The 114,915-nt window shown below is 48.2% G+C and carries 113 protein-coding genes, 1 pseudogene and 3 riboswitches (1 of these 117 only partly in view); of the genes and pseudogenes, 75 read left to right on the top strand and 39 right to left on the bottom strand.

What is annotated here, in order from left to right; genetic code table 11:
- Positions 1-949, top strand: the 3' portion of a protein-coding gene (locus HP568_RS11905; protein WP_048034660.1) for a PucR family transcriptional regulator. It extends 290 nt beyond the left edge of the window; the window shows 949 of its 1,239 coding nt (coding positions 291-1,239); its start codon lies beyond the left edge, outside the window; its stop codon occupies positions 947-949.
- A 131-nt stretch (positions 950-1,080) separates the two neighbouring features.
- Entirely contained in the window at positions 1,081-2,205 is a 1,125-nt protein-coding gene (ald, locus tag HP568_RS11900) for an alanine dehydrogenase (RefSeq protein ID WP_047073211.1), read from the top strand.
- A gap of 57 nt (positions 2,206-2,262) precedes the next feature.
- On the opposite strand, the gene HP568_RS11895 is transcribed toward ald, so the two are convergent.
- From HP568_RS11895 to HP568_RS11885, 3 genes are read right to left on the bottom strand one after another with little or no spacing between them, the layout of a single operon-like run.
- Positions 2,263-3,441 carry a Ger(x)C family spore germination protein gene (locus tag HP568_RS11895; RefSeq protein WP_173629173.1) on the bottom strand — a complete coding sequence of 393 codons (1,179 nt, stop codon included), beginning with the start codon at positions 3,439-3,441 and terminating at the stop codon, positions 2,263-2,265.
- Complete coding sequence (locus HP568_RS11890; protein ID WP_048034658.1) at positions 3,438-4,820, bottom strand: spore germination protein; 1,383 nt, start codon at positions 4,818-4,820, stop codon at positions 3,438-3,440. Before HP568_RS11890 ends, HP568_RS11895 begins: the two co-directional genes overlap by 4 nt.
- On the bottom strand, positions 4,810-5,910 hold the full coding sequence (locus HP568_RS11885; protein WP_173629172.1) for a GerAB/ArcD/ProY family transporter: 1,101 nt from the start codon (positions 5,908-5,910) through the stop codon (positions 4,810-4,812). The genes HP568_RS11890 and HP568_RS11885 overlap by 11 nt, the downstream gene beginning before the upstream one ends.
- A 151-nt stretch (positions 5,911-6,061) precedes the next feature.
- Between HP568_RS11885 and HP568_RS11880 the strand changes: the two genes are divergently transcribed.
- The 6 genes from HP568_RS11880 to HP568_RS11855 all read left to right on the top strand — a co-directional run bounded on the left by HP568_RS11880 (position 6,062) and on the right by HP568_RS11855 (position 10,532).
- A complete protein-coding gene (locus HP568_RS11880; RefSeq protein ID WP_048034656.1) occupies positions 6,062-7,153 on the top strand; it encodes a quinone-dependent dihydroorotate dehydrogenase in 1,092 nt (363 codons plus the stop codon).
- Positions 7,154-7,286: 133 nt separating this feature from the next.
- A riboswitch (cobalamin riboswitch) is annotated at positions 7,287-7,480 on the top strand.
- A gap of 144 nt (positions 7,481-7,624) precedes the next feature.
- A complete protein-coding gene (locus HP568_RS11875; protein ID WP_048034655.1) occupies positions 7,625-8,389 on the top strand; it encodes an energy-coupling factor ABC transporter permease in 765 nt (254 codons plus the stop codon).
- A complete protein-coding gene (locus HP568_RS11870) occupies positions 8,386-8,670 on the top strand; it encodes an energy-coupling factor ABC transporter substrate-binding protein (protein WP_007718520.1) in 285 nt (94 codons plus the stop codon). Before HP568_RS11875 ends, HP568_RS11870 begins: the two co-directional genes overlap by 4 nt.
- Positions 8,667-9,464 (top strand): cobalt ECF transporter T component CbiQ, encoded by a 798-nt coding sequence (gene cbiQ, locus HP568_RS11865; protein ID WP_173629171.1) that lies wholly within the window; start codon positions 8,667-8,669, stop codon positions 9,462-9,464. Before HP568_RS11870 ends, cbiQ begins: the two co-directional genes overlap by 4 nt.
- Complete coding sequence (locus HP568_RS11860; protein ID WP_048034653.1) at positions 9,461-10,309, top strand: energy-coupling factor ABC transporter ATP-binding protein; 849 nt, start codon at positions 9,461-9,463, stop codon at positions 10,307-10,309. The genes cbiQ and HP568_RS11860 overlap by 4 nt, the downstream gene beginning before the upstream one ends.
- Positions 10,310-10,364: 55 nt before the next feature.
- Positions 10,365-10,532, top strand: coding sequence for a hypothetical protein (locus tag HP568_RS11855; protein ID WP_173629170.1), 168 nt, complete (start codon positions 10,365-10,367; stop codon positions 10,530-10,532).
- Between the two features lie 282 nt (positions 10,533-10,814).
- Here HP568_RS11855 and HP568_RS11850 read toward each other — a convergent pair whose 3' ends face one another.
- On the bottom strand, positions 10,815-11,276 hold the full coding sequence (locus HP568_RS11850) for a DIP1984 family protein (RefSeq protein ID WP_048034652.1): 462 nt from the start codon (positions 11,274-11,276) through the stop codon (positions 10,815-10,817).
- Between the two features lie 198 nt (positions 11,277-11,474).
- Between HP568_RS11850 and HP568_RS11845 the strand changes: the two genes are divergently transcribed.
- From HP568_RS11845 to HP568_RS11825, 5 genes are all read left to right on the top strand, one after another.
- Complete coding sequence (locus HP568_RS11845; RefSeq protein ID WP_048034651.1) at positions 11,475-11,969, top strand: hypothetical protein; 495 nt, start codon at positions 11,475-11,477, stop codon at positions 11,967-11,969.
- A 215-nt stretch (positions 11,970-12,184) separates the two neighbouring features.
- Complete coding sequence (locus HP568_RS11840) at positions 12,185-12,739, top strand: hypothetical protein (RefSeq protein ID WP_048034650.1); 555 nt, start codon at positions 12,185-12,187, stop codon at positions 12,737-12,739.
- Positions 12,740-12,762: 23 nt separating this feature from the next.
- The gene (locus tag HP568_RS29740) at positions 12,763-12,933 is read left to right on the top strand and encodes a hypothetical protein (RefSeq protein ID WP_254551162.1); all 171 of its coding nucleotides are present in this window, start codon (positions 12,763-12,765) and stop codon (positions 12,931-12,933) included.
- A 192-nt stretch (positions 12,934-13,125) separates the two neighbouring features.
- Positions 13,126-13,305, top strand: a complete 180-nt coding sequence (yjcZ, locus tag HP568_RS30280) for a sporulation protein YjcZ (protein WP_082195998.1) — start codon at positions 13,126-13,128, stop codon at positions 13,303-13,305.
- Between the two features lie 84 nt (positions 13,306-13,389).
- Positions 13,390-13,674, top strand: a complete 285-nt coding sequence (locus tag HP568_RS11825) for a hypothetical protein (RefSeq protein WP_048034649.1) — start codon at positions 13,390-13,392, stop codon at positions 13,672-13,674.
- A gap of 23 nt (positions 13,675-13,697) precedes the next feature.
- Here the strand turns inward: HP568_RS11825 and HP568_RS11820 are convergent, their stop codons facing one another.
- Positions 13,698-14,411, bottom strand: a complete 714-nt coding sequence (locus tag HP568_RS11820; RefSeq protein WP_173629169.1) for a L,D-transpeptidase family protein — start codon at positions 14,409-14,411, stop codon at positions 13,698-13,700.
- A gap of 120 nt (positions 14,412-14,531) precedes the next feature.
- A complete protein-coding gene (glnA, locus tag HP568_RS11815; protein WP_173629211.1) occupies positions 14,532-15,950 on the bottom strand; it encodes a type I glutamate--ammonia ligase in 1,419 nt (472 codons plus the stop codon).
- Positions 15,951-16,175: 225 nt separating this feature from the next.
- Between glnA and HP568_RS11810 the strand changes: the two genes are divergently transcribed.
- The 3 genes from HP568_RS11810 (at position 16,176) to HP568_RS11800 (ending at position 19,389) form a co-directional block, all read left to right on the top strand.
- Positions 16,176-17,105 (top strand): ketopantoate reductase family protein, encoded by a 930-nt coding sequence (locus HP568_RS11810; protein ID WP_048034647.1) that lies wholly within the window; start codon positions 16,176-16,178, stop codon positions 17,103-17,105.
- A gap of 60 nt (positions 17,106-17,165) precedes the next feature.
- Positions 17,166-18,101 (top strand): 4-hydroxy-3-methylbut-2-enyl diphosphate reductase, encoded by a 936-nt coding sequence (locus HP568_RS11805; protein ID WP_173629168.1) that lies wholly within the window; start codon positions 17,166-17,168, stop codon positions 18,099-18,101.
- A gap of 67 nt (positions 18,102-18,168) precedes the next feature.
- Entirely contained in the window at positions 18,169-19,389 is a 1,221-nt protein-coding gene (locus HP568_RS11800; protein WP_048034645.1) for an MFS transporter, read from the top strand.
- Here the strand turns inward: HP568_RS11800 and HP568_RS11795 are convergent.
- Positions 19,379-19,768, bottom strand: a complete 390-nt coding sequence (locus HP568_RS11795; protein WP_048034644.1) for a cupredoxin domain-containing protein — start codon at positions 19,766-19,768, stop codon at positions 19,379-19,381. The genes HP568_RS11800 and HP568_RS11795 overlap by 11 nt on opposite strands.
- Positions 19,769-19,985: 217 nt before the next feature.
- On the opposite strand from HP568_RS11795, the gene HP568_RS11790 reads away from it, so the two are divergent.
- The 7 genes from HP568_RS11790 to HP568_RS11755 all read left to right on the top strand — a co-directional run bounded on the left by HP568_RS11790 (position 19,986) and on the right by HP568_RS11755 (position 27,215).
- A complete protein-coding gene (locus HP568_RS11790; protein WP_173629167.1) occupies positions 19,986-21,620 on the top strand; it encodes a YcdB/YcdC domain-containing protein in 1,635 nt (544 codons plus the stop codon).
- A 246-nt stretch (positions 21,621-21,866) separates the two neighbouring features.
- Positions 21,867-23,492: a YcdB/YcdC domain-containing protein gene (locus HP568_RS11780; RefSeq protein WP_254551160.1), complete on the top strand. Its 1,626-nt coding sequence runs from the start codon at positions 21,867-21,869 to the stop codon at positions 23,490-23,492.
- A gap of 27 nt (positions 23,493-23,519) precedes the next feature.
- Complete coding sequence (locus HP568_RS11775) at positions 23,520-24,062, top strand: RNA polymerase sigma factor (protein WP_015893149.1); 543 nt, start codon at positions 23,520-23,522, stop codon at positions 24,060-24,062.
- Positions 24,043-25,500: a hypothetical protein gene (locus tag HP568_RS11770; protein WP_173629165.1), complete on the top strand. Its 1,458-nt coding sequence runs from the start codon at positions 24,043-24,045 to the stop codon at positions 25,498-25,500. Before HP568_RS11775 ends, HP568_RS11770 begins: the two co-directional genes overlap by 20 nt.
- 140 nt (positions 25,501-25,640) lie before the next feature.
- Positions 25,641-25,988 (top strand): PadR family transcriptional regulator, encoded by a 348-nt coding sequence (locus HP568_RS11765; protein ID WP_173629164.1) that lies wholly within the window; start codon positions 25,641-25,643, stop codon positions 25,986-25,988.
- A complete protein-coding gene (locus HP568_RS11760; protein WP_173629163.1) occupies positions 25,988-26,677 on the top strand; it encodes a permease prefix domain 1-containing protein in 690 nt (229 codons plus the stop codon). Before HP568_RS11765 ends, HP568_RS11760 begins: the two co-directional genes overlap by 1 nt.
- Complete coding sequence (locus HP568_RS11755) at positions 26,658-27,215, top strand: DUF4825 domain-containing protein (protein ID WP_173629162.1); 558 nt, start codon at positions 26,658-26,660, stop codon at positions 27,213-27,215. Before HP568_RS11760 ends, HP568_RS11755 begins: the two co-directional genes overlap by 20 nt.
- Positions 27,216-27,537: 322 nt before the next feature.
- Here the strand turns inward: HP568_RS11755 and HP568_RS11750 are convergent, their stop codons facing one another.
- From HP568_RS11750 to HP568_RS11740, 3 genes are all read right to left on the bottom strand, one after another.
- The gene (locus tag HP568_RS11750; protein WP_048034637.1) at positions 27,538-28,545 is read right to left on the bottom strand and encodes an inorganic phosphate transporter; all 1,008 of its coding nucleotides are present in this window, start codon (positions 28,543-28,545) and stop codon (positions 27,538-27,540) included.
- A gap of 19 nt (positions 28,546-28,564) precedes the next feature.
- The gene (locus HP568_RS11745; RefSeq protein ID WP_048034636.1) at positions 28,565-29,182 is read right to left on the bottom strand and encodes a DUF47 domain-containing protein; all 618 of its coding nucleotides are present in this window, start codon (positions 29,180-29,182) and stop codon (positions 28,565-28,567) included.
- Positions 29,183-29,263: 81 nt separating this feature from the next.
- Complete coding sequence (locus HP568_RS11740) at positions 29,264-29,878, bottom strand: LysE/ArgO family amino acid transporter (RefSeq protein ID WP_048034635.1); 615 nt, start codon at positions 29,876-29,878, stop codon at positions 29,264-29,266.
- 147 nt (positions 29,879-30,025) lie between these two features.
- Between HP568_RS11740 and HP568_RS11735 the strand changes: the two genes are divergently transcribed.
- On the top strand, positions 30,026-31,474 hold the full coding sequence (locus HP568_RS11735; RefSeq protein ID WP_173629161.1) for an aminotransferase-like domain-containing protein: 1,449 nt from the start codon (positions 30,026-30,028) through the stop codon (positions 31,472-31,474).
- 42 nt (positions 31,475-31,516) lie between these two features.
- Here HP568_RS11735 and HP568_RS11730 read toward each other — a convergent pair whose 3' ends face one another.
- The 7 genes and pseudogenes from HP568_RS11730 to HP568_RS11700 form a co-directional block, all read right to left on the bottom strand.
- Entirely contained in the window at positions 31,517-31,849 is a 333-nt protein-coding gene (locus HP568_RS11730) for a spore coat protein (RefSeq protein WP_007718473.1), read from the bottom strand.
- Between the two features lie 13 nt (positions 31,850-31,862).
- Complete coding sequence (locus tag HP568_RS11725; protein WP_173629210.1) at positions 31,863-32,189, bottom strand: ferritin-like domain-containing protein; 327 nt, start codon at positions 32,187-32,189, stop codon at positions 31,863-31,865.
- A 103-nt stretch (positions 32,190-32,292) separates the two neighbouring features.
- Positions 32,293-33,099, bottom strand: a pseudogene (locus tag HP568_RS11720) (hypothetical protein).
- Between the two features lie 77 nt (positions 33,100-33,176).
- A complete protein-coding gene (proC, locus tag HP568_RS11715) occupies positions 33,177-34,019 on the bottom strand; it encodes a pyrroline-5-carboxylate reductase (protein ID WP_173629160.1) in 843 nt (280 codons plus the stop codon).
- Between the two features lie 20 nt (positions 34,020-34,039).
- Positions 34,040-35,308, bottom strand: a complete 1,269-nt coding sequence (locus HP568_RS11710; protein ID WP_173629159.1) for a glutamate-5-semialdehyde dehydrogenase — start codon at positions 35,306-35,308, stop codon at positions 34,040-34,042.
- Between the two features lie 21 nt (positions 35,309-35,329).
- Positions 35,330-36,448: a glutamate 5-kinase gene (gene proB, locus HP568_RS11705; protein WP_173629158.1), complete on the bottom strand. Its 1,119-nt coding sequence runs from the start codon at positions 36,446-36,448 to the stop codon at positions 35,330-35,332.
- A 350-nt stretch (positions 36,449-36,798) separates the two neighbouring features.
- Complete coding sequence (locus tag HP568_RS11700; protein ID WP_173629157.1) at positions 36,799-37,416, bottom strand: hypothetical protein; 618 nt, start codon at positions 37,414-37,416, stop codon at positions 36,799-36,801.
- A 152-nt stretch (positions 37,417-37,568) separates the two neighbouring features.
- On the opposite strand from HP568_RS11700, the gene HP568_RS11695 reads away from it, so the two are divergent.
- The 5 genes from HP568_RS11695 (at position 37,569) to HP568_RS11675 (ending at position 45,328) form a co-directional block, all read left to right on the top strand.
- Entirely contained in the window at positions 37,569-37,985 is a 417-nt protein-coding gene (locus HP568_RS11695; protein WP_056492027.1) for a hypothetical protein, read from the top strand.
- Positions 37,986-38,438: 453 nt separating this feature from the next.
- Positions 38,439-39,560: an S-layer homology domain-containing protein gene (locus HP568_RS11690; protein ID WP_173629156.1), complete on the top strand. Its 1,122-nt coding sequence runs from the start codon at positions 38,439-38,441 to the stop codon at positions 39,558-39,560.
- 358 nt (positions 39,561-39,918) lie between these two features.
- Positions 39,919-42,327: a 3-hydroxyacyl-CoA dehydrogenase/enoyl-CoA hydratase family protein gene (locus HP568_RS11685; protein ID WP_173629155.1), complete on the top strand. Its 2,409-nt coding sequence runs from the start codon at positions 39,919-39,921 to the stop codon at positions 42,325-42,327.
- Between the two features lie 18 nt (positions 42,328-42,345).
- A complete protein-coding gene (locus HP568_RS11680) occupies positions 42,346-43,524 on the top strand; it encodes an acetyl-CoA C-acetyltransferase (RefSeq protein ID WP_048034625.1) in 1,179 nt (392 codons plus the stop codon).
- A gap of 25 nt (positions 43,525-43,549) precedes the next feature.
- The gene (locus tag HP568_RS11675) at positions 43,550-45,328 is read left to right on the top strand and encodes an acyl-CoA dehydrogenase family protein (protein ID WP_048034624.1); all 1,779 of its coding nucleotides are present in this window, start codon (positions 43,550-43,552) and stop codon (positions 45,326-45,328) included.
- 55 nt (positions 45,329-45,383) lie between these two features.
- Here the strand turns inward: HP568_RS11675 and HP568_RS11670 are convergent, their stop codons facing one another.
- From HP568_RS11670 to HP568_RS11660, 3 genes are read right to left on the bottom strand one after another with little or no spacing between them, the layout of a single operon-like run.
- Positions 45,384-46,535 (bottom strand): Ger(x)C family spore germination protein, encoded by a 1,152-nt coding sequence (locus HP568_RS11670; protein WP_173629154.1) that lies wholly within the window; start codon positions 46,533-46,535, stop codon positions 45,384-45,386.
- Position 46,536: 1 nt separating this feature from the next.
- Complete coding sequence (locus HP568_RS11665; protein ID WP_173629153.1) at positions 46,537-48,045, bottom strand: spore germination protein; 1,509 nt, start codon at positions 48,043-48,045, stop codon at positions 46,537-46,539.
- Entirely contained in the window at positions 48,032-49,234 is a 1,203-nt protein-coding gene (locus tag HP568_RS11660; RefSeq protein ID WP_309142217.1) for an endospore germination permease, read from the bottom strand. Before HP568_RS11660 ends, HP568_RS11665 begins: the two co-directional genes overlap by 14 nt.
- Before the next feature lie 47 nt (positions 49,235-49,281).
- On the opposite strand from HP568_RS11660, the gene HP568_RS11655 reads away from it, so the two are divergent.
- Genes HP568_RS11655 through HP568_RS11645 form a run of 3 tightly spaced genes read left to right on the top strand, consistent with a single transcriptional unit; the run spans position 49,282 to position 53,041 of the window.
- Positions 49,282-50,826: a spore germination protein gene (locus HP568_RS11655; protein WP_173629152.1), complete on the top strand. Its 1,545-nt coding sequence runs from the start codon at positions 49,282-49,284 to the stop codon at positions 50,824-50,826.
- Positions 50,826-51,926 (top strand): GerAB/ArcD/ProY family transporter, encoded by a 1,101-nt coding sequence (locus tag HP568_RS11650; RefSeq protein WP_048034620.1) that lies wholly within the window; start codon positions 50,826-50,828, stop codon positions 51,924-51,926. The genes HP568_RS11655 and HP568_RS11650 overlap by 1 nt, the downstream gene beginning before the upstream one ends.
- Complete coding sequence (locus tag HP568_RS11645) at positions 51,923-53,041, top strand: Ger(x)C family spore germination protein (protein ID WP_048034619.1); 1,119 nt, start codon at positions 51,923-51,925, stop codon at positions 53,039-53,041. Before HP568_RS11650 ends, HP568_RS11645 begins: the two co-directional genes overlap by 4 nt.
- A gap of 52 nt (positions 53,042-53,093) precedes the next feature.
- Here HP568_RS11645 and HP568_RS11640 read toward each other — a convergent pair whose 3' ends face one another.
- The 4 genes from HP568_RS11640 to HP568_RS11625 are packed head-to-tail and all read right to left on the bottom strand — an operon-like array spanning position 53,094 to position 56,159.
- Positions 53,094-53,606, bottom strand: coding sequence for a 1,2-dihydroxy-3-keto-5-methylthiopentene dioxygenase (locus HP568_RS11640; protein ID WP_048034618.1), 513 nt, complete (start codon positions 53,604-53,606; stop codon positions 53,094-53,096).
- A gap of 13 nt (positions 53,607-53,619) precedes the next feature.
- Positions 53,620-54,276, bottom strand: coding sequence for a methylthioribulose 1-phosphate dehydratase (locus HP568_RS11635; protein ID WP_173629151.1), 657 nt, complete (start codon positions 54,274-54,276; stop codon positions 53,620-53,622).
- 3 nt (positions 54,277-54,279) lie between these two features.
- A complete protein-coding gene (locus HP568_RS11630; RefSeq protein WP_048034616.1) occupies positions 54,280-54,948 on the bottom strand; it encodes a 2-hydroxy-3-keto-5-methylthiopentenyl-1-phosphate phosphatase in 669 nt (222 codons plus the stop codon).
- Positions 54,945-56,159: a 2,3-diketo-5-methylthiopentyl-1-phosphate enolase gene (locus HP568_RS11625; RefSeq protein WP_048034615.1), complete on the bottom strand. Its 1,215-nt coding sequence runs from the start codon at positions 56,157-56,159 to the stop codon at positions 54,945-54,947. Before HP568_RS11625 ends, HP568_RS11630 begins: the two co-directional genes overlap by 4 nt.
- A gap of 85 nt (positions 56,160-56,244) precedes the next feature.
- Positions 56,245-56,422, bottom strand: a riboswitch (SAM riboswitch).
- Positions 56,423-56,594: 172 nt separating this feature from the next.
- On the opposite strand from HP568_RS11625, the gene HP568_RS11620 reads away from it, so the two are divergent.
- The 8 genes from HP568_RS11620 (at position 56,595) to HP568_RS11585 (ending at position 66,765) form a co-directional block, all read left to right on the top strand.
- On the top strand, positions 56,595-57,071 hold the full coding sequence (locus HP568_RS11620; protein ID WP_053079628.1) for a sigma-70 family RNA polymerase sigma factor: 477 nt from the start codon (positions 56,595-56,597) through the stop codon (positions 57,069-57,071).
- Positions 57,071-58,252, top strand: a complete 1,182-nt coding sequence (locus tag HP568_RS11615) for an anti-sigma factor (protein WP_173629150.1) — start codon at positions 57,071-57,073, stop codon at positions 58,250-58,252. The genes HP568_RS11620 and HP568_RS11615 overlap by 1 nt, the downstream gene beginning before the upstream one ends.
- A 96-nt stretch (positions 58,253-58,348) precedes the next feature.
- Positions 58,349-58,494: riboswitch (SAM riboswitch) on the top strand.
- 135 nt (positions 58,495-58,629) lie between these two features.
- Positions 58,630-59,859: an S-methyl-5-thioribose kinase gene (mtnK, locus tag HP568_RS11610; protein WP_173629149.1), complete on the top strand. Its 1,230-nt coding sequence runs from the start codon at positions 58,630-58,632 to the stop codon at positions 59,857-59,859.
- Positions 59,856-60,896: an S-methyl-5-thioribose-1-phosphate isomerase gene (gene mtnA, locus HP568_RS11605; protein ID WP_173629148.1), complete on the top strand. Its 1,041-nt coding sequence runs from the start codon at positions 59,856-59,858 to the stop codon at positions 60,894-60,896. Before mtnK ends, mtnA begins: the two co-directional genes overlap by 4 nt.
- A 98-nt stretch (positions 60,897-60,994) precedes the next feature.
- On the top strand, positions 60,995-61,570 hold the full coding sequence (locus HP568_RS11600) for a GNAT family N-acetyltransferase (RefSeq protein WP_173629147.1): 576 nt from the start codon (positions 60,995-60,997) through the stop codon (positions 61,568-61,570).
- A 135-nt stretch (positions 61,571-61,705) separates the two neighbouring features.
- Complete coding sequence (locus tag HP568_RS11595; protein WP_048034609.1) at positions 61,706-63,448, top strand: ABC transporter ATP-binding protein; 1,743 nt, start codon at positions 61,706-61,708, stop codon at positions 63,446-63,448.
- A gap of 19 nt (positions 63,449-63,467) precedes the next feature.
- A complete protein-coding gene (locus HP568_RS11590; protein WP_173629146.1) occupies positions 63,468-65,552 on the top strand; it encodes an ABC transporter ATP-binding protein in 2,085 nt (694 codons plus the stop codon).
- 28 nt (positions 65,553-65,580) lie between these two features.
- Complete coding sequence (locus HP568_RS11585) at positions 65,581-66,765, top strand: MFS transporter (protein WP_048034607.1); 1,185 nt, start codon at positions 65,581-65,583, stop codon at positions 66,763-66,765.
- Between the two features lie 129 nt (positions 66,766-66,894).
- On the opposite strand, the gene HP568_RS11580 is transcribed toward HP568_RS11585, so the two are convergent.
- From HP568_RS11580 to sppA, 4 genes are all read right to left on the bottom strand, one after another.
- A complete protein-coding gene (locus HP568_RS11580; RefSeq protein WP_048034606.1) occupies positions 66,895-67,077 on the bottom strand; it encodes a hypothetical protein in 183 nt (60 codons plus the stop codon).
- A gap of 42 nt (positions 67,078-67,119) precedes the next feature.
- Positions 67,120-68,130 (bottom strand): CAP domain-containing protein, encoded by a 1,011-nt coding sequence (locus tag HP568_RS11575; RefSeq protein WP_254551156.1) that lies wholly within the window; start codon positions 68,128-68,130, stop codon positions 67,120-67,122.
- A gap of 118 nt (positions 68,131-68,248) precedes the next feature.
- Complete coding sequence (locus HP568_RS11570) at positions 68,249-68,740, bottom strand: RDD family protein (protein ID WP_048034604.1); 492 nt, start codon at positions 68,738-68,740, stop codon at positions 68,249-68,251.
- A 29-nt stretch (positions 68,741-68,769) separates the two neighbouring features.
- Positions 68,770-69,735 carry a signal peptide peptidase SppA gene (gene sppA / locus HP568_RS11565; RefSeq protein WP_173629145.1) on the bottom strand — a complete coding sequence of 322 codons (966 nt, stop codon included), beginning with the start codon at positions 69,733-69,735 and terminating at the stop codon, positions 68,770-68,772.
- A 203-nt stretch (positions 69,736-69,938) separates the two neighbouring features.
- Here sppA and HP568_RS11560 point away from each other — a divergent pair, with 203 nt between their 5' ends.
- On the top strand, positions 69,939-70,667 hold the full coding sequence (locus HP568_RS11560; protein ID WP_082517261.1) for an amino acid ABC transporter ATP-binding protein: 729 nt from the start codon (positions 69,939-69,941) through the stop codon (positions 70,665-70,667).
- A 58-nt stretch (positions 70,668-70,725) separates the two neighbouring features.
- Here HP568_RS11560 and HP568_RS11555 read toward each other — a convergent pair whose 3' ends face one another.
- Positions 70,726-71,427, bottom strand: a complete 702-nt coding sequence (locus HP568_RS11555) for a polysaccharide deacetylase family protein (RefSeq protein ID WP_173629144.1) — start codon at positions 71,425-71,427, stop codon at positions 70,726-70,728.
- A 141-nt stretch (positions 71,428-71,568) separates the two neighbouring features.
- Between HP568_RS11555 and HP568_RS11550 the strand changes: the two genes are divergently transcribed.
- From HP568_RS11550 to gcvH, 7 genes are all read left to right on the top strand, one after another.
- Complete coding sequence (locus HP568_RS11550) at positions 71,569-72,381, top strand: DUF2797 domain-containing protein (RefSeq protein WP_048034602.1); 813 nt, start codon at positions 71,569-71,571, stop codon at positions 72,379-72,381.
- Between the two features lie 47 nt (positions 72,382-72,428).
- Positions 72,429-72,620, top strand: a complete 192-nt coding sequence (locus HP568_RS11545; protein WP_056491958.1) for a hypothetical protein — start codon at positions 72,429-72,431, stop codon at positions 72,618-72,620.
- An 83-nt stretch (positions 72,621-72,703) separates the two neighbouring features.
- Complete coding sequence (locus HP568_RS11540) at positions 72,704-73,552, top strand: hypothetical protein (RefSeq protein ID WP_173629143.1); 849 nt, start codon at positions 72,704-72,706, stop codon at positions 73,550-73,552.
- Positions 73,553-73,610: 58 nt separating this feature from the next.
- Entirely contained in the window at positions 73,611-73,976 is a 366-nt protein-coding gene (locus HP568_RS11535; RefSeq protein WP_173629142.1) for an arsenate reductase family protein, read from the top strand.
- Positions 73,973-75,163, top strand: a complete 1,191-nt coding sequence (locus HP568_RS11530) for an aminotransferase class I/II-fold pyridoxal phosphate-dependent enzyme (protein WP_173629141.1) — start codon at positions 73,973-73,975, stop codon at positions 75,161-75,163. Before HP568_RS11535 ends, HP568_RS11530 begins: the two co-directional genes overlap by 4 nt.
- A 33-nt stretch (positions 75,164-75,196) precedes the next feature.
- Positions 75,197-75,649: a redoxin domain-containing protein gene (locus HP568_RS11525; RefSeq protein ID WP_173629140.1), complete on the top strand. Its 453-nt coding sequence runs from the start codon at positions 75,197-75,199 to the stop codon at positions 75,647-75,649.
- Between the two features lie 59 nt (positions 75,650-75,708).
- Positions 75,709-76,089: a glycine cleavage system protein GcvH gene (gene gcvH, locus HP568_RS11520; protein ID WP_047073101.1), complete on the top strand. Its 381-nt coding sequence runs from the start codon at positions 75,709-75,711 to the stop codon at positions 76,087-76,089.
- Positions 76,090-76,143: 54 nt separating this feature from the next.
- On the opposite strand, the gene HP568_RS11515 is transcribed toward gcvH, so the two are convergent.
- Positions 76,144-78,198, bottom strand: a complete 2,055-nt coding sequence (locus HP568_RS11515) for a methyl-accepting chemotaxis protein (RefSeq protein WP_048034596.1) — start codon at positions 78,196-78,198, stop codon at positions 76,144-76,146.
- A gap of 306 nt (positions 78,199-78,504) precedes the next feature.
- On the opposite strand from HP568_RS11515, the gene HP568_RS11510 reads away from it, so the two are divergent.
- From HP568_RS11510 to pckA, 5 genes are all read left to right on the top strand, one after another.
- Positions 78,505-78,945 (top strand): hypothetical protein, encoded by a 441-nt coding sequence (locus tag HP568_RS11510; RefSeq protein WP_017251440.1) that lies wholly within the window; start codon positions 78,505-78,507, stop codon positions 78,943-78,945.
- A 22-nt stretch (positions 78,946-78,967) separates the two neighbouring features.
- The gene (locus HP568_RS11505; protein ID WP_007726371.1) at positions 78,968-79,360 is read left to right on the top strand and encodes a VOC family protein; all 393 of its coding nucleotides are present in this window, start codon (positions 78,968-78,970) and stop codon (positions 79,358-79,360) included.
- A 488-nt stretch (positions 79,361-79,848) separates the two neighbouring features.
- Positions 79,849-80,190: an SCP2 sterol-binding domain-containing protein gene (locus tag HP568_RS11500; RefSeq protein WP_173629208.1), complete on the top strand. Its 342-nt coding sequence runs from the start codon at positions 79,849-79,851 to the stop codon at positions 80,188-80,190.
- A gap of 59 nt (positions 80,191-80,249) precedes the next feature.
- A complete protein-coding gene (locus HP568_RS11495) occupies positions 80,250-81,392 on the top strand; it encodes a M20 peptidase aminoacylase family protein (protein WP_173629139.1) in 1,143 nt (380 codons plus the stop codon).
- A 292-nt stretch (positions 81,393-81,684) separates the two neighbouring features.
- Positions 81,685-83,268, top strand: coding sequence for a phosphoenolpyruvate carboxykinase (ATP) (pckA, locus tag HP568_RS11490; protein WP_173629138.1), 1,584 nt, complete (start codon positions 81,685-81,687; stop codon positions 83,266-83,268).
- A gap of 102 nt (positions 83,269-83,370) precedes the next feature.
- Here pckA and HP568_RS11485 read toward each other — a convergent pair whose 3' ends face one another.
- Complete coding sequence (locus HP568_RS11485; protein ID WP_173629137.1) at positions 83,371-83,835, bottom strand: stalk domain-containing protein; 465 nt, start codon at positions 83,833-83,835, stop codon at positions 83,371-83,373.
- Positions 83,836-84,241: 406 nt separating this feature from the next.
- On the opposite strand from HP568_RS11485, the gene sufC reads away from it, so the two are divergent.
- From sufC to sufB, 5 genes are read left to right on the top strand one after another with little or no spacing between them, the layout of a single operon-like run.
- Positions 84,242-85,030 carry a Fe-S cluster assembly ATPase SufC gene (gene sufC / locus HP568_RS11480; RefSeq protein ID WP_047073088.1) on the top strand — a complete coding sequence of 263 codons (789 nt, stop codon included), beginning with the start codon at positions 84,242-84,244 and terminating at the stop codon, positions 85,028-85,030.
- Between the two features lie 21 nt (positions 85,031-85,051).
- The gene (sufD, locus tag HP568_RS11475) at positions 85,052-86,350 is read left to right on the top strand and encodes a Fe-S cluster assembly protein SufD (RefSeq protein ID WP_048034591.1); all 1,299 of its coding nucleotides are present in this window, start codon (positions 85,052-85,054) and stop codon (positions 86,348-86,350) included.
- On the top strand, positions 86,350-87,576 hold the full coding sequence (locus HP568_RS11470) for a cysteine desulfurase (protein ID WP_173629136.1): 1,227 nt from the start codon (positions 86,350-86,352) through the stop codon (positions 87,574-87,576). Before sufD ends, HP568_RS11470 begins: the two co-directional genes overlap by 1 nt.
- Complete coding sequence (gene sufU, locus HP568_RS11465; RefSeq protein ID WP_007726380.1) at positions 87,563-88,000, top strand: Fe-S cluster assembly sulfur transfer protein SufU; 438 nt, start codon at positions 87,563-87,565, stop codon at positions 87,998-88,000. Before HP568_RS11470 ends, sufU begins: the two co-directional genes overlap by 14 nt.
- 39 nt (positions 88,001-88,039) lie before the next feature.
- Entirely contained in the window at positions 88,040-89,437 is a 1,398-nt protein-coding gene (gene sufB, locus HP568_RS11460) for a Fe-S cluster assembly protein SufB (protein WP_048034589.1), read from the top strand.
- A 117-nt stretch (positions 89,438-89,554) separates the two neighbouring features.
- On the opposite strand, the gene HP568_RS11455 is transcribed toward sufB, so the two are convergent.
- Complete coding sequence (locus HP568_RS11455; RefSeq protein WP_173629135.1) at positions 89,555-89,872, bottom strand: hypothetical protein; 318 nt, start codon at positions 89,870-89,872, stop codon at positions 89,555-89,557.
- A gap of 452 nt (positions 89,873-90,324) precedes the next feature.
- Here HP568_RS11455 and HP568_RS11450 point away from each other — a divergent pair, with 452 nt between their 5' ends.
- From HP568_RS11450 to HP568_RS11435, 4 genes are all read left to right on the top strand, one after another.
- Positions 90,325-91,638 (top strand): amidohydrolase family protein, encoded by a 1,314-nt coding sequence (locus HP568_RS11450; protein ID WP_173629134.1) that lies wholly within the window; start codon positions 90,325-90,327, stop codon positions 91,636-91,638.
- Positions 91,639-91,814: 176 nt separating this feature from the next.
- Entirely contained in the window at positions 91,815-95,144 is a 3,330-nt protein-coding gene (locus HP568_RS11445; RefSeq protein WP_173629133.1) for a cadherin-like beta sandwich domain-containing protein, read from the top strand.
- Between the two features lie 247 nt (positions 95,145-95,391).
- Positions 95,392-95,928 carry a suppressor of fused domain protein gene (locus HP568_RS11440; protein ID WP_048034580.1) on the top strand — a complete coding sequence of 179 codons (537 nt, stop codon included), beginning with the start codon at positions 95,392-95,394 and terminating at the stop codon, positions 95,926-95,928.
- Positions 95,903-96,409, top strand: coding sequence for an NUDIX domain-containing protein (locus tag HP568_RS11435; protein WP_056491908.1), 507 nt, complete (start codon positions 95,903-95,905; stop codon positions 96,407-96,409). Before HP568_RS11440 ends, HP568_RS11435 begins: the two co-directional genes overlap by 26 nt.
- Before the next feature lie 51 nt (positions 96,410-96,460).
- On the opposite strand, the gene HP568_RS11430 is transcribed toward HP568_RS11435, so the two are convergent.
- Positions 96,461-97,402, bottom strand: a complete 942-nt coding sequence (locus HP568_RS11430; protein WP_173629132.1) for a DMT family transporter — start codon at positions 97,400-97,402, stop codon at positions 96,461-96,463.
- 146 nt (positions 97,403-97,548) lie between these two features.
- On the opposite strand from HP568_RS11430, the gene HP568_RS11425 reads away from it, so the two are divergent.
- The 3 genes from HP568_RS11425 (at position 97,549) to HP568_RS11415 (ending at position 101,153) form a co-directional block, all read left to right on the top strand.
- A complete protein-coding gene (locus HP568_RS11425; RefSeq protein WP_173629131.1) occupies positions 97,549-98,985 on the top strand; it encodes an aminotransferase-like domain-containing protein in 1,437 nt (478 codons plus the stop codon).
- A gap of 87 nt (positions 98,986-99,072) precedes the next feature.
- A complete protein-coding gene (locus tag HP568_RS11420) occupies positions 99,073-99,612 on the top strand; it encodes an NfeD family membrane protein (RefSeq protein ID WP_173629130.1) in 540 nt (179 codons plus the stop codon).
- Positions 99,612-101,153 (top strand): flotillin lipid rafts scaffold protein FloT, encoded by a 1,542-nt coding sequence (locus tag HP568_RS11415; RefSeq protein WP_048034575.1) that lies wholly within the window; start codon positions 99,612-99,614, stop codon positions 101,151-101,153. The genes HP568_RS11420 and HP568_RS11415 overlap by 1 nt, the downstream gene beginning before the upstream one ends.
- Positions 101,154-101,215: 62 nt before the next feature.
- Here the strand turns inward: HP568_RS11415 and HP568_RS11410 are convergent, their stop codons facing one another.
- Positions 101,216-101,968 (bottom strand): polysaccharide deacetylase family protein, encoded by a 753-nt coding sequence (locus HP568_RS11410; RefSeq protein WP_173629129.1) that lies wholly within the window; start codon positions 101,966-101,968, stop codon positions 101,216-101,218.
- Between the two features lie 188 nt (positions 101,969-102,156).
- On the opposite strand from HP568_RS11410, the gene HP568_RS11405 reads away from it, so the two are divergent.
- A complete protein-coding gene (locus HP568_RS11405) occupies positions 102,157-103,560 on the top strand; it encodes an aspartate kinase (protein ID WP_173629128.1) in 1,404 nt (467 codons plus the stop codon).
- Here the strand turns inward: HP568_RS11405 and HP568_RS11400 are convergent.
- Positions 103,491-103,997 carry a M67 family metallopeptidase gene (locus HP568_RS11400; RefSeq protein WP_173629127.1) on the bottom strand — a complete coding sequence of 169 codons (507 nt, stop codon included), beginning with the start codon at positions 103,995-103,997 and terminating at the stop codon, positions 103,491-103,493. The genes HP568_RS11405 and HP568_RS11400 overlap by 70 nt on opposite strands.
- 52 nt (positions 103,998-104,049) lie before the next feature.
- Here HP568_RS11400 and HP568_RS11395 point away from each other — a divergent pair, with 52 nt between their 5' ends.
- From HP568_RS11395 to HP568_RS11375, 5 genes are all read left to right on the top strand, one after another.
- Positions 104,050-104,907 (top strand): DUF72 domain-containing protein, encoded by an 858-nt coding sequence (locus HP568_RS11395; protein ID WP_048034571.1) that lies wholly within the window; start codon positions 104,050-104,052, stop codon positions 104,905-104,907.
- 19 nt (positions 104,908-104,926) lie between these two features.
- A complete protein-coding gene (locus tag HP568_RS11390) occupies positions 104,927-105,751 on the top strand; it encodes a sulfite exporter TauE/SafE family protein (RefSeq protein ID WP_048034570.1) in 825 nt (274 codons plus the stop codon).
- Positions 105,752-105,775: 24 nt separating this feature from the next.
- Positions 105,776-107,230: a bifunctional metallophosphatase/5'-nucleotidase gene (locus HP568_RS11385; protein ID WP_173629126.1), complete on the top strand. Its 1,455-nt coding sequence runs from the start codon at positions 105,776-105,778 to the stop codon at positions 107,228-107,230.
- 47 nt (positions 107,231-107,277) lie between these two features.
- Complete coding sequence (locus tag HP568_RS11380) at positions 107,278-107,517, top strand: DUF6154 family protein (protein ID WP_056491878.1); 240 nt, start codon at positions 107,278-107,280, stop codon at positions 107,515-107,517.
- A 99-nt stretch (positions 107,518-107,616) separates the two neighbouring features.
- Positions 107,617-107,919 (top strand): YunC family protein, encoded by a 303-nt coding sequence (locus HP568_RS11375; protein ID WP_007715663.1) that lies wholly within the window; start codon positions 107,617-107,619, stop codon positions 107,917-107,919.
- Between the two features lie 76 nt (positions 107,920-107,995).
- Here HP568_RS11375 and HP568_RS11370 read toward each other — a convergent pair whose 3' ends face one another.
- Positions 107,996-109,009, bottom strand: coding sequence for a DUF2804 domain-containing protein (locus HP568_RS11370; protein ID WP_048034567.1), 1,014 nt, complete (start codon positions 109,007-109,009; stop codon positions 107,996-107,998).
- A 158-nt stretch (positions 109,010-109,167) separates the two neighbouring features.
- Here HP568_RS11370 and HP568_RS11365 point away from each other — a divergent pair, with 158 nt between their 5' ends.
- A complete protein-coding gene (locus tag HP568_RS11365; protein ID WP_048034566.1) occupies positions 109,168-110,262 on the top strand; it encodes an HD-GYP domain-containing protein in 1,095 nt (364 codons plus the stop codon).
- Here the strand turns inward: HP568_RS11365 and corA are convergent, their stop codons facing one another.
- Complete coding sequence (gene corA / locus HP568_RS11360) at positions 110,263-111,198, bottom strand: magnesium/cobalt transporter CorA (RefSeq protein WP_173629125.1); 936 nt, start codon at positions 111,196-111,198, stop codon at positions 110,263-110,265.
- Positions 111,161-111,337 (bottom strand): hypothetical protein, encoded by a 177-nt coding sequence (locus HP568_RS11355; RefSeq protein WP_173629124.1) that lies wholly within the window; start codon positions 111,335-111,337, stop codon positions 111,161-111,163. Before HP568_RS11355 ends, corA begins: the two co-directional genes overlap by 38 nt.
- A gap of 208 nt (positions 111,338-111,545) precedes the next feature.
- Here HP568_RS11355 and HP568_RS11350 point away from each other — a divergent pair, with 208 nt between their 5' ends.
- Both HP568_RS11350 and HP568_RS11345 read left to right on the top strand, forming a co-directional pair.
- Entirely contained in the window at positions 111,546-112,337 is a 792-nt protein-coding gene (locus tag HP568_RS11350; protein ID WP_048034564.1) for a hypothetical protein, read from the top strand.
- 123 nt (positions 112,338-112,460) lie between these two features.
- The gene (locus tag HP568_RS11345; RefSeq protein WP_048034563.1) at positions 112,461-113,777 is read left to right on the top strand and encodes a globin-coupled sensor protein; all 1,317 of its coding nucleotides are present in this window, start codon (positions 112,461-112,463) and stop codon (positions 113,775-113,777) included.
- A 6-nt stretch (positions 113,778-113,783) separates the two neighbouring features.
- On the opposite strand, the gene HP568_RS11340 is transcribed toward HP568_RS11345, so the two are convergent.
- Complete coding sequence (locus HP568_RS11340) at positions 113,784-114,263, bottom strand: cysteine dioxygenase (RefSeq protein ID WP_048034562.1); 480 nt, start codon at positions 114,261-114,263, stop codon at positions 113,784-113,786.
- Between the two features lie 402 nt (positions 114,264-114,665).
- On the opposite strand from HP568_RS11340, the gene HP568_RS11335 reads away from it, so the two are divergent.
- The coding region (locus tag HP568_RS11335) for an MFS transporter (RefSeq protein WP_173629123.1) at positions 114,666-114,915 on the top strand (250 nt) is incomplete at its 3' end.

The following is a 114,915-nucleotide window of genomic DNA, read 5'->3' as shown; positions in this document are numbered from 1 at the left end:
GGGTAAGCGTGTGGCGATAGCCATTCGCAGAGGGAGCGACGTGCTCGGTTACATTTGGGCACAAGAGGTGAATCGACCAATTACCCGAGACGATGATGAAATTCTTCGTCAGGCAGCACGCGTAGCCGTCTCGCGTCTCATCCAACGGCAGGGAAAACGCAAGGCGGAGGAGCAGCGACGCAAGGAATTTCTATGGGAGCTGTTGCTGGGGAATCACAGTAGTGAGGCTGCCATTCGCCAAAAAGCGGACACCTTGCAGATGCAGCTTCCGACCTCTTATTTAATTTGTATTATTGAAGCGGCAGGAGCCCGTCTGGACCAGTACTTGTATCCGTTGCTAATGCGTGACAAGCTGCTCTGGGTTGTCGACGGCTCGCAAATTATCTTATTGATCGGTTTGTCCGATGCGAAAAAAGACAAGAGTGACGTGCTCATTCGCAAGGTGGAACAGTTCCTCGCCGACTCGCTCGGCAAGCTCGAAGCACATGTCACGGAAGGGCGCCAGGTAATTGCTGGGTACGGGAGAGATTACAAGTCTTATACGGATATTGTGAAAAGCTACAGGGAAGCGCTGCATGCGCTCAAGATCAAAAAGCTGTTTCCGCAGGAAAATGAGGGGATTCACGGGTATCACGAGCTAGGGATTTATCGATATCTACTACAACTGAAGCAGTGGGAAGAGGAGCAGGGCTACCAGAATGAACGGCTGGAAAAGCTCAGACAGTACGATCGCGACAACCAGACCACGCTCTTGACGACATTGGAGACTTTTTTGGATGCCGCTGGCAAGGTCAACAAGACAGCAGAGCGCCTGCATATCCACATTAATACGTTGAGCTACCGACTGAGAAGAATTGAGGAGATCATGCGTGTCGATCTCGACAATATGAACCAGCGGGCTGCCTTATATTTAGAGTTGAAAATAGCCAAATTAGATGGGGAACAGTAGTTTGTTTGTGAATTTTCACAAATGAAAAGACGCTAAAATTAAAGGAATCTCCAAGGAGTATGCCCGAAGATACGCTGTACAATAATAGTAACCGCAAAGAAATTGGCGTTTCCAAGGAGGACATACTTATCATGATCGTTGGAATTCCAAAAGAAATTAAAAATAATGAGAACCGCGTAGCCATTACCCCGGCAGGTGTAGCTGCTCTGGTACAAAACGGACATTCCGTTCGTGTAGAAACAAGTGCAGGGCAAGGCAGTGGTTTTACGAATGAAGATTACAAGGCAGTAGGCGCTGAGATCGTAGAAACAGCAGCAGAGGCATGGGCGTCTGACATGGTAATGAAAGTAAAAGAACCACTCCCTGCTGAATACGGATATTTCCGCGAGGGTCTGATTCTGTTTACGTATTTGCATCTCGCACCAGAGCCTGAATTGACTCGTGAATTGATCGACAAAAAAGTGATTGCAATCGCTTACGAAACCATTCAGCTCGACAATGGCGCTCTGCCTCTGTTGATGCCGATGTCTGAAGTAGCAGGCCGCATGTCCGTTCAAATCGGCGCACAATTCTTGGAAAAGCAATACGGTGGAAAAGGTGTTCTGCTCGGTGGCGTACCAGGCGTACCAAAAGGCGAGGTAGTCGTAATCGGCGGCGGGATTGTAGGGACGAACGCAGCGAAAATGGCGCTTGGACTGGGTGCAAATGTGACGATCATCGATGTAAACGCAGACCGTCTGCGCCAACTGGATGACTTGTTCCAAGGTCGCGTTCAGACGCTGATGTCCAATTCCTTCAACATCGCAAACGCTGTGAAAAAAGCAGATTTGCTGGTAGGCGCTGTACTCATTCCAGGTGCTCGTGCTCCACGTCTGGTAACAGAAGACATGGTAAAAGAGATGTCACCTGGTTCTGTGATCGTAGACGTTGCGATTGACCAAGGCGGATCGATTGAAACCGTTGACCGCATCACTACTCATGACAAGCCAACCTATGAGAAGCACGGTGTGATTCACTACGCGGTAGCCAACATGCCTGGCGCAGTCGCTCGTACATCTACATTGGCCCTGACCAACGTAACCGTTCCTTACGCGGTACAATTGGCGAACAAAGGCTACGCACAAGCAATTCGCGACAACAAAGCATTGGCAAAAGGCGTAAACGTCATCGACGGCAAAGTCGCTTACAAAGCTGTCGCTGATGCGCATAACCTGCCGTATGCTTCTATTGAAGAAGTTTTGCTGGTGAAAAACTAGCTTCAACGGTAAATAGAAAGAAGAAACTGCTTGTCCGAGCTTCGGCAAGCAGTTTTTTTATTTATTCGGCCCAAGCGGGTCAGGGTATTTGACCGAGTCCATCTTCATTTTTCCAGAATCACTTAAGAACATGTGGACTTGAATTTGGGCCAGGGAATCAGGCGTGAGCTTATTGTGCTTGCGAATTTCGTATTTTCGCCATGCTTGGTAGTCTTTTTTAAACAAACTTTCCTCCAAGCTATACAGATCAACCCCTGCTTTGACTCCTTTTAGAAACGTCCCGCGAATTTGCTCGGCTATCTGTTCTTCGGAGTTTTTTCGTACGAAAGCAGGCGTAACAGGACTCATCATTTCGCGAACGAACCCATTAAGTCGGACATTGACCTGATAACGAGGATGCTCTCCGGTGGTAATCGGAGTGATGTCCAATTGGACGTGCTCAATGCGCATTGTTGCTTTGGGAGTGTTGTTTTGTCTCACAATGAGCCCAGCAAATTTCGTGTTACTATTCATCCACCGAATCCCCATTAAATCACGATTGGGGAAATACCCCTGCCAATTTCCACGATGAATGGCGTGGATGCCATCGATGGAGAGACGAGAAATGAAACGGTTATTTTCTTTCCAGGAACGCTCGTACAGCGTGATGTTTGGTAATAACACGGTGTTTGACGGCTCCCAAAAGTTCGAGATAAACCGATAAAATTGGATCGGCTCGATAAACGAACGCTGCTCGTAAACATCCTTTGGCTGATGCAAGAGAGAGTCCAATGGAGAAAATCCAACCAAAGAATGAGAGCTTAATACTCTGTCAATCGGCTCCCGCGTTCCGAATACCCATTTGGTGTAACGAATCAGACCGTATCGATTCATAATATCGTGGGTGGATATCACTCCCTTTTGCAAGATTCGCTCATGAAAGACGAGGGAGGATACAAAGCCTAGAAATACGGGTACCTGCGCATTTTTTTGCAGGTTATCAAAGGCAGACTGAAGTGTTTTCCCTTTTCCGATCGAAATGGTCGCAGGTGGTGCTTGAAGGGTGGTCGATGACTCCTGCTTGGCGACGGTAGACAGATCGGTGGATTGGGCGTATAAAACATATTCATTGTTGACGTAATCAATGCCAATAGCAGATAAGTAGCGAAGGTCCTGAATCGATTTCTGGTCCCAGCAGCCGCTAAGAAGAGTCGTTGCTAACAGCAGCATAGCAGAAGCAATCCGCATGCCCTTCATTTATGATCGCCACCCTTAGCCGATCTCGTTCGAAAAAAACTGGTCATGGATTTGAACAAGACTATGAGCAGTGTGGACAAGGAGTTGGATGAACCCATCAAAATATACGATCTGCCAAAGGACGTCAAGGTAGACAAATAGTATACGATGGCAATATTTCCGAGGATAAAGCCGTACATGCCGATGGTTGCGGAAAGGAAGAAAACAGCAAAACGAGCCACGGTAACGGCTCCGCTTAATGCCTGGTTGACCAGTGTGAAGGAGGCAACGACTGTAAGGGAGCCGATAAACAGCATGGAGGGCGATGTCAGTCCTGCACGAATGGAAGCATCCCCGATAATCAGTGCGCCGACTAATGCTAGTGTCTGCCCGACGTTTTTGGGCAAACGGGCACCTGCCTCGCGCAGAAATTCAAAGATAAACAAGATAATAAATAGCTCCATCGGCGCGGAAAACGGCAGTCCTTTTCGGCCTTGTGTAACGGTAGCGAGCAATTGAAAAGGATATTGCTCTACATTATAGGCCGACAGGGCAATCCAAAAGCCAGGCAGAAAGATCGCGATCCAAAATCCACCCAGGCGCAGCATGCGTTCCAGCCATACATAAGTAACAGGATACTGATCATCTTCGGGAGATTTGATTAGTTCGAGCAAGGTAACAGGTGCCACGATTGCCAAGGGTGAGCCGTCTATCAACACGATCACTTTACCTTGCAAGAGCATGTAAATCGCAAAGTCAGGACGTCCCGTATAATCAACTAACGGAAACAGCGAACGAGTATTGTCACTGAGTAATTTTTCCAGGATAGCGCTATTCAAGATTTTTTTTGACCTACAATTGAGGAGCCTCTCGCGCATCATCTCCACGAGATCCGAAGATACCCCATCTGTGATATACATCATCGCAACTCTTGTACGCGAGCGCGTTCCGAGAATAAAAGGCTCGTAGGCCAGGGTAATTGTTCGCAGACGCTTGCGGATGAGAGCCACGTTTGTGGAGAGATCCTCGACGAAGCCGTCGCGGGGACCTTTGATCGATATCTCTGTATTGGCTTCCTCAGGGCCACGCTCCGGCCGATTGGAGATGTCCCAAGCGAATGGAGGGGAGTCTCCAATGAAAATCAGCAAATCTCCTGCAAACAGTCGCTCCACCCACAACTCTGGGTTCGTGAAGAGTGGGAAAAGAGGCAGGGAGCGCAAATCACCAATAGCCAGGAATCGCTCCAATTGCGGCAGCGCCGTATCTTGTAATTGACGAATGTCTGCAAGTCCTTCGCAATAAAGCATCAATACAGGCTGGTCCTCAGATGTGACCGTGCGCAAAAAAACGACGTCCGCACAATGCGCGAGTTTTTCCCGCAGTTCCTCTTCAAGGGTCATAAGGGGCCTCCTCCTGTCTGGATGGTTTGCGCAGGGATAGCAGGATGAGCGCGAGTGAGACAACAATCATGGTGACGAAGTAAAGTGGGTAGTATACACGCGATAAGAAGGCTACGAATTGCATGTCGCTGTAAGGGAGGCCGGTGAAGGCGATCATGCTTCCGCCGAAAAACAGCATCATGAATTTGCGTTGCTTTCGAGTTCGTATCGTGATCAAATCTCCTAAAAGAATCAGGCAAAGCGTTATTCGAATAAAAGCACCAGAAAGCCACTGAAAAATCGAGAAAAACTCCATGTTCTCGATGTCTTTTCCGATTGTGAGTAGCCGCCATTGTTCAAATGCAGGAAAACGTTGACGAGCGGACTCCACAGGTCCAAATTCTGCAATTGCTCCTGTCAGTGGGCTGAGTGTCAACAGCAGTGTGATACCGAGCATGACAAAAAAGTGTACGAGTCGAAACGGCTTTCGTACGTGATGCTGGAGCAAAAGGAGCAGAAACAGCTCGGTGAAACCGCCGCCAACGTAAAGCATCCCATGTAGCAGCGGACGAAAACCGTTTTGGAAAAGCGGGAGCAAAAAACTATAATCCTTTTTGGGAATATTGCCAAAAGCGACGAAAAATCCGAGCAACACGACTACGGGGAGCAAGACGCCTGCTGTGATTCCAACGGAGGTCATACCTCCAATAGAAGCGAGTACACATAGCCCGACCAAGGCTAAAGCGGTCACCCACTCGGGTGTACGAGGCAAGTAGTTTACGGTTGTCCAAGTTTGCGTATCGATCAGATTCGTCAGCGCCATGAGGTACAGGCAGATCATGATTGGAACGAGCAAGAGATTGCTGACGATTTTTCCTGACCGTTGTGAAATCCATTCATACAAAGATTGTTGATCCAAACTTCGATTAACCACAAACAGCAAATACGCCCAGAAGGAAAAAGGGATACCAGCAAGTAACACGCTCAACCAAGCATCTCTTCCGGCTTTACTCAATAAGAGGGGGATGACGGTTACGTGGTTCGTAATGCCGATCGTCAGCATCATCACCATAATGGCTTGACCAATCCCGATTTTTCCGTCCACTTTCATGAAAGACTTATCCCCCTGTGCGTGGTGGTGCTGTTAGGATTTGCCTGCTTGCTTGGAAATATGTATCACGTATAAAGGTTACATCCGTCCGAAAAAGTATGGTATTCTACTATGAGGTAAAAAGGTAGAAACGGAGTAAGGAGTGCAGCCGATGTATCAGCTCATAAGAAAATATCTGTTCCAGCAAGATGCGGAAGAGATTCATGAAAAGACAATTGGTGCCTTAAGGCTGGTGGAGGATTCTGCTCCAGGCAAAAGCATCCTGAAGATGATCTATCAGGTAAAAGACCAGCGATTGGAGAATAAGCTGTGGGGAATGACGTTTCCGAATCCAGTCGGACTTGCAGCCGGTTTTGATAAAAATGCAGAAGTCTATCATGCGTTAGGTGCTCTTGGTTTTGGGTTTGTGGAAATCGGGACGTTGACGCCGCAGGGGCAGCCAGGCAATCCGAAGCCGCGTTTGTTCCGCTTGCCGGAACATCAAGCTGTCATTAACCGGATGGGCTTCAACAATCACGGTGCGTATTTGGCTTCCCAGCATTTGGTCGATTACGCATACTCAGATGTTCCGATTGGGATTAACATCGGAAAAAACAAAGTAACGCCGAATGAAGAGGCGGCCATCGACTATAGCAAATGTATGGACATGCTCTATGCATACGGTCACTACTTCGTCATTAACATCAGCTCTCCGAATACCCCGAATCTGCGTGACTTGCAGGAAACAGAGAGCTTGCGTCATTTGGTGCGTGCAGTAAGGGAAAAGGCATCTGAAATGGAAGCACGTTCCATCAAGAAAAAACCGATATTGCTGAAAGTAGCACCAGACATGTCGGATGAGCACATGCGCGATGTTGTTCACGCTGCTGTGGAAGAAGGCATTTCCGGAATTATCGCAACCAATACGACCTTGTCACGTGAGGCAGTTTCCGGACATCGATTTGCCGAGGAAGCGGGCGGCTTGAGCGGAAGACCTCTTACGGAGCGTTCCACTGCTTGGGTGAAGGAGATTTATCAAGAAGTAGGAGACAAGGTACCAATCATCGGTGTCGGGGGCATTTATAACGGCGAAGATGCCTACGCGAAAATCCGAGCAGGAGCCAGTCTCATTCAGGTGTATACAGGGATGATTTATCAGGGCCCAGGTATTGCTAAGCAAATCAACAAAAAGCTGCTCAAGCTCATGCAGCGGGATGGTTTTAAACATATTAGTGAAGTAATTGGTGTAGACGCAAAAGAATAGAGAGAACAAGTACGCATAGGTCGATGGCTCCGTTTGTAGTGGGTCATCGACTTATGCGTTTTCACTTATATTCTTCCGATTTATGTAGTGATCCGGTATAATGATGTGGGACAAACATGAATTATCTGTCAATTGTATATTGTCGGCGTTAGGTGCCTTTATGTGAAGCATAAAGGGTAACAGGGAATCGGGTGAAAGTCCCGAGCGGTCCCGCCACTGTAACCAGGGAGCTCTCTTTGAGAAGGAAACCACTCATTTTCGTATGGGGAAGGACAAAGAGCGCATGGATCTGGAAGCCAGGAGACCTACCTATAAGCCACACCCACAGAACCTTCGCGGAAAGGAGCGGTGAATACGGGCAATGAGGCTGTATAGTCAGTCTGTTGTTTTGTGTGCACAATCTCGTCCAGTGATGGATGGGATTTTTTTGTTTGTAGGAATAGAACGAAAGTCAGTGAAGGGGGAAGGAACATGAATCGATCTCGTCTGGTATCTACTGGTCTGATGATCGCGGGGTTTGTCCTGTATTTTTTGCTCAATGAACCAGAGACAGGACATGCGATGCACATCATGGAAGGGTATTTGCCATTATCCTGGGCCTTATTTTGGTGGGCTGTCTTCTTGCCGTTTTTTATACTTGGGATTCGCTCGATTAACAAGATTGTAAAAGAACATCCTGAAATGAAGCTCCTTATTGGCGTTGCTGGAGCGTTTGCGTTTGTTTTATCTGCACTGAAAATCCCTTCGGTTACAGGCAGCAGCTCTCACCCGACTGGAACAGGCCTTGGCGCCATTATGTTTGGACCTTTTGCGATGTCTGTGTTAGGGAGTATGGTGCTCTTGTTTCAAGCCTTGCTTTTGGCACATGGAGGCTTGACTACGCTAGGAGCAAATGCTGTATCCATGGCGGTAGTAGGACCACTGGTGGCATACGGAATCTATCGAATGATCATGAAAGTGGGCGGAAGCCAGCGTCTGGCTGTTTTTGCGGCGGCTGCTTTGGCTGACCTCGCTACGTATGTGGTGACTTCCATTCAACTGGCGCTCGCATTCCCGGCTGAATCTGGTGGAGTGTTGGCCTCGTTTGCCAAATTTGCAGGAATTTTTGCATTCACGCAAGTGCCGCTCGCAATCAGTGAAGGGCTGTTGACCGTTCTTGTTTGGAACTGGTTGTTATCTTACAACGCAAAAGAGCTTACACAGCTTCGTTTGCTCAAACGGGAGGAATCGCTGTGAAAAAAGGATGGAACTGGCTATTGCTCTTGGGGGTAATCGTACTGGCGATTGTCCCGTTGTTGCTGGTGCAGGATTCGGAATTTGGCGGCGCAGACGGCGTGGCGGAGGAAGCGATCAAGGAAATTGCCCCGAACTACGAACCGTGGTTCCAGCCGCTGATAGAACCGCCAGGAGGAGAGACGGAGAGTCTATTGTTTGCGGTGCAGGCGGCGTTGGGAGCGGGAGTGGTTGGCTACGCAGTGGGTTTGTACAAAGGTCGGTTGGATAAGCGGAAAAAATGAACGGGCTCCAACTTGATTCTCTTTCTTATCAAAACAGGCTGAAACGTCTGCCTCCAGCACATAAGCTATTGCTGGCGAGTGCATTGTTACTGCTCGTCCTGGTGGGACATGTATGGATGCAGATGGCGGTCGTTGTCTGGATGACGGTATGGGTAGTAGTGTATGCCCGTATTCCTGTCCGTATCTACTGTGCCTTTATGATCGTGTCGCTCTCGTTTTTCATGGCGGGGCTCCCTGCCCTATTGGTAGAAGGAGCGAGGGCAGGAGAAGTACAGGTCCAGGTCGCGGCAGTATGGGAACTGGGTTCGTATGTTCTCTATGTGCCGATGTCTTCCTTCAGTAAAGTTTGGATCTTATTTTGGCGTACCATGGCGAGCTTATCTTGCTTTGCCTTCATTTTGTTTACCGTGCCGTTTGCCGAAATCTTGCAGGTGCTTCGCTGGCTCCGTATGCCTGTCATTGTGACTGACTTATTAATGATCATGTATCGGTTTATTTTTGTGTTGGTAACGATTTCTCACCAGCTCTGGATTGCCCAACGTTCTCGTGGAGGTCATCGCGGCTTCCGCGCGACGCTTCGAGATGCAGGAGTTCTCGTTGCGCAATTGTTTGTCAGAGCGATGCGCAAATATGAAGCCTTGCACAAAGGGATGGCGGCTAGAGGCTTCGGGGAGAGCATGCAGGTGCTCGCGTTTCATACTCACGCTCGCTCGCGACGCTATGAATGGGAGTCAATCGCAGGTTGTATGCTGCTGGTACTGCTTGAGTGGTGGACAGGAGGTTGGCGGTTATGACATCACGGTTGTTAGAGTTCATCGATTTGCAGTACACGTATCCGGGAGGGCGGGGACCCGTCCTGTCTGGGTTGTCCTTATGGATTCCAGAGGGGAAAAAATGTGTCCTTTTGGGACGAAATGGCTGTGGGAAGTCGACCTTGTTCTTGCATGGAAACGGGATCATCGAGCCACAGCAGGGACAGGTGCTGTGGAAGGGGAAACCGCTGGTCTACAAGCGAGCCGCCCTGCAAGAAATGACGCAAAAGGTAGGTTTGGTCTTTCAAGATCCCGAGCATCAGCTGATCGCAAGCACGGTCGCGGAAGATATATCCTACGGTTTATGTAATCAAAAGCTGCCTGTGGACGTAATCCGGGCAAAGGTAGAAAAGGTGCTGGATGCATTCGGGTTGAGAGAGCTGGCAGAAGCTCCGATTCATCATTTGAGCCTGGGACAAAAACGGCGTCTCGCACTCGCAGGGGTCATGGTCATGGAGCCCGAGCTATTGCTGTTGGACGAGCCTACTGCGTATCTGGATCGCTATCAGACGAAAAATTTACTGCGGGAGCTCGATGCCATTCACCGGCAAGGAACGACTGTTTTGATGGCGACACATGATATGGATATTGCCTTTGAATGGGCAGAGTGGATTTGCATCATGGATGAAGGCAGGCTTGTGTTTGCGGGAGATCCGCAGGAGGCATTGGAAAATAGAACTATGCTGGAGAGTCTTCATCTGGGTATGCCGTTGCTCGTTGATGTGTGGGAGGCACTCCCTGAGCAGTGGAAGCGGGAACTTGGCGGAAATATTCCACGTTCGGTCGACGAGCTGCGAAAAATGCTCAGTGTTCAGCGAGTGTGGTGAATGGAGTGGCCGCTTTCGGGTAAGCTAACCAGAAAAAGCCATGGAGGTACGCAGTATGGAACAAGAAGATTCTGTCGGGAGTTCATCTGTCCCGAATCATCAGGAAAAAGGAATTTCCCGCCGCGTGAAGGATGAACTGTTGTATCAAGTTTTGGAGAAAGATATGACTACCGTCGAGCAGGAAAAAAAGCTAAAAGATGATTATTTAAAAGGAAAGGCGTAAAATTGCGCCAAAAAGCCCTTCTCGCCACATAAAGGCGTGAAGGGCTTTTTCATGGGATGATCCCCGTACCCACCCTCGTCTGTCAGACAAAATCAACACACGGTAGTTACAATACCTTGTACGCATTACTCATGTCACATTACTGGGCGTTTTATGTAAGAGAGGGATTTGAACCCTCAGGGTTGCCCCTCGACCCGACCAATGAGTTTTCAACATTAACCCTGTTGAATGGGGACGTGTTCGCCTTTTGCAGACAGACTACCGACTTCCATGTCTCTTACGTCAGGTTTCTTGCAGCTCCGTTAACCAGTTGAATTGTTGAATGCTTGCATCCAGTTCCCGGTACTGCTTGGACAGCTCGTCGACTTGCTTTTGCAACTGGGCAATATTAACAGTCGAGCAAATCTTGACCTCCGAACGGCTGTAGCGATCATGCTTGACTGTAGCTGCTTTGATCAGGTCGGCCAGCTCATTGCGTTTTGAACCGAGAACATCACGTTTGGTTAACGCATCGGAGAGCGTCATTGTCTCGTTAAAGCGGCAAGACGCATTGGTTCGATTGATTTGCTGAACAATACGTTCGAGCTGGTCAAACAACTGATACAGCTCAGATAAGAGATCGTTAGGATTTTCAGGAGGAAGCTCGCCTTCCTGAACCTTTGCGCTGTTATGCAAACGGTGCCCCAACTGTTCAATCCGTTTTTGATAATCGGCACGAATGATTAACGCTTCCGCGAGTTTCACAACCGTAACCCCCTATACCAATCTGATTGTTTATACGTTTGTTTGTTTGATTGGTTGTGGTGAAAAAAATAAAATATGGTAAAATTTGATTTTTGCTGAAAAGGTAAGAAGATTTGTGCGAATTTTGTAGGGATATGTCCATTCATCACGAATAACGTAAAGAAGGCACTTACTTACAATGGGAGAAGTGATGAGGTTGTGATTTCAACTTTGAATAAGACGCTATGCGTTCAGCAACTCGTAGAAAAATTAAGAGACAAGCAGCTTCTTCATGTACCAATCGCTGATCTTCGAGAATCCAATAAAGCGTTGTATGAATACGTCAATCAGCTCAATGACTCGATTGCGATCATTCCGACCACGATTAATTCTGTCATTACAGGGGTCATCCGCTTCCAGGAAGGGTACTTTATTACCTTGGGCATGCTCATTTGGAAAGATGCCAACAAAAAAGGGGCGTTCAAAGAAGGGACATTTCTTTTGTACAAGCATGACGCTCATGATTCGATTGAGGATTGCGTCCATATTACCAATTCCATCGAAAATCACAATTTGATGGAAAGTTTGTTCTTTGCGTGCTGCGAGAGCAAGGATGGCGATTCCGTGCTTTCCTATTCGCATATCGAGCATGCGATTACATACGGAGAGCTGTATCGTGACATGAAGTCCAAAATCAAAAAAGGGTTTGCGTAATTACTGCAAAACGAAGTGGAAAAGCTTTACATTCCGTATTTTGAGTGATATACTGCTTTAAATTTTAAAAATTTCCAATTGAAGAGGAGTTTACCTATTCATGATGACCAAGAAGTAACGTCTTGCCATTCACCAGTTGGCCCGACCCCCTCCATGTAAATGGTTTTGTTACCCACAAATAAAATCCACTTACAACAAAATGGAGGAATATCACGATGAGTAAACCAGAAATGAATGTTGCCCTAGTAGTTGGTCCGGATACGGACCTGGATAGCCAAGCAATCCGGAATACACTTGAGTATTTTGGAGCCCGAGTCTTTACGTACTGGATTGGTCGACCAAGCGATTTAATTGATGTCTTGAATGGCACCGACCTTTACCCAAATACCGACATGATTGTTCTGAATTTCCATGGCGATGAGGGAAGCCTCATCATGCCAGAGCTGGGCGAGGACGTTTACGAGGAAGGAGAACCAAAGGGTGATTTTGGTCCTGACGAGGTTAGACGTTTTGCCAAGCTGGATGGAAAAATCGTGTTAGGTAACGGTTGCTCGCTTGGTGATCCCGAATTAGCGAAGGCCTTTCTGGACAGTGGATGCCACACGTATATCGGGCCAGATGATTACCCGGATGGAAATTCTGCGCTGATGTTCGCACTGCGCTTTTTCTACGAGGTAATTCAAAACAAGAAAAGCGTGGAAGAAGCTTTTCGAATCGCAAAAGCAACGGATGAAGAAACCGAGATGTATCAGCTCTATGTAAAAGAGTAATTGCAACGAAAAGAGAGCCTTGTATGAGGCTCTTTTTGCATTCTTCTGCCCGAAAAGTCTTAGGTTATCATTCATCTTTGTCTACCCCAGCTACATCAGCACCTGAAGCGACTACTCCTGCGGCAACAGAGAAAGCGACGATCACGAAGAGTGAATTTGAACAGATTGAAAATGGGATGGCTTTGAGGAAGTAAAAAAAATAGTGGGCGGGGAAGGCGAACTGCTCGCTGAGGTTGATAAAGCTGGAGAGGAAGGACACACGATCGTCTACATGTATGAGGGAGAAGGGACGATTGGAGCAAATGCAAAACTTTCTTTCCGAGGCCGGAATTCTGCAAGTAAAATCGCAAATCGGACTGCAATAGGATGAAAAAGGGCGCAGGCAAATGCTTGCGTCCTTTTTGCTTAGTAGGTCATGGTACAGGCAAAACTTCCGCGAAACGCATACAGTACTGTGTCTAAGGAAAGGAGGAGGCAGAATGGGTTTCTTTAATGGCTTTGATGACTTTGCTCTGATCCTGGTTCTGTTTGTTTTGCTTGTCATTGTCGGATGTGATTGTGATTAGGAAACGGGTTTAGCAAAAGAGTAATGCAAAGGGACATACAATCCCTTTGCATTATTCATTTATGAATGGAGGGGAGGGTGAAAAGTGGCTAGAAAAATTCATGGTTTTACCCCTGAGTTTTCTGACTGGCTCAAGTCGAATAAGGTCTCGGTCAGAAAGCTGCAAAAAAATCCTGAATCCCTTGGTCAGTATTATCAAGAGTGGGCAAAAACAAGCCGTAGGACGAGAAAAGAGCCTCGAGCGCCAAGGGTTTCCAATTTAAACCTTGATATGGATACACTTTTAAATGGTGTTCGCATAGCAAACGAGGTGTTCAGAACGTTCCAAGGAACAAATGGGATAGGAAGCATGTTTAGAAGGTTCATGTAGTCGATCACGAATCTTGTCGGGAGCTATTCCAGCAATCCCAGCTCTTCGTATACCTTCTTGGACACGACACCGTTTGGTATTAATTTTCGATCATATTGAAATTTCTTTAGAGCTGCAGTAGTCGAGGATCGAAACTTGCCATCGCATACCCCATGATAATAACCAGCGCTCTTCAATCGAGATTGGATGAGCTGTACATCTCCACCAACATCGCCTTCGGCTAAATCTCTAGGATCGTGGCTCGGGTCCCCCAATACATGACCATAAATCGTTACTTTTGTTCCGAGTGGAATCATCTTGAACAGTTCGATGACATCGTTGTTTCGCATGCGGATACAACCATGGCTCAAATGCTGTCCGATGGAGTGTGGCTTGTTTGTGCCGTGGATGCCATAAATTCCCCAAGGGACGTTTAAACCTAACCATCGTGGACCGAATGAGGGTCCCCAATCTTTTCCTTTGGATATGATTTTGTATTCTCCAACTGGTGTAGGTGTAGAAGGATTACCAACTGCGACCGGATACGTTTTTATTGTTTTTCCATGCTTTTTGACGATTAACTTGTGTTTTCTGGGATAAACCTCAATCGTAATAATCCCTTGGTCGCTTATGATTGGTAACGAATGCTCAGCGTAAACGATTTTTTGACCGATTTTGATTTCTACTGGAAAGCTTACGGTTAGGAGAAGGATTGCCGCAAAACAAATGAGCAAGCGAGATATCGTTCGATTCACCATTGTAAATGTTCATCCGATCATCTGTTTTTTCGCAGTACAACTTTAATTTGTGAATGGAAACAGCATTTTATTCGGGAGCATGTGAAAGCCCTCCTCATCAGAGAAGGGCTGTTTCTTTGCTTATAGGTCGTAATACAACTCGTATTCTTTCGGATTCACAGTCCGCTCAACTTGCTCGATCTCACCGCGTTTTTGTGCAATCCAGCCTTCAATTACTTCTTTTGTGAAGACATCCCCTTCGAGCAAGAAGTCATGGTCTTGTTCAAGTGCGACAAGTGCTTCTGCGAGAGAGGCGGGAGCGCTCTTGATTTCATGTTTTTCAGCATCGGACAAGTCGTAGATGTTTTTATCCATTGGGCCGAAGCCAAGTTCACGCGGGTCGAGCTTGCGCTTGATGCCATCGAGGCCAGCCATCAGCATGGCAGCAAAAGCCAAGTACGGGTTAGCAGTAGAGTCCGGCGTGCGGAACTCAATGCGGGACGCTTTTGGGGTAACGGCAGCAATCGGAATCCGAACGGCAGCAGAGCGATTTCCTTTGGAGAAGACCAAATTCACGGGTGCTTCGTAGCCGGGAACCAGACGCTTGAACGAGTTGGTGCTTGGGTTCGTCAAGGCGATCAGTGCAGGGGCGTGTTGCAAAATACCGCCAATGTAGTGCAGGGCAGTCTGACTTAGATTTGCGTAACCACCTTGCTCATAGAACAACGGGGTATCGCCGTTAAACAAGCTTTGGTGAACGTGCATGCCAGATCCGTTGTCTCCAACGATTGGTTTTGGCATGAAGGTAGCAGTTTTGCCGTGTTTGGCAGCTACATTACGCACAATGTATTTGAACAGCAATAAATTGTCTGCTGTACGAGTCAGTGTATCGAAGCGGAAATTAATCTCACCTTGACCGGCTGTCGCCACCTCATGGTGATGACGCTCTACATGCATGCCGCACTTCGTCATCAACGTGCACATTTCATTGCGGATATCCATTTGGGAGTCGGTTGGTTGAACAGGGAAGTATCCGCCCTTGTTGCGTACTTTGTAGCCGAGGTTTTGTCCTTCTTTTCCTGTGTTCCAGAAAGCTTCTTCTGAATCGATGTGGAAGAAGGAGCCAGACGGACCGGAGGCATAGCGCACGCTGTCAAAGAGGAAGAACTCGGATTCTGGACCAAAGTAAGCAGCGGTAGCGAGGCCGGATTGTTGCAAATAGGCTTCGGCCTTGAGGGCAATGCCGCGAGGATCGCGTGTGTAGACGGTGTTGTCTGGATTGACGATGTTGCAGATGATATTCATGGTTTTGGCTTCTACGAATGGATCGATGAAGGCGGTTGCTGGATCGGGCATAGCTACCATGTCGCTTTCTTCAATGGACTTGTAGCCAGTTAGACTGGAGCCGTCAAATGCAACGCCATTCCGGAATGTTCCTTCATCTACCGCGTAGGCAGGAACTGTGACATGGTGTTGGCGCCCGAGCAGGTCAACGATGCGAAAATCGACATATTCCACTTTTTCTGCGTCAATTGTGGACAAGACTGTTTTCATATCCAACATGATTCACTCCATTCACGAATTAAAGTTATGAATTCATTATCAATGTTCGGTTTTTCCTTGATTTCTATATTCCGAATTATATCGACAATTCTCATTGTTCGTCAAGAGGTTTTCTTACGTTGAATGTGAGGATTTCTAACATTATATTGTGGGGTTTAGAAAATGGTTACTTTTTAATAAAATGAAGACAAACCATGACTTATAAACGCGGAGGCGGTATAGATGAAGGTTCTCGTACTGGGAGCGGGGGGCATTGGCGGTTATTTTGGTGGCAGGCTGGTTGAATCTGGGGTAGATGTAACGTTTCTTGTGCGCGCACGTAGATACAAACAGTTGCAGGAGCGAGGCTTGCGCATACAGAGCATTCATGGGGATTTGCTTTTGGAACAGCCACAACTGATTCAAGCAGGGGAGGAAGCAGGACCTTTTGATGTTGTGCTTTTGTCCAACAAAGCTTACACACTGGAAGATAGCGTCGATGCCATCGTTCCGTACGTAGGCGAGGACACGGTCGTCATTCCGCTGTTGAACGGAATTGCACATATGGAACTACTGTGGGATCGGTTTGGTCGGGAGCGCGTGCTCGGAGGTCTTTGTTTCATTGAGACGACGCTGAATGCTGACGGAGATGTCGTGCAGACAAGTCCGATCCATGATACGGTTTTCGGTGAGTGGGATGGCGGAAAAAGTGAGCGAGTAGAGCGAATCGAGCAAGCCTTTTCCAAGATAAAGGGAACAATGCGTGCAAGCGCAAATATTCAACGGGAAGCCTGGCACAAATACTTGTTTATTGCGACGTTTTCCGGTATTACCACACTGATGAATTCCGCGGTTGGACCTATTCGGGAATCGGCTTGGGGTGTAGAGCTGACACGTCAGCTCGCAGACGAAATCGCATCTGTCATGAACGCTTTGGAGGCACCGATCAAGCCAGATATCGTCGACAAGCAGATGGAGACTTTCCAGAATCAGCGTCCACAAACGAAATCTTCGATGCTGCGTGATATGGAAAAAGGCCTTCCAGTGGAAGCGGATCATCTTCAAGGCTATCTTTTGGAGAGAGCGGAACAAAAAGGCTTGTCTACTCCCCTTTTAAAAGTTGTCTACAATAATCTGAAGGTTTACGAACAGAAGCGTGCAGGAGACAAATAAGGTATAATACGGGGTGAAATGTCTTTCGCTCACGCATTATAAAAAGTAGGAGGGGTAAAGATGGAAGTCATCAAGATTTCCCCCCGTGGATATTGTTACGGTGTAGTGGATGCCATGGTGCTGGCACTGCGAACAGCGCAAAACTTTGACTTGCCCCGCCCAATTCATATCTTGGGCATGATCGTACACAATGCTCACGTCGTCGAGGCGTTTGAAAAACAAGGGATAAAAACATTGGATGGAGAGGATCGACTGGCTCTTTTGGATCAGGTCCACGAAGGAACGGTAATCTTCACTGCCCATGGGGTGTCTCCTGAGGTGCGCAAAAAAGCGCGCGATAAAGGCTTGACCGTCGTCGACGCGACTTGCCCGGATGTAACGAAGACACATGATTTGATCCGTGAAAAAGTCGCAGAAGGCTACCATGTGCTCTACATCGGCAAAAAAGGACATCCAGAGCCAGAGGGTGCGATGGGGATTGCGCCGGATCACGTGCATCTGGTTCAAAAGCTGGAGGAGCTGGAAGCGCTCGATCTGCCGACAGACAAGCTGATCGTAACGAACCAGACGACCATGAGCCAATGGGATGTCAAACATCTGATGGACGCCATTCTTCAGCGTTTTCCAGGCGTGGAAGTGCATAATGAAATTTGTCTCGCTACACAGGTTCGTCAGGAAGCTGTAGCGGAGCAAGTTGGAGAGGCAGATTTGTGCCTCGTCGTAGGCGATCCGCGTAGCAACAACTCCAATCGTTTGGCACAGGTCTCAGAAGAAATCGCGAATGTACCATCGTATCGAATCGCTGATTTGTCTGAGCTGGACATTGAATGGCTGCGAGGAAAGAAAAATGTGGCGGTTACTTCTGGTGCTTCGACGCCGACACCATTGACGAAGGAAGTCATCTCTTTCCTGGAGCAGTTCGATGAGTTCAACCCGGCTACATGGGAGAAAAAACGCACCGTCAACATGGCGAAAATATTGCCAACGGTAAAATAAATAAGGAAGGCATGCCCTGCGTTATGTTTTCTTACACGGTTAATGAACCTCAAAATAGGAGAGTAATATGCCAGAATCACTTTCCGGTTTAGGGCTGGGGGGCGCAAAAGGCAGATACGTAAGTCTTTGCGCCCTTTATCTTTTTATTTACTACGGGTTTGGTGCTTTTGCCCCGCTCATTACGCAATATTACGAATCCATTCATTTAACGGGGACTCAAATCGGTCTCATCAGTGCAGTCGCGCCGATTGTTTCCATTGTGGCGCAGCCGATGTGGGGTATGATTTGTGATCGTTATCAAATTCGCAAAACTGTGCTGATTCTGACATTGATCATCACCGGCTTAGTCGGACTTCTCTTTACGGGTGTCTCCACCTTTGTTTACGTATTTTTGCTCTACATACTGCTTTCATTTTTTCAAAGTGCCGTCGTTCCCATCTCCGATAGCTTGGCTCTTGGTTATGCCAAGGGGCATGGCATGCAGTTCGGCGATATTCGCTTGTGGGGAGCGATCGGCTTTGCACTAGCTGCATTCATCACAGGTCTTCTCGTTGAGCAGTGGGGGCCACATGTACTTTTTTACTCGTTTTGCTTGGCGTTTCTGATTGCCATTCTGTTTCTTCAGAAGGTTCCGGAAGAGGTGACAGAGGCTTCGCGGTTTCGTGTCAGTATGCTTGCAGGGATCAGGGATTTGGCGCGGATTCCGCGATTTGCGCTGTTTTTGATTTCATCGTTCTGCATGATGGGCTCTGTAAACGCCAATAATATTTGGTTTTCCCTGTTTTATCAGAATATCGGAGGGACCGTTGCCGGAATTGGCCTTGCCTTCTTGTTGTTTGCAGGCAGCGAGGCTCCTTTTATGAAGCTAGCGGGTTATATTGTCCGCAGGTGGGGACTGGAGCTGACGTTGTTGTTGTCGGCGATTTTTTGCGCGATGCGCTGGTTCTGGTATAGCTCTGCTCCGAGTACCACTGCGGTAATTGCAATGTTCTTTGTGCAGGGGGTCTCAGTAGGCTTTTATTTGGCAACAGCAGCTCAATTTGTGCGCGAAAATACGCCCGCATCCCTTCAGGTGACGGCGTTGGCCATCTTCTTTTCAGTGGGAGGCGGGCTTGGTGCAATGTTTTGCAATTTGGTAGCAGGGTGGATCAAAGATTCGTTTTCGGTGCTAGCCATTTATTTGTTTTTTGGAATCATCACCACAATCGGGATCATTCCTCTGCTCATGATAAAATTCGGACGGTGGAAGCAAATCTCACCAGACGAAGAAGTACAGACTAGTCAATGACGAGCATGCCTTGGAAGCCTGTTTCCGGATAGCCAGGTGCGTCTGATACGAAATGATACCGACCGCGTTTGGCTGCTGAAAACTGTAAAAATGTCGATTGGGTCGGCTTCAACTCTGTGGATGTAAGGTTTAGATCACGAATGGATAGATTGTGAGGGCGCGTATCGGTGTTGACGATCATCAACGAGACGCGCTCTCCTTCGTGTGCAGTCAATTGATTGGGCAAAAAGCCAGCGCTAGAAATCGTAACGGTATGTGTCCGCGTCGCAACAGCGTACGAAGCGGGCAGACGATGGTGATGATGTGTCCAAAGTAGCGTTAATGTCACAGCCAGAGCGATGATTGGATAACGAAGCTGCCGATACCAGTGACGAGACATTGTGCTTTCAACTCCTTTGAGGACCATAGCATGGGAAGTTACTATTATCCTGTCCCCGGAGTGAGGGGGATAAACACTTTTTCCCTATTCGATTGAAGAAGGGGTGGAAAAACGTATCTCCCCCTGTATTCAACAGCCTTTTGTATTTTGTATTTTTTGTAACCTTTTGCTATCTCTTACGATTAATTAACATGGAAAAAAATACGGGAGGATGTAAATGGTGAAAAAGCTGAATAAAGTGATTTTTTCGGTAACAACTGCAACTCTACTTGCTACTACGCCAATCCATCTGACGAATAATGGTCAAGTGCTGGCGGAGGAGAGCAAGGCAAAGGAGCTTGCACCTGAATGGAAAGTGAAGGTAGAGCTTGCAATCCAAAAGGTAAAGGAAAGGCTGCCATATTTAGCCGATTTCTCTTACAGTACGCTTAAGATTTTAGAAAAAGATGATGGAACGAATGATATAACCATCATCTTGCAAACGTCCAAGGAGAAGAAGAAGCCGTCTTTTGAATTCGGTTTGGATAAACAAGGGAATCCCGATTGGTTTAGCTACGACGAGGAATTTCCCGAAGAAGGAAGGCCGAAGATTGAGCATGACAAGGTAGTCAGCAAAGCAACAGATTTTATGAAACAATGGTATGGTCCAGATATGGGCGGCTTTGCCTATAACCCTAACTATTCAAGGGACAACGAGGCCCATTTTACAAAATTGGTAAACGGACTTCCGTATCTGAATATCAATGTTCGTCTAACCGTAAACAGCAAAGGAGAAATTATTTCGAAAGGATCAGGTTTACATAAATATAATCTTGGAGACGATGCACCCGCCTTGGAAAATATGAAGTTTGCTGATCCAAAGGAAGCCATATCCAAGGATCAGGCTGAAAAAGCCTTCGCCAAACACCTGAAGCTCTTTTATTTGAAACAGCCAGTAGAGAGAAGGGACGAGAAAACGAAGAAATACTTGTATGGCTCTCCTACCTTACGATACAAATCGGAATTCTCGGAATTTATCGATGCCAAAACAGGCGAGGAAGTTCCTCCTTATGTCGGTTCGGCGAACGGTTCGGGGAGTGCATATAATCCCATTGTCAGAGTGAATCCTGTCGGTAAGGAAGTAACCGTAAAGACGACAGAGGAAGCAGCAGTTATGTTCGCTGCTTTTGGGATCGAGAGCAAAGCTGAAAAAATAAAAGAAGGCATTTCTGAAGATACAAAAGGTAAGAAATATACACATGAAATCAATAAAGACTTTGATGCTGAAATTGAAACGGAGGAAGAAACAGGACGATTCATGAGCTACCGTGTGGTTGACAAGAGAAAGAAAGAAATAAAATTCCCTAAAGAAGATCCAAACGGAAAGAAATGGCTAACGCCAGAAGAATCGATGAAACTAGCTATTGCTGCGCTGGAAAAGTACGGACCAAAGCATTTAAAAGAAGTGATGCCGATTGGGAAAGCAGAGTTTCAACAGAGAGGCGCTGTGCAGGGCTTCAGGTTTGTAAATGTGCACGAAGGGATTCCCGTTCTGGATGATGAGATTTTTATCAGAATAGACCGTATCACGGGAGAGGTGATAGGTCTGCATATGGAGGATGTATCTTGGGAACCACTCATTCTGCCTGACCCCAAAAAGGCTGTATCACATGAGCAGGCGCTAAAGGAATACTTGAAAGTGCGTCCACTGGAGCTGCAATATTTCACATCAGATGTCGATATTGAGTCGGATAACCGAAACTATCAACCCATTCTGGTGTACAGAACAGCTATATCTCTAGACCACCGAGAAATTGATGCCCTAACCGGTAAATTTACTACTACAGCTGAATTTCATTACAGTCCGTACTAAGATCGCAAGCAGAAGGTCAAGTCCTTTTTCTCAGAAAACTGGCTGATGAAGCTGGCGACCAAGGAAGGGAGTCCGGAAAACGTCCTGACCAAGAGGGAAAACGTTCGTGAGCTGAAGCCCTGTCATGCAAAATAAAAAAGACTGTTGATGATTGATTCAACAGCCTTTTTTATTTTGTATTTTTTGTAACCTTTTGCTATTTCTTACGATTAATTAATGTTGAAAAAATACGGGAGGATGTAAATGATGAAAAAGCTGAATAAAGTGATTTTTTTGGTAACAACTGCAACTCTACTTTCTACTACGCCAATCCATCTGACGAATAATGGTCAAGTGCTGGCCGAGGCGAGCAAGGCAAAGGAGCTTACACCTGAATGGAAAGGGAAGGTAGAGCTTGCAATCCAAAAGGTAAAGGAAAGGCTTCCATATTTAGCCGATTTTTCTTACAGTACGCTTGAGATTAAAGAAAAAAATGATGGAACGAATCGTATAACCATCATCTTGCAAACGTCCAAGGAGAAGAAGACGCCGTCTTTTGAATTCGGTTTGGATAAACAAGGGAATCCCGATTGGTTTAGCTACGACGAGGAATTTCCCGAAGAAGGAAGGCCGAAGATTGAGCATGACAAGGTAGTCAGCAAAACAACAGATTTTATGAAGCAATGGTACGGAGCAGATATGGGTGGCTTCAAATATAACCCTAATTATTCGGATCAAAATGAAGCTTTGTTTACGAAACAGGTAAACGGTCTTCCATATTTGAATGTGAATGTTAATCTAACCGTAAACAGCAAGGGGGAAGTCATATCAAAAGGGTCAGGCTTATATGATCTCGGGGGCGATGATGCACCAGCCCTCGAAGATTTGAAGTTTGCTGATCCTAAGGAAGCCATATCCAAGGATCAGGCTGAAAAAGCCTTCGCCAAACACCTGAAGCTCTTTTATTTGAAACAGCCAGTAGAGGGATGGAACGAGAAAACGAAGGAATACTTGTATGGCTCTCCTACCTTACGCTACAAATCGGAATTCTCGGAATTTATCGATGCCAGAACAGGCATGGAAGTTCCTGATGATGAAGGTTCGGGGAGTGCTTATGAAGGTTCGGGGAGTGTATATAACCCCATTGTCAGAGTGAATCCTATCGGTAAGGAAGTAACCGTAAAGACGACAGAGGAAGCAGCAGCTTTGTTCGCTGCTTTTGGGATCGAGAGCAAAGCTGAAAAAATAAAAGAAGGCCTTTCTGAAGATACGAAAGGTAAGGAATATACACATGAAATCAATAAAGACTTTGAGGCTATCATTATAACGGAGAAAGAAACAGGACGATTTATGAGCTACGGTAAGGTTGACAAGAAAAAGAAAGAAAGAGAATACCCTGAAGAAGATCCAAATGGAAAGAAATGGATAACGCCAGAAGAATCGATGAAACTAGCTATTGCTGCGCTGGAAAAGTACGGACCAAAGCATTTAAAAGAAGTGATGCCGATTGGGACAGCAGAGTTTCGACAGAGAGGCGCTGAGCAGGGCTTTAGGTTTGTAAATGTGCACGAAGGGATTCCCGTTCTGGATGATGAGATTTATATCAGAATAGACCGTATCACGGGAGAGGTGATAAGTCTGCGTATGGAGGATGTATCTTGGGAACCACTCATTCTGCCTGACCCCAAAAAGGCTGTATCACATGAGCAGGCGCTAAAGGAATACTTGAAAGTGCGTCCACTGGAGCTGCAATATCTCACACCGGATACCGATATTTTGTCGGATAACCCAAGTTATCAACCCATTTTGGTGTACAGAACAGCCATATCTCAAGACCATCGAGAAATTGATGCCCTAACCGGCAAATTTACTACTACAGGTGAATTTCATTAAGTCCGAACTAAGACAGGAGGCTAACCCGTGCAGGAGGATATCGAGCAGCGGATCAGCGCGATCTATCATGCTCACTATCAGGACGTTTACTACTTTCTGCTCCATTTTACGGGCAACCAGAATGATGCCGAGGATTTGACGCAGGAGGTTTTTACGAGAGTGTTAAAAGGGCTCGCCGGATTTGATGGCAGAGTCACTCTGAAAACATGGCTCTTCTCCATTGCCAAGCATGCGGCGATCGACCAGCATCGCAAGCAGAAGGTCAAGTCCTTTTTCTCAGAAAACTGGCTGATGAAGCTGGCGACCAAGGAAGGGAGTCCGGAAAACGTCCTGACCAAGAGGGAAAACGTTCGTGAGCTGAAGCAAGCGATCCAAAAGCTAGCGCCCCATTATCGTCTGGTTCTAATTTTGCGCTGCATCGAGGAGTACAGCGTCAAGGAGACGGCAGAAATCCTGGGTGTATCGGAATCCAAGGTGAAAGTAAACACCCATCGGGCATTAAAGCTGGTCAAAGAAATGATGGATGATACGGAGGAAGGGGGCTTCCTAAATGAGTGGGCTAGAGGATGAGAAGCTGACGGTCCAACTGCGAGGGTTAAGAAGGCAAGAACCACCCCCTCGTCAGGAATTTGTCACCTATTTGGATCAGACGCTGCTTAAACAGGCAAGGCAGATGAAGCAAAGGAAAAAAGTGGGACGTATCTTGTCGATGACAGGAGGTTTAGCAGCAACTATCGTACTGGCTCTCTTGGTAGCTGTGCCTGACGGAAAAGAAGCACCAGATGGGATCAGCAGTGTACGTACGGAGCAGCGTGCAGAGAATGCGCCTTCACTGGCAAAAGAGAAGGACATACCGGAGCAAAGGAATATTCCTCCTGTTGCCGAGCAGCGGAAAATAAGCCAGGTGAAAGAACAGCCCAAACAGAAAGAACAGAGTGTCATTACGCAATCACAATCGCTCCCAAAAAGCCAAGCACTTCCAAAAACGGCAACGACGGCAAGCAATACGCCAACGCTGTCTGTCGAGCAATATATGAAGCAGAAATTAGGCGATAAGAGTAAGCAATATCAACTCGCTTCTAACCATCTGGAAAAAGATACGGCTGTTTTTCAACGCGTCATTAACGGTATACCGTTCGCCGACAGTGTCGTGAAGGTTCCCTTGGAGTCAGATGGATCACCAGCGGGTATGGTCATTGAGGAGAATCTCGATGCAGAAGTGGATCTCTCGCTATTTCCCAATCCGGAAAAAGCAATTTCCAAAGAGGACGCAGTGCAAAGGCTGACAGCCAGTTTGAAGCAAGAAGAAGTAGCGACTTTTGCAGGCTATATCAACGCATTGAACGGGGAAGTCCTCGATCGTCGCTTTCAGAGCGTGGGAGCAACTGGTAGCTATAGCCTCATCCCGATTCAGGCACAAGGTAAGCTGCTCATGGCCAACTCAGATGAGGAGATAGCCTCTCTGATCCAAAAAGAGTTCGGTGTACGTATCGAAGAGGTTAACCGTCCATTATCAACAGAAGAACACGAATCGTACATGGAATATACGTGGAAAATGACAGATGCTACTTATCTCACTGTGAGGTTTGCCAAGAAATCTGGTCAATTGCTGGCGTATCGGATGAAAACAAATACGGAGTCACATACTTCCCCTGAGCTGTCCCAAGCAGAAGCAGCCCAAATCGGTGCCAAAAAACTGGCGTACTATTTGCCAAGACAAATCACACAGCTTGCAATGGAGGGCGCGGCGGTGGAAGACTCAGCAATCAGGCTAGACTTCATTGCCATTACACAAGGAGCAAGAGCGGAGAGTCACAAGTATAAGGTTTGGGTGGATAGCACCAGCAGACAGGTAGTAGGCATGGAAGGGAATTTTTCAGAGATAGGCGAGTCATCTACAGAACCTAACAAGGAGAATAGTCCCTCACTGGAACTGCTTTATGTTTGGCCGGAATTAAACGGAAAACGGACGCCAGCACCCTATCTGGTGTACCAGGTGAAACAATAAAACGACCGGGCTGCCTATTTGTTCAAGACCATCTCAACTTTTTGAGTGGTCTTGTTTTTTTGTGTGTAGAAGCAATTTGATACATATTACTTTGTTATACATAGTAATGTGTGTTATGTTATAGCTGCGAGGTGAACGAGATGAGTGACAGCAGTATTAGCAGTGACATCATTCGCGGTCATATCGATACGATTATTCTCCGTGTCCTGTGTGACAGCGATAACTATGGATATGAAATCATTAAAGCCATTTTCAAAAATAGCGGCGGACGTTACGAACTGAAAGAGCCTTCCTTGTATACCAGTCTGAAAAGATTAGAGTCACAAAAGCTGATCGCTTCGTACTGGGGAGATGAGAGCAAGGGGGGCAGACGCAAATATTATCAGGTGACAGAAGCAGGGAGAGAGGCGTACGAAAAAGCGCTAGCATCCTGGAGAGTCGCCAAAGAATTGATTGACCAGCTCATCGAAAGGCGGGAGGAAGTGTGATGGAGAGTTTGAAGCACTATGTCGATCAATTGTTTCAAAAATATAGAGGAAGTAAACAAATCGAGGAGCTCAAATGGGAAGTTTTGAGCAATTTGGAGGCAAAGGTGGCCGACCTGGTTGGAGATGGGCTATCACTGGATGAAGCCGTGAAAAAAGCAAAGGCCAATCTCCCTTCGATTGACTCGATTGTCGGAGAACACCGAAAAGTCTACATACGTCCACTCCTCCAAGAATTGTTGCAGCTCGGATTGCTGTACGGACTTATGGCCTGGATTGTGACAATGCCTTTGCGAATATGGGGTATGGGTATCTTTTTGAATTATAGTCTGTTTGCTATTAGCATCCTTATCGGAATCGTCTATTTGATCTTGTTAGGGATCAACCGACCGGGTTCCTCACATCATTTGACCAGCATGAATGTGCGGTCTGCTTTTATGCTGCGAAAAACAGGCTGGATGCTGTGGGCGCTTTATATTGTCGGGACACTCGTTTTTACGACTGCGCTTCACTTTGGCAGCAATCTATGGTTTTCAAGGCCAGTGAATCTTTCTGGACCGTATCAATTCGCAAACGTTGCGGTATCATATACGCTGCCTTTTCTCTCAATCCTCATACCATTATGGCTCCACGCCATTCCGCGGTTTATTTTGAAATACGATGCAGAGGAAGGTGACGTCATTGCGAAATAAAATCATACTTGCTTTGGTTCTCGTCGGGGTTGTCCTGTTCATGGTCATTCAGATCGTGATTCTTCCGGAGAACGAAGCGCAATCCGAGCAATATCAATTGGCTCAGCAAAGCCCGCTGACTCACGATTTGGAATCCATTTTGCCATACAAAAACAAGTATATGGGCGCTACTTCGAATCTGGTCATGTTCAATCATCTGCCGTTGGATCAGCTCAAGCGAACCTTTCAGCTACGTCCGGAGAAGTTTACGATTGAGATCCATTACGAGGATAAGACGACCGACGTCGAGGCGAAATTATTTAAACAAGCGATGCTATATAACTCCGTGGCAGCCTTTGCGCTGGTAGACAATTTGCAAACAATCGAATATCGTTTTTCGGATACTACGATTGTTGCCACACGTGTAGTTATTCAAGGTCTCTTCGGTGAGGATTTGGGAGCGCTGTTGACAAAAGAAAAGTGGCGGACAGGAGTGCAGGACAAGTTGCGGGATGACCAATTTGTTGAAGAGGGTATGAAAAAGCTAATTAAAAAGTAAGCGATGATAACAGAGAGTGTGAAAAGCCAGGTATTTACCCAACTCGGTTGTCAGTCATCGGAAGCCAAACTCACGCGTTCAAAAGCCTTCCCATCACCAAAAATCATTTTGGTTTGATCCATGGAGATCTGATCACCACAATTTTTTACGAAAAGAGGTCGAGTTGACCCTTCTCGATTTTGGAGACAGCGAATACCATTGGTAATCCCTCGCAAGTATTTGGACGATATGCGATTATCTTTACAGAATGGAGAGTCTTACTTAGGCTTTCAATTAAGATCATAGAAAAAAGGGGCGAGCCTGTTACTCGTCCCTTTTGCTTTTAGATAAATACATGTAGCAACAAATACGTAGCAGCAGCGAGCAAGGCAGAAATCGGCAGCGTAATAAACCAGGTGATCACGATTCGTTTGGCGACGCCCCAATTGACGCTCTTCAGCCGTTTGGCAGCACCTACCCCCATAATCCCGGAAGAGATGACATGGGTAGAGCTTACAGGCAATCCTAACTGCGTAAAGGTAAAAATGATCGAGGACGAGGTGAGGTCGGCCGTGGCTCCATTAATTGGTTCAATCTTGGTGATTTTGCCCCCGACCGTCTTGATGATTTTCCAGCCTCCGACAGAGGTTCCCAAGCCCATCGCGAGCGCACAAATAAACTGCACCCAGAAAGGAATCGTACTCGTATCTGCATGCAGGTCAGCGGCTACAAGAGCGAACACGATAATGCCCATCGCTTTTTGTGCGTCATTCGTTCCATGTGTAAAGGATTGCAGGGCCGCCGTGAAAATCTGAAAGAGGCGGAATCCCCGATTGACCTTGGTAGGGGGAATCATGATCCGACTGAAAATGAAATAAACCAGATTCATCATGAGGTAAGCGGCAACCAGGGCGATAACCGGTGACACAATAAGCGCCTGGAAGATTTTCAAAAAACCAGCCCAGTTGATTTGCGTGCTCCCGGCGGAAGCGAGGACTGCACCTACGAGTGAGCCGATGAGGGCGTGAGACGAACTGCTCGGGATACCGTACCACCACGTAATCAAATTCCAAAGGATCGCAGACAAGAGAGCAGCCATGACCACAAGCACTCCGAATTCCAGCTTGGCGGGATCGGCGATATCTCCACCAATTGTTTTGGCGACCCCGGTAAATGTTAGGGCACCGATAAAATTCATGATAGCCGCCAGGCCAATGGCAATCTTTGGCGGGAGAGCTTTGGTGGATACGGTGGTTGCGATAGCATTGGCTGTATCATGAAATCCGTTGATAAAGTCAAAGGAAACAGCCAGGATAATTACTGCAATAACAAGAGGAAGGCTCGTATACATGAAAGTAGGTCTCCTTGGTTTAAGAGTTGCCCATGATCACAGATTCCATCGCATCGGCGACATCCTCGCAATGATCCATGACATCTTCGAGCACTTCGTACACCTCTTTGAGCTGCATGATGTGAATCGGATCGCTCGAGGTTTTGAACAATTGCCGGATGCTCCCCCTGACTAATTCATCCCCTTCACTTTCCAAATCGTTAATACGGATGATGTACTCCTTCATATCGGATAGCTTTTGCTTTTGGAGCAGTTCGATGGCCAGAAGAATTTGTTTGGTAGCTTCTTCGATGAGTTGCCCGAATCTCACCATCGTTTCATCTGGTTCCATAATGTCGTACATATAGAGCCTCGAAGCGCAAAACTCCAATCCGTCCAGCACATCATCCAGCTTGACAGCAAGGTCCAGGACGTCCTCTCGCTCGATGGCGGTAATAAATGTCTTGTTGATTTGCACGATGATTTCATGGATGAGCTTGTCGCCTTTTGTTTCGTACTCTTTCATTTCTGTAGAAAAGGTTTTGACAGTCTCCAATGAAGTAATCTTGTATTCATTAAAATAGATCGCTGTTTGATGCACATTTTTCGCAATCTCATACAAGTCATCCAAGAGTGCGTCCGATTTGGTAAAAAGCATAAACAAACCTCCACTTCCAAAACCCGAATAGGAGTATTTTGAGTGGAGGAGGTAGGGATTATGCACTTTTTCACTAACTCTTTACGTCGTGAGTAATTGGGCTGCCATATAGACGGCCACTCCCCACATAATTACCGCTGAAACCATATTCAGGCCACGCTGCAATTTTCCAGACCGATCTAATCGTCCTGCCGTACGACCAGCTACGGAAAGGCCGAAAAACCAGAGGCAGGATACGAGGATGCTGGCTATCGTAAAACCCCATTTCTCTGTTCCGGTATAGCTGAGTGAGCTGGTGCCGATCACGCCGATCGTATCGAGAATCGCATGCGGGTTCAACAAAGAGACAGAGGCAGCAAACATGATTTGTTTTTTGGCCGAAAAGCGTTCTTTCTCTCCATCCTCCGTATTGGGACGGCTACGCCACGTTAAATATCCCATATACACTAAAAAGAAGAAGCCGACGACATACAGAACGGTTTTCAGCCATGTGACTGTCAATACGACCAAAGAGACTCCGAATACCGCCAATAAAATGAGCAGGGTATCGCAGAGTGCCGCAGTCAGTACGACGGGCATGGCGCGAAGTAATGTAGGTTGTAGAGCCCCTTGATTAAAAACGAAAACATTTTGTGCGCCGAGCGGTAAAATAAGTCCAAAAGCAAGCACAAAACCGTGCAAAATCGCTTCCAGCATGATCATTTCCTCCCCGTTTCTCTCTGGATGCAAAGGCTATTTGCATTACTGTCATTATTCACGGTTGAGTACCTGTTGTCTCCAGCCAATTGGTTTACATCCAAACCAACCAATTTGTACAATGATAAGACGAGGAGGAATGTGCCTGTGCTGACGATAGACTGGAAGCCTGACAAATCATCTGACATACCGATCTACGCGCAGATCGTGGCTTATATCAAGGGGAAAATCGCAGGCGGAGAGTGGCCGATCAATAGTAAATTGCCTACACAAAGAGCGTTAGCGCAAGCCTTTGATGTAAACCGCAGCACGGTAGTGACGGCGTTGGAAGAGCTAAAAGCGGATGGCTTCATTGAAGCAACGGTAGGCAGTGGCTCCGTCGTTAGCAACAACACGTGGTCCTTGCTGACGACCGCCCCTCCCCCGAATTGGCTGGGATACGTTCAGGCAGGGGCGCATCTACCCAACTCGCCGACGATTCAGGATATCAATCATTATGAGCCAGACCCGAGGTACATTCGTTTGGGGACAGGTGAGCTGTCACCCGGCTTGATTCCTGTTGCGGAGATGGAAGAGGTCATGGCTAGCTTGCAAGGCAAAATGACACATCTCGGATATTCGGAGCCAAAAGGGCTGTTGCCTTTGCGCCAGGCGATCAGCAACCATTTGCGGGGCAGGGGGATCGAAGCTTCTCCATCGTCTATTTTGGTCGTTTCGGGGGCCCTTCAAGCCTTGCAGTTGATATCGATTGGCATCCTTCACCGTGGATCTGCCATCTTGCTCGAACAACCTTCGTATTTATTCTCGCTGCCTTTGTTTCAATCATCGGGAATGCGTCTGGTTGGTGTACCGATGGATGAAGAAGGAATCTCTCCCCAAGTGCTAACGAGGCAAAAACAGGCGCATAACGCTGCCCTACTCTATACGATTTCGGCTTACCACAATCCGACGGGGATTAGCCTATCAGAGAATCGAAGGGAGCAAGTGCTGGCTGCATGCGAGCGGGAGAGACTGCCTGTGTTAGAAGACGATGTTTATGGAGAATTGTGGTTAGACGAACCGGGGCCATTACCGTTGAAGGCGAGGGATCAGAGCGGGCTGGTCTTGTATTTGGGCAGCTTGTCCAAAACACTTAGTCCGGGACTGCGGATTGGCTGGATTGTAGGGCCTGAGCCTGTCATTGAACGCCTCGCAGATGTGAAAATGCAGACGGACTACGGAGCGAGTGCCATTTCCCAATGGGTGGCGACAGAATGGCTCACAAGCGAGAGATATTCCCGGCATTTGGATCAGCTAAGAGCGGCACTGCGACAGCGAAGGGACAGGATGTGTGAATGGCTAAGTCGCTGGTTTGACGATCTGGCAGATTGGCGTACGCCACATGGCGGTTTTTATATTTGGCTGCGTCTGCATCAGGCTGTTTCCATGCGCAAGCTTTTTACGGAAGCATTGGCAAAAGGTGTACTGTTAAATCCCGGCTTTGTATATGATCAGACGGATAGTCATCATCTTCGCTTGTCCTACGTGTACGCAGAGGAAGTCGACATGGAAAAGGCGTTATTTGTCTTATCGCAGCTCCTGCGTGGCAGAGGGTAATGGAAAGAAGACACCTGCTTGGCTCAGGTGTCTTCTGCTATATCAATGATAAGGGAACTGCGTGGAGTACCCGCTAAACTGCTGATAAGCTTGCTGTAGTTGTTGCTGTTCGGCAGCTTCCAGCTTGTACCATCCCTTTTGGAACATGAGATTGAAAGCATCGCGTGCTGACTGATGGGTTTCATTCAAAATTTGTACCATATCATCATAAAGCTGCTGGTGGCTGGCTTCACGAACGGCAATGTTAAAGTTATCCGTTAAATACTTGCACGTAGCCAGACAGTCGTTGAGGTAGTCACGATCGTTCATTTGCGGACCTTTTACTTGTGGCAACTGACCGGATTGCGGATTGGCGATCTGGTTTTGGTTTGGCATCCCGATTCCTCCCTTATTGCATTTGATGTTGTGGTTGGGATTGCTGCTGTTGTTGCTGGGACTGTGTCTGCGGAATGGTCGCCATCACTGCGGTGTTGTTGTTTTGCAGGTGACTCAGCAGTTTTTGGTAGTGACGCTGGTGCATTTGTCCTTGCTGTTCCAGACATTGCTTGACCTGGGGATCAGTTGCTTGCTGTGCGAAAGCATGCAGCTTTTTGAAAGCGATCAGTTCCCATGACAAAGCATCCTTGAGATAGCTCAAATCCTTTGTCGTAATGACCTTGGGCGGTTCGGGAATCGGAGCTTGTGTAAAGGGCTTGGAAGACAGGATGGATGGCATCGGGTTGCTCCTTTCAGATGGAATCATGTATAGGATGAGCAACAAGCCAGGATGTAACCCCTGAGGATTACAACCAAAAAAAATCCGGTCGCAAAGGACCGGATCAGGTTAGCTCCAGCGAAGAAACGACGATGTCGATGCTGGCGGGAGCGATATTGAGACAATATTGAGCTTCTTTGTACAACGTAGTTTGAAGTGCATGGATAAGTGCTGGAATATTTGTCATGTAAGGCAGTTGAAGAGCAATTGAAATCTGGAAACGAGGCAAATCCTCAAAGCTGGAGACGATTTTGACCACATGATGGACCTCGTCAAACTGGTCGCAAGTCGCTTCCACGATTTTTCGCAACACCTGAGGATGAATCATGATGCGTCCACCGGAAAACGGAGGATGAACCACGGTTGTTTCCCCGATGACTTCTTTTTTTTAGCTGAAAATTTTTTGGGCAGAGGAGCTGAGGCGCTGGAGGAAATATTTTTATACCTACACACGCGGAATCGGTATCGTGTGCTTGCCCATTGTTTCCCGCACGTAGCGGGCAGCCTCGATTTCCTGCGGCGGCTTGATGGATTCAATCGGGATGAAGTCCACCTGAAAAGGCAAATGCAGCGCTTCGACGATACGACCAATCATCCGCTGCGAAGTTCCTAACACGAGTAGTCGGTTTGGTTGAATCTCGCCAAGACTGCGCCGTACTTCTTCCGCGTGCTCCTTATAATGAAAAATAGCTCGTTTTACCGCCTGAATTTTTGTCTTCTCATATTTGGCAGAGGTTCCGGCCACCTTGCGTCCCTGGTAAATCAGGATGCCATCATCAATGATGGCGTCGATGTTCATTCGGTGAGCAAGTTCTAATGCACTGGTGCTTTTTCCTGTTCCACTGGTGCCGTACAAGGCGTAAATTTCCATGGGACCTCCTCGTCATTTTTCTCGACTATGCTTGATCTTTTTTATTATACATGACAAGGAGGGGGGACAAAACGACTTTACTGGTATTGTGCCCCCATCTCCCGCGATCTTTCCACAGCACGCAGAATGGCTGCAGTGACGGCCTCCTGGAATTGATAGGCTTCCAATACTTCCAGTCCTGCCTGGGTCGTTCCACCCGGACTCGTTACTTTTTTGCGGAGAATCGAAGGCTCTTCGCGCGTGTCGAGCAGCATATGTGCCGCGCCGATTACGGTTTGCAGTGTTAATTGGCGTGCCATTTCCCGATCCAGCCCCGCGGTGGCACCTGCCCCCATCATGGCTTCTACTAAATAGTAAATATAAGCAGGACCACTTCCAGACAATCCAGTAATGATGTCCAGCTCTTCTTCGGCGACTTCATATACGGTGCCAATTGCTTCGAAAAGTTTGGTAGCCAGCTCGCGGTGCTCTTCCTGGACAAAAGGATTCGCGCACAGTCCTGTAGCAGACAAACCAACGGCAGACGAAGTATTGGGCATCGTGCGGATGATCGGGCATTCTGCACCGAGCCACTCTCCGATCAAGCTGGTAGAGACGCCAGCAATCACCGAAATGATTAACTGGTCGGAACGAACGACCCCGCGCAAATCCTGCAAAGCCTCTGCGGCATCCTTCGGCTTGATGGCCAAAATCAAAATATCGGAAGAACGGACAACCTCAAATTTGTCCTGAGTAGCAGTTACCCCGTAGTCATTTGCCAACTCTTCCAAACGCTCCATATTGTTGCGGTTCGTGACGGAAATACGCTCAGAAGGGAGTAAGCCTTTCTTTACGATACCGGAAAGCATGGCCTCCACGATCGAGCCTGCACCGAGAAAACCGATCCGCCCTTCTGTAATCGCTGTTACTTGGTTACTCATGGTGATTCCCTCCCTTTGGACTATCGGATTTGGCCGTTTCCGCGTACGACATACTTGTAAGAAGTGAGCGCTGGCAAGCCCATTGGCCCACGAGCGTGGAGCTTTTGCGTGCTGATGCCGATCTCGGCACCGAAGCCGAATTCTCCACCATCTGTAAACCGGGTAGAGGCGTTATGATAAACCGCTGTAGCATCGATCGCAGTCAAAAACTGACGGGCAGCGACTTCATCTTCCGTTACGATTGCCTCGGAATGACCGGAAGTATGCGCAGTAATATGGTCAATGGCCTCGCTCAGGCTATCGACAGTGCGAACCGCGAGAATTAGCGCAGAGTATTCCGTATCCCAGTCTTCTGCTGTTGCATGGTGCAGTTGAGCGGCGAGGTCGGAATGCAGCTCTATCGTACGCTCACAAGCACGGAGCTCGACACCCTTCGCCAGTAGCTTTTGGAGCAAGGCTCGTTGATTTTCCAGTGGCCAATTGCGATGCATGAGCAGTGTTTCGGCAGCATTGCAAACGGCAGGTCGACTTGTTTTGGCATTGATCACGATACTTTCAGCCATGTCGTACTGAGCGGCTTCATCCACATAAATGTGGCAATTGCCGACGCCTGTTTCGAGTACAGGAACGCTTGCGATTTGCAGAACCCGCTGGATCAGTCCTGCCCCACCCCGAGGGATGATGACATCGACGAGTCCATTGGCGGTGCACAAGTAATCGACAGAGGTATGTTCGGCAAAAGGCAAGTACTGTACCGCTTCTGCGTCAAGTCCGGTGGCAGTGAGCGCTTGACGAATGCTAGTCACCAACGCGAGGTTGCTGTGAACAGCGCTGTGGCTGCCGCGCAAGACGATTGCATTGCCCGTTTTGATGGCGATAGCTGCAGCGTCAACGGTGACGTTCGGTCTGGCTTCGTACACCATTCCAATAACACCGAATGGGACGCGGATTTGTTCGATAAAAAGTCCGTTTGGTCGTGTCCACGAGTCGATTCGTTCCCCGACCGGATCATCGAGGGATACCAGCTGCGCCAGGCTATCTACGAGCTGGGCAATTCGCTCTGGCGTCAGCAGGAGACGATCCAGATAGGAAGGAGGCTGACCGTCTGCTTCCGCGAGGGCGATGTCCTTGGCGTTTTCTGAGAGAATGACAGCCTCATCTGCCAGTAGCTGGTTGCCGATTGCGACGAGCACCTGGTCTTTTTGTTTGCGAGAGAGTATGGCCGTTTTTCGTGAAGCCTGTTTGGCCAGGCTTACTTGTGTATGCACTTTTTCTTTCAAGCTTTCCATGGTTTCTCCAACTCCTTCTTTCTATTTACATGGATTCGTTTTGATGACAGGCGTCCATTCATCCCGATGTATAACAGTACCGCTGTGTCGCGTTACGTTATCAGGGGAAAGAAAATCACTTAACTGTGTTGCAGTAAATCTGCTGATACCGCGACCGATCAGCGTACCCTCACAGTAAACCTCGATAACTTCACCTTGCTCGAACATGCCGGATACATCGCGGACACCTGCCAAGAGCAAGCTTTTGCTGTTTTCCAAAATCGCTTCTGCTGCACCGCTATCAACCGTGATTTTACCGCGGGTAGGGGAGTGAAGCGCAATCCATTGTTTGCGTGTAGGAACGCCGTTCGTTGCAGGCGCTTCTGGATGATAGTTGACGTAGGTACCATTCCCGTTGCCAGTAAGGACATCCAGTAAATCAGTGGGATTCGTCAATTTTCCGATAAAGCCGGGAATTCCTAATGATTGGGCGGTTTTTGCTGAGATCAGCTTGGAGCGCATACCTCCAGTTCCTAGTTGGGAAGCTCCACCTGCAAGTGCCTCGATTTCGTCCGTTACACATTCGAGCCAGCCCATGCGTTTGGCATCAGTATGATAACGTGGGTCTTTGTCGTACAAACCATTCGTATCAGTCAGGATCATGTACAAATCGGCATGGATGAGACCAGCGACGAGAGCACCAAGCATATCATTGTCTCCGAAGGTCAATTCCGCTACGGATACCGTGTCATTTTCATTGATAATTGGCAAAATGTTTTTATCCAAAAGCAGTGACAACGTGGAAAATGCGTGCTGATACCGTTCCTTGTGAGAAAAGTCACCGCGTGTCAGCAAGATTTGCGCCACGCTGAAGTTATGGGCGCCGAACATCTGCGTATAGGTTTGCATCAACAAGCTTTGCCCAATGGCCGCGGCTGCTTGCTTGGCTGCCAAGGATCGCGGTCGCTGCTGATAGCCGAGACTTTGATAGCCGCTGGCGACAGCTCCCGAGGAGACTAAGACAACCTGGTGCCCCGCTTCGCGCAATTGGCTGATAGCCGAGACGAGCAGCGACATTTTCGCCGGATCAACACCGCCTGTAGCTGCTGCAATTGAACTGCTCCCCACCTTTACTACCAAACGCAACTTACCCTTTTTCATGCGTAAAACCCCCTTCTTGCATACAAAAAAGCCCTCTCGTCTCTTTGATAAGGACGAAAGGGCTTGATAACCTCACGCGGTACCACCTTATTTGACGTTTTGGACTGAAGACATACTTCAGCCAAGAAACGCCCGGCTCTCTTTCTTTGATAACAGGTGAAAGAAACCTGTCCAGGTCTTCCCTGGATGCTCTGGGGTGGGTTCAAACCGATTCAAGGACGAAACCTCTCAGCCGGTGGATTTCGCTCTCTGGACCTGAAGGGCGGTTTTACTATTCCCCGTCATTGCCGCTCACTATGTGCTTATTAATTAACTATTATTCGCTTGATCCACAAGAAATGTCAAGAGGCTTATTGAAATTGTTCATTCCCATAAGCGCCCAACCGTGATTTGATTTCGAAGCGCTTGGTCTTTTGATCGCGCACGAGTCGGTAGCGCAGCGTGCGGTCAGAAGCAAAAGAAGAATCGGTTACATCTTCTACAGTCACATTGAGTTCTCCATTGTTTTTTTGGACAGTCGTGTTTCGTACCGAGATCAAAGTCGGATAGTCGACGCGTGGGATTGCTACGTATACTTTTTCCTTCACCAGCTTGGTTGTCATGTTGTCGTACATGGCTTCTGCCAGTGGACGGCTCCAAAAACGCCCGAAGTACCCCGTTATCTTGTCTTTACTATCGAAGCGCTTAGGCAATTCACGAAAGACGAGACCATCCTCAATCACAGATTTGCCCTTCGCGTTGTCCGCAGCAGCATAATACACATTTTCTAGCTGATGCTCGGCTTGCTTCAAAAAGAGGACGACATCCATTTTGTTATCGCCAAGCTTTTGGATGGCAGACTGCTTGACAGGCTTACTCTGTGTTTTGGCCTTGGTTTTTGCCTGCTCCTGCTTTACTTGCGTCAGGCATCCTGTGACGAGCAAAGAGAGAACGAGAATAAACATCCAGTTTTTCCAATTGACTTTCATGGTGCACCTCACTTGGGAGCAGTCGTTTTATGTTAGCGTGTGTGTGAAAAAAGACAAATAGCCCAGTTAATATATGGATAGGGGTTGTCTGACTCTCGGATTATGTCTATCATGGAGAGAGTTGGACAGATCGAACGATTGAGGTGGAATATATGTTTGGGTTTGGCAAAAAAGCAAAAAAGCCGGACGGTATTGATGTTTTGATTATCAAAACCGATGAAGCGAAAAACCGCAACTTTTATCAGGTTGCTTTTCCGAGTGTGGTAGCGAATGATATTTTGTCCATGCTGCAAAAATTGGAGAAATCAAAAATGAACAAGCAAGAGTTCCTAGGGGAAATTGGCGGTTTCCGTATCGTAACCCACTTGGAAGCCTTGACTGGTTTTGAAATTTTGGATGAGGCGGATATGGAGGCACATCCGATACAGATTCAAGATTTTGCCAACATGCTTCTGCGTCGTTTGGAAGCTTTGGAAGAGAGTGGCAAGTTCGGTGAAAACGAAGATTTAGCGTTCCTCATGGGCGAATTGACTATGCTGCGTGATGGTAGCTTTGTACCACAAGACTAAGATTAATAACGAGGGCCGTTGGGATAACCGACGGCTCTTTTTCATTTCCCGTTGGACATAGGCCTTATGGCAGGAGGCTTAGTCGTCCTCGCCAGTTTTTCGCTAGTATATCCGTATGAGGGACCGCTCTTGGGATTTTCGTCCTGTTCACTCTCATCAACATTTTCTTATATCGGCTGCTTGTGACCAAGGGACCAGGCTGGTTAGAGCAGATTGAAGGATAGTCAGCGTATAGAGAAAAAGGATATAATTGGGCCGCTCATACAAAGTGCGGTTCTTTTTCATTTGTTTTGAAAAAGTATAACAAAGTTCCGTTTTCATCCCGATACAAGAAAGAGAGAGATCAGACCCAGGAAAATAGACCAATATGGCAGGAATGGATGCTACTGGGGACGAATTCCAAAAAAAGGGAGTAAGGCAACGATCATGGAAAGAAAGGAGTTATCGTAAGTCATGGTAAAGCGTTTTGCTATCGTTTTTCTCTTGGCACTGCTAGTGGTGCAAAGCGTTTTTTCAGGGAGTGCGAATGCGGCTGCACCTGGCATGTATACAGACATACAGGGACATTGGGCGCGTGAGCAAATCAACGAAATGGCGGATCTGGGCATCGTAAAGAGGAAGGGATATCAGCCTTTTTACCCAAACAAGCCAGTTACTCGAGGCGAAGCTTTGGCTATGCTCAATCGCGTTTTTGAGACGATATATGGACCGATTGAAAAGCCAGAACGCAAGCCAAACCTGGATCACCGCTATCTACTCCGGGGGGAAGTAGATCAACTGCTGAGCAATCTAAAGACCATGATGAAAATCGAAACGGACGATTTGGGTAAGTTTGATCCAGGAGACCGGATGCTGTACTATCTATATTTGGCTGAAACCGGGCACCTGATGAAAAAGCAAGAGAAGGAAAATCCGGACTGGTGGATGTCCAGTGCCGGGATGCAGTGGCCATTGACGAGAGAAGAAGCCAGCTTGATGCTATTTCATATGCTGGCACCACAAAAATACCGTACAGCTAATATTAAACCACAAGATACAGTCTCTTTCTTTAACAGCCATTACGAATGGAAGCGCGACCGCTTCTATCGGGATACATATTCACCGTACCCGCTGGCGATCCGGGAATTCAATCTGTTTCTCACGGACAAGACCTTTTCTCCGAACAAGATTCTGACGCGTGCAGAATACATCGTTGTGATGGATCGACTGATTGATTATTACCGGATGGATGTAGCTTCGCAGTTCCGTGGTTCATCTGCGAATCAGCAGCACATCGCGCAGGTGTATTTACGAGCAGCGAATTTGGCGTACGAAACCAAAAATCAGAAGCAGTTGTCTGCGCTCTTTACAGACGATGCGCTCAAAAGTATGGCAAAGCTGGAGCAAGTGCCCACGTACAACGGACCGGTAAAAGTATCGGTCAAGGCTGACGAAAACAATTCGAAAACCCTCTGGGTGATTGCTCATTATGTAGACCCGAAAAACGGAGACTTCCAGATTGAATACCGATTGGAAGAAGACGCATCCAACGCTTATGGACGCAAGATCACCACACTGATTTACTCGCAAAAATAGCACAGAAAAAGGGGCACTGGACAATTGACGCCCCTTTTCTTTTCTTTCGCGAAGTGACGATTGCAACTGACAGAATTTTCGATTACAATAAAAACTGAACGGTGATTCAGTTGGTGGGAGCGTAACATCTCCGGGCATGTAAGACAGCCAAAACGTGGGATGTCATTTTTTAACCCACAAACTGAATGAGCATTCATTCAACTTAAGACATGTGCTGATGTACACAGGAATATCTATAGAGAAAGTAGAAGTTTTAAAAATGATCTTCTAGTCTGAAAATTAGGTATTCACTGTTGCGAGGCCATTCTTTTGACCATGAATAAGCCATGACTAGGTTTTTTAAAAGGAGGATTTGGAGATGGAACGCAAAATTCGCAAGGCGGCAGTTCTCGGTTCAGGCGTTATGGGCGCCGGGATCGCAGCACATTTAGCCAACGTCGGTATTCCCACTTATTTACTGGACATCGTGCCGCGTGAATTGACAGCAGATGAGAGTACAAAAGGGCTTTCTTTGTCTGATCGCGTGGTGAAAAACCGGATCGCACAAGCGGGCCGTGACCGACTTTTGAAGGAGAAGCCGGCGCCGCTCTACGATAAAAAGAACATCGACCTGATTACAGTTGGTAACTTCGAAGACCATCTCTCTTGCTTGAGCGAGGTCGATTGGATTATTGAGGTCGTTGTCGAGAACATCGAGGTGAAGAAAAGCGTCTTCGCTATGGTAGAAGCGCATCGCAAGCCAGGGACAATCGTGTCTTCCAATACGTCTGGGGTTTCCATCAACGAAATGGCAGAGGGACGCTCTGATGACTTCCGCAAGCATTTCCTCGGCACACACTTTTTTAACCCACCACGCTACTTGAAGCTGTTGGAGCTGATCCCAGGTCTAGATACAGACCCGCAAGTCATCTCTTTCATGAGGCATTTTGGTGAGCATGTGCTCGGAAAAGGAATGGTTGTTTGCAAGGATACACCTAACTTTATTGCCAATCGCATCGGTACATATGGATTGCAGGTTTCGATCCACGAAATGGTGCGACTGGGGCTTGGGGTAGATGAGGTAGATGCTTTGACAGGTCCGGTCATCGGCCGTCCGAAAAGCGCTACGTTCCGCACACTAGATGTCGTCGGACTGGATACGTACGTGCATGTGGCGGGTAATGTCAGGAACAAAAGCACGGATGAGCAGGAGCGCTCGGTTTTCGAAGTACCGGAGTTCGTTCTGCAAATGGTGGAGAAAAGATGGATCGGGCAAAAGGCTGGTCAAGGCTTTTTCAAGCAGGTGAAGACAGAGAAAGGCAAAGAGATTATGGCACTGTCGGTTGACACGCTGGAATATCGTCCAAGTGTGAGGCCGAAGTTCGCTTCCCTCGAAACAGCCAAAACAGTCAAGACATTGCCTGAGAAGTTGAGAGCGCTCGCATACGGCAAGGACAAGGGCAGTGAGTTTGTCTGGAGTGTTTTCAAAAAGGTACTGCTGTACTCTGCTGAAAAAGCTCATGAGATCGCAGACGATATCGTCTCTGTTGATCAGGCCATGAAGTGGGGCTTCGGCTGGGAGATGGGGCCGTTCGAAACATGGGATGCCATTGGTCTCGAAAAGTCAGTAGCAAAAATGCGTGAGGAAAACGAGAAGATTCCGGCACTTGTCGAAGAGCTGCTTGCGAGTGGGAAAACCTCCTTTTATCAAAAAGAGCAAGGGAAGCGCAGCGTGTTTTCCATCGGAGGCACCTACAAGGACGTTGAAGAGAGTAAAGAAAACATCAACTTGGCTGCACTTAAGGAACAAGGCAAGCTGATCAAGAAAAATGCGGGTGCCGCCTTGGTCGATTTGGGCGATGGAGTTGCATGTCTGGAATTTACCTCCCCGCACAATGCACTTGGGATGGATGTCTTGCAGATGGCAAGTCAGGCCGCAGAGGAAGTGCAGAAGAATTTCGCCGGTCTGGTTATCGGTAATCAAGGCAAAAACTTCTGCGTCGGGATGAATCTCGCAATGGCATTGATGGAAGCACAGGATGAGAATTGGCTGGAGCTCGACATGCTCGTCACGAACTTCCACAAAACAGCACGGGCACTGCGCTACATGCATCGTCCAGTCGTCGCAGCACCGTTTGGCATGACGCTGGGCGGCGGTGTTGAGGTGGTCTATCTCGCGGATCGTGTACAGGTTTCGGCAGAGACGTACCTTGGACTGGTTGAAGTGGGAGTAGGGCTTCTGCCAGGTGGAGGAGGAACGAAGGAGATGCTGTTCCGAGCAATGGAAAACGTTCCAGAGGGAGGCAGCATGCCAGTTGATCCGTTCCCATTCGTTGCGAAGGCGTTTGAAGCCATTGCCATGGCAAAGGTATCTACGAGCGGTCAGGAAGCCATCAATCTGGGGTACCTGCGACCGACCGACCGCATCAGCGTGAATGCTGATCATTTGTTGTACGATGCGAAGCAGCTAGTGCTCACGATGGATAAAGAGGGCTACACGCCGCCAGCGCCACGCAAAATTCGCGTCATCGGAGAAACGGGTTATGCGAACCTGCGCCAAAATATTTACGCCATGAAGAAGAGTGGATATATTTCCGAGCATGATGAGCTGATCGCAAGCAAAGTTGCCTATGTCATGTCCGGTGGTAACGTGCCAGCGGGTACAGAAGTAACAGAGAGCTACATTCTGGAGCTGGAAAAGCAAGCGTTCCTCGAACTGATCAAGACGCCGAAAAGCCAGCAACGGATGCAGCACATGCTGACTAAAAACAAGCCTTTGCGTAACTAGGGAGAGGGAGGGATAACGATGAGAGAAGCAGTTATTGTCGCGGGCGCCCGCACCGCTATCGGTAAATCGAAAAAAGGAAGTCTCAAGGATTTTCACCCAGTCGATATGGGAGCCGCAGTTGTCAGCGACCTGTTGCGCCGCGTGCCACAGCTCGATCCGGCTGATATCGAGGATATCATCATGGGGACGGCTGTACCGGAAGCTGAGCAAGGCATGAATATGGCTCGCCTGATCGGACTGCGTGCCGGATTGCCGACAAATGTATCGGGAATCACGATCAATCGTTTTTGCTCCTCCGGTTTGCAGACGATTGCTTACGCTGCTCAGCAGATCATGGTTGGCAGCTCCGATGTGGTTGTCGCTGGCGGGGTGGAGAGCATGAGTCTGGTACCAATGCTCGGTCACAAAATCGCACTCAATCCGACTCTGGTAGAAACGAAGCCGGAAGCGTACATGAGTATGGGCCATACGGCTGAAGAAGTAGCGAAGAGGTACAACATTTCTCGTGAGGATCAGGATGCTTTTGCTCTGCAAAGCCATCAGCGTGCGACGGCTGCGATTGCTTCAGGGAAATTCCAGGATGAAATCGTACCTTTGACAGTCAAGCAGCATTTTGTCGATGAAGCTGGCAAGGTTCATGTTCAGGAACGTGTTTTCGACAAGGATGAAGGAGCGCGCTCGGACACCACGATGGAGGCACTCGCGAAGCTCAGGCCGGTCTTTCATGTACAAGGTAGCGTAACAGCAGGAAACTCCTCGCAAACGAGCGATGGCGCGGCAGCAGTTCTCGTGATGTCTGCCGAAAAAGCAGCCGAACTGGGTGTCGAGCCGATTGCCAAGTTCCGTTCCTTTACAGTTGGCGGCGTAGACCCTGATGTCATGGGGATTGGTCCGGTTGTCGCGATTCCAAAAGCATTGAAGCTGGCGGGAATCAGCTTGGAGGATGTCGATCTGTTTGAGTTAAACGAAGCGTTCGCTTCTCAATCGATTGCCGTCATTCGCGAGCTGGGACTCGATCCTGAAAAGGTCAATGTAAATGGTGGGGCAATCGCATTAGGGCATCCACTCGGTTGCAGTGGTGCCAAGCTGACCGTCCAGCTTTTGAATGAAATGAAGCGCAGAGGCGGCAAATACGGAGTCGTTACGATGTGTATCGGTGGTGGAATGGGAGCCGCTGGCGTTTTTGAAATGATCTAATTTTCATATAAGGAGAGGGATAGTAATGGCAGAAACAAAAGATTTGATCCGCGGTGGAAGCTTTTTGATCGATGCAGGTTCAGCTGATGATGTATTCGTGCCAGAAGAATACACCGAAGAGCAAAAGATGATTGCCAAAACGACGGAGGATTTCGTCAACAATGAAGTTCGTCCTCATTTGGAAGAGCTTGAAAACCACCAATTTGATATTTCGGTTCGTCTGCTGAAGGAAGCAGGGGAGCTCGGTCTATTGGCTGGAGACGTTCCGGAGAAATACGAGGGACTAGGGCTGGATAAAGTCAGCACGGCACTCGTAACAGAGAAGTTCTCGCTGGCTCGCGGCTTTGCGCTCAGCTACGGCGCCCATGTCGGGATCGGTTCACTGCCGATCGTGTACTTTGGAAACGAGGAGCAAAAACAGCGCTACCTGCCTGATCTGGCGTCTGGAAAACGAATCGCTGCCTACTGCCTGACAGAGCCAGGCTCTGGCTCAGATGCGCTGGGTGCGAAAACGACAGCGACTCTCTCCGCAGATGGCACGCACTATATTCTCAATGGAGAGAAGCAATGGATCACAAACGCTGGCTTTGCTGATGTATTTATCGTATACGCGAAAATTGATGGCGAGAAATTTACTGCCTTTATCGTCGAGCGTACATTCCCAGGTGTTTCGTTTGGACCGGAAGAGAAGAAGATGGGGATCAAATGCTCCTCGACACGCACGGTCATTTTGCAAGATGTACCTGTGCCGGTAGACAATTTGCTCGGTGAGCCTGGAAGAGGTCACGTGATCGCGTTCAACATTTTGAACGTGGGTCGTTACAAGCTCGCGGTAGGCGCAGTCGGCTCCGCGAAAAAAGCGGTGGAACTCGCGACGAACTACGCAAAAGAGCGCAAGCAGTTCAAAACGCCAATTGCCAACTTTACCTTAATCAAAAACAAACTGGCGAACATGGCAGTGAAAACGTATGCGGCTGAAAGCTCCGTCTATCGGACAGTGGGTCTGTTCGATACAGCGCTGACTCGTTTGGGTGAAAAAGCGGATGATGGCGCGGAAGTTGCGAAAGCGATTGCTGATTATGCAATCGAATGCTCGATCAATAAAGTATTTGCCACTGAGGTTCTGGATTACTGCGTGGACGAAGGTGTGCAAATCCACGGTGGATACGGCTTTATGTCCGAGTATGAGATCGAGAACATGTACCGTGACTCGCGGATTAACCGCATTTTCGAAGGAACGAACGAAATCAACCGCATGCTCATCCCGGATACGCTCGTGAAAAAGGCGATGAAAGGCGAACTGCCGCTCCTGCAAGCAGCAAGCAGCCTGCAAGCAGATCTGATGAGCTATTATCCAGAAGAAATTGAAGATGCACCTTTGGCTATGGAAAAGCATCTGATCAACATCACGCGCAAAATCATTTTGATGGTGGCTGGTTCTGCGATGATGAAATACCAACAAGCGATGTCCAAAGAACAGGAACTCTTGGCATTCGCGGCTGACATGCTAATCGAGCTGTATGCAATGGACAGCATCGTGAAGCGGACAGAGAAAGCAATGGCGGCAAATGGCCTCGAAGCCGAGCAGCAAAAGCTGGAAATGACCGCTGTCTATGTACATGAGGCATTCGACCGTATCGAAGGCTGGGCAAAAGAAGCATTGGCGGCAATGGAAGAGGGCGACGAGCTTCGTCTGCGCCTCTCGATCCTGAAAAAGCTGACCCGCCGCACGCCGATCAACACGGTAGCACTGAAACGTTCAATTGCAGACCGCGTGATCGAAGCGGGAGCGTATGTGGTGTAGTTCGAAATAGTAAAAGGAAAAAGGAGCAAAGCTCAACGCTTTGCTCCTTTCGTATTTAACGCACTTGCTTCACCTTCGAAATCCCGCCATCGTGAATTGTCACTTTGACGTTCACCGCTCCCAGAGAAGAAGGCTGAAGCGGTAGTGCTCCATTTTGCTGCATTCGTTTCCATTCTTGCGGATATTTCCGATAAAGGGTGTGACCGAGCTGAAGCGTGTCCATCTGCTGCTTCCGACCTTTTTCGTACAGCCCCCGAATCTCCTCTTCAATTTTTTTCGCGGCTTCTTTTTCGATTTCCCGAACGGGGCTTATGTGCTGATATTGTGGTATGAAACCTAGCAGCTCCACATCAATCTGAAACGCGACTTGATTGTCTCGCAACAGCGGCTGTATCTTTACTTTTGGTTTTTGCAGGACAAGGTTTGCGAGAGGTTGCTTGCCTTTTTTTACGGTCAGTAACGATCGGTTGGTATGTTCGTCTAACCAGCGCAATCCGAGCAGTTCAGAGCGCGGCCAGCATCCCTTGACCTCCTTGTTTTGCAGCATGCAGGCACCCGTTGTTTTAAGCTGGGGTAAAGGTTTGTTGTCCTCTGTCCAGGTCTTTCTGTTAATAGAGAGCATTGGCAAATAGACGACCTTGTTGGGCTCATCTCTTTTACTGACAAATTGAAATAGCTTCATCGGGTATATCACGGAGTTTTGCTTGTGAAGATCCTGTGGATTGGACAATTGCGAGTAAATGACAGGCTGGTTGAATACTTGCTTGGGCGTAAGAATATCCATCAGTGGATCTTTGGTCGCATACGTCCAGATTGTGTAGCGAAATTCGTAAAACCGATCAAGCTCATCGATGACCTGATCGAGATGCTGGTGTTTCAGTACTTGTTCACTGAGAACCAGAGAGCGAATATGACTCCAAGTCATTTGCTCCTGATTCGTGGGATAGAGACTAAAGAGGGCGCTCACAAAAGAATCGCCGACCCCTTTTGCAATGGCGACCCCACTCGCAGACCGTTCTCCTCCCGCTTCTTGTTTGGCGATGGTAGAGAAGCTCAATATTTGGGCGTATACCTCGAACTTATTGTCCACATAATCGACCCCAAGCGCATTGACATAAAGCAGATTCTCAATTTCACGCGCGTTCCAGCAGCCACATAGCAGGAGTGGAAGGAGGAGGAGGACAGCTATTGCTCGGATGTGAGCCATGTCAGGAGCCCTTCCTTTTTTCAGGATTATGCAGGAACTCAGGACTTTTCTCCACTTTGCGCCATGGTGTGCGGAACAGCGTTTTATACAAATCAGGCCAAGAGGTCGGGGCAAGTGGAGACAAATAGTACACGCCAAAAGAGCGCATGTTGGAAAAGAACAGAACCATTGCGAGAAGCGACATCATGAAGCCAAACATCCCGAGAAGCGAGCATAAGAGCAATATCCCGAACCGAAACAGTGTGACTGACGAGACGATATGCTGATTGGATAACGTAAAGGTAGCCATTACGGAAAGCGCGACAATGACAAGACTCCCTGTGGAGGTTAAACCAGCCGATATCGCTGCCTGTCCGACGATCAGGCCTCCTACAACAGATAGTGTTTGACCGATGGACAGAGGAAGGCGCAAACCAGCCTCCTTGAATAGATCAAACAAGAGCACCATGAGCAAAACCTCCAAGGCAGCCGGCAATGGAACACCTTGTCTCGATTTGACGATGGTAGCAATGAGTGTATAGGGAAGCTGTTCCTGATGATATGTAATGAGTCCTACCCAAAAGCCGGGTAAAAAAAGGGCGATGATGACACAGGCGAGTCGTAGAATCCGAACAAATACGACGGAAAAAACAGAGGAGCTGCTATCTTCAGCAGCGTTTAGCAGCATGAAAAAGTTTACAGGACCAATAAGCGAAATGGGAGAGCCATCGACCAAAACGGCAAATCGTCCCTTTAACAGGGCATTTACCACATAATCGGGTCTTCCCGTGTATTGAAACTCTGGCAAAAGAGTAAAGGGTGATCGAGATAATCTTTCTTCTACTTGCATACCGCTAATGATGCCTTTGCTATCAAGAGCGTTCATTCTGTCTTGAATTTCTTTCAACAACGGCGGATCGATTTGGTCCTGCAAATACAACAAACCAACACGCGTATGCGTGTGGCTGCCGATGATATACGGGACGAATTTTAATTGATGCGTCCGCAGCCTTTTGCGGATGAGTCCCAGATTCGTATTCATTTCTTCTGTAAAGCCATCTCGGGGGCCGCTAATCGAGGCGTCTGTATTCGTTTCCTCGGGTTCGCGCCTGGGAGGATTGCCAGTCTCCACATAATAGACTGCTTGAAAGTCTTCAAACACCAGCAATAAATTTCCGGAAAAAACGTGCCTGCATATCCAATCGACATTCGTCGGCTGCGCCAGCTCATTCATGAAAAAGAGCCGTTTCTCAAATAACTCTTCTGCATGGAGAATGTCTTCGTTGACAAAAAGTTGAATGAGCTGCGGCATCAAGTACTCACTGATGTGATCTAAATCGCAAATACAGTCGGCGTAGATAAAATGCACACGAGTGGGAGAGCGTCCTGGGATCAGCGTGTGTGTATCTATGCATACGTCATTACAGTCTTCAAACAAATCTTGAAACGCTTGTACAGAAATCGAGGGTAATTCTTTAACAGCTGATGCTGGCGTATACCCTTTGACCTTGGCAAACCTACGATTCTTCATGTTGTTTCCTCCTAGGGGCGAAGGCTGTCAAGAGAGCGAAAACGACGGAAAGAGACAGGGCCAATACCAACAGACTAGGCATAATCTGTTTCGATAAAAGGCTGTAATATTGAATCGCACTCATCGGATAGAGGGAGAGGGCAGAAGAGAAGAAAAAGAGCCCGATCAACCACCAAGTCCGCTTCTTGCCATAAGGAATCATCAGGATCTCTACAATGAGCAAAAGCGATAGAGAAATTCGCGTAAAGGCACCGCTAAACCATTGGTATATGCTCAGGAAATCGAGATGCTCGATATACAGGCCGATATTGGCAAGTCGCCATTCTTCATAGGCAGGATAGCGCAATTTTCCGGCTTTATCAGGACCGAATTCTACGATCGCCCCTAGGGTTGGCCCGAATGTAAGGCCAATCATGACAAACGCCAGGATGAATAGTTGATAGTACGGCACTTTGGATTGTAGATGGTGTTTCAAAAATAAAAAGAGGAGCAGCTCGACAAAGCCAGTGCCCGCATACATCATTCCTTTTAACACAGGGGGCATCCCATTTTCCATGATGGGGAGGAGAAGACTGTAATCCTTGTTTGGAAAGTTGGTAGACATGACGAAAAATCCTAAGAGCACGACGAATGGCAAAAGGACAGATGAGGTAATGGCGATAGAGCGGATTCCAAACAGGGCATTTACGAGACACAGGACTGCAAACAAAATCGTATTTACCCCCAGAGGTGTTTCTGGAGCAAACGATAAATTGATCCAGGTAATCGTATCAGTCATCGTCATGGTGGCGATTGCGAAGCAGTAGATACATGTCAGCAGCGCCAAAACAAAATACAGAGGGAAGCCGTAAGTCTGTTTCATCCACTGGAACAGATGCTTATTCTCAGTTTGTTTATAGACCGAATAGAGCAAACCAGTCCACAACAAGTAAAGCAGCCCAGCTAACAAAACCGAGATCCAGGAGTCTCTTTTTGCCGAATCTAGCATCATCGGAATGACGATGACATGGTTCATCAATCCGTTGGTTAAAAGCAGCATGACGACGATTTGTGTAAAAGATAATCCGTTTTTCATGATTTCCCCGCCAAAGTAATCTCGTACTCCCAACAGTATTTGCAGGGTGTTGGGATTTATTCGATTCAGCGGCAGAATGTGCCAAGTCGCATGCATATTTTGGGAAGCTCTCACGAACGCTAATGGAAACATACTTCGTAAAAGGGCGGGAGCTGTAGGAGATGGCGATGAGAGGGTGGCTGAGAAGAAAAAAGACATCTGTCAAAGACAGGATGAGCCACTCGAGTGAGCCTATCCGTGTCCGGGAAATCAGTGAGCGATTAAGTGATAACCTTGCGGAGCTGAATGCGATATTTACGCTTACACCCGATTTGGTCATTCGGACGTTTGCGTGCCAGCATATAGATGGCATGGTTACACTCGTCTACCTGAATAGCTTGGTTGACAAAAATTCGATTAATAATAATGTGCTTCGTCCACTTTTGTCACACCCAGTGGGTGAGAAATCGACTCTTTTTGACCTGTTATCTGTCGGGAAGGTATCCGTTGCCTACGACTTTCGGAAAGTAGAAACCGAGATTTTGCTTGGGAGCAGTCTTTTATTTATCGAGGGTCGAAAAGAAGTGCTTGTGATCGAAACGAATGGATGGCCGCAGCGGGCAATAGAAGACCCGCAGTTGGAGGCTGCGCTTAAGGGAGGACACCAAGGGTTTGTCGAAACGGACGCCCAGAACATTGCCCTCATTCGCCGCTATATTCCCAACCGTGAATTAAAAATAAAAGAAATGTGGCTGGGAGAACGAGGCCTTACAAAGCTATCGATCATGTACTTGGCTGATGTGGCGAATCCGGAAATATTACAGGAGATGGAAGATCGGCTCAAGATGATCAAGGTTGACACGATTCTCAATGCGTCTGAACTGGAGGAGTATATCGAGGATAATCCTTATTCGCTGTTTCCGCAGTTTTTGACCTCAGAGCGGCCCGACACAGTTGCCTCTCACATCTTGCAAGGGAAGATTGCTGTCGTTGTCGATCGCTCTCCAAGCGTATTAATCGGTCCGGCTACTTTCGCTTCCTTTTTTCAAAGCGTTGACGATTACGGTACACGTTGGCCTGTCGCCACGTTTATTCGCTTGCTTCGATATTTAGCTTTTTTGATTGCTACTTTTTTACCCGCGATTTATATTGCGTTGATTTCTTTCAATTATGAGGTGATCCCACTCGATTTGATTTTGTCAGTCGGAGAGTCCCGCGAAAGGGTTCCATTCCCACCCTTGTTAGAGGCATTTATTATGGAGCTCACACTGGAAATGCTCCGGGAATCGGGTATTCGCTTGCCGGCTCCTATTGGACAAACTGTGGGTATTGTGGGAGGTATCGTGATTGGTCAAGCGGTTGTGCAAGCAGGGATTGTGAGCAATATTATGGTGATCGTCGTTGCATTTACAGCGATCTCATCCTTTATTATTCCGAACTACGATATGGCCTCGGCAGTCAGGCTTATTCGTTTTTTGATGATGATCCTCGCTGCGATGTTTGGGTTCGTTGGAATTATTGTGGGATTAATGGCACTGATTGGCCATTTGATTACGCTGGAATCATTAGGTGTTCCTTATGGAGGCCCTCTTGCTCCTGTGCGCTTCGGCGATTGGAAAGATTTGTTTATCCGCCTGCCACTATGGAAAATGAAAGAGCGTCCCCTGTCAGCCTATACGATTGAAGAGGAAAGACAAGGCGATAATCGGCCAAGGGAGGACGGGTGATGAAAAAATATACGTACAACCAATTGAGCGTCCTTCAGTACATTCTCCTCATTCATGGGGCACAAGTAGGGATCGGCGTATTGACGATTCCCAGAGAATTGGCGGAGAAGGCGAGCACCGACGGATGGATATCGCTTTTGATCGGATGGCTTGCGGCAACGCTAGTCAGTCTCGTCATCACGAACATGATGAAGCAGTATCCGGAGAAGACGATCATCGATATATTCCCATTGATCCTGGGCAAGTGGCTCGGTCGTATCGCTATTGTTTTCATGTTCATTTATTGCGGGGTTGCAGCGTTCGTTTTGCTGATAAATGCCACGGGAATCATTAATGTTTGGCTCCTGTCTCAGACACCCGCCTATGTTGTCGTGTTCCTTTTTACGCTGCCGACTTATTTTGTTCTCCAGGGAGGGGTTCGCGCCATAGGAAGGTACGCCGAGCTCGTATTCTATCTTACGCTTTGGATACCTTTTGTTCTCACGACGGCTTATCGAGAGGTTCATTGGTTAAACTTGCTGCCATTGATCAAGGACGGCTGGCACCCGATATGGGAAGCGAGCAAATCCACCGTACTCTCCTTTCTTGGATTTGAGTTTGGTTATTTTGCCTACCCTTTTCTTCAAAAAAAGCAATATGCGCCTCTTGGCATTGTCATTGCGAATACATTGACGTTGTTTGTGTATCTGTCTGTCGTTGTCGTTTGCTTTGCATACTTTAGCCCCGATGAAATTACGCAGTATACATGGCCTACGCTCAATTTATGGAAAGCCATTGAGTTCCGCTTTTTAGAACGTGTCGATATTCTTTTTCTCTCTACTTATATGTTTATATTGTCAACGACTGCATTGCCGTACATCTATTTCTGTGTCTTTTCATCCAGTCAGTTATTCGGCATGAAGGATCACCGCAAGCATTTGCGCCTGTTCCTTCTTCTGGTTCCAGTGGCGCTATTGTTTTATACGCCATCCTTTATTGATCTGAAGAAATCGATACAAATTTGGAGCTTTGCAGGCTTGGGCTTTGCTTATGCGCTTCCTCTACTGGCTTGGGGGCCGATCAGGCTATCGAAACGAGCAGAAAGGGGGGAAAAAGCGTGAGGGCATTTGCTCAGATTCTGTTATTGAGCTTGCTGGTAACGATGTTGACAGGTTGCAGGGATCAGATCAATTTGGAGGATACCACTTTATCACTGATGGTCGGAATTGATTTGAACGAAAAAAATGAGCTTCTCTTTTATATCTCAAGCCCGGTGTTCAATCGGGAGGCGAAGGAAAAATCTGAGGAATACGGTATCCGGTCATCTACCATTAGAGAGTCGAGAATGGGTTTTGATGAGCGAGTGACAGGCTTGACCCAAGCAGGCAAAATTCAGGTGCTTGTGATGGGGAAAAAGCTGCTGGCTCACCCGGACTGGTTTCGGCTGCTGGATGTCGTTTTTCGGGATGCAAAATTCAGTGTCAACGCCCGCATGGCTGTGCTTGACGGTCCATTGCATGAGTTGTTTGATTTTAAACCAAAGGACAAGCCTCGTCTAGCCATTCATGTAACAACGCTGATAGATACAGCCAATAACCGAAATCTGACGGTAAAGACGAGGGCGCAGGAGCTCCATCGGCAAATGTATGAAAAAGGGATGACGCCTACCATGACTGAGTTGAAAAAAGAAAAGCGGGCGGTCAAGGTAACAGGGACGGCTTTGTTAAAACAAAATGGGACGTACGCAAGCCTGATAGAACCGCGGGATACGATTCTTTTGCAAACGCTGCTCCATGAAAAGCAAGGGGAACTGTCCGTCACCATCCCGATTAAAGAGCCGAACGATCAAAAACAAATATCGAAAGACAGGATCAGTTTTTTTATCAAGGGAGTCAAAAAAAAAGTAAAAACAACCTATCAGAACGGTCGGTTTCATTTTGACGTTCATTTCAACTTGCGAGTGTCCATATCAGAGCGAATGTTTCCGTTCGACATGGAAAAGGACCACAAAAAGATGGAGAGAATGATCAGTGACGAGTTACAGAAGGATTACATGAAGTTAATCAAGAAATGCCAGGAAATCGGTGCAGACCCATTTGGGTTTGGTCTCTATGCGCGTGCCTATGAATATAAGGAATACAAAAAGGTAGAGAATGATTGGACGAAGGCTTTTTCCAATGCCAAAGTTGAAATCAAGTCAGACGTATCGATCAAGGGAAATGGTGTCGTAAAGTGAAGACAGAAAGACAAAACCCCCTGGCAATCAGTAAATGCCAAGGGGTTCGTTATTAATAGATCGCTTCCCAGCCTGCAGGAGTGACGAACAGGCGAATCGCCTTGATTTTGCGGTCGTCCATCAGAGTGAAGTAGTGGCGGTAGTTCGGTGGTACGGAGATCAGATCGCCTGGCTCCAGCTCGACGTCGAAGTAGCGACCATCTTTGCCTTTGATGGCGAAAATGCCGTGACCATCGACGCAGAAGCGGCACTCATCGTCGGTGTGGTGATGCTCGCCCTTGAATTTCACCAGCAGCTCGTCGAGGTTAGGCGTTTTGTCAGAGAGGACGATAATGTCCGCTGTCAAATAACCGCGACGTTGGCTGATCGCATCGATTTCGGACTTGAAGGTGTCGAGAATCTCTTGTTTTTCCTCGTCAGTCGGGCTGTAGTTATCACGGTGCTTCGGATCAAGGCGATCCACGCCCCATTTTTCGTAAATGATCTCTTGAGTGTCCAGGAAGGAGACAACTTCCTCGGGTGCTGAGATGTACTCATTGTTGTCGTGAAAACGAATTTGTGCCATCGTTTATTCCTCCTTAATTGGTGGTTGTAGTGGACACGACTGCTTGGCGCAATTGCAGCCAGCGGGCGTGATACTCGAATAGGAATTCAAAAGCCTCCAGGTGGCGCTTAGCCTCGAAGTCATTGCCGCCCCACGTGTAGATCCCGTGGTTACGGATGAGTACGCCGGGAACCTCTGGTGTGATCACTTTTTCAATTTCGGCGGCCAAGGTCGGAATATCGGCAAAGTTCTCAACAATCGGAACAGTAATGCGTGCGTTTTCTTCCCAGATTCCGAGTCCCTTGATCAGCTCTTGTCCTTGAATGGAGAAAGCGCGTTGTCCAAAGTACAGCTCGGAAATGAGGTTGTTCCATACGGTATGGACATGGAAGCAAGCACCGGCCTTCGGGAACGATTTGTAGACGACGGCGTGGATGAGCGTTTCCGCGGAAGGCTTGAGCGTAGTTTCATCCACCGGACGCGAGTCTTGATCCACGACCAGATAATCTTCGGGAGACAGCTTGGTTTTGTCTTTGCCGCTTGCCGTTACGGCAAATTGCAAGGGAGCGTTTTGTATCTTAATCGAGAGATTGCCACTAGTGCCGGGAAACCAGTCCCGGCGGGCAAATGTTAGCTTGGCGTCATCCAGACGGCGAAAGGCATCCAGACGTTGTTCAAGTGTTGCGGTCATGAATTAGACAACCTCCTGTTGGACTTGCTGTAAAGTGCGAATCACGTCGTGGAATGTGGCAAACTTGCTATGCGGCAATTGCAGCTCTTCCGCTTTGTCAGCGAGGAAGTGACGGGCAATCACATAGTCAGCGATTTTGGCTCCAGCCAAATCCGTGATAGAGTCGCCGATGACGATGCGGAAATGGGTCGCTGGATCGTAACGGCGGATGATCGTCGTCTTGCACATACCGCAGCCGTTCGTGCAATGTTTATCGCAAGCGTTAGGCCATGTAATGGTGATCCGCTCTCCGCTAAAATCACTGCCGTTGCAGTAGATCGGAACATCGGAGAGATCAAAAGGGGCCAGGATAGGCTCCAGGAAAAAGTCGATGCCGCCACTCGTGATCAACAGCTCGATGCCTTCTTCGCGACAATAGCTCACGAATTCAGCAAATCCCGGGCGAATCGTCGCTTCATGGACAATAAAATCGATAATGTCCTGGCGCAAGGAGGAGGGCAAGAGTTGGAACAGCTTGCCAACTCCTTCCTGAACGCTTATTTTTTGCGAAAGGATTTGCTCCGTCAAGGCTTCCCACTCAGGGGGAGCAAACTTGCGGACAATCGCTACAATGTTGTCTTTTTCGGTAATCGTTCCGTCGAAATCGCAGAACAGGACGAGCTTCTTGCTCATCGTGCGCCACCCCACTTTTCTAGGGCGATCGCCAGTTCTTGTGAATCAGCGGCGGCTTCTTCCAGTGTTCGGCCAGCAGTGACTGCCTCAATCGCAGCAACGAATGCTTTTGCTCCTGCGGTTGCTCCACCAGGATGACCGTGGATTCCGCCTCCTGCATTGACGATTTGATCCAGACCGAAGTCTTTATAAAGCTGTGGAACCAGTCCCGGATGAATGCCAGCAGAGGGAACCGGGAAGGAACGGCGTACACCATTCAGCGGGTCAGTCAAATGCTTGGCGAGCTGCAACGCTTCTGTCTTGTCCAGGGCGACGTTACCATATGGAGATGGGAAGAGCACCAAATCTGCACCAGCTACGCGCATCAACGTTCCGAGCAGAAGCGGGGTGGCGATACCGTAGTCGGGTGATGGATAGTAAGCGCCTGCCAATGCTGGATGCGCCATGATCGGTACGTGTACATCAGGATCGGCTGCCAAACGGTGCAGGGCATCAAAGCCAAAGGCCAGCACATTGAACAAGAGGCAGTCAGCACCCGCATCTACTGCACGTTTCGCTTTTTCGTTCAGTTCATGTACAGGTCCAGTCAGGTTGGCTGCATAGAGGACGGGCTTGCCTGTTTCGGCTTCGGTCTCCTGAGCGATCTGCTTGAACGCTTTGATCCTTTCGATAAAAGGAGCGCGGTCATCTGCAAAGAAGATTTCGTCATCTTTCACCAGATCGACTCCGCCCAAGGCTTGTGCCCGGAATTGCGTTTTCAGGTCGTCGAAAGGAAGGCCCAGGCACGATTTGAAAATGCTCATCAAGAGCGGTCGGTTATGTGCTGCTAAACGTTCGCGCAGACCGTCAATGCCGAACTTCGGTCCAGGAAAAGCCTGAAGGAACGAGTCAGGAAAAACGATGTCGACGAGCTTGATTTTGCCATCCATCGATAGTTTGCCGAATATTCCGGTCAACAAGGATGGAATGTCTGCTGTAAAATTACGAGTCGGATAGCTGACGGTAATCAAACCGCGTGTTTCTCCGTTTTCCAGTGTCTCAAGTGGTGTCGCGCTCACGGCTTCACCAAGATACGGCGCTAGCTCAGCTTGCTTGGCAAGCGGTAGGTCCGTCCAGGAACCGACTGTCATGCCGACAGCTATGGCTTGTGCCTTTTTGTTCAAGTCTTTTGCTTGTGTGAGATAGGTGACGAGGATACGTTGTTCACTCATGGTACGTCTAATCCTCCTTGATAAATTAAAAAAGCCTCCCCATTGAGCGGGGAGGCGGTTGTCGACTAGGAAAGCGTCTCGTCTCCTCTCATCTCTCGGGTCAGTAGCCGAGATGAGCCAAAAAAAGCTCGATCTCGACTCTTATCCGTTGGAATTAGCACCGTTTCGCTATCCAAGGTACGCATCATCAGCGTACGATTCATGGTATAGCGCCGGTTGCCGGGCATCATAGGGCCAGTCCCTCAGCCAGCTCGCGATAAGAGTTATTCGTTTCCCCCATGATATGACGTTCATTGTCAGGAGTCAATCTTTGTTTTTGCAGAGAATGTGCAGCAGGTTATTAGAAAAATAAGACGAAGGTGAAACTTTTTGGCAATTCTTTCGTGGTAAGGGAGGAAGGGGTGTGAACGGCTTGGGAAAGTAGGTCTGGAGGATGTGTACCAGCTGCATGTAAACGATATTTACCGCTATCTTTTCCGGCTGACACGAGATGAGAGACTGGCAGAGGATCTGACACAGGAAACCTTTTGTCGCGCCTTCTCTTCCTTGGATGACTACCGTGGGGAAAAAGTACGGCCCTGGCTGTTCAAGGTGGCCTATCACGCTTTCGTGGACGGTTATCGCAAGAAGACGAAACAACGATTTGCGTTTGTGGAAGCCTTGCCAGAGCGACGTGATCATTCGGTGGTTGATCCGGCAGAGCATGTCGTGAACAAGGAGCTGTGGGAAGTGGCCCATGACTATTTGGAGCAACTTCCGGAAAAGCAGAGACAGGTCATTTTGTTGTCTGCCATGCAGTTTTCCTACGCGGAAATGGCAGAGGTACTCGGAATCGAGCTGGCAGACGTCAAGCGTTCCTTGTTTCGGGGACGACAAAAGATGCGGCAGTTGTGGAGGGAGGAAAGCCGGTGATGAACAAGGATGAGAATCATCGCGAGCAAAGGTTGCTTGCTTATTTGCGTGGGGAAATGGCGGAAGAAGATTCGAAACAATTCGAGGAGGAAATAGCCGCTGACGAGGAATACGCACAGCGGTTGGAGAGGCTTTTGTTGGGGGAAGAAACGAGAGAGGACAACGTGAAAATAAAACAGCCTGAAACACTGTCCGCTGAAAAACAGCGTGCCATTGTTCGCCGGGGGAAATGGAAAAATCGGTTATACAACGCTGGATTCACAATAGGGCTTCCCTTTTTGGCAGGAGTTGTGTTGCTGATTCTGAATGGCTGGGTTGGGTCTCTGATGCATGAAGATCTGTTTCACGTTGCGAAGTCGATGGTCAATTTTACTCAACCAGGTGTGAGAGTGGGGAGTAGTGGTTCACAGGTCGGATTGCTGTACGGAAACATCAGCATGGAACTACGCGAGCGGGTTGGGGGAGAAGAAAAGAACGCGGGCCGATTTGAGAGTACGAATGTGCTATGGAACGTGAATGCCAAGCCGCAATGGACAGACGGGGTCAGAGAGCAAAAGCTGTTTTTCCGTTATCCGACAGAGGGGGAAACGGAGGATACCATGTCTCTCACTTCGGCTGCCTGGACGACGATGGAGAAGCTGCCCGAGGGTACCGTTTCGCAGCTTGCGATATCATTTGATCACTTTTTGACGTATGACGAGTACTATAAACTGGTTACCCGCCATGTTAACTCTTCAGGACAAGATACAGTTTGGTTTGCGGTAGATACAGGAGTAGAGCTCAAGCAAGCTGAAAGCGATGCCGGAGATGTGCTGTTTGGCTCCGGGGAAGTATGGGGATTTGCCCAGCGAGAAATGGATTACGGTGGTGCATATGAAAAAGGGGATGGGGACAAGGTAATCGCAAACTATCTGGAGGAGATGAGGTATTTGTCAGAGCAAGAAGACCTGGCTCGCGATATCGGAAAATCCTTACTCTTTGGCAGAGATCTACAGATAGCAGAGCGATATAACTACATGCAGCAAAACGGAGTTCGAATCTACGGAGCCGTCCTCACCGGACCTACGAAAGAACTACTGAAGCTCAAGTCCGAAAAGTCGATAACAGCAGCGTTTCTAGGCAAGGTAAACTGGTGGAATTGGGAGCGACCTGCGGCATCGGGAACACAATACAGCTACTGATAGCAAGGTGCGAATTTTTGCACAAAAGGGTGTTGACATCGTGGAAGCGTTGGTTGTATGATTCAAACTAAATCAAAAACCGAATACGTTTTGGATACCTTATCCAGAGAAGGTGGAGGGACTGGCCCGATGATACCCGGCAACCGACATGACGCCATTCAGACGCAAGGAAGCGACTGATTGACAGGCGACATGCACGGTGCTAATTCCTGCAGAAACAAAAGTGGTCTGGAAGATAAGGGGGACATCAACACGGTTCTTACACGTGACGACAGCGACCTCTTTTCTTCGGGAAAAGAGGTCTTTTTATTGCTCCAGGGACACAAACAAGACAAGTAGAGATAGAGGAAAAATACGTAGAGGGGAGTTTTGGAATCATGGCATATCGCGCATTGACTGAACAGGAAGCAGTGGAGTACGTAAAAGGAATACCGGGTCTTTTTAGCGAAGGAGCCGATCTGACCAGTCGCGAAATTGGGGATGGCAACCTTAATCTGGTTTTTGACATTCAGGAGCCGGCAACCGGTAAGAGCGTCATTGTCAAGCAAGCACTGCCTTTTGCCCGCGTCGTGGGAGAATCTTGGCCGCTTACGATTGATCGGGCTCGTATCGAGAGCGAGGCACTCCGCATTCAGCACAAATACGTTCCAGACTTGGTGCCGCAGGTGTATCATTTCGACGGGGAGCTTGCGTTGACTGTCATGGAAAACGTCGGGGACCACATCATCATGCGCAAAGGTCTGATCGAAGGAAAGCGGTACCCGCTATTTGCGAAGCAAATTGGTCGTTTTCTCGCGCAAACCTTGTTCTTTACATCCGATCTGGGCGCGCATCCGTACGATAAAAAAGCGCTAGTCGGAACATTCATAAATCCAGAATTATGCAAAATCACAGAAGACCTGGTTTTTACTGATCCGTATGAAAATGCGCCTACCAACGACTTCAATCCGTTGATTCGCCGGGAAGTCGAGGCGATCTGGAACAACAGGCCGCTGAAGCTGGAAATCGCCAAGCTGAAATACGATTTCCTTACGCGCGCAGAAGCGCTGCTGCATGGTGACTTGCATACCGGAAGTATTTTCATCACGGAAAACAGCCTGAAGGCAATCGATCCGGAGTTCGCTTACTACGGCCCAATCGGTTTTGACATTGGGGCGATTATAGCCAATCTGCTGCTCAACTACGCAGGACAGCACGGTCTGCAAAAAGATCAAGGAGAACGGGAAGCGTACCGCGAATACTTACTGGAAACGGTCGAGGATGTCTGGAATGAATTCGTTTCGCAATTCGTTCAGCTCTGGCACAAGCACGCCAAAGAACGCAGTGCCCATGTCGAGGGACTGTGGCAAAGCTACGTGAAGCGCTTGATTCAGGATACAGCAGGCTATGCCGGATGCAAAATCTTGCGCCGTGTCATCGGCTTGGCAGGTGTAGCGGATCTGAATGCCATTGAAGACGACCAGACTCGCGCAGAAGCAGAGCGTCTGGCTCTCTCGATTGGAGAAGCGCTGATTCTCGGTCGCGGCAGCATAGACGAATCGACAGATATCACGGACATCGTACGCACTGTGACCGAACGTTACTATCAGGAGGCAACGACAGTATGACAACCAGCACCCAATTGGCACCTGTTAAGTGGGAGAATGACGCATTGGTCTTGCTTGACCAGACACGTCTGCCAGTAGAAACGATCTATTTGAACTTGACTACCTCCGAGCAAGTATGGGGTTCCATCCGTCGTTTGGAAGTGCGTGGCGCACCAGCGATTGGCATGGCGGCGGCTTACGGACTCTACCTTGGGATTCGTGGCAGTGAAGCGAGTAACTACGACGAGTTTTGGCAGGAACTGAACCAGCAGGCAGACTACCTGGGCTCTTCCCGTCCGACAGCCGTGAATCTGTTCTGGGCATTGGATCGCATCAAAGCTCGTGTTGAAAAAGAAAGCGGAGCGTCGATTGCCGAGTTGAAGGCGGCAGTGCTTGATGAAGCACTGGCGATTCAAAAGGAAGACGCTGAAGTATGCCAGACCATCGGAGAACATCTGCTCACACTGTTGCATGACGGTATGGGAATTCTCACGCACTGTAATCCAGGGGCATTGGCTACAGCAGCGTACGGTACGGCTACCGCTCCCTTTTATTTGGCAAAGGAACGCGGCTGGAACCTGAAGGTGTACGCGGACGAAACCCGTCCTGTCCTGCAAGGCGCTCGTCTTACTGCATTTGAATTGCAGCAGGCAGGGATTGATGTGACGCTGATCTGCGACAACATGGCCGCGATGGTAATGTCCCAAGGGAAAGTAGAGGCTGTCATCGTGGGTACAGACCGCGTAGCAGCGAATGGCGATGTCGCCAACAAGATCGGTACGTATGGGGTAGCGGTATTGGCAAAAGCTCACGGCATTCCTTTTTACGTGGCAGCTCCCTTGTCCTCTGTTGATCTGGAGACACCGACAGGCGCAGATATTCCGATTGAAGAGCGTCCAGCCGAGGAAATTACCCATGGATTGGGCAAACAGGTGGCTCCAGACGATATCAAGGTGTACAATCCTGCGTTCGATGTAACGCCTGCGAAGTACATTACAGCAATCGTTACGGAGACAGGCATTTTCAAGCCAGAAGAGATCGGCAATAGCAAAAAATAAAAGAACTATTTTAAGCGTTCGCCCTGTTGTTACTGGCGGGCGCTTTTTGCTCATTTTGGTGTTTTCCAGTAAAATAGCCAAGAAAAGGGGAGATTCGTATGCAACCGATTCAACGGATAGCCATCAATGAAGATACGTACTTGAAACAATTAGAATTAGCTGATGCTGAGGAGTTATTTTTGCTTACGGATTCGAACCGGGAGAGTCTTATGGAATGGCTGCCGTGGCTGAATTATACGAAGAAGGTAGAGGATTCGCGCCAATTCATCCAAGCGACGATCAACCAGTACAACGATAATCGGGGCATCAACTACGGTATTTGGTACCAAGGACGTCTGGCTGGTACAGTCGGTGTACATACGGTGGATTGGATTAACAAAAAGACGTCCATTGGCTATTGGCTGGGTGCGCAATTTCAGGGCAAGGGCCTGATGACAGAAGCAGTGGCGACCTACTTGGACGTATTGATCTTCGGGTCGTGGGATTTGGAAAAAGTAACGATTCAGGCTGCTACGGAAAACTTCAAGAGCAGATCGATCCCCGAACGATTAGGGTTTCAACTGGAAGGGATACTACGCCGGAATGAATTCCTTTACGATCATTACGTGGATCATGCCACTTACAGCCTGCTAAAAGAAGAATGGCTCGACTGGAAAACCGATAAAAAATCTTAGATCGAACTGTATGCTTCGATTGACAATGAAAATTCTGTAAATTACGATGGTGAAGACAGATCAAGAGGGCTGCGTGTGATTCGCAAGCCCTTTTTTAGTCGTGCTGTTAGGTTTGAATAAATAGAGGTGATTTATATGCAGACACTTCGGCAATTATCTTGGTTTTTTCGTGCCTATTGGAAACGGTACGTCATTGGGATCTCTGTGCTGTTTATTATCGATGTGCTCATGCTTTGGCCGCCGAAATTAATTGGCGACACGGTGGATTCGATTCGCAACAGTTCCCTGACGGACGCTGACTTGACGCAAACAGTGGTCATCTTGCTCATTTTGGGTGTTAGCTTGTATGGATTGCGGTTTCTCTGGCGGTATTTGTTAAATGGAGGAGCTTTGATACTGGAGAGGACGTTGCGTGAGCGACTGTTTGCCCATTTGACGAGAATGACTCCGTCGTTTTTTCATCGCAAACGCAGTGGCGATCTGATGGCCGTCGCTACCAACGACATTCCTGCCATTGAACAAACGGCCAGTACAGGGGTGCTTACGCTTGTCGATGCGCTGTTCATGACCGTGTTAACGCTGGGCGTCATGGTGACCGCGATTGATTGGAAGCTGACGCTGGCGGCACTGATCCCGATGCCGTTTTTGGCTTGGTCAACGGCGTACTATGGAAGGTTGCTGCATGAGCGCTTTTACTTGGCGCAGGAAGCATTCGGAGAGATGAATGATCATGTCCAACAATCTGTGTCAGGCGTTCGGGTATTGAGAGCGTTTGTACAGGAAAAGGCCGATATCGAGGCGTATCGCCGGGTCAGTGAAAAAACGTTGGAGCGAAATGTGAGCGTTTCGCGGATCGACGCCCTGTTCGAGCCGACGATCGCGATTATTATTGGCTTCAGCTTTTTGATCGGGCTGGGCTATGGGACGTATTTGGTGTTCACCAGCGCCATCTCCTTAGGGGATTTGGTTGCGTTCAATTTATACTTGGGTCTTTTAATTTGGCCGATGTTCGCCTTTGGTTGGCTTGTCAATGTGTTGCAACGCGGTGGTGCTTCCCACAAGCGTTTCACAGAACTAATGGTGGAGCAGCCAGATGTGACGGAGGCAGCGAATCCGGTCACGAGCCAAATCGCCAATACTGTAGAAGCACGCCATTTTTCTTTTACGTATCCGGGCACTGACAAGCCGGCACTCACCGACATCTCGTTTCGTTTGGGTGAAGGAGAGACGCTTGGGATTGTCGGACGGACAGGAAGCGGCAAGTCGACGCTATGTCGTGCCTTATTGCATCAATATCAGATGAAGGAACAAGCTTTGTTTATCGGGGGCATCCCGATCGAAGGACTCGCATTCGATACGCTGCGGGAAAAAATCGGCTACGTGCCTCAGGAGCATCTGCTGTTCTCACGGACGATTGTCGAAAATGTTGCATTCGGGAAACCACAAGCGACGACCGAGGAAGTGATGCATGCGTTGGAGCTTGCGGAGATGAAGAGAGATCTGGAGCAATTCAGAGATGGATTGCAAACCATGGTTGGAGAGAAGGGGGTCACCCTCTCCGGGGGGCAAAAACAGCGCATTTCCATTGCACGCGCTCTTTTGATGGATGCGGGAATCCTGATTCTCGATGATTCATTATCGGCTGTGGACGCCCGGACTGAGGAGAGCATCCTTCGTCATCTGAGACAGGAACGCGCGGATAAAACGACGATTATTACCGCTCATCGTCTGTCTGCCGTCCAGCATGCCCAACTGATTCTCGTACTGGATGAGGGGCAGATCGTCGAACGGGGGACACATGACGAGCTGATGCAGCGCAACGGCTGGTATGCAGAGCAGTACCGTCGTCAGCAGATGGAACAGGATGTGGCTGGTTGAGAGAGGGGGAAGGCGTTTCATGAGCAAAGAAAATGTATGGGGGCGTTTGACCGAGTACGCCAGGCCATTTCAAAAGCAAATACTAGGCGCGTTGTTTCTGCTCTTGCTGGGAACGAGTGCAGAGTTGGCAGGTCCTTTTTTAGCCAAGGTCATGATTGATAATCACATCCTGGCGATCCAAAAGCCTTGGTATCAACTGGACGAAGTGCCACCACAAGCAGCGGGGCAAGTCGCCTCACTGAACGGTACGAACTATATTCGTGAAGATGTTGCAGCAAAGATGGGTCTTGCTTTGGACAGTATCAAGCAAAAGGAAGTAAGCGTGCTGACAGAAGGCACGACCTATTACTTGGTTTCTGGCAAAGTAAATCCAAACACGCAGAAGCAATTCACTCCGATTGCGCCAGAAAACGGCAGGGAGCGCTTCGAGGTAACAACGAAGGATCAATCAGGTCAAAAGATGACCTCTACAGGCATTCGGCTGACCGCAGAGGAAGTCAAAGCGATGTATCAGGGGGATGTCCTGCCCATTGTCTGGCTGTCCGTAGGTTATGGAGCACTGATCTTGCTCTCTGCTGGATTCAATTACGTCCAGATTTTGTGGCTGCAAAAGATCGCTCAGCGCATCATTCAGCAAATGCGGATGAAGCTGTTTATCCATTTGCAAAAGCTCCCGGTTGCCTTTTTTGACAAAACGCCAGTAGGTGCGCTCGTCTCCCGTGTGAGCAATGATACAGAAGCCATCCGTGAGCTGTATGTAAGTGTACTCGCCACATTTGTACAAAACGGTCTTTATTTGATTGGAATCTTGATCGCACTCTACATCTTGCAGCCTGAGCTCGCCCTCTTCTGCTTTTTGACTGTGCCAGTGCTCGTACTGCTAGTCTACGTGTATCAAAAGTACAGTTCTCGCTACTATGCGGTGATTCGCGCGAAGCTCGGTGATATGAACACAACGATCAATGAAATGATCCAGAACATGACGATCGTGCAGGCTTTTCGCCGGGAGAAGGGTGTACAAAAGGAGTTCGCTGATGTAAACGAAGACTACTTCAAGGTGCGGATGAAAGAGATCAATCTGGAATCCTTGCTTTTGCGCCCAGCGGTAGATTTGATCTGGAAAGTTTCCTTGACCCTGATCGTCTGGTATTACGGCTCAACCTCCTTCCACAGCGCGATTTCCTTTGGTGCGCTTTTTGCTTTTGTTGATTACATGGGACGTTTTTTCGAACCAATCAACATGATCATGAATCGGTTGTCACAAATGCAGCAGGCGACCATTTCGGCGGGGCGCGTCTTCGAAATTATGGATGAGACCAAGGAGAAGAAAGAAACGGGTGCACAAATCGAGCGCCCGCGTGGAGAGGTTGTTTTTGATAACGTATCTTTTGCTTATCAAGGTGACGATTACGTCTTGAAAAACGTCTCCTTTACGGCGCAGCCTGGTCAGACGATTGCGTTGGTAGGACACACCGGATCGGGAAAAAGCTCTTTGATGAATTTGCTGCTCGGGTTCTATCCGGTGACGAAAGGGAGCATTTTGATCGACGGCCAAGATATGAGAAAGATTGATACGCACTCATTGCGCAGTCATGTCGGACTCGTTTTGCAGGACCCGTTCTTGTTTACGGGAAGCATTGGATTCAATATTCGTATGTACAAGGATACGATTACGGATGAAGAAGTGAAGCGGGCTGCAAAAGCCGTACGTGCTGACGAATTCATTTCCAAGCTCCCGGGTGGTTATGACGAACCAGTCGTCGAGCGAGGCATGACGCTATCCGCAGGCCAACGCCAATTGATCTCTTTTGCTCGGGCACTGGCTGCTGATCCTGCGATGCTGATCTTGGATGAAGCAACGGCAAGCATTGACAGCGAAACAGAGCTAGCCATTCAGGAAGCGTTGCATGTACTATCAAAAGGTAGGACGACATTTATCATTGCACATCGATTGTCGACGATTCAGCATGCCGACCAGATTCTTGTTTTGTCCCGGGGAGAAATCATGGAGAGAGGTACACATGATGAACTCATGGCGCAAAATGGACTTTATCAAAAAATGTATCAGCTTCAACAGGGGAGTGCTTCCGTAGAGAGTGCTTAGTAGGGAGCTAGGAAGGAGAAACAACACCATGTCACAGTCACGTTACACCTTTTGGGTGTTGATTTTGGTTGTTGGTATTGCGGGGTTAAGCCAAGGCTTGACGATCCCGATGCTGACGGTATTATTGGAAAAACAAGGTGTATCATCCGTGATGAACGGACTCAACGCCGCTGCCTTGTATATTGGGATGGTCATGGTCAATCCATTTTTGGAAATCCCACTGCGGCGGATTGGATACCGATCCACGATATTATGGGGGTTGCTGTTGGTGACAATCGCAACAGCACTCATCCCGATGTTTAGCCATTTGGCGGTCTGGTTCGTACTACGCTTACTGATGGGTGTGGGCGATAGCGGTTTACATTACGCCAGCCAGATGTGGGTGACCAAGATTGCCGCTCCCGAGAATCGTGGACGCGATCTTTCCATTTACGGGCTGGCATATGGCGTGGGCTTTAGTATTGGTCCATTAGGCTTAAGCGTGCTGCATTTGGGGATTTGGGTACCTTTTGGCGGCTTGCTCGTTCTGTATCTGATTGCCTTTTTATTATTATCCCGAATCAAAAATGAGTTCCCTGCACAGATTGAACAAACGGAAAAGAAGCAAAACAAGTATGCATTTGTTTTGCGACTTGCCTGGCTGGCGCTGATTCCTTCGTTTTTGTACGGATTCATGGAGACGTCACTCAACGGTAGTTTTCCCGTTTATGCCTTGCGTACCGGCTTGTCCGTTGAATGGGTTTCCTTGATCCTTCCGTCGTTTGTTGTGGGAAGCATTATCTTGCAGATGCCGCTGGGGGCATTGAGTGACCGCATCGGACGCAAGCAGGTCATGCTCGTGTGTGCCCTTGTAGGGGGATTGGCCTTCTTCCTGTTCCCGTTTGCAGGTGAAAACGTATGGCTGATGATGCTGTTGTTGGCCATAGCAGGAGCAGCAGTCGGTTCCTTTTACTCGCTGGGCTTGGCTTTTTCGGCAGATATTTTACCAGCATCGATGGTTCCTACCGCAGGAATTATCGCGGGCGTCAATTTTGGTGTTGCCAGTATTTTGGCTCCGAATGTGAATGGTCTGTTGATGGACGTGTGGGAGCCGTGGACGATCTTTTGGCTGATGGGATCACTGCTCATTGTTTTTGCGGCAGCATGTCTGTTTTTCAAACAAAAAGCTACCCAAGAACAGACGTATTCGATGCCGTTGCAAAAACAGGGGTAAAAACAAGGATGGATAAGCTTCGCCAAGAATTTTGGCGGGGCTTTTATTTTTATTGCCCAAAAAAAGCATAAACGGGCATCAAGGAGGGAAGCGTATGAATAGTAAGTAGAACAGCATGATTGGAAGGGGTTACCCGATGCTGACACCATGCATTTTCAGAAGAGGCATTGCCTGGATCTTATTTTTCGTGCTCAGTCTGGTAATCATCCCGTTTTTCTCAGATGACGGCCAGGCTCCGACACCGTCTGCACCTGCACCTGCCACTACAAATGCAACTTCGCAGCCATAGCTTTGCTCTTGTGTACACAGCAAAAAGACACGTCACCGACGATGGCGTGTCTTTTTGCTGTAGTATTAGCGAGTAACAAAATTTTGCGTGAAATACGGGCGGCCATCTTTCATAACGATACCAACGCCAAGCTGCTTGAATTTTGGAGAGAGCAAGTTTTGACGATGACCTGCGGAGTTCATCCAGCTTATATGGGCTTCGACTCCGTCTAGTTGGCCGTAGGCAATATTTTCACCAGCTGAGCTGTAACGAATGCCGGCTTGCTTCAAACGATCAAACGGACTTCCCGTAGATGGGGAGGTATGGTTGAAAAAGTTGTTCTGGGCCATGTCTTGGCTGTGTGCTCTGGCTACTGCTGCAACTTGTTCATCCCAAGTGATAACAGGGAGCTTGGCACGTTGCCTTGCCACGTTGAGCAAGTCCAAATTTTGTTTCTCGTATGCAAGCGCTGCTTGCTTTATTTGTGCGTCTGTCAGTTTTGGCAGTTCCGGTAATTTCGTATAGGAAATGGGATACATCAAACCAATCGCGATGGTAGCAAAATGCTCTGGAGTAGAGATACGCACTCCTGTGACCTTATTTCCACCCAACTGATCGATAGAGAAGGTGATCGCCTGATTGTTTTGGATATAGGTCGGATGAGCAAGGGTATTTTTTTGGATACGCAGACTTGGTGTGATCGTCAACGTGTTTTGCGGTGCACCCCAGCTATTTTGTAGGTCTTTGGTAGCGGAACCAATCGAGATGCCATTCAGATTCAGCTTGGCGCCATTGGTAAACAACGTCACGACCTTGCCGTTTTGTATGCCGACTTGAATGTAGTTGTTCAAATCTTGATTGTAAATCCACCATTCCACGCCCGTATGACTAGCATCAATGCGGGCCGGCTTGCCTAATGTTTGTTCTACCTGTGCGGTGCTCATTCCTAGCTGAAGGTTATAGACGTCATTCGTTTTATCGGCTGCTGCTTGAGGGACAGCAGATGCTGCTGAAACAGGAAGGACAGGGGCAACGTGGCCGAGCAGAGCCAGCGAAAGGCTCAGGGCGAGGATGCTGGTTACTTTCTGTTTACGCATGTATCTTCCTCCTCGGTTGGGATAGGATCTGCCTTGTTGGTAATGGTATCGGCAGGAAGCCGCTACAAAAATAGGGACCAAGGATGCAAAAATAAAAACCCCCGCTATAGAGCGGAGGTTACGGTCGACGATCCCGGATGACATACGTTTTGGCAATCAGATCATGCCAGCCTTGCTTACGTGGGTGCCATGCAACCCATAGATAGCCCAGTCCGAATACGAGTGAAGCAAGGAATTTGCCGATGACTTCGCGCAATAATACCTGCCCGCCTGTCAGATTGCCTCGCGTCTGTCTTGCACTGATGACACGGATGCCTGTGATCAGCTTTCCCAAGGTTTGTCCGGTCCACCAGGTCAGCAAGATCATATAGAGGAGATCAAACAACGCCTCTACCAAATCGATGAAGTGAAAAGAGGCGTAAGGAACGGCAAAAACACGCCGTAACGGATTGAAAACGAGGTAGCTAATCCCGATCAAGAACATCGAATCAAGGAGTGAGGCTACGACACGAATCCAGAAGCCTGCATACGAATGCTGTGGATGGGCTTCTTGATAGGGTTCATGGGATACAGGATCATGTGCTTTTTCATCGTCGGGAAGCTGGTTCATGATAAGCCACTCCTTTCCGTAATAACAGGCTAGGGCATGAACTGATACAGGAGGCGAGGTGAACTTTGGCGATCCCATATTCGATTGAGACCAAGTGGATCAGGATTCGACCAGTACTGCTTCATACTGAATAACAGCTTGCTGATGGAGAGCTGGTCTGCATAGCGAATGACCATGGCTTCTTTTTCACCAGACAAAGAGAGAGCGTAGCGTGTCGCTTCCTCCAAATCACCGAATTCATCGATGAGCCCCAGTCGTTTTGCTTGCTCACCGGAATAGACACGGCCGTCAGCGATTTCCAGCACGCGTTGGCGGGAGAGGTTGCGGCCCTTCACGATGACGTCGACGAAATTGTTGTAGCTTTCGTTGACAAGTGTTTGGAAAATGTGCCGTTCTGGGTCCGTCAGTGGCCGGGCTGGACTGCCAATATCCTTGAAGCGCCCGCTTTTGATCGCGTATTGATGTACACCCAGCTTGTTCGCAGCTTCACTATAGTTAAACAGGTTGAAAATGACCCCGAGACTACCGGTCAGTGTGTTGGGATTGGCAAAAATCGCATCGCCTGTTGTGGCCAAGTAATAGCCGCCTGAGGCTGCTGTGGAACCCATGCTGACGACAATGGGAAGATTGCGAACCTGCTTGAGCCGTAGCAAGCGTCTGTGTAGTTCATCTGTGGCGACGACCTCTCCACCTGGACTATCAATGCGAAGGACCACGGCTTTCACCATCTGATCCTCTTCAATTCGGCGGAGCTGTTCAGTCAATAGTTCCGTCATCGAAGGCAGCCCAGAGCTATTTTGTTGCCCCGAAATAACGCCGTTCACAAAGAGTTGTACAACTTTGCTGTTGCCATACCCCGATACCACATTTTCTTCCCAGGCGAACCCAGGATGGTCGACGAGATCTGTATAAGTCCCGTAAATACCCTCCACCAAAAGCCCGAATAGAAAAACGACCAGTACAATTACGAGAGCGACCCACTTTTTTCGATGCATGAAAACCACCTCGCACTTAGCATGAGCCGTCGAGGGCAGAGTTACGCATGGAACGAGCATTGGAAAAAATGGGATGGACGCGACCGTCTACGAGGAAGGAAACCAAAGGCTGAACAGTAAATTCATGCAATCTTTAGACTATTGCGGTAAAATGTAATCACAAGGACTACAAGCTTGTTTTATCGTAATAGGGGGACAGACAAATGATTATACAGGTGTCGGATTTGACGAAGAACTACGGCGATCTGAAAGTGTTGAAGGGCATTACGACTCAGGTAGCAGAAAAGGAAGTAGTCTGTGTCATTGGTCCGTCTGGCTCGGGCAAGAGCACGTTTTTACGTTGCTTGAATCAGTTGGAGGAAATGAGCAGCGGAAAAATTGTCATCAACGGACATGATTTGTCAGACCCCAAGACCGATATCAATAAAGTCAGAGAAGAGGTCGGGATGGTCTTTCAGCGCTTTAATCTCTTTCCGCATAAAACAGTGCTGGAAAACGTCATGCTGGCCCCTGTAAAAGTGAAGAAAATGTCCCAGGAAGAAGCCCGCAAGCAAGGCTTGGCTCTCTTACAGAAGGTTGGGCTTCAGGATAAGGCAGATGTGTATCCCGAGCGGCTGTCTGGCGGGCAGATGCAACGAGTCGCAATCGCAAGGGCGCTTGCCATGAATCCAAAGGTTATGCTGTTTGATGAGCCGACATCCGCCCTAGATCCGGAGCTGGTAGGTGAGGTGCTTGCCGTCATCAAAAATTTAGCCAAAGAAGGCATGACAATGGTGATCGTGACACACGAAATGAATTTTGCCAAGGAAGTGGGCGACCGAATCATTTTTATGGATCAAGGTATCATCATGGCAGAAGGACATCCCAGTGAGGTTTTTGGCAATAACGTTAACGATCGCTTGCGTTCGTTCTTGGGCAAGGTATTGGCGTAAAAAAGAAGGGCACCAGTTGCTTCGTTTCGCTTCAGGAAAACGAGGCACTGGTGCCGTATTATTTTGCTGCATCCAACAGTTGACTGACGGTGACAAATCGATAGCCCTGCGAACGCAAATCTGTGATGAGCTCCCGGAGTGCAGCGACTGTTTGCCGTTGGTTTAGACCCCCATCATGAAACAGGATGATATCCCCGGAGGAGACATTGCTCTTTACGCTTTTGGCAATGACGTTACCCGTGCGTGCCAAAGACCAATCACGAGGATCAATCGACCAGTGAATGATGTCGTAGCCACTGGACTGAACCGCATTCATGACGTCATGTGTCAGGATGCCGTAGGGAGGACGGTAGTATTGCGCCAAAATGCCGGTCGTTTTCAAAATGGAGCGTTCTGCATGCTTGATTTCTTCGTACACTTCATGCTCGGTCAGCTTGTTCAGATCAAAATGGTGGTAGCCGTGGTTGCCGATTTCATGCCCAGCCTTGTAAATCCACTGCATGACCTTTGGATGCTTGTCCACTTGGGAGCCAAGGACAAAAAACGTAGCGCGAACATTGTACTGATGCAGCACTTCAAGAATTTTGGGCGTATAGATAGCATCGGGCCCATCATCAAAAGTGAGAGCGACGACCTTTTTCTCTGTGTCAATTCTGTGGATCGGCTCATACGAAGGCAGTGTTTGCTGGGCAAAAGCAGGTAGGGTGCCGTAGCCAAGAAGGCAGGCGAAAAGCAAAGCGTATCGTATGCATTTGCGCATGAACAATCGCCTCCTTCTTCTGGGATGTGATTAGGTTCACCTCCTGTCAGGGAAAACATGCTACCAAAAGAAAACAGCGGTCAGAGTAGGTGGCGATTATGTTAAAATGGAAGAACCGTACATAGGAGAGGAGAGAGTTTGGTGGAACTCCGCGGTATTTTGCAAGGACTAACACACGAGTACCATGGAGGGGACAAGCCGGTAGACTACTATTTGAATATCGGTGAAGATCGCCTTCCGCTTAATGAATGGCTGGGCAGTGAATTGACGATTTCGTTTTTAGGCGAAAAAAATTGCATTGCCTGTGGCCGCAAAACAAACAAGACGTTTAACAGCGGGTATTGCTATCCCTGTTTTACCAAACTGCCGGAAAATGACTTATGCATCGTCAAGCCGCATGAATGTCATTTTGACTTGGGGACTTGCCGGGATGAGAGCTTCGGCGAGAGATATTGCATGATTCCTCATTTTGTCTATCTGGCAGTGTCAAGTGATATAAAGGTAGGATTGACTCGCAAGCATAATGAATTGAGACGCTGGGTGGATCAAGGCGCAATTCGCGCGATTCCGATTGCGGAGGTTCCGACTCGTCGGATGGCTGGGGAGCTTGAATTCCACTTGAGCCAGTTTTTGCCGGACAAGACCAACTGGCGCAAAATGCTTAAAGGAGATGTGAAGGAAATCGACTTGCTCGCCATGCGTGACGAAGTGTACGGTCATTTTCCTGAACAGTTTAAAGCATTCCAATATCGCGAGGACGAATGGGTAGATATTGCCTATCCGATCTTGGAGTCACTGGATAAAATCAATTCCAAGTCACTTGATAAAGAAGAACAGCTCGGCGGTCGATTGATCGGTGTGAAAGCACAGTATTTGATCTTTGATAATGGTGTATTCCAGGCGAGAAAGCACGCTGGCTACCAAGTGGAGATCAAAGCGAAACCATCTGCATAATGACGTGCAAACTCCTCACACTAGGACATGTGAAGGAGGATGGGCAGATGGATGAGCACATTGAGTACACCATGCCGTTAACCGGGACACTGGCTGAGGCTGTGGAAGACCAGAATGCCAAGCAACTAGGGGTGCCCTATTCGCCACTTTCGCAAATGTGGCAGGTAAATCCGGATGCTCGGACGAATGAAGAAGAGACTGCGAAAAGCAGGCGCAATGAAAGCAACATGCCGCAATAGCAGCTTACGTATGAACGACAGCCAGAAGACAGGGATGGCTGTCGTTTTTGTTTAGCACGGTGAATACGTGAGGAGGCAGAGGTATGCAAGTCTGGTTGCATTCTTTTTGGGTAGCGATGGTGCTAATCGGTTGCATGTGGGGGATGTACGAAGTCGGGGCAAAGCAGATCGGAAATATGAATACGAAAAAAGCGGCACTTGAAACGCCGGTTACTACCATACAAGCGAGTCAGAGGTTGGTGGACCGTGACGCCGTTGTTGAAGCGTTTGAGCGGACAGACGACAAGGGTGTAGGCCTCGAGTATAACGAAGCTGAGCTGTTACAATTGCAAAACGATCCGGACAACCATAACTACAAAAAAGTTCTCCGCCGTTTTGTGCAGAGTGAGTTGAAAACGGAAATCGAGAGCTTTCAAACGATAGGCAGTCAATTAAATCCCAGGAGAATTCTTGTAGCGACGACAGACGGCATGCTGTACGAGGTGAGGATGAAAAAAAGGAGTAATCATCGGCAAATGTGGACGGTAGAAGGGTATAACATGACGGCTGGATATAGGACGGATGTGGAGCAAGAGCAAGACCTGCTGCCGGAAGATATGTATCCAACCTATCGTGTGATGGAGCTAGCCGAAGCCGATTTGCAAATCCAAGCGTGGGCGAAGCCGCTTATTCAAAACAGTCAGGGCCATACATTTCACAACACTCTAAACGGCAAAACCTATCTCTTGATCAAATCATCCCAGAGCGAAACAGATTCGGTGGAGATTGAGGGAATAAGAATCTGGGTGGAAGAAATGCTCGTCCATTATCAAACATATGAATTTGGAGAAGGGGCAGATCGGTCCATACTTAATAACTACTTGCTGATTGAAGTGCCGGAAACTACAGAATCTGACGTGACGTTTTACAATACGGTAACCGTTGTACGCTAGGTGTACTTCTTTTACAATGAAAGAAACAACGACATAAACCAAAAGTGAGGAAATACATATGACGATGAAAGCCTACCTATACAACAAATGTGATACTTGCCGCAAAGCGAAAAAATGGCTCACGGATCAAAATTTTGGCTTCGAAGAAATTCCGATTGTGGAAGCTCCGCCGTCCAAAGAAGAGCTGCGCCAAATTTGGCAGACAAGCGGCCTCGACTTGCGCAAGTTTTTCAATGTGAGTGGTGTTCATTACCGCGAGCTTGGCTTGAAGGACAAGCTTCCTACGATGACCGAGGATGAAATGCTTGAGCTATTGGCTTCCAATGGCAAACTGATCAAACGGCCTCTTATCGCTAGCGATCGTACTGTAACCCTTGGTTTCAAAGAAGAAGAACTGGAGAAGGCTTGGGGAGGGAAGGCATGATGCGCCAACCTTCTAAAAGACTGAACCATCTTTCCGCCGATATTTTTTCAGAGATGGAGGCTCGCAAAAGGGAGGTTGCCAAAACAAGAACGGTATACGACTTGAGCATCGGCAGTCCTGATCAGCAGCCTGACGAGAAGCTATTGCAAACGTTAATCCATTCCATCCAGCAACCAACTGCTTTTCGCTATCCATTGAGCGATGGAACGGCGGCCTTCCGGGAAGAGGTCGCCCGCTGGTATCAATATCGTTTTGGGGTGGAGTTGGCATCAGATGGGGAGGTACATTCCTTGATGGGGTCCCAGGATGGTTTGGCTCACTTTGCTTTGGCATGGACCGATCCTGGAGATATCGTCCTCGTACCTGATCCTGGGTATCCGATCTACGAAGGCAGCGTTCATTTGGCGGGAGCGGTACCTTACCGGATGCCTTTGCGGGCAGAAAATGAATTTTTGCCAAAGCTGACAGACATTCCAGAGGAGATAGCGGCTCGTGCAACGTTTATGATTCTGAACTATCCGAATAATCCGGTTTCCGCGGTCGCTACCCTTGCCTTTTTTGAAGAGGTCGTGGCTTTTGCCAAGCGGTTTGACATTATTGTGGTTCATGATTTGGCCTATTCGGAGATGGTGTTTGACGGCTACCAAGCGCCGAGCTTTTTGCAAGTGCCAGGAGCAAAGGAAGTGGGAATTGAATGTAACTCGTTTTCCAAGAGCTTCAACATGGCAGGTTGCCGGATCGCTTACGTTGTAGGAAATGCAGACATCATCAAGCCGCTTGCGATTGTGAAATCCAATATCGATTACGGTGTCTTTTTGCCTGTACAGCAAATGGCCATTGAGGCTTTGCGAAAGGATCGGGAATCGGGTGGGAAAAACACGGTTGCGCCTGTCTATCAGGAACGGCGTGATGTGTTGCTGGGGGCATTGGCAAAGGCAGGGTGGAGCATTCCATCTCCAAAGGCGACCATGTTCGTCTGGGCAGCAGTACCGAATGGTTGGACGTCACGAGAGTTTGCCTTTGCTTTACTGGAGAAAGCCGGAGTCGTGGTCGTTCCGGGAAGTGCCTTCGGTGAAGAAGGAGAAGGGTATGTTCGAATTGCTCTCGTCCAACCTCCCGAGATCCTTTTAGAGGCTGTGGCTGCCATCGATCAATCCGGGATTCTTCACATGAAAGCAAGCGTGTAGCGGTTGAAGTTAAAATAGAGGGGATGAGCTTTCATGCGTTTGCGCGAAGAAATGCCTGACTTTCCTGGGATTACGGAGTGGATCAACGGGCAGGTAACCAAAGCTGATTTAGTTGGAAGTCCAGTCTTGGTGCATATTTGGTCCGTCAGTTGTTACATGTGCAAGGAATCAATGCCAAGCATGAACGAATGGCGAGATCAATACGCTGCTAACGGTTTGAAGGTCATTGGAATTCATATCCCTCAATCGGAAAAAGATACACACATTGAGATGATCAAGAAGGCGATTGCAGAACAACATTTGACACACCCTATTGCAATCGATAATGATAGAGAGACAGTCGATGCATTCCAGAATGAATACGTCCCCGCTTTTTATTTGTTTGACGAGGCTCTTCAGTTACGTCATTTTCAGGCAGGAGAGAAGGGTCTCCAACTGGTAAAAAAACGCTTGTTCAGAATTTTGGGGATCGAAGAGGAATCCTAGAATGTTCGTCTAATTATGTATGTGTAATGGATTGTACCCGATAGGAGGATATGTAAACGATGGAATTCCCGAAAAATCTACGTTACAGTGAAGAGCATGAGTGGGTGCGAGTAGAAGGAAACAAGGCGTACATCGGAATCACTTCTTTTGCTCAATCAGAGCTGGGTGACATCGTGTTTGTCGAGTTGCCTGAGGTAGGCGCGACAATCCAACAGGATGAGCCGTTTGGCAGCGTGGAATCGGTAAAAACCGTTTCTGAACTGTACGCTCCTGTAACTGGTAAAGTAGTAGAAGTAAATGGCGAACTGGAAGATGCACCTGAACTGGTTAACTCCTCGCCATACGAGCAAGCATGGATGATCGTCGTCGAATTGTCTGATACGGCTGAGTTGGACAAGCTGATGGATGCAGACAAATACGAAGCGATGGTAAAAGAATAGGAAACAAAAAAGCCGGGGCTTTTGTGCTCCGGCTTTTCTTTATTGCTGGACGGACTACTCCAGCTTGAATGTTCGTACTGCATCATTAAGCTCTTCTGCCATTTTCGCCAGCATTGTTGCAGCTGAAGAGATTTCCTCCATGGAAGCGGTTTGTTCTTCCGCTGCTGCTGCAACCGTTTGAGAGTTGCCGGCTGATTGTTCTGCGATTTGTGTAATATGGGTAATGGCGGATACAATCGTTTGCATTTGCTGACTGATCTTGCTCATTTCCGTTGTCACTTCATTCATGCGGACGAGCAGCTCCGATGTGGAGCCAGTAATTTGCTCAAAAGCATTTCCTGTTGAGCGAACGAGAGTCATGCCTTCTCCCAAAATAGAAGAGCCATGATTCATTGCCGCGATCGCTGAGCCTGTATCCTGCTGAATCACGGTAACGATGTGACTGACCTGCTCGGCGGCTGAGCTCGACTGCTCAGCCAGTTTGCGCACCTCGTCGGCTACAACTGCAAAGCCTCGTCCTTGTTCTCCGGCGCGAGCCGCTTCAATAGCGGCGTTCAGAGCAAGCAGGTTGGTTTGATTGGCGATCGTCGTGATGAGTGAGATCATTTCTCCAATCTCTTGGGAGCGTTGGCCGAGCGTATTGACAATGGTAGAAGTCTTGGCCATTTGACTATGGATTACATTCATGTGCTCGACTGTTTTGGCTGCCATCTGATTGCCATCTGTGGCTTGGCGGTTCGCTTCTTGTGTAGAGAGATTTACATCCTCAATGCCTTTTTCCATCTCTTCGATGTGTACGGCAATCTCGTTGATGACTTCATAGCCTTGAACAGTCGCATCCACTTGCTGCTCCGTACCGTAGGCAATTTCTTGAACGGATTGTGCGATTTGCTCTGTTGCTTTGCTCGTCTGTTCCGCACTTGCCATCAATTGCTCAGACGTAGCAGCGACCTGCTGAGCGTTGAAGCTGACTTGACCCAGCGTTTCGCACAAGGTTGCCGTCATGGAGTTGAAGCGATTTGCCATAACCCCCATCTCGTCGGCAGTCTGAATATCCATGGAAGCGGTAAAATCGCCATTGGAGAGGGCATGCGCCAGCTGGTTGGCGCGATCGATTTGTTTGGTCAAGTATTTGCTGAAGTAATAAATGACAGCAATCATGATCAACAGACCGATCAGACTCACCATACAAAGCTCAAAGAACAAGTCGTAGAGTGGATCGGCAATTTCCTTTTCTGGCATCACGAGAGCGATTGTCCAGTTTGTATCACCTAACTCTTGAAAGTAAACACGATTGATCCCGTTTTCATCGTTAAACGTCTTCATTCCTGACTTCTCTTCTAGAAGAGAAGGACCTATTGCTGCCAAGGAAGCATTATCGTCAGATTGAACGGAATGATTCATCAGCTTGTCTGCTTGAGGATGAGCGAGGTATCTCCCTTTTTGATCCACCAAAAAGGCCCAGCCCGTTTCGCCTACTTTTGTACTGGAGACGAGCTTTTCCACGTCAGTGAGTGTAATATCGTCTGTGGCTACACCCAGAAGCTTTTTATCCGGCGTGTAAAAAGGAGCGACTACCGTCACCATGGAGACCTTGGAAACCTCGTCAAAGTACGGCTCGGAATAATCGGTTTCCTTCTTGGTCGAAATACCGACCTTGTACCAGTCTTGATTTGGATAGTTATAGGAATCGCTGCTGTACTCAGCTGTAATGGTAACCTTGCCGTCGGTCTTTGCCCCGTAAGTAGCAACGAGTTTCTTGTTCGGGTCAAAAGCGTAAGGTTCCATGAAAATTCCCATTCCAACCGTCGTATCATTAATGAGAACAGTTTTGGACAGCAGGGAATTTAACTGCTCCAGCGAATGTGTAACAGGACCCATCTCAATAAAGCGAGCCATACTCAGCGTTACCTTGCTATGGGCTTCCAGTTGCTTTTCCACATTACTGCCGACCATATCTAGTTGATAATTCATTTTGTCCTCAATTTCCCGATTGAGTTGGTCGACAGAGAACCAGAAACCGATACCCACGACGAGCAAAAGAGTCAAAATAATGACAGGCAGGGTAATGGTCAGTGTTCGAGCACGAAGACTTTTGAAACGAAACATGGAACCGCTCTCCTTTTGAAGTTTTGCTAAAATGATTATTATTCCTTATTATCGGATAGATTAAGACTATCTTGTATGATGGATTTAGGCAAACGAGGGAAAATATTCATACTAATCAGAAAATGTTGCAGGGATCTAAGTAAATCGAGTAAAATGGATAAACCAAATCTTTATGCGATTTCCTTCATTGGTATCATTTGCGGGTGGAGTGTTAGTGGGAATATAGGCTACAATGCGGATACAGACAAAGTTTCGACCAAAAAACGGACATGGACGTTTCATTTGGCGAATAGGGAGGGAGACTATATGAGTTTTTGTTGTGGTGCTGGAATGGTAGGTTCCGTAGGCTCAGTCCGTCATTATAAAACGCTTGTACACAATGTCCCGATCATGTTTTGTCCTGTATGTGACAGAATTGAGGTTCATCCCGGTATTGAGGGAGAATACGAAATTTTAGTAGAATATGCTCAGGGAGATCAGGCTCCAGAAGTGGATTTTGCTGACTTTGTGAGTGTTGACAATACATCCGAGTTGTTTGAGAATTGTACCATGACGGATGAAGCGGCCAGCTTCGCCGAAGTATTAAAGCAGCAGATCGATATTTCACTTGATCTGCTCGGGGTCGCCAAGGAGTTACAGGATGACGACTGGCGGGAAGCATTGATGATTCGTTTAAGACGGTTAAGCGAGCGATTGAAGCAGTACAATAAAAGAAAAGCTAATGTCGCACAAGAACGCATGACCTGAGTTGACGTGGGAGGCAGTGTGAATGTTTCATTTGAAAGCCGTTCACCACATCGCATTGAATTGTAGTGATGTGGTGAAGGTAGCTCGTTTTTTTAAGGACATTTTGGAAGTCCCTATCCCGGAAGAGAATATGACGGAAGGAGCACCTGTCTACTTTCAAATTGGCACATACACACGGATCGGTCTTCATCCTCATGGCGGGGAAGCTGGGAAAGGCGGCGTAGGGCAGGTCGATCATCTTGCCTTCTCTGTGCAGAGCCGAGCCGAGCTGGACTATCTGGTCGATAAGCTGGAGGCAGAGAATATTTGCTATCGTGGCCCAATTACACAGCCTACTAGCTATAATTTGTATTTTGAGACACCCGATGGTCACCACCTTGAGGTGCGACTCGATAAAGACGAGTTTGATGAGTAGTGTTTCCGAAAAGCATCTGCGTAAAGCGGATGCTTTTTGTTTTTGCCATCTTACTGCTGTGGTGCTGAAAAAGGTTGTGGATGATCTTCCTAAGTTTTAAGAGGTGGGACGAACACACAAAACCTGGTGAGAAGAAAAAGCACAGGGCTCGTAGACCTTGACAACGCCTACCCAGTCGGAACGTAAAAAAGGGGACCCGGTTGTCGAACACTTCTTCCCTGAGAAACGTCCGCCCGTAGGGTGGCTTTGGCTCGACGGTCCCCTTTTTTAAGTGGAGACGGCCAGTCAATCCCCCTTGTTGGCGTGTCAGAGTCGAAGAGAACTGTGCTTTTTCTTCTCCTCCACTATGCTGACTCAAACGACCTTTCTAACAATGTCGAGAAAAACATGGCTCCCATGACAACAGCCGACAGCGCCTCTCATTCCTCGCCAAAGGATTCGACCTGACAGGCCACGAACCCAATTGGGAAGAGAGGGGTGGCGTGCAGATGATCGGAATGGGCAGACTGCTTTTTGAACTGGGCGAGCGACTGCAAGGAAAAGCACACTTGCGATTCATAACAGCAGGATGGGAGCGCAGAATCAGAATTGTAGTGGATGATTCACCGTCACAGTGGCAATTGACAATAGCAAAAGGCGTTGCATCCTGGGAGGTATGGACAGAAGAGCAGCCTGCCGATCTGATCATCAGGGGAGAGGAAAAACAAATGCACATGCTGTTCGGCGGCGATGAGCTCGTCTATGCTCTCGCCAAAGAAAAGGTGCAAATAGCAGGGCCATTGCGCGACCAATTGAAGCTCGATGCCATTTTGCGACTGACCTGTCGGTGAACTGTCTTATTGGGCAGTGTGATATAATAGGAAGAAACGGTTTTGGAGGAGGCGCTTTGATGTCTACTGTAATGTCGTTGCAACAGACGGTTGCCGCACGTAAAGATGCTATTGCCGAAACATTCCGTCATTTGCATGAGAATCCGGAGATAAGCTGGAAGGAAGTAGAAACGACTCGCTATTTGGCGGAACGCATGCGTGCCTTGGGACTGCGTGTCACGACTTTTGACGATTGTACAGGATTAGTAGCTGAATGGGGCGAAGGGAAGCCAGTTGTCGGCTTGCGCACAGATATCGATGCGCTCTGGCAAGAAGTCAACGGGGAATGGCGCGCGAATCATTCCTGCGGTCATGACGCCCATATGACGCTGATCGTGGAAACGGTAGAAGCATTGGTTGCCGCTGGATATCAACCCCCGGGAACATTAAAAGTATTGTTCCAACCAGCAGAAGAAAAAGGAACGGGAGCATTGAAGCTGGTGGAGAAGGGTGTCGTCGATGACATTGATTATTTGTACGGTGTTCACCTAAGACCGATTCAGGAGATGGCAAATGGAACGGCTGGACCTGCTATCTACAACGGAGCGGCCATGTTTCTCTACGGGGAAATCACAGGAGTTGCTGCGCACGGAGCGAGACCGCATCTCGGGATCAATGCGATAGAAGTAGCGGGAGCGATTATTTCTGGACTCGGACATATACATATCAATCCAATGGTGCCTGCCACCGTCAAAATGACCATGCTGCAAGCCGGGGGAGAGAGCTACAACATTATTCCGGACAAGGCGCGTTTTGCTCTCGATCTGCGAGCACAGACCAATCAGGCGATGGATGACCTGGTGAATCGAGTTCGTCAAATGATCGACGGAGTTGCAGAGTCTTTTCAGGCACGCATAGAGGTAGAGGCCGGGTCACGCATGGTAGCGGCAGAGGTCGATGAGCAAGCGAAGGCATTTATGGAGGGTGCGATCGTAGATGTGCTCGGTCAAGAGAATTTGCGTGCGGCGCCTGTCAGTCCGGGAGCGGAGGATTTCCACTACTATACGGTGGAGCGTCCTCATATCAAGGCGACGATGCTGGCTCTTGGATGTGATTTGGTGCCAGGGCTGCATCATCCGCTGATGCATTTTGACGGCTCTGCATTGGAAAAAGGTGTGGCGATTTTGTGTCAAACAGTCGTAAAAACGTTTGAAAATACGTAAATCTTTATGCCTTGTGAGAGCAACACTAAGAGAGTAAACTCTTGGTGTTGCTCTTTTTGTGGGGAAAATGTCCCTGCGTACCTCACGGATAGCCGATAGACTGATTGGTTTGTGGACAAAATACTGCTGTTGGGGAATAATACGCATGAGGAGGGTTATTCACACATTATCCATAAGAGATTATAAAATTATGTAGCTTATTTAGCTAAATGTGATATACTAATTACAAATCGAGCGACAATTAGAAAGTCACAATAAATGATACACATTTTGGGAAGGAGATCGTTCACACATGGAAACCAATACGGTTCAAAAGCTTACTGACATTCTTGGAGCTACGAAAGTGTATCATAACTTGCCTGTAGCTAATCTTGTTGAGATGGCAGTGAAGCGTGGCGAAGGGATTTTGACCGATAAGGGGGCGCTCAATGCGCTAACAGGGAAGTTTACCGGCCGTTCGCCAAAGGACAAATTTGTGGTGGACGAAGCTTCCGTACACGATAAAATCAACTGGGGTCCGGTTAACCAACCTATCAGTACCGAAAAATTCCAAGCACTTCAACAAGACGTGCTCCAATACTTACAATCAAAAGATGAACTGTTTGTCTTTGATGGCTTTGCAGGGGCAGATACAACCTATCGTCTGCCAATCCGCGTAGTGAACGAATTCGCTTGGCACAACCTGTTCGCACGTCAGTTGTTCATCCGTCCGTCCGAAGAAGAACTGGCTGCGCACGAATCAGAATTCACGGTTATTTATGCCCCTAATTTCAAGGCCAATCCTGCGGTACACGGCACGAACTCCGAGACATTCATCGTATTGAGCTTTGAGCAAAAGACAGTCTTGATCGGTGGCACTGAGTATGCTGGCGAAATGAAAAAGTCGATCTTCAGCGTAATGAACATGCTGCTTCCAGAGCGCAACGTACTTTCGATGCACTGCTCTGCGAACGTAGGGAAAGACGGAGACGTTGCCCTGTTCTTCGGATTGTCCGGTACAGGAAAAACAACGCTGTCTGCTGACCCGGACCGTTTCCTGATTGGTGACGATGAGCACGGCTGGTCTGACAATGGCGTGTTCAATATCGAAGGCGGATGCTATGCAAAATGCGTCAAGCTGTCTGAAGAAGGCGAACCGCAAATCTGGAAAGCAATCCAGTTCGGTACTGTACTTGAAAATGTAGACGTAAACGAAGCGACTCGTGTAGCAGACTACGATAGCACCAAATATACAGAGAATACACGCGCTGCGTACCCAGTGGAAGCAATTCCGGGTGCTGTGATTCCAGGCGTGGGCGGGCAACCAAATGTCATCGTCTTTTTGACAGCCGATTCGTTCGGTGTATTGCCTCCAATCTCCAAGCTGAATAAAGAGCAAGCCATGTATCACTTCCTGTCTGGCTACACCAGCAAAATGGCCGGTACAGAGCGTGGCGTAACTGCTCCGCAAACAGAGTTTTCTACTTGCTTCGGATCTCCATTCTTGCCACTGCATCCAGTAGTATATGCAGAAATGCTCGGTAAGAAGATTGACGAGCGCAAGGTTCAAGTATACCTGGTGAACACTGGTTGGACTGGTGGCCCGGTAGGTGTTGGGCAACGTATGAAGCTGTCCTACACGCGTGCGATGGTAACAGCAGCGTTGAACGGTGAGCTGGAAAAAGTAGACTTTGTAGCTGACGAGATTTTCGGGGTACAAGTACCGACTTCTTGCCCGAACGTTCCTGCTGAAGTTCTGCAACCACGCAATACATGGGCAAACAAGGAAGATTATGACAAGCAAGCGGCTGATCTGGCTGCACGCTTCATTGAGAACTTCGAGAAGAAATTCCCGAATGCAGCAGATATTGCAAATGCGGGTCCAAAAGTAAAGTAATCGTATACAAAAGAAACGGGTAGACAATGGGTCTATCCGTTTTTTCTTCGTGATAAATATAAAAAACCGTCAGCGAGTGACTGACGGCCTTGGATAGGACATTTACTTGGTGGCATCGAAAACTTTCGAAGTATTGACTGGTACAACTTTTCCATTTGACTGACGGAAAAGAGTCAGGTAAGCTTCCGAAGGGAGCCCTTCAATAGTGTGATAGCGATACATAACGAGAGACTCCTGCTCACTCGTTCCTGTCAGATTGACATAACCTTTGGACACGACTTCTTTCTCAGGAGAGCAATCGTACAAGCTGCCTTTTACGTTCGAAGGGTCACAAGGAAGCGGTAATGTTTCTTTGGCCTGTTGGACAATTGCTTCTGGAATAGAGCTGCCAACAGTAGTTCCACCGGTGCTACCGCTATTGCCAGAGAAACGGACAGCAGGAGTTTTGTTATCCCATTCCTGCTTAATGCCGAGTGCATTGGCAACAGTCGCTACAGGTGCATAGACGTTTCCATTATATATGAGTGGTTCTGCTTTCGTTTTGACGACCTGGTCATTGACTATCAATTTAATGTTGGAGAAGCGGGCAGATATTTTCTATGTACCTGTTTTTGCGAAGACTGTTGTGGCACCTACGAGTAGTAAGACAGTAGCTAGTCCAATTGCGAGTTTCTTGTTACTCTTTTTCAACATGATCCATCCCTCTCCAGTTATCCAGTGGTGTTTTTTTACAAAAAGTACCTGGAGTTTAGCTGGGAAATGTATGTCAAAAAGTTACAAAGGGAAAAATGCAGCGGAGGCAAGAATATTTAGGAAGGATTCATGCGCAAAAACGGACTTTCTAAATATAATGATATAAAAAATACAGATATGTTTCATTCCTTGATTTATAATTATTCTTATTATAAGATAGTTATTGAGAATGGATTGAGAATTTACCAACTCACTTTTGACGTGTATGGAGGGAATTCAGATGACAGCAGTACCGCATTTGCAAATAAAAAACCTTCGCGCCAAGATCGAGGACAAAGAGATCCTCAAAGGCCTGAATTTGGAGATCAAGGGCGGCGAAGTGCACGCGATCATGGGACCTAATGGTACCGGTAAATCGACATTGGCATCCACGCTGATGGGTCACCCAAAATATGAGGTAACCGATGGCGAAGTGCTGATCAATGACGAAGACTTGTTGGAAATGGCTGTAGACGAGCGCGCACGTGCAGGTCTGTTCCTGGCGATGCAATACCCGTCCGAAATCAGCGGTGTAACGAACTCTGACTTCCTGCGTTCTGCGATCAACGCACGTCGTGGCGAAGGAAACGAAATCTCCCTGATGAAATTCATCCGTGAGATGGACAAAAAGATGAACACGCTGGAAATGGATGAGTCTTTCTCCCACCGTTACCTGAACGAAGGTTTCTCCGGCGGTGAGAAAAAGCGTAACGAGATTCTGCAAATGATGCTCTTAGAGCCAAGCATCTGTATTTTGGATGAAATCGACTCCGGTTTGGACATCGATGCATTGAAAATCGTTGCAGCTGGTGTAAACGAAATGCGCTCCGCAGACCGCGGATTCTTGATTATTACGCACTACCAGCGTTTGCTGAACTATGTAAAGCCTGACTTCGTACACGTCATGATGCAAGGTCGTATCGTGAAGTCCGGTGGTCCTGAGCTGGCTGAACGCCTGGAGGCAGAAGGCTACGACTGGATCAAGGAAGAGCTCGGCATCGAGGACGAAACCGTAAACGCCAACGTGTAGGATGAAGGAGGCAGCAGTGAAATGAGTGTGGATGTACAGCTACGCTTCGATTCCGAGGCGATCACCCAGTACTCCAAAGCTAATCAGGAGCCTGCCTGGTTCCTGGAAAAGCGCCTCGCTGGACTGAAGGCGGCGGGAGAGCTGACGCTCCCTGCCTTGGAGAAAACGAAGATTGATAAATGGAATACCGTTGATTTCGATCCGTTCCAAACCACTGCGAAGGTGGCAGCGGCGAATGAACTCAGCGATTTGGTAAAAGCACAAATCGATGTCGACAGCGTGAAAAACCTGTTGGTACAAAAAAATGCTTCTACCGTTTTTCAAGCAGTATCCGATGAGCTGAAGGCACAAGGCGTGATCTTCACGACCTTTGCTGATGCACTGCAAACACATGGCGATCTCGTGCAAAAGTATTTGTTGAACGTTATCGCACTTGATGAGCACAAGCTGACTGCTCTGCATACTGCAGTAGTGAATGGTGGCGTATTCCTCTACGTTCCGAAAAACGTGGAAGTAGATGTTCCACTGCAAGCTGTGTATGAAATCGCAGGCGACAACGCTCTGTTGGCTCCACATGTTTTGATCGTGGCAGAAGCGAACAGCAAAGTAACCTACGTGGATACATATGTATCTGGCGAAGGCAAAAGCATGGTTGCGAACAGCCTAGTTGAAGTATATGTAGGCGCGGGCGCATCTGTGCAAGTAGCTTCTGTACGTTCTCTGTCTGTAGACGTTCACGACTACAGCTTCCGTCGTGCAACTGTTGAGCGCGATGGAAAAATGGAATGGATTTTGGGTGAGATGAACGATGGCAACACTGTTGCTAACAACACCACCATCCTGAAGGGAACTGCTTCGATCGCAGAGACCAAATCCATTTCCGTAGGTACTGGTTCCCAACGCCAAAATCTCACTTCCCAAGTTCAGCATATCGGTACGCACACAGAGTCTGACATGGTGAGCAAGGCTGTTATGACGGATGAAGCAGTGAGTATCCTAAACGGTATCACGAAAATCGAAAAAGGCGCTGAAAAGGCAAACGGCGTACAGGCGGAAAACATCCTGATGCTGAGCGATAAATCTCGCGGTGATGCCAACCCGATCCTGTTGATCGACGAGGATGACGTTAAAGCGGGTCACGCAGCTTCGGTAGGACGTTTTAGTGAAGAGTCTATCTTCTACTTGATGTCTCGTGGTATTTCCCGTCAAGGCGCAGAACGTCTGATCATTCTCGGCTTCCTGGAGCCAGTTGTCGCTGAGATTCCAGTAGAAGAAGTGAAAAACAGACTCCGTCAAGCGCTTGAAAGGAAGTTAGGCTAATGAACGCCAAGGAGCTTCGGAAATATTTTCCCATCCTACACCAGGAAGTAAACGGACATCCGCTCGTTTATTTGGATAATGGTGCAACCTCTCAAAAACCGATTCAGGTTATTGAGGCGATGGATAAATACTACAGGGAGTATAACTCCAATGTGCACCGTGGCGTGCACACCTTGGGTAACATAGCGACAGATGGGTACGAGGGCGCGCGTGAAAAAGTTCGCGCCTTCATCAACGCCCGTGAAGCCGCAGAAATCGTCTTTACGCGTGGAACGACCTCTGCTTGTAATACGGTAGCGTACGGCTATGCTCGCATGTTCCTCAAGCCGGGAGATGAAATCGTGACCACATTGGTGGAGCATCACGCCAATTTCATTCCTTGGCAGCAGGCAGCCAAGGCGACCGGAGCGACTTTTAAGTTCATTCCGCTGGCAGAGGACGGCACCGTTACTCTGGAAGCCGTCAAGGAAACGATTACAGATAATACCAAACTCGTTGCCATTCACCATGTTTCCAACGTATTGGGGGATACTACCCCAATCAAGGAAATTGCTCAAATCACCCATCAGCATGGCGCACTTTTGTTCGTTGACGGAGCGCAGGGTGCTCCACACAAGAAAATCGACGTCCAGGATTTGGATTGCGATTTTTATACGTTTTCAGCGCATAAGATGGCTGGCCCGACAGGCGTAGGTGTTCTGTACGGCAAGCGTGAGGTGCTGGAGCGTGTGGAGCCGATGGAGTTCGGCGGAGAAATGATCGACTACGTGGATATGTACGATTCCACGTGGAAGGAGCTTCCTTGGAAATTTGAAGGAGGAACTCCGATCATCGCAGGAGCTATCGGATTGGGAGCAGCAATCGACTTTTTGGAAGAGATCGGAATGGACAATATCGAGCGTCATGAAAAACATCTGGTCAAGTACGCGATGGAACAAATGCGCGAGATCGAAGGATTGAAGATTTACGGCCCACAGCAGGACCGCAGCTGTTTAATTACATTCAACCTGGATACAGTACATCCGCATGACCTGGCGACGGTGCTGGACAGTTACGGAATCGCAGTTCGTGCCGGTCATCACTGCGCACAACCGCTGATGCGTTGGCTGAATGTGACGGCTACCGCTCGGGCAAGCTTCTACCTGTATAACACAGAAGAAGAAGTAGATGTGCTGATCGCGGGCTTGAAGAAGACGAAGGAGTATTTCGGCAATGTCTTCTCTTGATGATTTATACCGCCGCGTCATTATGGATCACTACCAGAAACCGCGTAACCGCGGCAAACTGGAAGAATCCGATGGACTCATTGTGAATTTGAATAACCCGACCTGTGGCGACAGCATCTCGCTCTCCTTGAAAGTGGAGGATGGCAAAGTGGTTGACGCGAAGTTCCTCGGTGAAGGCTGCTCAATCAGTATGTCATCTGCATCCATGATGACGGATGCTGTCAAAGGCAAGCCAGTAGCAGAAGCACTGGAGCTGTCGCAAAAATTCTCCGATATGATGCAAGGCAAAGAAATCGATGACTCGATTGATCTTGGTGATATCGAAGCCTTGTCTGGCGTAGCCAAGTTCCCAGCGCGAATCAAGTGCGCGACATTGGCTTGGAAAGCATTGGAGCAAGGTGTCAAACAGGCGGAGCAGGAATAGTGATGGGTAAGGGACATGAACAAGAAGGAGTGAGCAACGATGGCTGTTAAAGGCCCAGAAATACAGGAGTATCAGTACGGCTTTCACGATAAGGACGTTTCTGTATTCCGTACCAAAAAGGGTTTAACTCGCGAGATCGTCGAAGAAATTTCGAAGATCAAGGATGAGCCAGCATGGATGCTGGAATTCCGTCTAAAAGCATTGGACATCTTCAACAGCATGCCGATGCCAAAATGGGGCGGCGATCTGGACGACCTCGATTTTGACAGCATCACCTACTACGTAAAGCCTTCTGAAAAGCAAGGCCGTAGCTGGGATGAGGTGCCAGAAGAAATCAAGGCAACCTTTGACAAGCTGGGTATTCCAGAAGCAGAGCAGAAGTTCCTCGCAGGTGTATCTGCTCAGTATGAGTCTGAGGTAGTTTACCACAACATGCAGGAAGACCTGGAAAAGCTGGGCGTTCTCTTCTGCGACATGGACTCCGCAGTTAAACTGCACCCAGAAATCGTGAAAGAATACTTCGCGACAGTGATTCCTCCAGCAGACAACAAGTTTGCTGCACTGAACTCGGCAGTATGGTCCGGTGGTTCCTTCATTTACGTTCCAAAAGGCGTAAAAGTAGAAACTCCACTGCAAGCATACTTCCGCATCAACTCCGAGAACATGGGTCAATTCGAGCGTACGCTGATCATCGCCGATGAAGATTCCTTCGTTCACTATGTAGAGGGCTGTACAGCTCCAATCTACAGCACGGATTCCTTGCACTCCGCTGTTGTAGAAATCATCGTAAAAGAACGCGCTCGTTGCCGTTACACCACGATCCAAAACTGGTCCAACAACGTATACAACCTCGTTACCAAACGTGCGGTTGCTTACGCGGATGCGAACATGGAATGGATCGATGGTAACATTGGTTCCAAGCTGACGATGAAATACCCAGCTGTTATCATGAAAGGACCTCGCGCGAAAGGTACCGTTCTTTCCATTGCAGTAGCAGGAAAAGGACAACACCAAGACGCAGGTGCGAAAATGATTCACCTGGCGCCTGATTGCACATCGACGATCATTTCCAAGTCGATTTCCCGTGATGGCGGAAAAGTAACCTACCGTGGTCTGTCGCAGTTTGGACGCAAGTCGGAAGGCTCCAAGTCCAACATCAAGTGCGATACGCTGATTCTGGATAAACTGTCCACATCCGACACGATCCCGTACAACGAGATCATGAACGACAGCATCACGCTTGAGCACGAAGCGACTGTATCCAAGGTATCCGAGGATCAACTCTTCTACCTGATGAGCCGCGGCTTGTCAGAAGCAGAAGCAACTGAGATGATCGTAATGGGCTTCATCGAGCCATTTACAAAAGAATTGCCGATGGAGTATGCGGTAGAGATGAACCGTCTCATTAAGTTCGAGATGGAAGGCTCTATCGGATAATTGATAATGGAACGTGTAAATACGTGTCTGATTCGTTCAGACACGTATTTTTTTATTTGCAGGTATTCTGCAATAATAGAGTAGCCCTCCTTCGGAATCATCCGGGGAGGGCTGTTTTTACGAGGACAAACCGAATTTCCATAAAATGATCATAAATACCGCCATCGGAATGACCCAAAGTAAAGGAATGGCGTTGAGCGCGTAACTCGTTTTGAATTTCAACTTGTGATAGTAGTACCAACTACCCAACGTTGAGGCAAGTAGTACAAGCGGATACGATAGGATCGTATAGAACACCTCAGGGGCTCCAGTATCATATTCATCTTCAGGTAGAAGCACAATGGTAAAAATAACAGAAATGATCCAAGCCAATAAGAAAATGGCATAAACGCTTTGACTAATAGTAAGGATGAGACAAGCTGTCTTGTTTTTCATAAGTGCCTGATTCCTCCCGAAAAATGGAATTGCCAATAACAAGACGCGAGAAAATGGAAAAAGGTAACATAAGCGAATCGTAGTGAGGACCAAATTTAGTAAAAATCCCAACCCTTCTGCATAGAAATTCAAAGAGCAAAATTTATCTTAAATTTGAAACTTTTTACATTTTTGTACGTCTAAAGTTTTAGATTGTTTGCGAGATGGCTAGACGTTTCTTTCTAGCTTTCTTGTGACAATGACAAAGAGCCGATTTCCAGATAGGGCATTGACGGGCACTACCGGAAACCGACTCTACGCGCGCTCTTTCCTTTGCGACTACAAAGCAAACAGCTAGATTTTATTATAGTAGAGGATCAAGCTTGGTAGCAAACGATAGAGTAGCTCATATAAAAAGGGGGGAGTTTTTTAAAGGCAGTATCCATCTCAAATGACGCTTAGGAGGTATAACGATGTCAACAATCCTGATTCAAGGCGCGTATATTTTATCGATGGATTCTCAAATTAAAGAAATCAAAAATGGAGATATTTTGATTGAAAACAACATCATCAAACAGGTCGGAAAGAACAGCGAGCTGACGGAAGATATGGAGGTACTCGACGGTTCCGGATACATTGTGATGCCGGGCTTCGTGGATACACACCGCCACGTCTATCAGCATTTGTTCAATCAAGCCTTTACGAACTGGTCGCTGACGGACTACTTTACACGGTTTCTTGGTGATATCGGACAACGCCTTCGCCCGCAGGACATCTATGTAGGCAGTTATATCGGTTATTTGGAGGCGATTCATTCTGGCGTTACAACCGTGCTGCACTGGGCGAATTCGACTAACAGCTATGGGCATGGCCTTGAAATTTTGAGAGCGGATTCAGAAATCGGGATTCGTACCATAGTGGCGATTGCAGATTCTGTGGTAGCCCATGATGAAGATGCGAACTTTAAAAATATGCTGCGGTTGCGGGAGACAAACAGCAACCCACTGACTCAGATTGCTCTTGGGGCGCTCAGTAACGATGTGGAAAGGTTGAAGCGGAGTATAAAAGAAGCACATGAGCTGAATGTGTTCGCTACCGTCCATGTGGGAGGGGTGCCTGGTGAAGCTGGGCTAATCGCTCATTTACACGAGGAGGGTCTTCCTCTCGATTTCATTAACTTTGCCCACTGCAACCAATTGTCCGAAAAGGACTACGAGCTTTTTGTGCAAGAAAATATGTCTGTCTCTATTACACCTGAGATTGAAATGCTGATGGGACATGGATACCCGCCATTTTATCAGATTCTGAGTAAGGGCGGCAGACCGTCAATCGGTGTGGACACAACCTCCGTGGTTGGAGCGGATATGATTACACAATTGCGGGTAGCTTTGGCGTACACCCACAGCGTGCATAATGAACGGGTCAACATCGAGGGTGAAGAACCAAGTCTGGGCGTTTTCAACGCGAAGAGTGTGCTGGAAATGGGCACGATTGACGGAGCCCGCGCGTTGAGGATGGAAGAGGAAATCGGCAGCCTGACACCAGGAAAGAAGGCCGATCTCATTATGATTGACACCGGGGGGCACCAAACAGCGCCACTCTACGATCCTTACAATTATGTATTGATGAATGTGAATGCTGGCAAGATCACGCATGTCATGAGTGACGGTCGATGGATGAAGAAGGACGGCAGGGTTGTGCATGATCCTGTTGATATTGACTTGTTGAATGACAGCACACGCTTTATGAGAGAGGAATTGGAGAGATATCAAGGTGTGCGAGTCTGATAGAGAGCTGTCGTAATACGTGCCTGTAGTGACTGGTCACACTTTGGTGATTAAGTCGCTCAGGCACGCTTCTTATTAACTTTAGTTAGACGACGAACTTATAGACATTCTGCTATAATTATCAAATTGTACTAATTATGTGATGGTAGCAAAGATTTAAGAAGGAGGGAGAATTGTTGGTTTCATTTTATAAAAAAGTGATGATGGTCGCTCTGGGAATGCTGCTGCTGATTGGCAGCTTGTCAGGCCATGCTCTGTTCGCAGGAAGCACAGCGTATGCTGCAAGTGCAGGCAATTGGTCGCAAGTAAGCAAGGCGGGAATAGAAGGTGCGCAATATGCGACCCTCTTGAACGCAAATGAAACTTTGTATATCGCCTATTCGGATTCTAACCAAGGCGGAAAGGCCACCGTAAAGAAATTCAACGGAACGGACTGGGATTCGGTTGGGGGCGAAGGTTTTTCCGAAAGTCAAATTCGGTATCCGTCTTTAGCTGTTTCTAACGGAGAACCTTATGTGGCATATATCCATAATGAGAGTGTCGTGGTGAAGAAACATGAAGGAGGTAGCTGGAAAACAGTAGGGACAGAGACCGATGCATCGAATGATGTCCTTCCATCCCTGATTGGCATAAACGGGAAAATATATTTGGCATATGCACGTAAGGTCAAAGTAGGGATGGTAAACGTTAATGCAACGGTTAAAGAATTTCAAGGAAACGACTGGAAACTGGTATTGAACGCTTCCAATTCGGGAAAAGCCATAGCGAATATTGCGTTAGCGAATCAAAACGGAAAACTCCACGTAGCGAATGTATGGCCAAATTTTACTCAAGTAGTGAGTTTAAATGGGACTGATGGTTCTAATCCATGGTGGAATTTCGAGGAGGATTATTCGATTTCATCACGTAACGCGATAGCTTTTACTGCTAGTGATTACAATGACTCAACTTATATAGCAATAGTGGATCAGAATGATAAGTCCATCGTGGTGAACCGTGACACTCCGGGTAAGAAGAGCTCACCCTTAAGCAGTCCTGGTACATCTGAAAATGTTGAAGGAACATATGCATTGTCCATGACTGTCAAAGACGATATTCCTTATGTAGCGTATATAGACAGCAATAGCGGAAAAGTAGCAGTGAAGAAGTATATTGGCCAATGGGAGACAGTAGGCAACGAGGCTTTTACTCCATCAGGTGTGAATGCTGTTTCGTTAACGATCGTAGATGATATTCCCTATGTAGTTGCAACTGATTCTTCAGGGGATTCCACCGTATACAAAATGGTATCTACACCTCCTCCTGTACTTTCCACAACTGCAACGAGTAGTGATGTAGCCAATGCGATCGACATCACCTTTGCAGATGATCCGACATGGCGTCAAAACATTACGGCTGTCAAAGACGAAATGAACAAGCAGCTTGCTTACACGGCTGCTCCAGGGAAAATTACAATTCAGGCCAATGAGCTGACAGCCGTCGGGCATACGATCACGGTAAGCGCTACCGGTTATGTAGATACATCTGTAAAAATCGTATCCAATAACGCGGATTTGAGCAGCATCAGTCTGAATTCGGGGGCTTTGAATGAAACATTTGAGTCGGCGAAGACGGACTACACGCAAAATGTTGGTCAAAGCGTTACAAACTTGACTGTTACGCCGACTGCTGCTGACTCGAAGTCAACGATAACGGTCAACGGAAGTCCTGTCAGTAGCGGACAAGCAAGCGGTGCAATTTCTCTACAGATGGGAAGCAATCCCATTACCATTATCGTAACAGCACAGACAGGTGCAACGAAGACGTACAACATTCAAGTGAATAAGATTTTGGTGTCGACAAACGCCAATTTAAGCGGCTTAACTGTGAGCAGCGGTTCTTTAAACGAAGCGTTTGATCCAGATACCACAAGCTACACGCATGATGTTGGGAGTGGCACTACTAGTTTGAAAGTAACCCCGACAACGGCTGACTCAAAGTCAACAGTCACAGTGAACGGTACGGCCGTAGCGAGTGGACAAGAAAGTGCTGAGATTTCACTGACTACAGGAAGTAACATGATTACCATTATAGTGACAGCAGAAGATGGCACGGTTACGAAGACGTATACCGTACAAGTGAGTAAAGCTTCTACATCGACAAACGCAGATTTAAGTAACGTAACATTGAGCAGCGGACCTTTTCATGAAGCATTCCATCCTGCGAAAACGAACTACACGCAAAGAGTCGGGAACAGCACAGAGAGCCTGACCGTGACACCGACTGTGGCTGATTCAAAGGCAACGGTAACCGTCAACGGTTCTCTGGTCAAAAGCGGGGAAGCAAGTGCAGCGATTTCCCTGAAAACAGGTACGAACGAGATTACGATTGTGGTAACAGCAGAAGATGGCACAACGAAGACGTACACGATTGTAGTGACCAGACAATCTGTTACGCCACCGCCTCCCCCTCCATCTTACTATCCCGTAACAGACGTGAGCCTCGACCAAGAGGAGTTGTACTTAACGGAAGGCGGAGAAACGGCTGAATTGCGCGCAACGATAACCCCTGCGTATGCAACGAATCAGAGCGTGAAGTGGAGCAGCAGCGATTCAGAAGTAGCATCCGTCGACGATCAGGGTGTGGTTACTCCTCTTGCGCCCGGGAAAGCAACGATTACCGTGACGACCGTTGACCAAGGCAAGACGGCGACGATTCGGGTAAAAGTTGCCCGGGAAGGCGAAAAGAGATTGGTCGGACTGCGCGTATCGGATAAAAACATCCTGTTGAAGCCAGGGAAATCCTCTTCTATCAAGCTGTATGCGATGTACGCCGATGGCACCAAAGAGGACATTACCAAAAACAAAGATGTCCGATATGAAACAAGCGAAGAAGAAGTAGCGACTGCCACAAAAGGTGTAATCAAAGCTGGCAAAAAGAAAGGCGAAGCAACGATTACGATTTCGTATCAGGACGAAGAACTCACCATTCCTGTCGTTGTCTCGGATGTATATGTAAGCAAATTGAAACTCACTCCAAGTAGCTTGAGCTTGGACGTGGATGAAGAGGAGCAGCTAACACTTGTCGCTACGTTATCCGACCGGAAAACGGAAGATGTTACGGAACAGGCATTTTGGGATAGCAGTGAGCCAGAGGTGGCAACGGTCAATGAGGACGGAGAAATCATCGGAATTGCTCCGGGTGTGACGGTCATTTCAGCCAAATATGCCGGAAAAACATCCAAGCTGACAGTCTATGTTGGGGGTGCTGAGCTGATCCGTCAACTTTCCATCAGTAATCGATCTGTCACGCTTGCTGAAGGAGAAGAGGAAGAGGTCACAGCAACCGTTTACTACCGGGATCAATCGAAAAAAGACATAACAGACGATGCGGTATGGTCCAGTGAAGACGAGGAGATTGCCACCGTAGAAAATGGCGTCATTACAGGACATGCAAAAGGAACAACGAAGCTCAAGGTGAAGTACCAAGGTAAAAGCATGACCGTTTTCGTGAAAGTCACGAAATAAACAAGAACAAGGCCCTCGGAAAAACCGGGGGCTTTTTTGCGCGAGTTGAAACATGTACATTCGCTCCACACAATGATAAAATGTTCGTATATACTTGATAACGCTGTCCAACATCAACGAAGTATGCCTACGAATCCGGGCATGCTTTTTTCGGGCGAGCACGAACCATTTCGCAAAGAATGCAGTTGCTCTTCTATGAGCAGGCAGCCGTAGACGTTTTCATACTTTTTGGAGCGGAGTTGCACATATGATAGTGGTAAAGCAATTAATGGATCATTGCCACCGCTTTTTTGGAAGTAGAGGAGAGCTGTATCAATCCGAGGATGCGGATATCCTGATTGCCGTCTATCCGGCAACACGCAAGCGAGGATGGTGGACATATGCCACGCTTGAGCTGCACAAGATGGGAGCAACGGAGTACCTCGTCTATTCCTATCAGTTTGAGCAGAGAATGATTACGCATTTGGCAAGAGTAGCGGCCCAGGTGATTCGTCAGTGGGAGCGTCAAACGACCCGTATGGAGTCTGGGAGCATCTTTTCGCTTGGGGATACAATCGTGGAAAAATCGGTTTTGAATCATATGGTACTGACCCCTGCCTATTATGAAGAGGCTGGACTTGAATATTATACAAACGGCAAGGACGTAATCAGGTTCATGATGCTTCATGCAATCGCGGATTCTGAAGCAAAGTTTTTGGAACAATATGGACTTATGGCATTACAGGAATGGTTAGCGCACTCCGGTGTCGATTCCCTGAATGTTACGCGTACGCCTGCCATCTGAGAAGGGAGCGAGCGAAATGTCAGCGATTCGCTTGAGAGTCACCGTAGTAGTGGAACACGAAGGGAAAGTCCTCCTCATCCGTGAACAGACACAACGAGGCATCTTTTACAACCTGCCAGGGGGAATCGTAGAATATTTGGAAGCGATTCCAGATGCGGCGAAAAGAGAAGTAATGGAAGAGACGGGGCTCCTCGTGGAAATGGAGCGATTGATCTGGATAGACGATCGGATCGATCAGGAAGGGAACGGCAAGCATACAGTCGGAGTGGGCGTTCTGGCGAAGCTCGTCGGTGAAGAGACAAACCCTACGCCAGGTGGTATCGTCGATGAAGAAATCGAATGGGCTGGCTGGGTCACGCTAGAAGAGTGGAAACAACTGCCGAACGACCACAAAACACGCCCGGATCAAGTCAAGCAAGTCTTGTCTGATCCCACTTATCAACCGATGTACTTGGGAAATATGCTGAGCAAAGCAGAATAAAAACAAGAGACACCGCCCTTTTCCTAGTGAAGAGGAGCGGTGTTTTTTACTTTACGCTTTTTGCTGAACGGAAGCTTTTCTTCCTTTTGCGACAGCCAACACGACAATGACAGCCGAGAGAACAGCACCAAGTGTCAATGGCTCGGACAGGAGCAGCCAGGCGGCGATGATGGATAAAAAGGGTTGAAGGTATTGAATTTGACTGACCTTGGAGACGCCACCGATTGCCAGGCCGTGATACCAGGCGAAAAAGCCGAGAAACATACTGACCACGCTAATATAGCCAAAACCGATCCAGACAGGCCAAGTGGCTTGTTTTAATTCAGCGAGTAGAGGACCCGCCAGCGGAACGACGAGTAAAGGAAAGGCGAAGATCAATGACCAACTGATGACCTGCCAACCGCCCATTGTCTTGGAGAGCTCACCGCCGACGGCGTATCCGATCGCCGCACTGATGACCGCTCCGAGCAAGGCGAGATCCGCCCATTGGAGGGCACCAAAGCCAGAGCTGATCGCGTAGGCGATTATCGTCACACAGGCGATCGCACTAGAAAGCCAATACTTTCGAGCGGGGCGCTCTCCTGAAAAAAATATCGCTGCGCCTGCCGTAGCCAACGGCAATAGTGCAATGATGACTGCGCCGTGCGTAGCAGGTACTCTCTCCATCGCCCATGATGAGAAAAACGGGAAGCCCGCTACTACGCCAGCAGATACGAGCAACAGTTTCTTGGTCTCGTGCCAGGTAGGAAACGGTACGCGTTTGATCAGGAGCACCAAAGCGGCCAATACCCCTGCGATCAACGCTCGTCCCAACCCTGCTGAAAGGGGAGAGAGCACGGTAACCACTACCTTCGTCACAGGCAAGGTCAAGCTGAAGCTAAGCACCCCGATGAAGCCATACAGCAAGCCCATTTTCTCTGTATACTGCTGCTCGAGAGTGATTGACTGTTCTTTTTGTACGTCCTGCTTTTCGATCGGAAGCTGTGCACTCATCCGAATCCCATCCTTTATCGAATAAAAGTTTCTGTTGTTCCATCTTAGAGGCGAACGATCATGAAAGGTAGAGCCAATTGGCAGCAGGAGCAGTAAGCCAATTTGTCGAAAGGGAGGAAAACAGCAAGGGTGGAGGAAGGATCAGGATGGAATGGAAGCCGGACAAAGACGCGGGAATTCCGATCTATATGCAAATTGCCAAAGAGCTGGAACGACAGATTGTGCTAGGAGTGCTGCCCCCTGGTACATCTCTGCCGCCGGAAAGAGTGTTGGCGCGGCGCTTTGGCGTCAATCGTGGGACGGTATCGGCAGCGTATGAAGAATTGCGGGCCAAAGGTATTTTACAATCGTGGCAAGGGAGCGGTACTTGGGTCAGTCGTGATCTGTGGGGTGTCAAACAGATGCCAAACTGGTATGCCTATACGAATGGTGGGGCATTCTTGCCAGCCTATCCACTCGCAAAACGAATACAGGATGCGTGCTTCGATTCCTCGATCATCAATCTGGCAAAGGCTGAATTGGCCACGACGATGATCCCGTCATTGATCCCAACGACGCAGGGGGAAGAAAACGAGATCAAGCTTGAGTTGGGCTACGCGCATCCAAAGGGGGAGCCGCGTCTGCGGGAGGCATTAGCTGTACATTTGCACGAAAACTACGGCATTCATGCTTCTCCCGACGAAATTTTGGTGACGTCAGGAGCCCAGCAGGCATTGCATCTCATAACACTATGTCTCTTGAATCCCGGAGATGCAATCGCAATGGAGGGACCTTCTTATTCGTATTCTCTTCCCTTATTCAGCTCAGCTGGCCTGCGTTTATTTCGCTTGCCGATGGATGAGGACGGTATTGTACCCGAGGCTGTCTATGACTTGCAACGGGAGCATCGTATTCGCATGGTTTTCGCGAACCCGACCTATCATAATCCAACCGGGACGATTTTAAGCGAGGCACGGCGATCCCAGTTGCTCGATATTTGTCGGGAGCTGCGCTTGCCACTTGTGGAGGACGACGCTTACGGTGCACTGACACTGGCTGGAAGCCCTAGACCGCCAAAGCCGATCAAAGCCATCGACGAGACAGGTGCTGTTCTGTATGTCGGGAGCCTTTCGAAAACGATTGCGCCAGGCTTGCGGATTGGCTGGCTCGTAGGACCTAGATCAGTCGTAGAAAGACTAGCCGATGCCAAGCAGCAAATGGACTTTGGCACGAGCAGTGTCTCCCAGCAATTCGCCCAGCAATTTGTTGAGCGAGAGAGCTGGAACAATCAGCAGGAGCGAGTGTCTCGTTACTTGTTGGAGCAGCAACAAACGATGGTAAGGGCTATGCACAATCATCTCTTTGATTACGCCGTATGGAATGAGCCGGGTGGCAGCTATCATATTTGGTGTCGGTTGCTTACTCCCAGGGACGAAACGGAATTGCTGGATGATGCGATTAGGGAAGGTGTCGTATTTACGCCTGGCAGCGTCTATGGAGCGGAAGCGGGCTGGCTGCGACTGACCTATTCGTGGGAGTGCCCGGCGAATATCGAGGAAGGAATTCGCCGTATCCAAAGAGTCCTTCAGCAGAAAAAGCGATAAGAAAAGGGATTATTTCCTTATTTATGAAACTAATTCCCATCTCACTCGTATGCACTATAGAGGCAATTTTAGAAAGGGGGGACAGTCGTGGGCGTACTTGAAAACGTCTACATGGTCTGCCTTGTACTTGGTCTACTCTACACGGTCATCTCGCTGTTGTTTGGCGATACGCTCTCGGATTGGCTGGGGCATCTGCATCTGCCTTTTGCACAGCCTATTTTGTTGGTCAGCGGTATGACTGCTTTTGGCGGAGCGGGGTATTTGCTATCTCGTTACACTTCGCTTGGTCCGCTTGTCGTATTGATGCTGGCTGCTGTCATTGGCATCGCTTTGGGTCTTGTCTCGTACTTCCTGTGGGTAAAGCCGATGAGCCATGCGGAAAATTCCACGAGCTATTCCATGAGTCAACTAGGAGGAAAGCTGGGGGAAGTAGGAACGACGATCCCTGCACAAGGACTGGGAGAAGTGCTGCTGCCGATGATTAGCGGAACTACCTACCATATGGCGGCGAGTCTTGAGGGCGAGATTATCCCGCAAGGAACCCGTGTCGTCGTGGTCGAGGTGCGTGACCATGTCTTGTATGTAATCCCCTTTTACACTGAATCTGGCGAAGGAGATGAGAAATGATGTTAGAACCCGGTATTTTGACGATAGTTGGTGTGGTCGTCGCAGTCTTTCTCGTTTTGGGCATTGCCTTTTGGGCCCGTTACAAAACAGTGGGTGCAGATGAAGCAATGATCGTAACAGGTAGCTATCTTGGCTCGAAAAACGTACTCAGTGACGAATCCGGACGCAAGATGAAGATCGTCCGCGGAGGCGGCGCATTTATCCTCCCTATTTTTCAACAAGCAAACTTTCTGAGTCTTCTGTCTCATAAGCTGGACGTATCGACTCCTGAGGTATATACCGAGCAGGGCGTTCCTGTCATGGCAGATGGCGTAGCAATCATCAAGGTAGGCGGTTCCATTGAAGATATCGCGACCGCATCCGAGCAATTTATGGGCAAGAGTGACGAGGCACTGCGCGGAGAAGCACAGGAAGTACTCGAAGGCTATTTGCGGGCAATCCTCGGCAGTATGACCGTGGAGGAAATTTACAAGAACCGTGAGCGATTTGCACAAGAGGTGCAAGCGGTAGCGACGAAGGATTTGAAAAAAATGGGGCTGTCCGTCGTCAGCTTCACGATCAAGGATGTCCGGGACAAAAACGGCTATTTAGCTGCACTTGGAATACCGCAAATCGCTGCAGTGAAGCGCGATGCGACCATCTCACAGGCTGATGCGGACAAAGAAGCGCGGATCAAGCAGGCGCAGGCAGAGGAAGAGGCGCGCAAGGCAGAGCTACTGAAGGAAACGAACATTGCCGAAGCAGAAAAGGAAAAAGAGCTGAAGGTAGCGGCGTTTAAGCAAGAGCAGGACAAAGCAAAGGCGAGTGCAGACCAAGCCTACAAGCTGCAAGAAGCTGTCGCCAAGCAGCAGGTTACAGAAGAAGAGATGAAGATCGATCTCGTCCGCAAGCAGAAGGAAATCGAGCTGGAGGAAAAAGAAATTCTTCGCCGCGAAAAGCAATATGATGCGGAAGTGAAGAAAAAGGCCGACGCCGACCGTTACTCTGTGGAACAGGCGGCAGAAGCGGAAAAAGCGAAGAAGCTGAGAGAAGCAGACGCGATCAAGTACCGCATTGAAGCGGAAGCAAAAGCAAATGCTGAGCAGAAGCGTCTGGAAGGCTTGGCGATTGCCGAAGCTGAAAAAGCTCGTGGTAGCGCGGAGGCAGAAGTCACGCGACTCAAGCTCGAAGCCGAGGCAGAAGGGAAAGAGAAGCTGGCTGAAGCATTTGAAAAATTCGGTCATGCGGCTGTACTCGATATTATTGCGAAAATGCTCCCTGAGCTGGCTGAGAAAATTGCTGAGCCAATGAAGGCGATCGACAAGGTAACAATCGTGGATGCAGGAGGCGGTCAGGGAGATGGCGTCAACCGTCTGAGCGGGAATGTTACGAAGCTGATGGCCCAACTGCCAGAAATGCTGAAAGACGTGTCCGGTTTGGATATGAATAAGATGATCGCAGACTTTATGCAAAAGGGTGGTACTGTACCCACACAGCAACAGCCTGTACCCGTAAAAGTTCAGGTAGAAACGGATTCTATTTTGGAGAACGAAAACAAATAAGTAAATCGATCAGAGGAGAAGTGCCCCTTTTTAGCGAGGGGCACTTTTTCAATGAAAGAAAATCAAGGATAGTCTACCTGCTTCGCACGTCCATATCCTCTCAACAATTCGCTGACCGTTACGAATTTATACCCTCTATTTTTCAGTTCAGGCAATATTTGCTCGAGAGCTTTTACGGTCTGTCTGCGATTGCCTCCGTAATCGTGAAATAGCACAATGTCTCCATTCCGCGCGTTGTTCAAAACCTTGTTGACGATTTTTTTTATACCGGGATCGCTCCAATCACGTGTGTCTTGATGCCACGACCACATGATCACCAAAAAGCCGGCTTTCTTGGCTGTATCGACGACGGTCTCGTTATAATATCCCCCCGGAGGACGAAAGAGGGTGGGACGAACCCCTGTTGCCGAATAAATCGTTTCCTGCGTTTTTTGCACCTCTTCTAACAGTCGATTCGCTGACAGCTTTCGAATATCCGGATGACTGTAAGTGTGATTGGCAATCTCATGTTGATCATTTACAAGAGATTTGACGATTCCCGGGTACTGGCTCACACGATTGCCTACGACAAAAAAGGTAGATTTCGCTTGATATTGCTTCAGCAGCGCTGCGATCTGAAGAGTGTATACCTGATCAGGACCATCGTCAAAGGTAAGGGCAATCACCTTGCTCTCTGTCGGCACTTCCCAAACGATATCTCCTCTTGTTTCGTAATACTCGCGATTTTTTTCCCTTATTGCATTGGCCGTCTCGCTGAAGGAAGGAGCAAGAATGACAGCGAGCAAAAGTGGGAAAAAGAGGATGTGCTTTTTCATTCGTTCACCTCGTTACCAGAGACTTTCCTGCTAGGTAGCTATACCTATTGATGTACTCTCCGTTACTATGCGACAAATCTTGATGATTATTCCTGTGTGTCCTTGTGGAAAAGACAGTTGTTCTTTTTGTGCGGATAAATTAAGCTAATAAAAGCAGAAAACGTGAGAGTTAGATGGAGGAATCGATCATGAAGGTAGCAAAATTTGGGGGAACATCACTGGCGAATGCCGAGCAAATAAAAAAAGTATGCCAAATTGTTTTGGCGGATCGGGACAGACGATTCATTGTTGTATCAGCACCTGGGAAACGGCACAAGGAAGACACGAAGGTTACTGATTTGTTAATCGCATATGCGGAGCGATATTTGGCTGGGGAGCCTACAGAGGAAGCGAAACAAGCAATATTTTTGCGCTATCAGGAGATTGTGGCAGGTCTCGGGCTTTCTGCCGAGATTGGTCAAGCGATTGAAGCAGAGCTTGGGGAGGTTCTCGCAAACAAGGCAAGTTTGTCCAAGGAAAGATTCATGGATGCGGTCAAAGCTGCGGGAGAGGATACATGCGCCAAAGTTGTCGCTCGTTATTTGCAGAGCTTGGGCGAGGTGGCGACCTACATCAATCCAAAGGATGCAGGAATGCTGGTTACGGATGAAGCAAGCAATGCCCATATCCTCCCTGAAGCGTATGCCAAATTGGCGACATTGCGAGAGCGGGAGGGAATTGTGATTTTCCCTGGTTTCTTCGGCTATTCGCGTGCTGGTGATCTGGTTACTTTTTCACGAGGTGGCTCGGATATTACGGGATCGATTTTGGCTGCGTCGGTTCAGGCAGAGGTCTACGAGAATTTTACCGATGTCGATTCTGTGTATGTGGTCAATCCGAACCTGATTGCCGATCCGAAAAAGGTGACAGAGATTACGTACCGAGAGATGAGGGAGCTGTCCTATTCCGGTTTTAGTGTGTTCCATGAGGAAGCATTGATTCCCGCGTATCAAGCAGATATACCCGTATGCATCAAGAATACGAACAATCCGTCTGCGCCTGGTACGATGATTGTAGCCGAGAGAGGATCTGCTACAAACAGAGTGTCGGGGATTGCAAGTGACGGCGGCTTTTGCAGCATTTACGTCAGCAAGTATTTGATGAACCGCGAAATTGGTTTTGGTCGCAAGCTGCTGCAAATTCTGGAGGAGGAAGAGCTTTCGTATGAGCATACTCCATCTGGAATTGATAACATTTCTGTCATTCTGCGTGAGCGCGATCTCACGGAAGAGAAGGAAGAGCGGATTGTGGAACGCATCCGCCGAGAGCTGTGCGCTGATGATGTCGCTGTTCAGCATAGTCTTGCACTCGTCATGATTGTCGGGGAGGGCATGCGTCAGTCTGTGGGGACAACAGCGAGAGCCACTGCTGCGTTGGCTGCTGCGAAAATCAATCTGGAAATGATCAATCAGGGGTCATCGGAAGTAAGCATGATGTTCGGTGTAAAAGCCGAAGAGGCAGATCGTGCTGTGATTGCTTTGTATCAAGAGTTTTTTGGAGCAGAAGAACCAATAGCTTCCTCATCGTCACAAGCCGCTTCTGTCAGTATGTAGTCGCGTGCTTCGAATGAGGCGTTATTTTCATTCCGTACCCATTGATAGACACACCATTCTGGCTGTGCGGATGCGAGTCCCACAATCCAATAGCTGAGCGTGGGATAATGCCAGCCAGCTATGTCTCGTGCAGAAGGGATTGGCGGCGTATGGGGGTGTGTATGCAAGACACCCAACCATTGAAGATTGTGCTTGCGGATGTGCTGCAAGGCTTGAAGAAACGTTTTCCCATCCCAAGCGAACACGTGCTTGTCGGGTGAGACGAGCATTGGTACACAGGCTGTAATCGTTGCTTCACGACCTGCGAGCAATGCTGAATACTCATAAGGAAACGCCTCTTGTGCTTCGGCCAGGAGGCGTTTCGCTACTTTTTTCGTCAGGAATATTTTGTTATCCTTAATCGCAAAGGGTTCACCTAACCAAGCGGGATTTTTCATTTCGATTCCGTCCTTCTACTCTATTCGGCCATGATTTGGAGGTTAGCAATCGATGACTACGATACAAGTGGGAGTTTGCGGCTGGGGCGATCAGCACGAATTGTACGTACAAGGTGTACGCAATCGAGACAAGCTGTCGGTATATGCCAGCCACTTTCCAATTGTAGAGGTGGATAGTTCTTTTTACGCTATTTTACCACAGCGCAATTACGAATCGTGGGTGAAGGATACACCTGATCGATTTGGTTTTATTGTCAAGCCGCATCAGGGGATGACAGGGCATCAACGCGGGGAGAGTTCGGGAAGCAGACGGGAATTGTTTCGTCAGTTCGAAGAGAGCATTCAGCCGGTCGTAGAGGCTGGCAAGCTCAAAGCGTTGCTGTTTCAGTTTCCGCCGTGGTTTGATTGTACGCGAGAGCATGTCCAGTATGTGACCGCTTGTCGCCAAGCCATGCAGGCGTATCCGTTTGCGGTGGAGTTTCGCCATCAAAGTTGGTTTGAATCACGGTATTCGGAGCGAACGCTGGATTTCTTGCACAAGATAGAAGCGACACATGTCGTATGTGATGAACCACAAGTCGGAAAAGGCTCGGTCCCGATTGTTCCTGCCGTGACGAAGCCATCCTTGGCGTTGGTCCGCTTTCATGGGCGCAACAAAGCGGGCTGGCGTGATCCCGGAGAGGGGCAAAATTGGCGAGATGTCCGTTATTTATATCGATACAGTGAGACAGAGCTTGCAGAGTGGGTTGAACACATCAGACTGCTCGAACGGGAAGCGGATGAAGTCTGCATTTTGTTCAACAATAACTCTGGAGGAGATGCAGCAGCGAATGCGAAGCAATTTTCGGAGATGCTTGGCCTTGCACCTACTGGTCTGAATCCTCGTCAGATGGACCTGTTCTCCACGTAGCAAGAAAGAAGGGGAGTTCATGCTTGTAGCAATTGCCATCTTGTTTGTCATCATCGGAGTCGTGGCTGGCGTCATTGGCAGCATCGCGGGTCTGGGTGGTGGAATATTCTTCGTGCCTGCTCTGCTGTATTTTGCGAACGGGTACATGCCTGGATCGATGAACCCGCAAGTAGCAGCGGCGACTTCGCTGATCGTGATTGCGGTAACCGCGCTTTCTTCCTCTCTTTCTTATCTCAAGCAAAACAAAGTAGATAAGCAGAGTGCCCTGCTCTTTTTTATCGGGAGTGCCCCAGGTGCTATTGTGGGCGTGTATCTTAATACATTACTAGCAGTGGAGGGCTTTTCGCTGCTGTTTGGCTTGTTTCAGCTCTGCATGTTCGTCGTATTGATGGTTAAAGACAAAATCAAGCCACGCAGCATTAAGTGGGAAGTCCAACGCCACTTCATCGACAACGAAGGAAATGAATATGTGTACGGGTATAGCAAATGGTCCGTCATTACGATTGCCTTCTTTGTCGGGATAACCTCGTCGCTATTTGGCGTGGGAGGCGGAATCCTGATGGTTCCAGCCATGATGATATTGTTTCGCTTCCCGCCACACATTGCCACGGCTACGTCCATGCTGGTCATCTTTTTATCAGCGGTGGTTGGATCAATCACGAATATCTTCCACGACAACGTACACTGGCTGTATGCAGCGATGCTCGCGCCAGGAGCTTGGGCGGGTGGAAAGCTTGGGGCAATTATTGCCAGTAAAATGAAGGGGCGCACTATCGTGCTGTTCTTGCGTGTTCTGATATTGGGAATTGCCATACAAATGATCGGAGAAGCGATTTTTGGATAATGAGACGAGAGGGAGGGGAAAGTCGTGGCAGACACCTGTACCTTACACATTTTGCACACGAATGACTTGCACAGCCATTTTGATACGATGCCGCGAATTGCAACCTGCCTGAGCATGCACCGGGAAGAGTGGGAGGGCAGGGGAGAGCATGTGCTGACGGTCGATATTGGAGACCATATGGATCGAATGGATATCCGATCGGAAGCGAGCTTTGGGAAAACAAACGTCGAGATCATGAACCGAAGCGGGATTCAATACGCGACGATTGGAAACAACGAAGGCATCACACTCCCAAAAGACAAGTTGAATGAACTGTACACAGATGCACACTCCACGATCATTACGGGCAATCTGTTTGAGCCAACAACACATTCAGTCCCGTCTTGGGCAGTACCATACGCCATTCATACCGTGGGCGAGCTGCGGCTGGCGATTTTGGGAATGACAATTCCCTTTGGCCCCTCCTATCAAAGTATGGGATGGGAGATCAAGGAGCCAATCCCGATTTTGCGTGAGCAGATTGCGGCGCTTCGCTCGTCTGTGGATGTTGTCATTTTGCTATCGCATCTCGGTTATCAGACAGATTGTGTGCTGGCTAGTGAAGTCGATGGGCTAGATATCATTTTGGGTGGACACTCTCACCGGACACTGCCCCATGGAGAACGAATGGGAGGCACCTTGATCACACAAGCTGGACGATTTGGCGAGTATGTGGGTCATGTAGAACTCGTCTGGGACGGGAAGCATAAAAGGATTATAGATATGCAAGCAGAGCTTTTTCAGACGGAACAGTACCAGTCAGACGAAGCATTGAGCCAGTTCATTGAGAGTGAAAAAGTATGGGCAGAGAATCGTTTGTTTCAGCCGATTGTTCAATTGGAGCAAGACATGCACATCGGCTGGACGGAGGAGACCCCCTATGGTTCCTTCATTGCAGCAAGTATTCGCAAATGGACGGGGGCTGAGATCGGCATGGTAAATGGAGGACTGTTGCTTGCTGATCTGCCTCGAGGCAGCTTGTCTTTTGCCGATTTGTTGCACAGTATGCCCCACCCGATCAATGCCTGTGCGGTCACGATTACAGGCGCGCAGCTCACTACTGTCCTGGAGCAAGCTATTCAACCGGAAATGGTTCATCGGGAGCTGCGAGGGTACGGTTTTCGCGGAAAAATAGAAGGCTGGATGTGTGTGGACGGATTGCACATCCGCTACAGTGACGATGACCAGCCGCAAATTATCCAGATTGAAGTCAACGGGCAACCGCTTGATCGCGAGCGTCTGTATCGAGTTGGGACGATCGACATGTTTATGTACAATCGCATGTTTCCCGATTTGCTGCTCGGCAGTGAGGTTACGTTTTTCTTGCCCGAGATGCTGCGGGAAGTGCTCGCCACCACGATACAGGACCAACAGATGCTACAAAACGCGTTTCGGCCACGTTGGGAAAAGATATCGTCAACGTCAAAAAACCAATCGTAGAGACCGGTTTTTCGGGAATGCTATCGAAAAACGGGAGGAGACGAGCGATGCGCTTCATTGATGAAGTATACGAGCTGTACAGAGGACATTTTAATGGCGATGAAGAGGATATTACAGCGGTTGTCGTCGGCATTCTCGCGGAGCAGTCTCGGGATGATTTACTGGACTTGGTCGAGGAAATGGACGAGGAAGAGCTGTTTCACATGCTCGCGACGTATATGATTGAAGTCATGAAACGAAAAGTCGCGATGGAGGATGAGCACTTTCCGACAAGCGTCGTGCATTAAACTAAAATCTAGGAACTACCTTTGGAAACCTCACATTTTTCTTCTGAGCGTCATAGGATGGTAACGCTAACAGACAGGAGAGAAAAAGGAGGAATCTTGATGGTCGAGGTAGTGCCAATCCACTTCCCGGAGGGGACGGCAATTGCTGTCACCGTTCGTTTGCCCAAGACGACGCTATTGGCTGTAACGACCGATCATGGCTACATCATGTGTGGAGCACTGGATGTGGGGCTCTTAAACGAGAGGTTGGCAGCGAGGGAAATTCTTGCCGGTCGTGCAGTAGGGGTCAAGACCATACAGGAATTGCTGGATGCGCCGCTGGAGTCTGTGACGACGACAGCGGAGGAGAAGGGGATTACGGCTGGCATGATTGGACGGGATGCTGTCGTAAAAATGCTGTAAACAAACAAATGGTTTGCCTATAGAAAAAACCTTTGTCCCATCATGACAAAGGTTTTTTCGTTTTCTCGGGTCTTGTTTACCAACGGGCAGATTGTTCTTCACAGATTCCGATCTTGCTTTGCACCGCAATTGTTTTTCCATCAGGTGTCGAGAGCGTCCCGTCATATCGGCCGATTACTTGATGCAGAGTGGTTCGCACCAATGCAAAATTTTTGTGCTCGGTTCGAGCAAAAAGCGGCGTAAAGGTAAGGCGTACCGCAGACGATTCTTCACTCGCAAGCGTCCAAGGGAGCATCCGGTTGTCAGGATCGTAGGAAAAATGAATTTGTTCACTCAGCTTGTAGAGGACACCATCGATCATCAAGCCATTTTCGGTCATACCCGTTCCGTCCGTCCAGCCCCTGCCAAAGTTAAAGCCTGCGACACCCTCCGCGTGACGGAAAGAGCAGGTCGTCCAGTTCCAGCGAGTGTGATACGGCCAAACGCCACGTCCAAAATCCAGACTGGCAAACGCATTCTGCGGATCGAGTAAATAGGTTTTCCCGTTATAGGCAATGGTGCCGTGCACAGGCCGCGCCGTTTGCTTTGAAGTGAACTGAAAGCGCTCCGCACTCCACGGAATGACGACATTTAAGGACTCGGATGGCGGATCAATCACGATGTCGAGCGAAAGAGTTTTATCGCCGGGACAAATAGCAGTCGCTTCTACGCTCGTTCCACTGGCTCCGGGCTGAAAGGAGACAGAGAGCTTGCGACTCGTAAAATGGCAAGGTTCATCTACAGTGGCACCCAGTCGAATCCCTGCACCAAAAGGAACCGTTACGGCACTGTCCGCCGTTTCCCCTGTCGTTAGATCAATAAAATGGACAAAGACAATGCCAGCGTAATCCAGATTGACCATCGCAATCGACATTGCACATTCAGGCGCGGTGATAAACCAAAAATTCCATTTTTTCCGGCGAAGCCAATGCCCGCTAAATTGGCAGTCATGCAACGGATACCGGGACCAGCCAATTGCTTCGGGAAGTAAGCGGCCCTTTTGATCACATAATGAAAGAGGCTGCGTTAACTCTTTTTCGATCAGTGACATACGATCATCTCCCTTGCAAACAAGGATTCTTCCAGACAAACTCGTCTTCCGTGTCTTTCCTCGGTAGACATGAAAAGCAAATCTAGAAAAAATTTCATGTAGAATCAAGTCGAATCACGCTATAATAGGGATACCCTGAGGAAAGGCGACGGAAGGAAATGCGACTGAAATCCATTCAAAAATGCCAGCCGGGTGATAAACTGGCTCGTTCCATCTATACAGAGAATGGAACGATTCTCGTTGGCGCCGGAGTAGAACTAACCCAACGAATGATAGCTCGACTTAAAAACAAAAACGTGAACAGTCTCTACATCCAAGACAAGCGCACGGATGATATCATTGTGGAGACAGTCATTTCCGAAAATACTCGCAGACAAGCAATGTCCATGATTCACGATACATTCCGAACCGTTCATCAAGTCCCGGACAAATGGCAGCAGCTTTTTTCGGACAAGGGTTTGGGACGTAAGCTGCGGGATGTCATGCAAACCGTTGCGGATGAATTGAACAATAATGATTCAGCCATGAATTTATTGGCAGATGCTTGCGCCTTCGACAATTACATATTCACGCACTCATTTAACGTTGCCTTGTATAGCACAGCTCTTGCCATCAATACCGGCTGTTCGGAAAAAGATGTGTTGGAGATTAGTATTGGCGGTATGCTCCACGACATCGGAAAAGTGCATATCCCAGACGATATACTGAAAAAGCCTGGCCGCCTTACACAAGAAGAATTTGAAATCATGAAAAGACATACAGAGATCGGTTTTGAAATGCTGCGTCGGCAAGACGACATCCCTCTGCTTGCAGCCCACTGCGCTTTTCAGCATCACGAGCGCTGGGATGGCTCCGGTTATCCACGGCACCTGAAACAAGAAGAGATTCATCCGTTTGGTCGCTTGATGGCAGTGGCCGACGTATTCGATGCCCTGACGTCGCATCGGGTATACCGTCGAGGAATGCTCCCTCACGAAGCGATGGAGGTGCTCTACTCCGGTTCAGGCAAACTGTTTGACCAAGTCTATGTGGAGGCTTTGCGAAATACGATTGCACTCTACCCTGTTGGTCTGACCGTCACCCTGAACAATGGTCTGTCTGGTGTCGTTGTCGATTCGAACAAAGGAATGCCGAGCCGTCCGATCGTCAGAGTCCTGGTGGATGAAGAAGGTCGGGATATCGAGCATCCTTATGAGTGTGACTTGTCCAAAATGCTGACGCTGATGATCATTGCTTGTGGCGATTTGGTATAATCAGAGCCAGTCCTTCTTTTTGAAAATGATAAACATCGTCGTGCCGATGGCCGCCATACATCCCAGCACGATGTAGTAGCCATAGGGGGAACGAAGCTCGGGCATCACATCAAAGTTCATCCCGTATATCCCCGTCACAATCGTCAATGGCATAAAAATCGTCGTCAAGGCGGTAAAAACACGCATAATATCGTTGGCTCTGCCGGCAAGCGCCGCTTGATACGCTTCGCGCAAGTTTCCAATGAGCTCGCGAAAAGCTTCAAAGCTCTCTACAATTTTGCTGGCATCCTCTACAATATCGCCAAAGTACTTCCGCAAATAAGGTTGAATCAGCGGGAGTTCTTTTTTATGTAGGGCGTCAATCAAATCCCGCTGGGGAACGAGCATTTTACGGGCGTACAAGATCTCACTGCGCAGCCCGATAATTTGATCCAGATGGGATTTTTTCGTGTGCATCAAAATTTGTTCTTCCAGATCTTCAAGCAGGTCCTCAATTTTTTCGGTTACATCAAAATAGAGATCGACAATTTGGTCTACCAAGTAGTACAGAAACGAATCGGGGCGGTTGACTTCTTTTTCCCGGATGATCGACAGCATGGTAGTGAATTCTGGGGCCTCCTGCTTCGTTACGGTGATGATGGTGCTGCTGCCCAAAAAAATATTGATCTCGCGCAAGAAGATATCATGATTGTGGAAGGTAATGCCATTGATGACCATAAAGTAATGATCATCGTAATTTTGCAGCTTGGGCCGCTGTTCTTCCTCGTCGATGCAGTCCTCGACAGCCAGATGATGCAGTCCGAACAGCGGCTGTAAAATATCCAAATCGAATGGAGCGGCATGAATCCAGTAAAACCCGTTCACAGGTGGAGTAGCAGCTTCTTCGATGTCTTCTATCTCAGTGATGATTCCGTTTTGTACGAGCCTTATCTTCATGATCGATTCTCCTGCAAGTAGATTCGTTTTCAGCGGGGAGACGGGGCCAGATCTGTGTGAGAATCAATTCATATGCAGAACGAAGTGCCCGGCGGCTAGGCGGAGCCTGTGATGCACGCTGTTGCTTGGGAGTCTTCATGCAAGTAGCCTCCTCGATGAAAGCCTTCATCCTATACGTATGAACGTCAACTCGTCCTTTTTCCCGCTGCGGCTAGTGGTAATATTGCCATAGTGTTCCTCACTTTCTGCGATCCCTTTCTCTATTTTACCGTTTAGGACGGTTTGACCAAAGCCATTTTTTGCATACTACAGATAACCTGAGCAGATGAAAAGGTGGATGTATCGACATGTGGACAAGCAAAAGGGTAGGTATGATCGGCTGTATCGTATGGATGTTGACAGGAGCCGGGTGGGGACAAGCAGCTCTTGCCCTGGAGGTGAGAGACGTACAACCTCCTCCGACTGTGTTCGAGGAAATCCAGATCAAACAGCAGGATGTGACAGGCGATGGTCGACCGGATCTCGTTACGTTGCTAGGAAAGAGATTTGCGGCAGACAGCCCTTACTTCGAGCACTTAAAAATCATGGTTCAAGACCCCGTTGCGAAAAAAACAACCTTTTTTACAACACCGTATGGCGCTTATCAGCCGGAGATGTTCTTTTGTGATTTTACAGGAGGCGGTGTGCAACAAATTTTGCTTCAGGCGCCGACTGGGGGCAGTGCAGGGACGTCTGAGTTTTATTTGTTCGCAAACAAGGACAACAAGCCGGCGATTCTGCCAGTTCCGCAGCCCTTGACGATTTCGGGCTCCTATCAGGATCATTACAAGGTGCCTTTGACGATCAAGGAGACGGGGGAGACTGTCGTTCTCGATTTGTCTGATCGCAAAAAAATCTATGAAGAAAATGGTGTATACAAGAACGGGAAGCTGGTTTCTCCAGTAGAGGTCATGCCTAACACGTTCAGCGTACTCAAGCCCATCGATGAGAATCGCGATGGAATCTGTGAATTAAAAGGGGAACAAAGAGTCAGTGGTGTTGCCAACGCCGATACGATCGCGTATGTGGAGTCCTACTGGAAATGGGACAAGACAAGCTGGAAGCTGCAACGAGTAGTTGTGAGGAAAGCGGAAATGTAGGCGTAGCTAGGCTCAAACAACCGCCCATAGACAAGGTGGGCGGTTTACACCCGTTTGTAAAGGGGTATATAATTGAAAGGATATTCCAGAGATATATGTACTCGGATAAAAGGAGTTCAGGCTATGAGCACATGTCCGTTTTCCACCTTTTTTGGGTTGAAAGGGAAAGGAAAAAGTGAATCTTTTTTTCAGGGGGTGAAGGAAAAGGGGGAAGTGCATATTGTAGGGAAAAACACCCTCGCAAAGCAACTAGCAATGATCAACCTGACCGAAGAAGAACTGACCATTGTGAAAGCACTTCAGCCACTTATCATTCAAAATATTGACGCTATTGTCGACTATTTTTATGCCAGTATTGAAAATGAACCGATTTTAATGAAGATTGTAAACCAAAACAGCACGATTGAACGGTTGAAATTAACGTTGAACCGCCATATCTCCGAAATGTTTAGCGGACGCATCGACAGCGCTTATATTGAACAGCGCAGTAGAATTGCGGTTATTCATATGCGAATTGGCTTGGAACCAAAATGGTACTTGAGTGCCTTCCAAAACATGATGGTTTCCTTGATTGATCTCTTGCAAAAAAACATCGCGGACAAGGATGAATTCGTACGAGCCCTCACAGCCGTCACGAAGATTCTAAGCATCGAACAGCAAATTGTGCTGGAGGAATATGAAAACGAGCATGAAAAGGCACGGCGAGCGGAACAAGACAAAAAGGACGAGCTGCGAATCCTCCTGACCAATTCTGCACATGAGCTGGCAGCGGTCTCAGAAGAAAACAGCGCGTCAGTTGTGCAATTGACAGAACAGTCGAGAGAAGTGCTTCGTTTTGCTGAAAATGGCACGGGCTTTTCCACGAAAGCACAAGACCTGTCCCGTGAAGGCAAAGAAAAGCTGGAAAAACAACAAGAGCAAATGTGCTTGATTCAGAGCAGCGTCAAGCAAATCTCGGAAGAAATGAACGCGATGGAGGAAAACGCAGAAAAAATCCAAGGGATTGTAGAGGTCGTGACGGCAATTGCTGAGCAGACAAATCTTTTGGCATTAAATGCTGCGATTGAAGCAGCACGTGCTGGTGAACAGGGACGTGGATTTGCCGTCGTAGCCGATGAGGTACGCAAGCTGGCAGAACAGACCAAAAAGTCGGTTTTCGGTGTGCGTGAACTGATCGAGAAGACGAATCAACAGACAGTGGTCCTCTCGTCTGTCGTGATAGAAATTCAAGCGTTGGTCCAATCGAGCACGGCGGTAGTAAACGAGACGAATGCCTTTTTTGAAGGAATCATGAGCGCTGTCTCAGACAGTAAAGAACAGAGCTCACGGATTCAGCGGGAGCTGGAAAACTTCTTCAAAGTCATGGAGGATATGAACCAAGCGGTTGCACAGGTAGCCAGCTCTGCGGATGAGCTATCGGAAATAACAGAAAACCTGTAAAAAGTATTACGTTGTCGGTTCAAAGGAGCAATATTGGCGGCAATTACGCAGTGGAGGACTGTAAACGTTTACGGAAACAACTGGACTTTGTCCATTGTTGCGAATGGCGTGAATTTCCCCTGGCTCTACAAAATAGCATTCACCCGTGCTGACATGAGTTGTTTGTGCTCGTTGAACTTCATTTTCAATATTCGTTTGGACATAAATCATATTTGTTAACGTGCCTGAGACTACCAATTCCCATCCAAAAGAGTCACCGTGATTATGTGGAATGGATTCCTGATCTGCTGGCAGATGGATCAAGACAACCTCTACATGTGGCGTGGAGAATAATACTTTGCGTCCATAAGGCAGATTTAGCGGCTCCGGGATGTATGGACCGAGCTGTTCCATGCAGGGAGACAGGGAAATGAGAGCGTGTCTAAGCTGGGCAGGAGTAGGCGAAACGAGGGACCCAAATGCTTGTTCCAGACGTTCCAGATTCATAAATAACCTCCCAAACGAAAGTCATACTCCCTATACCATATGATCGAATTTCAAGAGTAGTGATAGCCTGAGTTCGTCCAAAAGGGAATTATTTACCATTATTATTGCATTGTAAATCAACAGGATTACTTGAGATTGGGGCGCTTTGAAAGAAAAAGCGTCCTTTTTGTGCTATCGACAATCAGCCGACTCACCACCTATTATGGAAGTACGGCAACAAATGCCGAACAGGACGATTTGGGGAAGCGTCCCCCTTCAGAATGTTTCGAGTAACAAAAGCTTTATCCTGATTTTCATTCAAGAGGAGGCATGCGCATGTCAACTGCCATAATCAGTGTACGCACCCACTAGAGGGGGGCGTTGATTCAAACCACCTGTCATGATCGGGAGGTTTGGATGCAGATGAATAAGAAATGGTACTTGTATGTCAATGCGTTGTCATCCTTGGGATCACGGATGAATTTGATCGCGTGTAGCGCGTTGATTTTTACATTTGAACATAGTGCTTATTGGATGACCGCTTTTTTCGTTGCAAGGCAATTAGGGGGGATGCTGTTTAGTCCCTTGGCAGGCGTGTTGGCTGATCGAATGGACAGAAGGCGTACCATGATCGCAAGCGACTTGGGGGCCGGTCTTGCTATTTTGGCCATCG

Origin of the sequence: Brevibacillus sp. MS2.2 (assembly GCF_013284345.1) — a bacterium.
In the GTDB taxonomy this organism is placed as follows: domain Bacteria; phylum Bacillota; class Bacilli; order Brevibacillales; family Brevibacillaceae; genus Brevibacillus; species Brevibacillus brevis_C.
Note: the sequence above shows the minus strand (reverse complement) of the source record. Positions and strands in the feature narration are given on the sequence as shown.

What these genes read in the sequence shown, in the direction of transcription:
- ald (WP_047073211.1), top strand. Translation starts at nt 1,081, where the DNA reads ATGATCGTTGGAATTCCAAAAGAAATTAAAAATAATGAGAACCGCGTA.
- HP568_RS11895 (WP_173629173.1), bottom strand. Translation starts at nt 3,441, where the DNA reads ATGAAGGGCATGCGGATTGCTTCTGCTATGCTGCTGTTAGCAACGACT.
- HP568_RS11890 (WP_048034658.1), bottom strand. Translation starts at nt 4,820, where the DNA reads ATGACCCTTGAAGAGGAACTGCGGGAAAAACTCGCGCATTGTGCGGAC.
- HP568_RS11885 (WP_173629172.1), bottom strand. Translation starts at nt 5,910, where the DNA reads ATGAAAGTGGACGGAAAAATCGGGATTGGTCAAGCCATTATGGTGATG.
- HP568_RS11880 (WP_048034656.1), top strand. Translation starts at nt 6,062, where the DNA reads ATGTATCAGCTCATAAGAAAATATCTGTTCCAGCAAGATGCGGAAGAG.
- HP568_RS11875 (WP_048034655.1), top strand. Translation starts at nt 7,625, where the DNA reads ATGAATCGATCTCGTCTGGTATCTACTGGTCTGATGATCGCGGGGTTT.
- cbiQ (WP_173629171.1), top strand. Translation starts at nt 8,667, where the DNA reads ATGAACGGGCTCCAACTTGATTCTCTTTCTTATCAAAACAGGCTGAAA.
- HP568_RS11860 (WP_048034653.1), top strand. Translation starts at nt 9,461, where the DNA reads ATGACATCACGGTTGTTAGAGTTCATCGATTTGCAGTACACGTATCCG.
- HP568_RS11855 (WP_173629170.1), top strand. Translation starts at nt 10,365, where the DNA reads ATGGAACAAGAAGATTCTGTCGGGAGTTCATCTGTCCCGAATCATCAG.
- HP568_RS11840 (WP_048034650.1), top strand. Translation starts at nt 12,185, where the DNA reads ATGAGTAAACCAGAAATGAATGTTGCCCTAGTAGTTGGTCCGGATACG.
- HP568_RS29740 (WP_254551162.1), top strand. Translation starts at nt 12,763, where the DNA reads ATGAGGCTCTTTTTGCATTCTTCTGCCCGAAAAGTCTTAGGTTATCAT.
- yjcZ (WP_082195998.1), top strand. Translation starts at nt 13,126, where the DNA reads ATGCTTGCGTCCTTTTTGCTTAGTAGGTCATGGTACAGGCAAAACTTC.
- HP568_RS11820 (WP_173629169.1), bottom strand. Translation starts at nt 14,411, where the DNA reads ATGGTGAATCGAACGATATCTCGCTTGCTCATTTGTTTTGCGGCAATC.
- HP568_RS11810 (WP_048034647.1), top strand. Translation starts at nt 16,176, where the DNA reads ATGAAGGTTCTCGTACTGGGAGCGGGGGGCATTGGCGGTTATTTTGGT.
- HP568_RS11805 (WP_173629168.1), top strand. Translation starts at nt 17,166, where the DNA reads ATGGAAGTCATCAAGATTTCCCCCCGTGGATATTGTTACGGTGTAGTG.
- HP568_RS11800 (WP_048034645.1), top strand. Translation starts at nt 18,169, where the DNA reads ATGCCAGAATCACTTTCCGGTTTAGGGCTGGGGGGCGCAAAAGGCAGA.
- HP568_RS11795 (WP_048034644.1), bottom strand. Translation starts at nt 19,768, where the DNA reads ATGTCTCGTCACTGGTATCGGCAGCTTCGTTATCCAATCATCGCTCTG.
- HP568_RS11790 (WP_173629167.1), top strand. Translation starts at nt 19,986, where the DNA reads ATGGTGAAAAAGCTGAATAAAGTGATTTTTTCGGTAACAACTGCAACT.
- HP568_RS11780 (WP_254551160.1), top strand. Translation starts at nt 21,867, where the DNA reads ATGAAAAAGCTGAATAAAGTGATTTTTTTGGTAACAACTGCAACTCTA.
- HP568_RS11770 (WP_173629165.1), top strand. Translation starts at nt 24,043, where the DNA reads ATGAGTGGGCTAGAGGATGAGAAGCTGACGGTCCAACTGCGAGGGTTA.
- HP568_RS11765 (WP_173629164.1), top strand. Translation starts at nt 25,641, where the DNA reads ATGAGTGACAGCAGTATTAGCAGTGACATCATTCGCGGTCATATCGAT.
- HP568_RS11760 (WP_173629163.1), top strand. Translation starts at nt 25,988, where the DNA reads ATGGAGAGTTTGAAGCACTATGTCGATCAATTGTTTCAAAAATATAGA.
- HP568_RS11750 (WP_048034637.1), bottom strand. Translation starts at nt 28,545, where the DNA reads ATGTATACGAGCCTTCCTCTTGTTATTGCAGTAATTATCCTGGCTGTT.
- HP568_RS11745 (WP_048034636.1), bottom strand. Translation starts at nt 29,182, where the DNA reads ATGCTTTTTACCAAATCGGACGCACTCTTGGATGACTTGTATGAGATT.
- HP568_RS11740 (WP_048034635.1), bottom strand. Translation starts at nt 29,878, where the DNA reads ATGCTGGAAGCGATTTTGCACGGTTTTGTGCTTGCTTTTGGACTTATT.
- HP568_RS11730 (WP_007718473.1), bottom strand. Translation starts at nt 31,849, where the DNA reads ATGCCAAACCAAAACCAGATCGCCAATCCGCAATCCGGTCAGTTGCCA.
- HP568_RS11725 (WP_173629210.1), bottom strand. Translation starts at nt 32,189, where the DNA reads ATGCCATCCATCCTGTCTTCCAAGCCCTTTACACAAGCTCCGATTCCC.
- proC (WP_173629160.1), bottom strand. Translation starts at nt 34,019, where the DNA reads ATGAGTAACCAAGTAACAGCGATTACAGAAGGGCGGATCGGTTTTCTC.
- HP568_RS11710 (WP_173629159.1), bottom strand. Translation starts at nt 35,308, where the DNA reads ATGGAAAGCTTGAAAGAAAAAGTGCATACACAAGTAAGCCTGGCCAAA.
- proB (WP_173629158.1), bottom strand. Translation starts at nt 36,448, where the DNA reads ATGAAAAAGGGTAAGTTGCGTTTGGTAGTAAAGGTGGGGAGCAGTTCA.
- HP568_RS11700 (WP_173629157.1), bottom strand. Translation starts at nt 37,416, where the DNA reads ATGAAAGTCAATTGGAAAAACTGGATGTTTATTCTCGTTCTCTCTTTG.
- HP568_RS11695 (WP_056492027.1), top strand. Translation starts at nt 37,569, where the DNA reads ATGTTTGGGTTTGGCAAAAAAGCAAAAAAGCCGGACGGTATTGATGTT.
- HP568_RS11690 (WP_173629156.1), top strand. Translation starts at nt 38,439, where the DNA reads ATGGTAAAGCGTTTTGCTATCGTTTTTCTCTTGGCACTGCTAGTGGTG.
- HP568_RS11685 (WP_173629155.1), top strand. Translation starts at nt 39,919, where the DNA reads ATGGAACGCAAAATTCGCAAGGCGGCAGTTCTCGGTTCAGGCGTTATG.
- HP568_RS11680 (WP_048034625.1), top strand. Translation starts at nt 42,346, where the DNA reads ATGAGAGAAGCAGTTATTGTCGCGGGCGCCCGCACCGCTATCGGTAAA.
- HP568_RS11675 (WP_048034624.1), top strand. Translation starts at nt 43,550, where the DNA reads ATGGCAGAAACAAAAGATTTGATCCGCGGTGGAAGCTTTTTGATCGAT.
- HP568_RS11670 (WP_173629154.1), bottom strand. Translation starts at nt 46,535, where the DNA reads ATGGCTCACATCCGAGCAATAGCTGTCCTCCTCCTCCTTCCACTCCTG.
- HP568_RS11665 (WP_173629153.1), bottom strand. Translation starts at nt 48,045, where the DNA reads ATGAAGAATCGTAGGTTTGCCAAGGTCAAAGGGTATACGCCAGCATCA.
- HP568_RS11655 (WP_173629152.1), top strand. Translation starts at nt 49,282, where the DNA reads ATGGCGATGAGAGGGTGGCTGAGAAGAAAAAAGACATCTGTCAAAGAC.
- HP568_RS11650 (WP_048034620.1), top strand. Translation starts at nt 50,826, where the DNA reads ATGAAAAAATATACGTACAACCAATTGAGCGTCCTTCAGTACATTCTC.
- HP568_RS11640 (WP_048034618.1), bottom strand. Translation starts at nt 53,606, where the DNA reads ATGGCACAAATTCGTTTTCACGACAACAATGAGTACATCTCAGCACCC.
- HP568_RS11635 (WP_173629151.1), bottom strand. Translation starts at nt 54,276, where the DNA reads ATGACCGCAACACTTGAACAACGTCTGGATGCCTTTCGCCGTCTGGAT.
- HP568_RS11630 (WP_048034616.1), bottom strand. Translation starts at nt 54,948, where the DNA reads ATGAGCAAGAAGCTCGTCCTGTTCTGCGATTTCGACGGAACGATTACC.
- HP568_RS11625 (WP_048034615.1), bottom strand. Translation starts at nt 56,159, where the DNA reads ATGAGTGAACAACGTATCCTCGTCACCTATCTCACACAAGCAAAAGAC.
- HP568_RS11615 (WP_173629150.1), top strand. Translation starts at nt 57,071, where the DNA reads ATGAACAAGGATGAGAATCATCGCGAGCAAAGGTTGCTTGCTTATTTG.
- mtnK (WP_173629149.1), top strand. Translation starts at nt 58,630, where the DNA reads ATGGCATATCGCGCATTGACTGAACAGGAAGCAGTGGAGTACGTAAAA.
- mtnA (WP_173629148.1), top strand. Translation starts at nt 59,856, where the DNA reads ATGACAACCAGCACCCAATTGGCACCTGTTAAGTGGGAGAATGACGCA.
- HP568_RS11600 (WP_173629147.1), top strand. Translation starts at nt 60,995, where the DNA reads ATGCAACCGATTCAACGGATAGCCATCAATGAAGATACGTACTTGAAA.
- HP568_RS11595 (WP_048034609.1), top strand. Translation starts at nt 61,706, where the DNA reads ATGCAGACACTTCGGCAATTATCTTGGTTTTTTCGTGCCTATTGGAAA.
- HP568_RS11590 (WP_173629146.1), top strand. Translation starts at nt 63,468, where the DNA reads ATGAGCAAAGAAAATGTATGGGGGCGTTTGACCGAGTACGCCAGGCCA.
- HP568_RS11585 (WP_048034607.1), top strand. Translation starts at nt 65,581, where the DNA reads ATGTCACAGTCACGTTACACCTTTTGGGTGTTGATTTTGGTTGTTGGT.
- HP568_RS11575 (WP_254551156.1), bottom strand. Translation starts at nt 68,130, where the DNA reads ATGCGTAAACAGAAAGTAACCAGCATCCTCGCCCTGAGCCTTTCGCTG.
- HP568_RS11570 (WP_048034604.1), bottom strand. Translation starts at nt 68,740, where the DNA reads ATGAACCAGCTTCCCGACGATGAAAAAGCACATGATCCTGTATCCCAT.
- sppA (WP_173629145.1), bottom strand. Translation starts at nt 69,735, where the DNA reads ATGCATCGAAAAAAGTGGGTCGCTCTCGTAATTGTACTGGTCGTTTTT.
- HP568_RS11560 (WP_082517261.1), top strand. Translation starts at nt 69,939, where the DNA reads ATGATTATACAGGTGTCGGATTTGACGAAGAACTACGGCGATCTGAAA.
- HP568_RS11555 (WP_173629144.1), bottom strand. Translation starts at nt 71,427, where the DNA reads ATGCGCAAATGCATACGATACGCTTTGCTTTTCGCCTGCCTTCTTGGC.
- HP568_RS11545 (WP_056491958.1), top strand. Translation starts at nt 72,429, where the DNA reads ATGGATGAGCACATTGAGTACACCATGCCGTTAACCGGGACACTGGCT.
- HP568_RS11540 (WP_173629143.1), top strand. Translation starts at nt 72,704, where the DNA reads ATGCAAGTCTGGTTGCATTCTTTTTGGGTAGCGATGGTGCTAATCGGT.
- HP568_RS11535 (WP_173629142.1), top strand. Translation starts at nt 73,611, where the DNA reads ATGACGATGAAAGCCTACCTATACAACAAATGTGATACTTGCCGCAAA.
- HP568_RS11530 (WP_173629141.1), top strand. Translation starts at nt 73,973, where the DNA reads ATGATGCGCCAACCTTCTAAAAGACTGAACCATCTTTCCGCCGATATT.
- HP568_RS11525 (WP_173629140.1), top strand. Translation starts at nt 75,197, where the DNA reads ATGCGTTTGCGCGAAGAAATGCCTGACTTTCCTGGGATTACGGAGTGG.
- gcvH (WP_047073101.1), top strand. Translation starts at nt 75,709, where the DNA reads ATGGAATTCCCGAAAAATCTACGTTACAGTGAAGAGCATGAGTGGGTG.
- HP568_RS11515 (WP_048034596.1), bottom strand. Translation starts at nt 78,198, where the DNA reads ATGTTTCGTTTCAAAAGTCTTCGTGCTCGAACACTGACCATTACCCTG.
- HP568_RS11510 (WP_017251440.1), top strand. Translation starts at nt 78,505, where the DNA reads ATGAGTTTTTGTTGTGGTGCTGGAATGGTAGGTTCCGTAGGCTCAGTC.
- HP568_RS11505 (WP_007726371.1), top strand. Translation starts at nt 78,968, where the DNA reads ATGTTTCATTTGAAAGCCGTTCACCACATCGCATTGAATTGTAGTGAT.
- HP568_RS11500 (WP_173629208.1), top strand. Translation starts at nt 79,849, where the DNA reads ATGATCGGAATGGGCAGACTGCTTTTTGAACTGGGCGAGCGACTGCAA.
- HP568_RS11495 (WP_173629139.1), top strand. Translation starts at nt 80,250, where the DNA reads ATGTCTACTGTAATGTCGTTGCAACAGACGGTTGCCGCACGTAAAGAT.
- pckA (WP_173629138.1), top strand. Translation starts at nt 81,685, where the DNA reads ATGGAAACCAATACGGTTCAAAAGCTTACTGACATTCTTGGAGCTACG.
- sufC (WP_047073088.1), top strand. Translation starts at nt 84,242, where the DNA reads ATGACAGCAGTACCGCATTTGCAAATAAAAAACCTTCGCGCCAAGATC.
- sufD (WP_048034591.1), top strand. Translation starts at nt 85,052, where the DNA reads ATGAGTGTGGATGTACAGCTACGCTTCGATTCCGAGGCGATCACCCAG.
- HP568_RS11470 (WP_173629136.1), top strand. Translation starts at nt 86,350, where the DNA reads ATGAACGCCAAGGAGCTTCGGAAATATTTTCCCATCCTACACCAGGAA.
- sufU (WP_007726380.1), top strand. Translation starts at nt 87,563, where the DNA reads ATGTCTTCTCTTGATGATTTATACCGCCGCGTCATTATGGATCACTAC.
- sufB (WP_048034589.1), top strand. Translation starts at nt 88,040, where the DNA reads ATGGCTGTTAAAGGCCCAGAAATACAGGAGTATCAGTACGGCTTTCAC.
- HP568_RS11455 (WP_173629135.1), bottom strand. Translation starts at nt 89,872, where the DNA reads ATGAAAAACAAGACAGCTTGTCTCATCCTTACTATTAGTCAAAGCGTT.
- HP568_RS11450 (WP_173629134.1), top strand. Translation starts at nt 90,325, where the DNA reads ATGTCAACAATCCTGATTCAAGGCGCGTATATTTTATCGATGGATTCT.
- HP568_RS11440 (WP_048034580.1), top strand. Translation starts at nt 95,392, where the DNA reads ATGATAGTGGTAAAGCAATTAATGGATCATTGCCACCGCTTTTTTGGA.
- HP568_RS11435 (WP_056491908.1), top strand. Translation starts at nt 95,903, where the DNA reads ATGTTACGCGTACGCCTGCCATCTGAGAAGGGAGCGAGCGAAATGTCA.
- HP568_RS11430 (WP_173629132.1), bottom strand. Translation starts at nt 97,402, where the DNA reads ATGAGTGCACAGCTTCCGATCGAAAAGCAGGACGTACAAAAAGAACAG.
- HP568_RS11425 (WP_173629131.1), top strand. Translation starts at nt 97,549, where the DNA reads ATGGAATGGAAGCCGGACAAAGACGCGGGAATTCCGATCTATATGCAA.
- HP568_RS11415 (WP_048034575.1), top strand. Translation starts at nt 99,612, where the DNA reads ATGTTAGAACCCGGTATTTTGACGATAGTTGGTGTGGTCGTCGCAGTC.
- HP568_RS11410 (WP_173629129.1), bottom strand. Translation starts at nt 101,968, where the DNA reads ATGAAAAAGCACATCCTCTTTTTCCCACTTTTGCTCGCTGTCATTCTT.
- HP568_RS11405 (WP_173629128.1), top strand. Translation starts at nt 102,157, where the DNA reads ATGAAGGTAGCAAAATTTGGGGGAACATCACTGGCGAATGCCGAGCAA.
- HP568_RS11400 (WP_173629127.1), bottom strand. Translation starts at nt 103,997, where the DNA reads ATGAAAAATCCCGCTTGGTTAGGTGAACCCTTTGCGATTAAGGATAAC.
- HP568_RS11395 (WP_048034571.1), top strand. Translation starts at nt 104,050, where the DNA reads ATGACTACGATACAAGTGGGAGTTTGCGGCTGGGGCGATCAGCACGAA.
- HP568_RS11390 (WP_048034570.1), top strand. Translation starts at nt 104,927, where the DNA reads ATGCTTGTAGCAATTGCCATCTTGTTTGTCATCATCGGAGTCGTGGCT.
- HP568_RS11380 (WP_056491878.1), top strand. Translation starts at nt 107,278, where the DNA reads ATGCGCTTCATTGATGAAGTATACGAGCTGTACAGAGGACATTTTAAT.
- HP568_RS11375 (WP_007715663.1), top strand. Translation starts at nt 107,617, where the DNA reads ATGGTCGAGGTAGTGCCAATCCACTTCCCGGAGGGGACGGCAATTGCT.
- HP568_RS11370 (WP_048034567.1), bottom strand. Translation starts at nt 109,009, where the DNA reads ATGTCACTGATCGAAAAAGAGTTAACGCAGCCTCTTTCATTATGTGAT.
- HP568_RS11365 (WP_048034566.1), top strand. Translation starts at nt 109,168, where the DNA reads ATGCGACTGAAATCCATTCAAAAATGCCAGCCGGGTGATAAACTGGCT.
- corA (WP_173629125.1), bottom strand. Translation starts at nt 111,198, where the DNA reads ATGAAGATAAGGCTCGTACAAAACGGAATCATCACTGAGATAGAAGAC.
- HP568_RS11355 (WP_173629124.1), bottom strand. Translation starts at nt 111,337, where the DNA reads ATGAAGACTCCCAAGCAACAGCGTGCATCACAGGCTCCGCCTAGCCGC.
- HP568_RS11350 (WP_048034564.1), top strand. Translation starts at nt 111,546, where the DNA reads ATGTGGACAAGCAAAAGGGTAGGTATGATCGGCTGTATCGTATGGATG.
- HP568_RS11345 (WP_048034563.1), top strand. Translation starts at nt 112,461, where the DNA reads ATGAGCACATGTCCGTTTTCCACCTTTTTTGGGTTGAAAGGGAAAGGA.
- HP568_RS11340 (WP_048034562.1), bottom strand. Translation starts at nt 114,263, where the DNA reads ATGAATCTGGAACGTCTGGAACAAGCATTTGGGTCCCTCGTTTCGCCT.